The organism is Pseudomonas sp. NMI760_13 (genome assembly GCF_021283245.1).
Taxonomy (GTDB): domain Bacteria; phylum Pseudomonadota; class Gammaproteobacteria; order Pseudomonadales; family Pseudomonadaceae; genus Aquipseudomonas; species Aquipseudomonas peradeniyensis.
Genome location: NZ_JAJSRC010000022.1, coordinates 1 through 110594 on the forward strand (window position 1 = coordinate 1; position 110594 = coordinate 110594).

Below are 110594 nucleotides of genomic sequence, written 5' to 3' on the forward strand. Positions count from 1 at the left end.
CGCCGATGGTAGTGTGGGGTTTCCCCATGTGAGAGTAGGTCATCGTCAAGATTCATTTCGCAAAACCCCTATCTGCGCGAGCAGGTAGGGGTTTTGTCTTTTCCGCGTTCCCAAAGCCAACGCCGCCTCTACTGTTGAAACACACAACGTGGGAGCGGGCTTGCCCCGCGATCAGGCCAGCCCAGGCAACATCACTGCCTGATCTGGCCTCATCGCGGGGCAAGCCCGCTCCCACGGTATTCTGTTATTGCAGGGGATCCGTTTGCTGACGATCATGCAAATATCCTTTGCTCGTCGGCTACCTCACATCGCCTCGTCACAGGTGCGACAATATTGCCGTCACAATTACGTGACTTCCCCGTACCTACCCTGCGTCAAGGCTTAGGTTCGGGGCAATCCTGGCACCCGGACCGAGCGATGCCAGCGTACCGTGCTGCGCATTTCTGGACTTTCACCGTCCTATTACTTGAGGTTAGAAGCAAGATGGCCAAGGCCGCCGATGTCGTTGTGCAATGCCTGGAAAACGAAGGTGTCGAGTATGTGTTCGGCATTCCCGGTGAGGAAAACCTCGACCTGCTCGAGTCCCTGCGCAAGTCGAAGATCAAGCTGGTACTGACCCGCCACGAGCAATCCGCGGGCTTCATGGCCGCCACCTACGGCCGCCTGACCGGCAAGACCGGCGTCAGCCTGTCGACCCTCGGCCCTGGCGCGACCAACCTGGTGACCGCCAGCGCCTACGCCTACCTGGGCGGCATGCCGATGATGATGATCACCGGCCAGAAGCCGATCAAGAAGTCCAAGCAAGGCCGTTTCCAGATCATCGACGTGTGCGGCATGATGGACCCCATCACCAAGTACACCCACCAGTTCGCCTCGGCCGACAACATCCCTGCGCGCATGCGTGAGGCCTTCCGCCTGGCCGAAGAAGAGAAGCCGGGCGCCGTGCACCTGGAGCTGCCGGAAGACATCGCCGCCGAGCAGACCGATGCGCTGCCGATCCCGCGCAGCCTGCACCGTCGCCCGCTGGCCGAGCACGTGGCCATCGAAGCCGCCGTGCAGAAACTGCAGAACGCCCGCAATCCGATCCTGGTGATTGGCGCCGGCGCCAACCGCAAGATGACCGCCAAGGTCCTCAAGCAACTGATCGACAAGACCGGCATCCCGTTCATCACCACCCAGATGGGTAAAGGTGTGGTCGACGAGCGCCACCCGCGCTTCCTGGGCAACGCCGCGCTGTCGTCCGGTGACTTCGTGCACCGCGCCGTCGAAGCCGCCGACCTGATCGTCAACATCGGTCACGACGTGATCGAGAAGCCGCCGTTCTTCATGGTCCGTGGCGGTACCGAAGTGATCCACGTCAGCTTCCGTTCGGCCGAGGTAGACGCCGTGTACTTCCCGCAGGTGGAAGTGATCGGCGATATCGCCAACGCCGTGTGGCAGATCAGCGAAGCGCTGACCGACACCAGCCACTGGGACTTCACCCGCCTGATGGCCATCCGTGAAGCGAACGAAGCGCAGATCGCCGAAGGCGCCGATGACGACCGCTTCCCGGTCTACCCGCAGCGCATGGTCGCCGACATCCGTCGCGCCCTGCCGTCCGAAGGCATCGTTGCCCTGGACAACGGCATCTACAAGATCTGGTTCGCCCGCAACTACAAGGCCCACAAGCCCAACACCGTGCTGCTGGACAACGCCCTGGCGACCATGGGCGCCGGCCTGCCATCGGCCATGGCCTCGCACCTGGTGTACCCGGATCGCCCGGTCATCTCGGTATGCGGCGACGGTGGCTTCATGATGAACAGCCAGGAGCTGGAAACCGCGGTACGTCTGGGCATGCACATCACCGTGGTGATCCTGCGTGACGACGGCTACGGCATGATCCGCTGGAAGCAGGCCAACATGGGCTTCACCGATTTCGGCCTGGACTACGGCAACCCGGACTTCGTCAAATACGCCGAAGCCTACGGTGCCAATGGCCACCGCGTGGAAAGCGCCGAAGGCTTCCTGCCGCTGCTCGAGCACTGCATCAAGACCCCGGGCGTGCACGTGATCGACTGCCCGGTGGACTACAGCGAGAACGACCGCATCCTCAACAGCGAGCTGCGTGAGCGCGCGCTGGCGGTCTAAACGCTGACGACCCATCGCGGGACAAGCCCGCTCCCACGCTATCCGTTCCCACTGCGCTAATACAGGCCTGTGGGAACGGGGGGCGTGGGAGCGGGCTTGCCCCGCGATAGCGTCAGTTCAGACAACGACACACACAGCACCACCATACACATCTACCCATCCCCACCTCCCTGCTCTCGGCATGCTCAGGCTCTTCACCTACCCTGAGAACCCGAAACCATCACCAGCAGATCAACGCAAAATCTCCTGCGCCCATGTCGTTGAGCCGCCCTTTGGCATCGATCTTGGAAACACCCGCATACAAAGATGGATGACAGACAGGAGTGCACTTGGCTGTGCGAAATTGTACCGGGCGGACGCCTATTACGACGCGGTAAGCCTGATGAAGTACAACCGCGACCTGAGTGCCCATTCAGGGCTCTACCTCGCCGGGGAGTCTTTCTCTGTCGATGCCGGTTGGACCGAGCCGTGTCTGCGTACTGCCATCGACACCGTGATCAACCTCTGCAACAACACCGGCGCACGTTTCAAGGGGGGCTTCAGCCTGGAGCACTATCCGCATTATCAGGTACCTCGACAGGCGCTTTGAAACAACTTTGTAGGAGTGCTCCTCCAGGTATTTTCGCAATCTCCCTCAGTTCCAGAGGATTCCGCTGACTGTCGTCCCTTATGCCATGCCCGTTCTACTGGCGGCCTTCCACAACAACCAGAACAGGAAGCCGCCATGCAGGAACACACCACTCCCGTCAGCCCCGTACGCATTGCCGTCATCCAGTACGACCCGCAGGTCGGCCTGGACCATTGCGATGGCAACCTGAGCCGTGGCCTGGCCCTGGCCCGCCGCGCCGCGCGTGAAGGGGCCAACCTGATCGTGCTGCCGGAGCTGGCCAACACCGGCTACACCTTCAACTCCCGCGCCGAGGCCTATGCCCACGCCGAGTCGCTGGAGGATGGGCGATGTCTGCGGGCCTGGGCGGAGTTCGCCCGTGAGCAGCAGGTGTATCTGGCCGCAGGCTTCGCCGAGCGTGACGGCCTCAAGCTCTTCGACAGCGCCGTGCTGTTCGGCCCGCAAGGGCTGCTCGGGCATTACCGCAAGGCGCACCTGTGGAACCAGGAAAAGCTCTGGTTCACGCCAGGGGACCTGGGCTTCCCGGTATTCGAAACACCCATCGGCCGCATCGGCCTGCTGATCTGCTGGGACATCTGGTTCCCGGAGGTGCCACGGCTCATGGCGGCGCAGGGCGCCGACATCATCTGCAGCCTGAACAACTGGGTCTGGACACCGCCGCCGCTGTTCGACGAGGCCGGACGCTGCATGGCCTCGTACCTGACAATGACCGCGGCCCACGTCAACAATGTCTACATCGCCGCCGCCAATCGCATCGGTCGCGAACGGGGCGGGCGCTTCCTCGGTTGTTCGCTGATTGCCGGCACCAACGGCTGGCCTATCGGCGAGGTGGCCAATGCCGAGGAGGAGTGCGTCCTCTATGCCGACGTCGATCTTAGCGCCGCCCGCTCGGCGCCGATCTGGAACAGCCTCAACGACCTGCCGCGTGACCGGCGCACCGACCTCTACGACGCCACCCTGGGTTATCGGCTGCATGCGCCGATGCCACGTTGAGGAGGCGTCATGGAACAGCGCCTTTCCTTAACGCGGCAACGGTCGTCGTCGCTGATTCTCCTGGGCCTTGCGCTGCTTTGCGTTGCCAGCCTGATGTTGGGTGGATGGCCCGATTATGCGCAGCTCGTCGCAACCCTCGACCAGCCACTGAGCAGGTTGCGCTGGATTGTCGGTGATATCAGCGAGGTCGCCTTCTACAAGCACGAATTGCCGGCACTGGGGCTGCTGCTGGGGGCGAGCCTCGCGCATTGGGCCCAGCAGCGCGGGTATTGCTGGCAAGGCTTTGCCATCTGCTACGGCACCGGGCTGTGGCCCTGGCTGATCATCAGCTCGCTGCTTGGCCTGCTGCTCAGCCATGCGTTGTGGGGCTGGACCCTGGACGGTGGTGCCTGGCAGCCGACCTTCGTCGCCTTTGTCTCGTTACCGGCGGCCATGGTCCTGCTGTTTGGCGGCGGTTGGCGCGTCACGATCAATGGCGCGCTGCTCGGTGCCGTGCTGGTGACGCCCGCCAGCCTGCTGCTGGTCAACTACCTGTGCTACCCGCTGCAGTTGCCGGTGGTGATCGGCAATGTCAGTGGCATGGCCCTGGCAAGTGTACTGGCGTTCCTGCTGTGCAAGCGCTTCCCGGCGCTGGTTCGCGACGGACAGCGTCCAGTGGTCGCCGCGACGGCCAGCCAGCCCGACTATGGTGTGGTCTGGACCCTGCGTCGGGTACTGGCCGATTTCAGCGAGGCGCCGTTTTTTGGCAATGAACTGGCCAGCCTCGGCTTGCTGCTGGGCGTGTTGCTGGCTTATGTATTGGCCCCGGCGGCACCGGCCTACGGATCGCAACTGGTGCTGCAGATGGTGGCTGGGCAGGCATTGGCATCGTTGGTCGGTGTGCTGTTCTGGCGGCGGCAATGGCAAGAACGGGGCTGGTATCCGACCTATATTCCTATCGTTTCGATCGTACCCGCCGCCGTGCTGACACTGGGCGGCAGCTGGCAGGTGATCGTCGCCAGCGCCGTGCTCGGCGCGCTGATCGCGCCACCGCTTGCCGTGGCCATCAGCCAGCGCTTGCCGGGCTACATGCACGGCTATATCGGCAATGTCCTGTCCATGGCCATCAGCACCCTGGGCATCGTGCCCCTGGTCGGCCTGCTTGCGGGAGGTAACCCATGACAGCACCACGTGTTTCGATCGCCAGCCTGGGCGGCACGGTCAGTATGCAGTCCGAGGGGCCGGGGCAGGGTGTGACACCCCGGCTCGATTGCGCCGCGCTGTTGGCGTCCCTGCCGCAACTGCAGGCACTGGCACAGATTAGTACCGCCACGTTATGCCTGGTGCCGAGCGCCTCGCTGGCGTTCAGCAACATGCTGAGCGCGCTGGCCTGGGCAAGCGCGCAAGTGCAAGCGGGGGCCCAGGCCGTGGTCCTCACCCAAGGCACCGATACGCTGGAGGAGACCGCGTATTTCCTCGACCTGCTCTGGCCCCATGACATCCCGCTGATCATGACCGGCGCCATGCGTTCGGCCAGCCAACCGGGCGCGGATGGTCCGGCGAACCTGCTGGCGGCAGTGCAGATGGCGATAGCCGATGGTAGCCGGGGGCGTGGCGTGCTGGTGGTGATCAACGACCAGATCCACCAAGCCGCCCGGGTACGCAAGACTGCCAGCCTGGCAATGGCGGCCTTCGAGTCGCCCGGCACAGGAGCGATAGGGGAGGTCGTGGAGGGCCGCCCAATTTATCGCCAGGCTGCCACGCCACGGCGGGTGTTGCCCCTGCCGGTGCAGGTGGATCACCAGGTCGTCCTGCTGGAGGCCTGTCTCGATGCCGATACGAGGCTGCTGCAAGCGCTCGGAGGCCTGGGCTATTCAGGGCTGGTGGTTGCCGGATTTGGCGCAGGCCATGTTTCCGAAGCCTGGGCCGAGGCGTTGGGGAGCATCGCCGGCAACATGCCGGTGATCATCGCCACCCGCACCGGCAATGGCCCGACAGCCCAGGGGACCTATGGATTCATCGGCGGTGAGATCGACCTGCAGGCCCGGGGCCTGCACATGGCCGGCTGGCTCTGCCCGCGCAAGTGCCGACTCTTGCTGTGGCTGCTGATCGGCAGCGGGCGGCAGGCCGACCTGGCGCACTGGCTGCAGCAATAGCCAGATGCCCGTTCCCTTGATGGGAGCGGGCAGGCGTTGCCTGTGCTAGGGTGCACGCAAATTTCCGCCCCAGGACACCCGCCCATGCTCCCCGCGCTCAGCGAAAAAGAACTCGATCGCCTCGAAGACCTGCTGATGACCTACGGCAACGACTATTCGGTGCTCAACCTCGCCGAACTCAACGGCTTCTTCACCGCTTTGGCCAGTTCCCCCAGCAAGGTCAACCCTGAGCAATGGCTACCCGCTGTCGCCGGCGGCAAGGTGCCGAAGTTCAAGAAGCCCGCCCATGAAGAGGCCTACACCGCGTTGATGCTCCGTTACGCCAGCCAGGTGGCGGAAGAGCTGGCCGACGACATTGAGCACTTCGAACCGCTGTTCGAGGAAGGCAAAGGCGAAGAGGGCCCGACGATCATTCTCGAGGAATGGTGCTTCGGCTACATGCGCGGTACCCAGGTAGCCGAGTGGAGCGAGCTGCCGCCGGAGCAGGATCGTCTGCTCAAGGCCATTTCCCTGCATGGGCTGGAAGACAATTTCGAGCTGCTCGATTCGATGAGCTTCGATGAGCATCAGGCCTGTGTGCCGCTGGTGGTCGAGGCGGCGCGAGGGCTGTATCAGTACCAGAAACAGCACCGTCATTGAGATCGTAGTCGCGGGCGCGTGGGAGCGGCGATGCGGCGACCCGACTTGCCCCGCAATCGTGATTATTCCACCTACCGAAATACTGGATTGCTCCCAGCACTGATTCTGCTGTCGGGCGATCCGGTGCAGCATGTCCTCCAGCAGCGCCACTCCCGGCGCTGATCCGGAGCCCCGCACATGCCAAGCCCGATCAAGCTGTACAACTTCCCCAAGTCCGGCCATGCCCACCGCATCGAGCTGATGCTGTCGCTGCTCGAACTGCCTACCGAACTGGTCTTCGTCGACCTGGCCAAGGGCGAGCACAAGCAGCCAGAATTTCTCGCCATCAACCCGTTCGGCCAGGTGCCGGTGATCGATGACAACGGCATCGTCATCGCCGACTCCAACGCCATCCTGGTCTACCTGGCCAAGGCCTACGGCGGTGAGCGCTGGTTGCCTGCGGATCCGCTCGGCGCCGCCCGTGTACAGCGCTGGCTGTCGGTGGCGGCGGGTCCCCTGGCCTTCGGCCCGGCGGCTGCACGCCTGGTGACGGTGTTCGGTGCCTCGTTCAATACCGATGAAGTCATCGGCCGCGCCCACACCCTGCTCAAGGTGATCGACGCTGAACTGGCCAAGGGCCCGTTCCTGGTCGGTAGCCAGGCGACCATCGCCGATATCGCCAACTACTCGTACATCGCCCACGCGCCGGAAGGCAACGTGTCGCTGGAGCCGTACCCCAACGTGCGCGCCTGGCTGGCCCGTGTCGAGGCGCTGCCGGGCTTTGTGCCGATGCCACGTACGGTCATCGGTTTGCAGACCACGCTCTGACTCCCGAGGGATGCCGCCATGCAATCGCCCTGGCATGCAGGTGAAAAACAGCTGCAGGAGCACGTCGGTGTTGCAGAGCGCATGGAGGCGTTCGGGCAGAAGGTCATTCGTGACTACATGCCCGACCAGCATCGCACGTTCTACCAGCAGTTGCCGTTTATGGTGGCCGGTGCCGTGGACGCCGCAGGCAAACCCTGGGCGACGCTGCTCGAAGGCCCGGAAGGCTTCGTCAGCTCGCCCGATCCACGGCAGCTGCTGATCGGCACCGACCTCTCCAGCGACGATCCGGCCACGCCAGGGCTGGTGGCGGGTGGTGCCATCGGCCTGCTGGGGATCGAGCTGCACACGCGGCGGCGCAATCGCCTCAATGGCCTAATCCGCAGGGCCAGCGCCGGCCAGTTGGAGGTGGTGGTCGAGCAGTCGTTCGGCAACTGCCCGCAGTACATTCAGCTGCGTGAGTACACCCGTGTCGACGAGCCGCCGCAGGGGCGCCGGAATTCAACGGCACTGGATGCCGCGACCCGCGCCATCATCGAAAGCGCCGACACCTTCTTTGTCGCCAGCTACGTCGATCAGGACGCTGGCCAGCGCTCGGTGGACGTGTCCCATCGCGGTGGCCGGCCTGGTTTCGTCAGGGTCGAGGGCAATCGCCTGACCATTCCCGACTACGCCGGCAACCTGCATTTCAATACCCTCGGCAATCTGCTGGTCAACCCGGTCGCCGGCCTGCTGTTCGTCGACTTCACCACGGGCGATGTGCTGCAGGTTTCCGGGCGTACCGAGGTGATTCTCGACAGCCCGCTGATCAGCGCCTTCGAAGGCGCCGAGCGGATCTGGACCCTGGACATCGAGCAGGTGGTGCTGCGCCTTGCTGCCGTATCGCTGCGCTGGGCCTTCCAGGAATACGCACCCACCAGCCTGATGACCGGCACCTGGCGCGAGGCCGAGCAGCGCCTGCAACAGCGCGAACGGCAGCGCCAGTGGCTGACCTGGCGGGTACTGCGCATCGAGCAGGAGAGTCGCGATATCCGCTCGTTTCATCTGCAACCCGAGGATGGCGCCACAGTGGCCTTCGCCCCTGGCCAGCATATTCCCGTGCGTTTGCGTATCGATGGGGAGGCGCCGCTGATCCGTACCTACAGCTTGTCCAGCGCGCCGTCCGATGGCTTCCTGCGCATCAGTGTCAAGGCGCAGGGGCCGGCGTCACGTTATCTGCACCAACAGGTGAAGGTTGGCGATCGGCTGGAGGTGCGCCAGCCCATGGGCAGCTTCACCCTGGATCAGCGGAGCGACCGGCCCCTTGTGCTGATCGGCGCGGGCGTCGGCATCACCCCGTTGATCGCCATGCTCCGCGAGCAATTGGCCAAGGGGCAGGGGCGGCGAATCCATCTGTTCCATGGCGGGCGCACACTGGCCGACATGCCGTTCCAGCAGGAGCTTGCCGCGCTCCAGCAACAGGCCAATGGCTTTCTGAGCATCCATCGTGCCCTGAGCCAGCCCGAACCTTCGGCCGTGCCAGGGCATGACTACCAATTCGCCAGCCGCCTGGGCATCGAGCAGGTCAAGGCCACGCTGGCATTGGATGACTACGACTTCTACCTCTGCGGCCCGGCCAGCTTCACCCAGGACCTGTACGAAGGCCTGCGCGGCGTGCATGTGCCCGACGCCCGCATCCATGCCGAAGCCTTCGGCCCCTCGACCCTGCGCCGCCACACCGACGACAACCAGCCGACGCTGCAACAGCCCCCTCCCGCCAGCGAGCCGGTGCCGGTGTACTTCGCCAGCTCCGCCAAGGAAGCGCGTTGGGCGCCGGACAGCGGCACGCTGCTGGAACTGGCGGAAAGCCGTGGCCTGTCGCCGGACTTCAGTTGCCGAGGGGGCTCTTGCGGTACCTGCAGGACCAAACTGGTCAGCGGCCAGGTCCACTACCCGAACCCGCCCGCCGAATTGCCCGAGCCCGGCAGCGTGTTGATCTGCTGCGCCATCCCCGCCCAGGCCGAGGGCGGCGTGCAGCCCCTGGTACTGGAGCTCTAGCGTGACCACGGCGATAATCGCCCCACGACAACGCGTGGGGCGCGGCATGGACCAGATCCACCTGATGAAAGTGTTCGTGGCCGTGGGCGAGCTGGAAAGCTTCGCCGCCGCCGCCCGTCGCCTGGCCATCTCGCCGGCGGCGGTGACCCGCGCCGTCAGCGCCCTGGAGGAACAACTCGGGGTCAAGCTGTTGCTGCGCACCACCCGTAGTGTGCGCCTGACCGAGGCCGGCGGGCGCTACCTGGAAGATACCCGGCATATCCTCGCCAGCATCGTCGAGGCCAACGAAGCCGCCGCCGGCATCAACGCCGCGCCCAAGGGCGACCTGGCGGTGACCGCACCGATCCTGTTCGGCAAGAAGTTCGTCATGCCGTGCATCGTCCGTTACCTGCAGCAGTACCCCGAGGTGGATGTGTCGGCGTACTTTCTCGACCGCGTGGTGAACCTGGTGGAGGAGGGCATGGACGTGGCGGTGCGCATCGGCCAGTTGCCCGATTCGGGCCTCAAGGCGTTGCGCGTGGGCAGGATGCGCCGATTGCTGTGCGCCTCGCCCGAGTACCTTGAACGCCACGGCACACCGCGCCATCCCTCGGAATTGCAGAAGCATGAAGTCATCGCCGCCGGGACCCTGTCGCCACGCACGGACTGGCGCTTCGGCGCCATCGACGACCCGACGCTGATCCGCATGAAGCCGCGCCTCACCGTGACCAGCAACGACGCCGCCATCGCCGCGGCCAGTGCCGGGCTCGGGATTGCCCGGCTGCTGTCGTACCAGGTGGCGGATGAAGTGGCGGCCGGGCGCTTGCAGGTGATCCTGGCCGAGTATGAAGAGGCGCCCTGGCCGATCCATATCCTGCATCGGGAGAGCAAATATGGCTCGACCAAGGTGCGGACCTTTATCGATATGTTGGCCGAGCATTTGCGCAGCCAGGTGCATTTGGCCTGATCCAGATAGCTGGGGCTGCTGCGCAGCCCTTTCGCGGCACAAGGCCGCTCCTACACGGGAGCGTGCATCTCTCTGTAGGAGCGGCCTAGTGCCGCGAAAGGGGCGCAAAGCGCCCCCAGCAATCAAGCGCCTGAAAGCGCCGCACACTCCGCCAGCACCCTCAACCCGCCCATCACCTGCGGCGTGATCACCCGCCCCAGGCACACCCGCAACCCAGTGCCACACTCCCCATCGGCAAAGAACATCCCGCTGGCGCCGACATTGCAGCCACGCTCCGCCGCAAGCCGTTGCAGCACCAGCATGTCCGTCCCTTCCGGCAATTCGACCCAATGGATAAACCCGCCCTGCGGCGCCACATACCGTGTCCCCGCCGGAAACACCGACTGCACCAGCGTCGCCATCACCTCGGTCTGCGCTACCAGCCGCCCGCGCAGCTTCGCGCAGTGCTCGTCCATGTACCCCCGCCCGATAAACTCATCCAGCACCCGCTGCGCCAGGCTCGACACCGCCAGGTTACGCGAAAACATCTGGGCCAGGATCGCATCCCGGTACCGTCCGGCCACGCACCAGCCCACCCGGTACCCCGGCGCCACGGTCTTGGAGAACGACGAGCAATAGATCGTCTGCCCAGTCTCGTCGTAGTGCTTGATCGCCTTCGGCCGCTGCGCCTCGTCCACCAGGTCGAAGAAGATATCGTCCTCGATAATCGGCACATCCGCCGCCTGCGCCAGCTGTGAGAGCCGTGCCCGCGCCGCGTCGGGCATGATGAAGCCCCGTGGGTTCTGCAGCGTCGGGTTGAGGAACACCACATCGACCTTGCCGCGCTTTAGGGCCCATTCCAGGTGCTCGAGGTCCATGCCGCTGTCGGCGTGGGTGCGGATGGGCAGGGCGCGCATCCCCAGGCGTTCGATGGTCTGCAGGATGCCGTAGTAGGTGGGCGTTTCGATGGCCACCGTGGCCCCCGGCCGGGCGACGGCTTCGAGGGCCAGCTCCAGGGCCACGGTGTCGCCCGAGGTCACCAGGATATCGTCCGGCCCGCAGGCCACGCCGCGTTGCAGCATCAGCCCGGCGATGCGTCGGCGCAGCGAGGCCAGGCCGGGTGGGGCGATCAGCCCGGCCAGCGCCAGATCGGCCTTGCTCGCCAGGGAGGCCAGGCATCTGCTCAGCAGAACCTGGGGCGCCAGTTCGTCATGCAGCACCGCCGAGCTCAGCGAAAGCGCGGTGTTGCTGGCCGCCTGGGCAAGCATGGCGACCACCGCGTGGTCGACGTTGACGGTGACGCTTGCCAGGTCGAACCCCTGCACCTGGGCCGCGCCCTTGGCGACGAAATAGCCCACCCGTGGCGTGGCCTGCACATAGGCATTGGCCTCCAGCTCCGCCAGTGCCCGTTGCACGGTGGCGATGCTACTGTCGAACAGCCGCGCCAGTTCACGCACCGAAGGCAATTGCATGCCGCTGGGCCATTCGCCGCTGTCGATCTGGCGCAGCAGCCAGGCGTTGACGGTGTGCCAGCGTTTGTCGGGCTTGGAAATGCGGTCCATGAGGGCTCTTTGTCGAGTCAGGTTCAGGCCCCGGAAAGGTAGAGCAAAACTACGCCGGTTGCAGCCACGATGACGATGTTCAACACGACCAGGGTAAAGCCGAAGCGGATCAGCCCGTGCTCCTCGGTGCGGTTGGCACCGGCCAGCCCGATGATCAGCGACAGGATCGACAACGATCCCAGCGCGCCGTGCCCGGCGGCACTGTTGGCCATGGCGGCCAGCCAGGCACCATGGCTGTCGGACAGTGCCGCGATGGCGGGCATCACCAGGGTGGTGCCGCCGACGTTGGAGCTGGTGACATAGCCGGCCAGCCCTGCCAGCAACGACACCGTCGCGGCCAGCGATACGCCGGACAGCGACTGCAAGGCCCGTTGCGCCTCGACCAGGAAGCCGGCCTTGACCATCACCTGCGACAGCAGCAGGAACAGGAAGATCGTCGCCACCGGGAACCGCGCCCGGGTGACCAACGCCTGCCATGGGAAGCCCGCGCCTTGGCGCCCGACCATCATCAGCACCACCAGCAGCAAGGCCAGCCCCGGCGAAGCCAGTGGCTTCCACGCCACATTGGCGCCGTGCACCACCCACCCGCCGTCCCAGCCCGAGACCAGGAACAGCCCACGCGAGGCGACGATCACCCCGAGCAACGCCAGGTACGGCCATGCCGCCCGCGGCCAGTGCACCAACGTTCCTCGCCGTGCCCAGGACAGTCCCAGGCCTGTGCAGGCCACCGCCAGCCCGGCCAGCACGCCCGAAGCCTCGGGCCCGATCCAGCGGTTGACCGTATACAGCACTGTGCTGAACAGCAGCGAGATCACCGCCAGCCCTAGCCATGCCTTGAGACTGCGGATCCCCGCCAAGGCCAGTGCCACGGCGGCCAGGCAGAGAAACACCGGTGCGCTGACCAGCGCCGAATGGCTGCCCAGTTCCTGCGCCGGCATATGGGCCAGCAGCGCGCCGATCACCGTGGCCAGCCCGAGGGTGCCCCACGGCATCACCACCATCCCCGCCAACGCCATCTTCATGCCTGTCTGGCGCGAAAACAGCCCCATCAGCAATGGCACCGTGGCGATCAGCGACACCCCGAACCCGGTCATCGCCTCCAGCAGCGGCGCCAAGCCCAGGACGATGAAGATCACCTGCATCGGTGGCGTCCAGCCCAGTTCCCGGACCCAGGCCCCGATAGCCTGCGGGGCGCCGGCGCGCTCGACCAGAATGGCAAAGGCCAGGCCCGGGACGATCACGCCGGCGGTGCTGAGAAACAGGATCAGCGTGTCTTGCAGGATCGCGCCGGACACCGCCGTCGACAGCGGCTGCGCGGCGCCCAGGCCCCACAGCAGCAGGACACCGGCCACGCCGGCCAGCGCAGCTTGCACGGGCGGGCGGCGCAGCAGCAGGATCAGGGCGATCACCAGGCCAATGGGGGACATTTGCAGCAGCAGGGCAGCCATGATGCGGGTTCCTTTAGCCATCCAGGGGAGTGTGGAAGGGATGGTGGAGGGAAGGGTGGGTCTGCAATAGATACAGGGGGGCTGGGTTTTTCAATACAGCTCTGGCAGGTATCGAGGGGGCAATGGGGCCTGCGTTTGCAGACTTGGATATCCGCGCTACGCTCAACTATTAACTCGCCCATGACCACGTTCGACAGGATTTCCTGTCTGGCACTTTAGATGCCGATTTGTGGCGTGGGCGAGCCTATTTTCTTCTGGGCACCTGCCAACACCTTCTCCAGTTTCACCACCGCCGCCCTCATTTCAGCGGGTGTCAGTGCCGCAAACCCCATCAGCAAGCCGGCATCGTTCCTCGGCACCGCGTACAAGCTGCCCAGCCCCAACAGATCGATCCCTACTCCGCGTGCCGCCCTGACCACGGCGTCTTCAGGCAAGCCCTGCACGAAATGGCAGGGCATCTGCAGCCCGCCGGCGGGCACCTGCGGCACGAGAAACGCCCCCAGGTGCCTGCGCAGCAGATCCGCCAGTACATCCCGCCGCTCGGCGTAGAGCGCGCGCATGGCCCGCACATGGGCGTTGAAGTGGCCACCCTCCATGAACCGGGCCAGGGTCAGCTGGGCGATGGAGGCGTTATGTCCGTCCTGCAGCGTTCGGGCGGCGGTCATCGGCGTGACGAGCTGGGGCGGCAGCAGCAGGTAGCCGATGCGCAGGCCGGCGAACAGCGATTTGGTGAAGGTGCCGATGTACAGCGTGCGGTCGTGTGGGTCCAGGCCCTGCACACAGGCGGTGGGGCGGCCGGCGTAGTGGAACTCGCTGTCGTAGTCGTCCTCGATGATCCAGGCCTGTTGCTGGCGGGCCCATTCGATCGCCAGCAGGCGCCGGTCCAGCGCCAGGGTCGCGCCGGTCGGGTATTGGTGCGAAGGGGTGAGGAACACCGCCCGGGCATCCGGCGCCAGCCGGGCCATGGCGTCCACCTGCAGGCCGTGCGCGTCCACCGGGACCGGCACGCATGCCAGGCCGGCGGCGGTGACAGCCTTGCGGGTGCCCTGGTACAGCGGGTCCTCGACCAGCACCTGGTCGCCTGCGTCCATGAGCACCTGGGCGCACAGGCCAAGGGCCTGCTGCGAGCTGGTGAGGATCAGGATGCGCTCGGCGGATGCCTGGGCCCCGCGCTCGAGGTTGAGGTAGTCGGCGATTGCCCTGCGCAACGGGGCCATGCCCTGCGGCTCGCTGTGTTCCAGCGCCCGTGTGCCGTATTCCTTGTACACCTGCCGCTCCAGCTTCTCCCAGATGGCCAGGGGGAAGTGCCGGGTTTCGGCCACGCCTGGAGCGAAGGGGCGGGGCGACTGGAAGTTGTGGACGCCACCGCTGTGCAACACCGCTTCACCTCGGTGGCTCAACTGCACGGGGGCTTGCTGATGTGCCGGGCGCTGGCGCTTGCGCGACGGCAGGCAGCGGGCCCGTTGCGACACGAAGCTGCCGCTGCCCACGCGCCGCTCGATAAAGCCCTCGGCGTGCAACTGGCTGTAGGCCGACTCCACGGTATCGCGCGACACGCCCAGGGACTGGGCCAGCGGGCGCGAGGCGGGCAACGCCTTGCCCACCGGCAGTGCGCCGTCGAGGATCAACTGGCGGATCGCCCGTTGGATACGCACATGCAAGGCCAGCGCGCCATGGGCGGGGTCGTTGATCCAGGCTTTCACCGATTCCAGCTGCGCGTGTTTGAACATTGGCCTGATTCCCTGGCTGATGGACCTGATTTATGGCTGCCAATGCCGGGGCCGCTTCGCGCCCCTTTCGCGGCACAAGGCCGCTCCTACAAGGGACCGCGCCCTCCTGTAGGAGCGGCCTTGCGCCGCGAAAGGGCTGCAAAGCAGCCCCGGCAATCCCGAGCCTTACGCCCTTCCAGAACCCTAAAATGGTCTGGATATTCACGACTAATTGGCAGGTAAAAACCAACCATTTATCCGCTATAAAACCCCAGCCCGCAAGCAACCACCAAGGAAGGCAATTGCTACGGGCAGGCCGGCCCCTCACTCATCCACACTGCTTTGCCCAAAAAGGGGTTCCACCAATGACCACCACCCAACTACCCGTCTTCATCCGCGAAGTGAAGCAAACCGACCTCCAGCCCTGGCACGACTACTGGTCCCAATACCAGGCCTTCTACCAGGTAGACCTGGGCCCAGCCATCACCGAGCGCACCTGGGCCCGCTTCTTCGACCCGACCGAACCCATGCACTGCGCCGTGGCCACCGACGGCGAACGACTCTTCGGCTTCGTCCACTATGTGTTCCACCGCTCGACCTGGGGATGCAACGACTTCTGCTACCTGGAAGACCTGTACGTGTGCCCGAGCGCCCGGGGGCGGATGGTCGGCAAGCAACTGATCGAGTTCGTCCAGGACCAGGCCCGGCAGCAGCAATGCGACCGGCTGTACTGGCATACCCAGGAGACCAACCGGACTGCGCAGCGGTTGTATGACTGGGTTGCCGAGAAGCCGGGGGTGATCGAGTACCGGATGCCGCTGGATGGTGCTCACTAAGGCCATTGTGCCTAAGTCCATTGTGAGCAAATGAGGGCGTGGGAGCGGGCTTGCCCCGCGATTGGGACGGTAAGATCATCGTCGTTGCCTGTACTGACGGGCAGACACCGGCGAAACCGGTGCCATCCCCTGCACGGCTCTTTCAGCAATACGTACAGCTCGTTTCAGCCCTTTCCTCGGGCTGAGGCGGGCGTTGACTGCCCATACGCTCCATCCACAATCTTGCGCATCCACCGAGGCATCCTGCAGCGCATCAATCTCTCTGCCTCTCCGGTATCGAGCCTGGATAGAATCGTCTGAACCATCGCGCCCGTCAGTTCGCGTCTGCCGATATAAAAAAGCGCACACAGCGCCAAGCCGGCCTGACTACCCGCACATTGCAACTTATCCGCTGATACATGCCGCAAGTGGATGACCGCATCACCCACCCGTAGATCACGACTGGAGCCACTGGTGTAGTACATCGGCCGCACCTGAACCTGCGTGCTGAGCCTGAACCATCGAACTGCTTCGGCCCCATGCACTTGGATGATCTCGCCGCGTGCCTTGGCCATTGCCATCATCACGGTGACAGGTCCCGGTCGCACCTTGCCCACATAGGGGCTGCACTTTGGGCGCATGTACACACCTCGCGCCACGCGCTCCAAGGCGCCCGCCCGGACAAGGCAGGTCAGAGCCTTGTCCACGGCGGAGCGTGATCCGAACTTCGTGAAGTGTTGAACAGAGAACGGCTTGCCTCGGGCCAGATAACGAATGTGGCCGGCAATCGCCTGCGCTACCGACACGCTTGCCTTCTCATCGGCTTGGGTTGAAGCCTCCAGCTGGTCAATCCCCCACCCCATGCAACCGTAACGCCCGCTGCGCACATTCCTTCCAGCTCAGCTTGCGCCGCTCGGGCACCACCACGGGCCTCTCCGCCGCCATCACCACCGGCATATCCCGCATTCGTACCCAAGGTTCACTCTGCCAATACAACAGACTCGCCGTATGCCCACCCGGCCAGCACATCCTGCCCAGGCGCGGCAGGTCTTCCAGCGCCGAGTCCTGCCCATCGCGCAGCACCGCCACCACCTCATGGGTCAGCCAGTGGCGCAGGTGGCGGTTTTCCGGAATGTGATGATGGGCCAGCAGGGTATAGGCCCCGGACTCGCTGACCATGGTGGTCTCGCTGTACTGGCCGTAGCGCAGCAGTTGCACGGTGCGATGCTGGTCCGGGTCGAGCTTGCGGATGCAGTGTTCGTCGAAGAAGCGCCCGGTCATCCGGCCGAGTTCGTGGGCGCAGAACCAGGCTTGGGATTCGAGCCAGAGGGTGTGTAGGGGGCGGTTGTGGCGGGTGAAGAGGGTGGGGGCGTGGAGGTCAGTCATGGCTGGCCTCCTGGATTTTGAAGCGTTCTAGGCAGGCGGGACGCATCTGCGAGAGGCCTGCGAGTGCTCGACTCGATAGGCATTTCCTTTACCTCCGTGCGTGGTCAGCATTCTTAAGGCTGGGGTGTCGGGAGCTAAGAAACCTACACGGCAGGCCGGACGTATTCCCCTTGCGGGTCTTGTATTAGCCCACTCCCGACATAACGGAGTGCATTTTGCGCGCAGCAGTAAACCACAGGCACAAAAAAGCCGCATCTGTCGGGAGCGGGTAGACCGCCGTGTTAGGCGTTTCTTAGGCGCCGGCGAGTAAGTTAGTTGCTAGGGAATGAGCAGTCAAATGGTGATGTGTAGGATATTTCCTAAATTTTAGGGTGTTGGAACTGCTGTACAACTCTTCATTGTTGGCGTGTGCGGGGTGAGGCTACATGCCTGTGAACAGGTCTATATCCTTTCTAGGGTAAATAATATTTATCGGTTTGTTGAGTATTAAAAAATTTTCGATAGCGGGTGGTTCTAAGAAGTCATAAGGGTCAGCATTATTTATGATGTCTTGCCGCAACTCCATGAGTAGACGTCCAAGTACATTTGCCCCGCAAAGTATGCCGTTTTTGTCCTGAATCGCTCCCCAAAAACTATCGCGCGTTGAGTGCTCGACAATGCTTTTATTTTCGGTTGATAGTATTAGCTCGGAAAATCGGCTCATGTTGCTTAAGAGCTTTGCCCTTAAGCACCATCTCATGATTCGCACTCTTACCATCATCCAGTCCGGGCGAGTTAGATGTCTTAGCGGCTTTGAGCGCATCTTTGCTGTCATCGGACTTGTTTGAGAAATTATGAGTTGTTGGGCTTCTGGGTTGTTAGGGAAACGGCATGCCTGATAGAGGGCTTCTGATGTTGGTATAATTAAGTCATTGACCAGTATCGGAAAGCCAGGTGACATGTTGGATAGCCCGCCAAAGGCGTCCTTAGTCTTGTGAAAGACTATGCACTCGGATGGTTGGTAGGTTCTTATCTCAACTTTAGGCATTATGCTAGGCTCTAAAAACCGAGGCGCTGCGCGACGGAAATATTGTTCGATCTAGGAAACAAAGGATACCAGGGATGTCCTGCCCACAATGCTAAAGGCGCGTTGTTTGGGCAATTCCTGTAGGAGACTATCATTGTGCCAAATCCTAGACTATCTAGTGACATATAGCCGAGAGGTCGATGAAATTGACTGAAATTTGGGCAGATTTCCCGTATTTTTGAGCCTGCCTCTAAAAAGGCGTCTTCGAGAAGTTGTCGGTTTTGGTCGTTTGAGAAGAATTTTTGACCGCCGACGCTCCCAGCATTCCTGTATGCAGGAGGTTTCTGAAGAGTTTTTACATAGTTCTCTACTGACAAACTTCGCTGACGATCGACTGGCCTTAGGACGTCAGATCTATCCGTGAACGCTAGGCGATCCTCTACTAACCTCTCGCAGAGAATCTTTAAAGTTACATTTTTTCCGCTTTTGAGGATTTCTTCTTCTATTTTTTTTTGGTTATACCAACAAGATAGCTGATGCATGGTATGGGAGAAAACATAAATCTGACATTCTGAAGGTGCTGTATTTCTAACCCACTTGATCAGATCGGTCCGAACGCGTTGCCCGGAAAAAACAACATCATCGAGATATAGATAAATTTGAGAATCTGGGGAGTTTATCAGGGAGCGGTGATTGATTCTTTTCTCTAGGATGTCATTGAATATTTTATTGCAATCTTTTTGGCTGTTACCGCCATCTTGGATTTCTAGTAAGCTGATTTTTTTTAGAGTATTGGTTCGTTCAGGTGTTATAAGGTTTGGCTCGATAATGGCAGTTTTGAAATAGTTTTCGATGTCTTCTTTGTTCAAATAGCTTTTTTCTAGTACGAAACATAGCTCTTCTAACAGGGTGTGGTGGATCGCTTGAGGGAACTGATTTAGCCAGCGAGAAATGTGATCCTGATCAAACTGAAGTCCTAACCATTCTTTATAGTTGCCGACGATAGAAATCAGTTTGTTTTTTAGCTCTTCCAGTTCTGTCATAAACATCAGTCCGTGTGTTTGGTTTGAAATGGATTGTTAGGTGTTTGTTGTCGGGCTTGTTAGAATTTTGCTACGCTAGTGGTCTCTGGGGTTAGGTGTTGCTTTTATTTGTTGATTATTTCTAGCGCTTTTTTGATAAGAGGTTCTGGGTAGGAGTAGTCTTCAAGTGATTTTGCGAACGGGCTTTTCCTAAATTCAATATGCTCTTCAATGCATATTTTGAAGCACATCGCTGATAGGTGGAGTTTGTCAATTGTTAGTTCTTCTTTTTCGCAGTATGAAACTATGTTGATGAATTGGTCGTCGCTTGAGGGTGAGGATAATGCGGTAAGTTCTTTACGTATTTGGATGAAGCTCTGCTCGTGCTCTTCGAAGCGTCGGTTTGTCTCTAGCTCCAACCGCTCTCGCTCAGCGATCTCTTTAACGAGTAAACTAGCATTTTGTGCTAGAGCTTGAGCTAAAGACATTATCTCTGAGCTTTGTTGAACAGGAGGTGGGTATGTACCATATTTTCTAACTGATGGAAGTACTTCGTGGAATATCCAACGTTGGAATTTTTTGCTGGCTGGGGTACTGTCCCTAGATATCAGGCGATATAACCCGGGTTCAGTTATGAATACTTCAGTTCTGGAATCGTGCTTGTCATTGGAGGGGAAGTGGCGACACTCATCTGCGTCGAGTACTTGTTTCTGGGCGTTGACTAAGGAACCTAGCCCTGATCTTTGTCCTGCTAATGACGAGTTGGTTCTTGCTAACGTCAGAACTACATCTTCTAGGGAGATGTATAGCTCGCCCTCGACATAGATTGTTCGAATAGGTGATGAGCCATGTTCTGCTTGATAGTCTAATAGTAGAGTTTGCATTCGCTTCATCCATAAAAAACCCCGCGTTGAGCGGGGTTGTTAACGCATAGCGTTCTTATATCATGGCTACTGGCCTCTATCAATCCCAGCTCAAAGCCCCACCAGTCTGATACTCAATCACCCGAGTCTCAAAGAAGTTCTTCTCCTTCTTCAAGTCCATGATCTCGCTCATCCAAGGGAACGGGTTGGTAGTCCCCGGATACTCTTCCTTCAGACCAATCTGAGTCAGTCGACGGTTAGCAATGAACTTGAGGTAATCCTCCATCATCGCCGCGTTCATGCCCAGCACGCCGCGTGGCATGGTGTCACGGGCGTATTCGATCTCCAGCTGGGTACCCTGCAGAATCATCTGGGTAGCCTCTTCCTTCATCGCGGCATCCCACAGGTGCGGGTTCTCGATCTTGATCTGGTTGATCACGTCGATGCCGAAGTTCAGGTGCATGGATTCGTCGCGCAGGATGTACTGGAACTGCTCGGCGACGCCGGTCATCTTGTTGCGGCGGCCCATGGACAGGATCTGGGTGAAGCCGCAGTAGAAGAAGATGCCTTCCAGCACGCAGTAGTAGGCGATCAGGTTGCGCAGCAGCTCTTTGTCGGTTTCGACGGTGCCGGTGTTGAACTCCGGGTCCGAGATGGCGCGGGTGTACTTCAGGCCCCAGGCGGCTTTTTTCGCGACCGATGGGATCTCGTGGTACATGTTGAAGATCTCGCCTTCATCCATGCCCAGCGACTCGATGCAGTACTGGTAGGCGTGGGTGTGGATCGCCTCTTCGAAGGCCTGGCGCAGGATGTACTGGCGGCACTCCGGGTTGGTGATCAGGCGGTACACGGCCAGGGCCAGGTTGTTGGCAACCAGGGAGTCGGCGGTGGAGAAGAAGCCGAGGTTGCGCATGACGATGCGGCGCTCGTCTTCGGTCAGGCCGTCCATGCTCTTCCACAGGGCGATGTCGGCGGTCATGTTGACCTCTTGCGGCATCCAGTGGTTGGCGCAGCCGTCGAGGTACTTCTGCCAGGCCCAGTCGTACTTGAACGGTACCAGCTGGTTGAGGTCGGCGCGGCAGTTGATCATGCGCTTTTCGTCAACGGCGACACGGGCCGAGGAGCCTTCCAGCTCGGCCAGGCCTTCAGCGATATCCAGGGCGTCCAGCGCAGCCTTGGCGCGCTTGACGGCGTCGGAGTCGGCGGCGGTGGCGGCACGGGCTTCCAGGGCGGCGGCACCGCCGGCGCTGTCGAGCTTGTCGAGGGTGGTGGCGGCTGCGGCCTGCGCGGGGGTGTTGCCTTTGGCGGCGACTTCACCGTCTTCTTTGTCGAATTCGTCCCAGCTCAGCATGGTCCTGGCTCCTGCTAGAGGGTTGCGCGGGGCAACCGGTTGGATTTTGAAGTGATGCCTGTACGGCGCGACGCCAACGGACGTTACGGCAGGCAGTGAGAGCGGGCTCTCGTCACGTTTGAAGGTGTTCGGGTCGGCGCCTGGCCTGCACTCGGGCGAGGGGGCAGGGCACCTGGAAGCTGTACGGCAACGATAAAACCTGCGGTGTGGCCCCGGGGGGCTTGCTTCACGCAGTCGATCATTGGCTCATCCCTTTTTGGGGCCGCGAAGTATACCGGAAATCACTTTGGATCGGGGCGGCGCAGGGGGCGCAGGGCGGTAAATTTTCGACCTGCATTACGTGCTTCCGTTCACTGGATACCGGTGGTTCGTCACGGGGTAAGAGTCTAGCCCTAAATGGGATTAGATCCTATATGTAGTGTGATTTTTTTTGTTTGGCGCTACATATGGTGTTTTGATCTTGGTCAGGGCCCAGGGGTTGTATTGCCTGTAGGGGCCCTATCGCGGGGCAAGCCCGCTCCCACGTGCCGTTCCCACGCACCGCTCCCGCAGGGGATGTCGGGGCGCAAAAAAATGCCGCCTCAGCCACCCGTGAGGGCGGTTGAGGCGGCATGGTCAGCTCAGCGCTGCGAAGGCCTTATTGGCAGGCTTCGCAATCCGGCTCGTCGATGGCGCAGGCCTTCGGTACCGGGGCAGGGCCCGCGGCCTGGACCGGGGCGCTGTCGCCGCCGCTCGACACGGCGTTGAGCTTGCCGGTGTTGATGGTCGACTTCTCGGTGCTGGTCGCGGCCAGGGCACGGAGGTAGTAGGTGGTCTTCAGACCACGGTACCAGGCCATGCGGTAGGTCACGTCGAGCTTCTTGCCCGAAGCGCCGGCGATGTACAGGTTCAGCGACTGGGCCTGGTCGATCCACTTCTGGCGACGGGAGGCGGCATCGACGATCCACTTGGTCTCGACTTCGAACGCGGTGGCGTACAGGTCCTTCAGCTCTTGCGGGATACGCTCGATCTGCTGCACCGAACCGTCGTAGTACTTCAGGTCGTTGATCATCACCGAGTCCCACAGGCCGCGGGCCTTCAGGTCGCGGACCAGGTACGGGTTGATCACGGTGAACTCGCCCGACAGGTTCGATTTCACGTACAGGTTCTGGTAGGTCGGCTCGATGGACTGCGACACGCCGGTGATGTTGGCGATGGTCGCGGTCGGCGCGATGGCCATGATGTTCGAGTTACGAATACCTTTTTGCACGCGCTCGCGCACCGGTGCCCAGTCCAGGCTCTCGGTCAGGTCGACGTCGATGTACTTCTGGCCACGGGCCTCGATCAGGATCTGCTGGCTGTCCAGCGGCAGGATGCCCTTGGACCACAGCGAACCCTGGAAGGTCTCGTAGGCGCCGCGCTCGTCGGCCAGGTCGCAGGAAGCCTGGATCGCGTAGTAGCTGACCGCTTCCATCGACTTGTCGGCGAACTCGACGGCAGCATCGGAGCCGTACGGGATGTGCTGCAGGTACAGCGCGTCCTGGAAGCCCATGATCCCCAGGCCGACCGGGCGGTGCTTGAAGTTCGAGTTACGCGCTTGCGGCACCGAGTAGTAGTTGATGTCGATCACGTTGTCGAGCATGCGCACGGCGGTGTTCACGGTGCGTTGCAGCTTGGCGGTGTCCAGCTTGCCGTCGACGATGTGGTTCGGCAGGTTGATCGAGCCCAGGTTGCAGACCGCGATCTCGTCCTTGTTGGTGTTCAGGGTGATCTCGGTGCACAGGTTCGAGCTGTGGACCACGCCCACGTGCTGCTGGGGCGAGCGCAGGTTGCACGGGTCCTTGAAGGTCAGCCATGGGTGGCCGGTCTCGAACAGCATCGACAGCATCTTGCGCCACAGGTCTTTGGCCTGGATGGTCTTGAATACCTTGATCTTGTTGTACTCGGTCAGGGCTTCGTAGTACTCGTAGCGCTCTTCGAAGGCCTTGCCGGTCAGGTCGTGCAGATCAGGCACTTCCGATGGCGAGAACAGGGTCCACTTGCCGTCATCGAAGACGCGCTTCATGAACAGGTCAGGGATCCAGTTGGCGGTGTTCATGTCGTGGGTACGACGACGGTCATCACCGGTGTTCTTGCGCAGCTCGATGAATTCTTCGATATCGAGGTGCCAGGTTTCCAGGTAGGCACACACGGCGCCCTTGCGCTTGCCACCCTGGTTCACGGCGACGGCGGTGTCGTTGACCACTTTCAGGAACGGCACGACGCCTTGCGACTTGCCGTTGGTGCCCTTGATGTACGAGCCCAGGGCGCGCACCGGGGTCCAGTCGTTGCCCAGGCCACCGGCGAATTTCGACAGCATGGCGTTGTCGTGGATCGCGTGATAGATGCCCGACAGGTCGTCCGGCACGGTGGTCAGGTAGCAGCTCGACAATTGCGGGCGCAGGGTACCGGCGTTGAACAGGGTCGGGGTCGAGGCCATGTAGTCGAAGGACGACAGCAGGTTGTAGAACTCGATCGCACGGGCTTCTTTATCTTTCTCTTCCAGCGCCAGGCCCATGGCCACACGCATGAAGAACACCTGCGGCAGCTCGAAGCGCACGCCATCCTTGTGGATGAAGTAGCGGTCGTAGAGGGTCTGCAGGCCCAGGTAGGTGAACTGCTGGTCGCGCTCGTGGTTGATCGCCTTGCCCATGCGCTCCAGGTCGTAGCCTTTCAGCGCCGGGTCGAGCAGTTCGAACTCGACGCCTTTCTCGACGTAGGCCGGCAGGGCCTTGGCGTACAGGTCGGCCATCTCGTGGTGGGTGGCGCTGTCGGCGACATTCAGGAAGCCCAGGCCTTCGGCGCGCAGGGTGTCCATCAGCAGGCGGGCGGTGACGAACGAGTAGTTCGGCTCGCGCTCGACCAGGGTACGGGCGGTCATCACCAGGGCGGTGTTGACGTCCTTCAGGGCCACGCCGTCGTACAGGTTCTTCAGGGTTTCGCGCTGGATCAGCTCGCCATCGACTTCGGCCAGGCCTTCGCAGGCTTCGCTGATGATGGTGTTCAGGCGGGCCATGTCCAGGGGAGCCAGGCTGCCGTCGGCCAGGGTGATGCGGATGCTTGGGTGCGGCTCGACCACGCTGTCGGCGTTGGAGCGGGTGGCACGCTCCTTGGCACGCTGGTCGCGGTAGATCACGTAGTCGCGGGCGACTTTCTGCTCGCCGGCGCGCATCAGGGCCAGTTCGACCTGGTCCTGGATTTCTTCGATGTGGATGGTGCCACCCGATGGCATGCGACGCTTGAACGTGGCGGTGACCTGCTCGGTCAGGCGCGCGACGGTGTCGTGGATGCGCGACGAGGCGGCGGCGGTGCCGCCTTCAACTGCGAGGAACGCCTTGGTGATGGCCACGGTGATCTTGTCGTCGGTGTAGGGGACGACAGTGCCGTTGCGCTTGATCACGCGCAGTTGGCCGGGGGCGGTGGCAGCCAGATCCTGGTTGGATTCGGCCTGCGGCGCCTTGGCCTGCGGGTTCTCGCGAGTTGTGTCGGTTTGCATGGGTGGGTGTCTCCACAGTTTCTAGTTTGTTCAGGCGCCTTGTTGGGGCGCCCACCGTTCCGTCCACTTGCTCGATGGCCCGGGCGGGGAGGCGTCATGCACGCGCACACGCCCGCTCGGGCTTACCGACTTCGGGACAGACTCAGGAATAAGGGGCAATAACCTGCCGCTCCCTGGCCGAAGTCAAAGGTTCTGGGCGTACCCAAAATCTGTTGCTGATGAGTGGCAAGGCGTTGCCCGCAACACTCATACCCGAACAAGGCCGTCTGCGGCTTGCCTCGGTCGCCCTCCGCAGGAGCGGTTTGGCTGTTGAAATCACGTTAAGTTCAGTCGGTAAATTCGCTTGAATTTGCCTGGCGACTTGTGTTTGTGATTTTGCGCGAAACCCAACATCTAGTGGTTCGCTGCGATAGGGATACAAGATAATGCGGTCTCGGGGGCTTTGCAAGGTGAGCGCCTGTGGATAACTTGTGGGTACTTTGTGAGTGATCCGTGGGTATTCGCTGTAGGCCTTGTCCCAAGAGGTTTGCACTATTTTTTGTCTGTGCTACGCCGTCGCGCAGTTTTTTTCGGGCGCGCACCCTATCACAAAAAACGGTTCAGTCGAGGGCTGTTTGCGGTGGTTGGCAGGGGTGGGGGCGGGACGTAGTATCCGGGGCTGATGTTGCGCTTTGGTGAAGGTGGATTTTCGCTGGAATCAAAGGGTTGTACTGGCCTCATCGCGGGGCAAGCCCGCTCCCACGCTGAATACAGAACCATGCGTGGGATACAGAGTCATGCGTGGGAGCGGGCTTGCCCCGCGATGAAGCCGGTACAGACAACAGCAAGGCCCAAAAAAAACCAGAAGAAGGGTAAGGCCATGGACCAGCCAATCAACCGCATCCTCATCGTCGAGGACGACCAGCGCCTCGCCGAGCTCACCGCCGAGTACCTCCAGGCCAACGGCTTCGAGGTGGCGGTGGAGGGCGATGGTGGCCGTGCCGCCCGGCGCATCATCGACAGCCAGCCAGACCTGGTGATCCTCGACCTGATGCTGCCCGGCGAGGACGGCCTGAGCATCTGCCGCCGGGTGCGTGGCCAGTACGCCGGCCCCATCCTCATGCTCACCGCTCGCAGCGACGAGCTGGACCAGATCCAGGGCCTGGACCTGGGCGCCGACGACTATGTGTGCAAGCCGGTGCGCCCCCGCGTGCTGCTGGCGCGCATCAACGCCCTGCTGCGCCGCAGCGAGGCCCCGGAACGGCGCCAGGAATTGACCTTCGGCCCACTGCATATAGACAGCCGTCAGCGCGAGGCGCGCCTGAGCGGCCAGTTGATCGAGCTGACCGGCGCCGAGTTCGACCTGCTCTGGCTGCTGGCCAGCAACGCCGGGCGCGTGCTGTCCCGCGAGGAGATCTTCACCTCGCTGCGCGGTGTCGGCTACGACGGCCAGGACCGCTCCATCGATGTGCGCATTTCCAAGATCCGCCCCAAGATCGGCGATGACCCGATCACCCCGCGGCTGATCAAGACCCTGCGCAGCAAGGGTTACCTGTTCGTCGGCGAGGCGCCATGAACTCGATCTTCCTGCGCATCTATGGCGGCATGCTCGCGGTGCTGGTGCTGGTGGCCGTGCTCGGCGTGCTCAGCCTGCATCTGCTCAACGAAATCCGCGCCGGCCAGCACCGCGAGCGCCTGGCCCAGGGCACTTTCAGCCTGATGGCCGACAACCTGGCGCAACAGAACGCGGTGGAACGCACCCGTTCGCTGGTGATCTGGGAGCGCCTGCTCGGCGTGCCGCTGGACCTGCAGCCGCTGTCGGCGTTCACCCTCGACGGCGGGCAGCGGGCGCGGCTGTACCGCGACCTGGTGGTGGTGGAAAAGACCGGCCCGCATGCCGCCCGGGTGTTGCGCCGGGTTGGTCACGAGGATCTGCTGCTGGTGGCCGAGGTCAAGCAGATCAGCGAACAGCTGGCCCGCGCCACGCTTTATCTATTGGCCGACGAACTGGTGCGCTACCCGGTGACCGAGCAGCAGGCGCGTCTGGCGCAGCTGCGCCAGAGCAAGGGCTTCGGCTTCGACATCGCCCTGCAGCGCATCGAGCGCGCCGCTTTGGACGACGACCAGCGCCGCCGGGTGGAGGAGGGCGACACGGTGATGGCCCTGGGCCGGGACGGCGATTCGATCCGCGTGTTCTCGGGGCTGTCCGGTTCGCCCTGGGTGCTGGAGATCGGCCCGCTGTACCAGCTCAACCCGTATCCGCCGCAGTTGCTGATCCTGATCGCCTTCCTCGGCCTGTGCCTGATCGGCCTGGTGGTCTACCTGCTGGTGCGCCAGCTGGAGCGGCGTGTGTCGGGCCTGGAGGTGGCGGCCACGCGCATCGCCCAAGGCAGCCTGGATACCCGCGTGCCGGCTGGCGACGCCGACTCGGTGGGGCGTCTGGCCGAGGCCTTCAACGGCATGGCCGAGCACCTGCAGCGCTCATTGACCATGCAGCGCGAGCTGGTGCGGGCGGTGTCCCACGAGTTGCGCACGCCGGTGGCGCGCCTGCGCTTCGGCCTGGAAATGATCGAGAGCGCCAGCACTGACGAGGCCCGGGCCAAGCACCTGGCCGGCATGGACGGCGATATCCAGGACCTGGACAAGCTGGTCGACGAGATGCTGACCTACGCCCGCCTGGAGCAGGGCGCGCCGGCCCTGCATTTCCAGGTGGTGGACCTGGACGAGCTGCTGGCGCGGGTGATCGAGGAACTGGCGCCGCTGCGGGCCGAGGTGCGGGTGGTACGCGGGGTGTGCCACGGGCTCGATGGCGGTGACGCCCGGGTCGAGGCCGAGCCGCGCTACCTGCACCGGGCCCTGCAGAACCTGGTGCGCAATGCCATGCGCCATGCCGAATCGCAAGTGCGCCTGAGCTACCAGATCGGCCAGCAGCGTTGCCGCATCGATGTGGAGGATGACGGCCCCGGAATTCCCGAAGGAGTGTGGCACCGCATCTTCACCCCGTTCACCCGTCTCGACGACAGCCGCACCCGGGCCTCGGGCGGGCATGGGCTGGGGCTGTCGATCGTGCGGCGGATCATCTACTGGCACGGCGGCCGCGCCCTGGTCGGGCACAGCGAGCAGCTGGGCGGGGCGTGTTTCAGCCTGAGCTGGCCGCGTGAGCAGCCGCGCGACTAGACGCTGATCAAACTGAGCAGATGGCCGTTCTGCAAGCAGAACTGGCCATCGAGTTCTACGCCGTGGTGCCACTCGGCCGACAGGTCGGTGAGCAGGCGCAGGCGGGCATGGCCGTCGTCGGACCAGGCCAGCAGTTCGGCGTGCTCGAAATAGAAGCGCTGCCGGGTGAGCGGGTAGAGGGTCTTGAACAGGCTTTCCTTGAGCGAGAAGGTCAAGGTCACGGCCAGGGCCTGCTGGCTGTGGTCCAGGCGCTCCAGCTCGGCGGGCGTTAGGATCTCCCCGGCCAGGCGTTCGGCGCGCTCTTCGCTGAGCAGGGTTTCCTGGTCCAGGCCCAGGCCACGGCATTGGCCGTCGGCTGCGACAACCGCGGCGGCCCAGCCTTGGCCGTGGGTGATCGAGCCGTGGATGCCGGCGGGCCAGATTGGCGAGCGGTCTTCATGAGGGGTGGGAACGTAGCTTCGACCATCGAGAATCCGCAGTGCCTCGCGGGCGCAGACCCGACCGGCCAGGTACTCGGCCTGGCGCTTGGCCACCGAGCGTTGCAGGCTGGCGGTCTGCTCGATGCCGGCGCGCTGGAAGTCGTCGGCGGCCAGGCGGGCCGGGTCGAAGGCGCAGCTGACCAGCACCGCGCCGGGGACCGGGCGGGGCAGGGGCCAGTGGTGCTGGAGCGGGGCGCAGCAGGTGGGGAGTCTGTTCATGGCGGGTATTGTGCCAGCCTGGTGACTGGTGGTGGAGCAGATATTTGGGGCTGCTTTGCAGCCCTTTCGCGGCACAAGGCCGCTCCTACAAGGGCATGCGGTCTCCTGTAGGAGCGGCCTTGTGCCGCGAAAGGGCCGCAAAGCGGCCCCGGCGATCATCAGTCGAACGCGTCTTTCAAGAACGCCTGCATATCCTTCCAGGAGCTCTCGTCAGCCGCCTTGTCATACCCGATATCCGGCCCGCCATGCCCCCCATGCCCCAACCGATCCGCATCCGGGTTGGTGAACCCATGCTTGGCACCCGGAATCCCGACAAACTTGTAGTCGGCCTTGGCCGCATCCATCTCCGCCTTGAACGCCGCCACCTGCTCCGGCGTGACCATGCTGTCGGCCTCACCGTGCTCCACCAGGATCTTCGCCCGGATCACCCCAGGCTTGGCCGGCGTCTGGGTCACCAGCGCACCGTGGAAGCTCACCACGCCATCGAGCTTCTTGCCCCGGCGCGCCGCATCCAGCACCACCTTGCCGCCAAAGCAGTAGCCGATGGCCGCCAGCTGGTGCTTGTTGGTGTTGGGCTGGATCTTCAACAGCTCAAGCCCGGCGTCGAAGCGCCGGGCAGCGGCTTTCGGGTCCTTCATCGCCGCCGCCATGAACGCCTGGGCATCGGCCGGGTGCTCGGTGTTCTTGCCATCGCCGTACATGTCGATGGCCAGGGCGTTGTAGCCCAGCGCGGCGAGGTCGCGGGCGCGGCGCTTGGCGTAGTCGTTCAGCCCCCACCACTCATGCACCACCACTACGCCCGGGCGCTTGCCCTCGATAGCGTCGTCATAGGCGTAGTAGCCGACCAGGCGCTTGCCGTCGGCATCCTGGTAGGGAATCTCGCGGGTCTGCACCGCCGCCTGGGCAAGGCTGGCGCTGCACAACAAGGCCAGGGCAAGCAGGGTACGCATGGTCGAGCTCCTTCTTCGGTTCGTTCAGCCAAGGTTCAGGCCGGGTTCAGCAGGGGTTCAGGGCGCCCTCCCTACTCTAGCCCCCAGACAGCAACAACGCATCCAACCCGGAGTACCTGAATCATGAAAACCCTCAACACCCTGATTGCCGCCATGGCCGTTTGCGCCGCCGGCCTCACCAGCGTTGCCCAGGCCGATGACAACTTCGCCAGCCTGACCTACGGCCAGACCAGCGACAAAGTCCGCAAGTCCGGCCTGCTGCAACGCAACACCGACGGCCTGAACGCCGACGGCATCATCGGCAAGGACAGCACCTGGGGCGCGCGCCTGGGCAAGATCAACGACCAGGGCCGCTACTACATCACCTACGACAACGTCTCGGGCGATCACAGCGGCGTCAAGCTGCGCCAGGAGAACCTGCTGGGCAGCTACGACCTGTTCCTGCCGGTGGGCGATACCACCAAACTGTTCGGCGGCGGCAGCCTGGGCATGACCAAGCTGACCCAGGATTCGCCGGGCGCCCGCCGCGACACCGACTACGGTTACGCCGTCGGCCTGCAGGCCGGTGTGATCCAGGAAGTGACCGACAACACCTCGGTGGAGCTGGGCTACCGTTACCTGCGCAGCAACGCCGCCACCGAGATCGGCGCCCACGGCGGGCCGAAGGACGGTACCCTGCGCCTGACCAGCAGCGCGCAGACCTACCTGGCGGCTACCTACAAGTTCTGAGGTCGCTGTTATCCTGTGCCGGCCTCTTCGCGAGTAAACCTGCTCCCACAGGTGGTGCACAACCCTGTGGGAGCGGGTTTACCCGCGAAGAGGCCGGCACAGGGCATTCCCATTGAAAGGAGATCCACATGAAATTGCTGGTGGTCGAGGACGAGGCGCTGCTGCGTCATCACCTGTTCACCCGCCTCGGCGAGGGCGGCCATGTGGTGCAGGCGGTGGCCAACGCGGAAGAGGCCTTGTACCAGGCCGAGCAGTACAACCACGACCTGGCGGTGATCGACCTGGGCCTGCCGGGCATGAGCGGGCTGGATCTGATCCGCCAGCTGCGCAGCCTCGGCCAGACGTTCCCGATCCTCATCCTGACCGCCCGCGGCAACTGGCAGGACAAGGTCGAGGGCCTGGCTGCCGGCGCCGACGACTACGTGGTCAAGCCGTTCCAGTTCGAGGAGCTGGAGGCCCGCCTGAACGCCTTGCTGCGCCGCTCCAGCGGCTTCACCCAGTCGACCATCGCTGCCGGGCCCCTGGTGCTTGACCTCAACCGCAAGCAGGCGACCCTGGACGAGCAACCGCTGGCGCTGACCGCCTCCGAATACCGCATCCTCGAGTACCTCATGCGTCATCACCAGCAAGTGGTGGCCAAGGACCGCCTGATGGAGCAACTGTACCCGGACGACGAGGAGCGCGACCCGAACGTCATCGAGGTGCTGGTCGGCCGCCTGCGCCGCAAGCTCGAGGGCGACAACGGCTTCAAGCCGATCGACACCGTGCGCGGCCTGGGCTACCTGTTCACCGAGCGCTGCCGATGATCCGTTCGCTGCGGGTGCGCCTGATGCTGGCGGCGGCGTTGCTGGCGCTGCTGTTCATGCTGGCGCTGCTGCCGGCCTTGCAGAAGGCCTTCAGCCTGGCGTTGCAGGAGTCGATCGAGCAGCGCCTGGCCTCGGACGTGACCACCCTGATTTCGGCCGCGCGCATCGAGCGCGGCCAGCTGCAGATGCCGGCGCTGCTGCCGGACGAACGCTACAACCTGCCTTACACCGGTCTGCTTGGCTACATCTTCGACCGCCAGGGCACGTTGGTGTGGCAGTCGCGGGCCACCCGTAACCGCAATATCAACTATCACCCCCGCTATGACGGACGCGGCAACGAGTTCGCCCGCATTCACCAGGACGACGGCGACGAATTCTTCGTCTACGACGTCGAGGTCAAGCTGCTCGGCGGCAAGAGCGCGGCGTTCAGCATCGTCGCCCTGCAGCCGGTGCGTGAATACCAGGACACCCTCAACGGCCTGCGCGAGAAACTCTACCTGGGCTTCGGCGCGGCGCTGCTGGCGTTGATGGTGCTGCTCTGGGCCGGCCTGACCTGGGGCCTGCGTTCATTGCGCCGGCTCAGCTCCGAGCTCGACGATGTGGAGAGCGGAGCCAGAGATGGGCTGAGTCGCGAGCATCCACGCGAGCTGCTGCGCCTGACCGGCTCGCTCAACCGCCTGCTGCGCAGCGAGCGCGAGCAGCGTCAGCGCTACCGCGACTCGCTCGACGACCTGGCCCACAGCCTCAAGACCCCGCTGGCGGTGCTGCAGGGCGTTGGCGAGAGCATGGAGCAGGGCGACCGCGAACAGGCGCGGGTGCTGCAGAGCCAGATCGAGCGCATGAGCCAGCAGATCGACTACCAGCTGCAGCGCGCCAGCCTGCGCAAGAGCGGCCTGGTGAAGCACCAGGTCGAGCTCAAGCCGTTGCTCGACAGCCTGTGCAGCACCCTGGCCAAGGTCTATCGCGACAAGCGCGTCGAGGTCAGCCTCGATATTCCGGCCCTGGCACGGGTGCCGATGGAGCAGGGCGCCTTGCTGGAGTTGCTGGGCAACCTGCTGGAAAACGCCTACCGGTTATGCCTGGGGCAGGTGCGGGTCAGCCTGCAGCAGTCGCCGGGGCTGCTGCAGCTGTGCGTCGAGGACGACGGGCCGGGCGTGCCGCCGGATCAACGCGAGCGGATTCTCGAACGCGGCGAGCGGCTGGACCGCCAGCACCCGGGGCAGGGGATCGGGCTGGCGGTGGTCAAGGACATCATCGACAGCTATGACGCCGAGCTGAGCCTGGGTGATTCGCCGTTGGGCGGGGCTGCGTTCCGTATCGCGTTCCGACTCGATTGATTCTGCCTTTCCAGTGCAGGGGGCGGTGCGTGGGAGCGGGCTTGCCCCGCGATACCGGCGAAGCCGGTGCCATCCGGCCCGGGCCTCATCGCGGGGCAAGCCCGCTCCCACCGGAAAGTCCCACTGAATACCTCTGAGGCGGATTCCCGCCAACCTGGCCTGTACGATTTCCGCCATCGGGCGGAAATCCGCCATTTCCTACCGGCTTTTACGCCCCGTCCCGGGGCATTCACACCCTGTAATCATTGGCTGTGCACCTCAAGCGGGCACTTTGGCATCGCCCTTGCTATTCAGCTGACAGAGGCCTGCCCAGGCACTCGCCCACAACGACAAATCCCTCCGGGTACAGGAGGGTTCGCGATTCAGGTGCCCCGACATCCTGGGAAGGATGCGCCGGCCCACTTGAGGAAAAACTAGCCATGACGACTCGTCAGCCGCTGTACAAATCGCTGTATGTCCAGGTGATCGTTGCCATCACCATCGGTATCCTGCTCGGCCACTACTACCCGGAAACCGGCGTAGCCCTCAAACCCCTGGGTGACGGCTTCGTCAAACTGATCAAGATGGTCATCGCCCCGATCATCTTCTGCACCGTGGTCAGCGGCATCGCCGGCATGCAGAGCATGAAATCGGTCGGCAAGACCGGCGGTTACGCGCTGCTGTACTTCGAGATCGTCTCCACCATCGCCCTGATCATCGGCCTGGTCGTGGTCAACGTGGTCCAGCCGGGCGCCGGCATGCACGTCGACGTCAGCACCCTGAACGCCAGCAGCGTGGCCGCCTACGCCGCCGCCGGCGCGCAGCAGACCACCGTGGGCTTCCTGCTCAACGTCATCCCCAACACCGTGGTCGGCGCCTTCGCCAACGGCGATATCCTGCAAGTGCTGATGTTCTCGGTGCTGTTCGGCTTCGCCCTGCATCGCCTGGGCAGCTACGGCAAGCCGGTGCTCGACCTGATCGATCGCTTCGCCCATGTCATGTTCAACATCATCAACATGATCATGAAGCTGGCCCCGATCGGCGCCTTCGGTGCCATGGCCTTCACCATCGGCCAGTACGGCGTGGGTTCGCTGGTGCAACTGGGCTACCTGATGGCCTGCTTCTACATCACCTGCGTGCTGTTCATCCTGGTAGTGCTGGGCGGTATCTGCCGCGCCCACGGCTTCAGCGTGATCAAGCTGATCCGCTACATCCGTGAAGAGCTGCTGATCGTGCTGGGCACCTCGTCCTCCGAGTCGGCCCTGCCGCGCATGCTGGCCAAGATGGAGCGCCTGGGCGCGAAGAAATCCGTGGTTGGCCTGGTGATCCCGACCGGCTACTCGTTCAACCTGGACGGTACCTCGATCTACCTGACCATGGCCGCGGTGTTCATCGCCCAGGCCACCGACACCACCATGGACATCACCCACCAGATCACCCTGCTGCTGGTGCTGCTGGTAGCGTCCAAAGGTGCTGCGGGCGTCACAGGTTCCGGCTTCATCGTGCTGGCCGCGACCCTGTCGGCTGTCGGCCACCTGCCGGTGGCGGGCCTGGCGCTGATCCTGGGTATCGACCGCTTCATGTCCGAAGCCCGCGCCCTGACCAACCTGATCGGCAACGCCGTGGCCACCGTGGTCGTGGCCAAGTGGGTCAAGGAGCTGGACACCGACACCCTGCAGGCGGAACTGGCATCCGGCGGCTCGCCGCTGATCGACACCCGTCCGACCGACGACCTGGGCGTGGCCGAAGGCCCGGCGCGTTGATCGCGATGTGAAATGAAGAAGGCGACCCTCGGGTCGCCTTTTTTGTGCCGGGAGTTCTGTGCTGTCAGTGCCGGCCCTTTCGCGGGTAAACCCGCTCCCACAGGAAAATGCTGCCCTCAGGACGGTGGGGTACCTGTGGGAGCGGGTTTACCCGCGAATGCAATCTTTCACTCGACGCGGGTCTCGCCGCTGTACACCAGAATCTCCCGACACCGCCGGCACAGGTACCGCCGGCCCTGGCGCACCAGCTTGTGCCGCTGGGCGGTGAACGGGAAATCACTCTCTGGGCACGGACAGCGGTAGATGTAGCGCGTCGTCACCCGCCGCTGCACTTCATAGTTGTGGCAACGGTTCGGCGGCAGCTCGTACACCCCGCGCATGATCAGCTGCCACTCCTCGCCATGGGCCTGGATACGCTCGCCGAACAGCTGGTGGGCCACCAGATGGGCGACCTCGTGGGCCACGGTCTGGCGCAGGAAGTCGTCCTGGTTCTCGCGGTACAGCTGCAGGTTGAAGCGCAGCAGGTTCTCGTGCAGGTGGGCGACACCGGCTTTCTGGCCGCGCAGCTTGAAGCTGACCTGCGGGCGCGGAAAAGGGCGTTTGAAGAAGGTTTCGGCTTGCTGGTAACAGGTTTCGACGCGTTGTCTGAGCAGCTCGGGCATGGCGGGGCAGTTCTCCTGACCGGGCATTATGCCGCAGGCAATGGCCGGCTGCCGAGCCGCCGGTCAGGCACACGAAACGAAGCCGCCTTGCGGCGGCCTCGGGTGATGCCCCAGTGTTGGTTGGATCTGATAGGTATGCGTTCAGTTGGTGTAGACGGGCCCCACGCCCAGTCCCCAGATGATCACGGTCGCGGCCATGATCGCCACCAGTACCACCAGGCCCACCGCCAGCACGGAGCTGGAGAACAGGAAGCCTTCATCCGACGGTATGTTCATGAACGTCGGCAAGCCGACATACAACAGGTACACGGTGTAGCAGATGGCCGCCGTGCCGATCAGCATGCCGAGCCACAGGTGCGGGTACAGCGCCGCGAGGCCGCCGATGAACAGCGGGGTGGCGGTGTAGGTGGCGAAGGCGATGCACTGCGCCATGCTCGGGTTGGCGTCGTAGGTGCGCGCCATCCAGTGGATGAAGGCGCCCATCACCGCGACCCCGGCGAGCATCGCCAGGTACGACATGATGCTCATCCACAGCGCGCTTTCCATGGTCAGCATCACCGCTGGCCGCTCGCCGATCACCCAGCCGACCTGGGTGGTGCCGATGAACGCCGAGACGGCGGGGATCGCCGCCAGGATCAGCGTGTGCGTCAGGTACATGTGGCTGATGCTTTCTTCCTCGCCACGGATCTCCCGCCACTCCTGGTCAGGGTGGGTGAACAGCCCAACAACGTGATGAATCATACGGGTCACTCCTATCGTCGTTGCCAAACGCCCCCCGGATGGAGCGCCTATGGCCCGAGGCCAGGACACCAAGTGCTGCGCCAATGTGGCCTTATGTCGCAGTATAGGAAGCGGATCCCGGCACAAAACCGGCTTTTTAGAGCAAATTGCGCTGTCAGGCGTGGTGCTGATTCCCTTGAAGTCTTTATCGGATTCACCTACTGCGCCGTGCGGTTTGTGCGTAAAATAGCCGGCTTTTGTCACACCTCGCGGATCCAAGCGCTATGGGCACCCTCTCGGTCAACCAGAACAAACTGCAAAAACGCCTGCGTCGTCTCGCTGGCGAAGCCATCACCGACTACAACATGATCGAGGATGGCGACAAGGTCATGGTCTGCCTGTCCGGCGGCAAGGACAGCTACACCATGCTCGACGTTCTGTTGCACCTGCAGAAGGTGGCGCCGATCAAGTTCGACATCGTCGCGGTGAACATGGACCAGAAACAGCCGGGCTTCCCCGAGCACGTGCTGCCGGCTTATCTGAAAGAGCTGGGCGTCGAGTATCACATCGTCGAGAAGGACACCTACTCGGTGGTCAAGGAGCTGGTACCCGAGGGCAAGACCACCTGCTCGCTGTGCTCGCGCCTGCGTCGCGGCACCCTGTACACCTTCGCCGACGAGATCGGCGCGACCAAGATGGCCCTGGGGCACCACCGCGACGACATCGTCGAGACCTTCTTCCTCAACATGTTCTTCAACGGCGCGCTCAAGGGCATGCCGCCGAAGCTGCGCGCCGACGACGGCCGCAACGTGGTGATCCGCCCACTGGCCTACTGCAGCGAGAAGGACATCCAGGCCTACTCGGACATGAAGGAATTCCCGATCATCCCGTGCAACCTGTGCGGCTCGCAGGAGAACCTGCAGCGCCAGGTGGTCAAGGACATGCTGGTGGAGTGGGAGCGCAAGCACCCGGGCCGTACCGAGAGTATCTTCCGCGCCTTGCAGAACGTCGCGCCGTCGCAGCTGGCCGACCGCAACCTGTTCGACTTCACCAGCCTGAAGATCGACGAGAGCGCCACCCCGCGTTTCCTCGACGTGCTGAACATCTGACCGCATGCGCGACTATCAGTGGTTGCACGCGTACTGCCTGAACCGCTTCGGTTCGGCCCAGGCGCTGGAAGCCTTCCTGCCGCAGCCGCGCACGCCCGCGCAGCTGCGCGACATCCCTGACGATCGCTACCTGTCGACCCTGGCCCTGCGCGTGTTCCGCGCCGGGCTCAAGCACAGCCTGGTGGACGCCAAGTGGCCGGCGTTCGAGCAGGTGTTCTTCGGTTTCGATCCGCAGAAGGTGGTGCTGATGGGCGCCGAGCACCTGGAGCGGCTGATGCACGACGAGCGCATCATCCGCCACCTGGGCAAGCTCAAGAGCGTGCCGCGCAATGCGCAGATGGTGCTGGACGTGGCGAAGGAGAAGGGCAGTTTCGGCGCGTTCATCGCCGACTGGCCTGAGACCGATATCGTCGGGTTGTGGAGGTACCTGGCCAAGCATGGCAACCAGCTGGGCGGGTTGTCGGCGCCGCGGTTCTTGCGGATGGTCGGCAAGGACACCTTCATCCCCACCGACGACATGGCGGCGGCGCTGATCGCGCAGAAGATCATCGACAAGCCGCCGACCAGCCAGCGTGACTTGGCGTTGGTGCAGCAGGCGTTCAACCAGTGGCATGCCGAGAGCGGGCGGCCGCTGTGCCAGTTGTCGGTGATGCTGGCGCATACCGTCAATCATTGAGATCGCCGGGGCCGCCGTGCGGCCCTTTCGCGGCACAAGGCCGCTCCTACAGGAGTACGCGTCCCCCTGTAGGAGCGGCCTTGTGCCGCGAAAGGGCTGCAGAGCAGCCCCGGAACTTAACGCCCTTCACCCGCCAGGCGCCGCTCCTGCTGGAACTTCCAGCGCACAAACAGCAACCCGCTGACGAACAACCCCAGGCTCACCAGCACCTCGACCCAGCCGAACAGCGCCCGCGCCGGATCGAACGCCGCCAGCACGCCCTTGATGAAATAGATGTTCACCACGAAGCAGGTCCAGGCGTGCGCCCGGGCGCTGCCCATCAGCATGCCCGGCAGCAATAGCAGCAGGGGGATCAGCTCGATGGCCATGATCACCTCGACCCGCGCCCCGTGCAGGTCGGCGAACCACAGGTTGTTCACCACCAGCAGGGCGATCAGGCCGAAGAAGCAGGCCAGGCTCAGGGCGCGGGTAAAGCGCACCCGGGGGGCCAGCCAGTCCAGTGGCGGCAATACCTTCGGCTTTCTAGCCACGTTCGCCACCCAGGGCCTTGGCCGTCTTCGCCAGGCGCTGCCCGAGCGCGCGACACAGGGTGATCTCGTGCGGGTCCAGCTCACGCTTGCCGTCGGCGCCGGCATGGTGGCTGGCGCCGTACGGCGTGCCGCCGCCACGGGTCTCGAGCAGCGCTGATTCGCTGTAGGGCAGGCCGGTGACCAGCATGCCGTGGTGCATCAGCGGCAGTAGCATCGACAGCAGGGTGGTCTCCTGGCCGCCGTGCAGGCTGGCGGTGGAGGTGAACACCGCCGCCGGCTTGCCCACCAGCTCGCCGCCCAGCCACAGGCTGCTGGTGCCGTCGAGGAAGTACTTGAGCGGCGCGGCCATGTTGCCGAAGCGGGTCGGGCTGCCCATGGCCAGGCCCGCGCAGTGGCGCAGGTCGTCGAGGGTGGCGTAAAGCGCGCCGCTGGCCGGGATGTCCGGGGCCACGGCCTCGCACTCGGTGGAGATTGCCGGCACGGTGCGCAGGCGCGCCTCCAGGCCGGCCATCTCGACACCGCGGGCGATATGCCGGGCCATCTCGCTGGTCGAGCCGTGGCGGCTGTAGTACAGCACCAGGATGTAGGGTTCGCTCACGGCAGGATCTCCAGGACCTTCTCTGGTGGGCGGCCGACCACGGCCTTGTCACCGGCCACCAGGATCGGGCGCTCGATCAGCTTGGGATGCTCGACCATGGCCTTGATCAGCTGGGCGTCGCTCAGGGCCGGGTTGGCCAGCTCCAGGGCCTTGTATTCGTCCTCGCCGGTGCGCAGCAGCTGGCGCGCGCCGATGCCCAGCTTGGCAAGCAGCTGTTCGAGGGTGGCGGCGTCCGGCGGGGTCTCGAGGTAGCGCACGATGGTCGGCGCGAGGCCGCGTGCCTCGAGCAGTTCCAGGGCGCCGCGGGATTTCGAGCAGCGCGGGTTATGATAGAGGGTCAGATCGGTCATGACGGGTCGCATCCAGCTGGGTGTGGCGGCTATTCTAACCGCAGCGACCGACTTCAATGCTTGAAAACTTCGAGAAGGATTGACCCATGGCAAGGCGTTTGGCAGCTGCACTGGCCATCACCGCGAGCCTGTTGCTCGGCGGCTGCGGTGCGGACTACGGCGTGGACCAGCACGGCAACACGGTAAAGGCCGAACAGATCGACGGGCACTGGCTGGTGCTCAACTACTGGGCCGAATGGTGCGGCCCGTGCCGCACGGAAATCCCTGAGCTCAATGCCGCCGCCAAGCAGTGGGAGGCCCAGGGCATTCGGGTGGTGGGGGTGAATTTCGACGGCCTGCAGGGGCCGGACCTGAAAGCCGCCGCCGACACCCTGGGCATCGGTTTTACCGTGCTGGCCCAGGACCCGGCCGAGCGCTACGAGTTGCCGCGCAGCGAGGCGCTGCCGGTGACCTACATCATCGACGACAAGGGCAAGGTGCGTGAGCAGTTGATGGGTGAGCAGACGCTTGAAGGGCTGCAGGCGAAGATCAGGGCTTTGAAAGGCGGCGCCTGATCGATCATGGGGCCGCTTTGCGGCCCTTTCGCGGCACAAGGCCGCTCCTACAAGGGAATGCGAAACCCTGTAGGAGCGGCCTTGTGCCGCGAATGGGCTGCAAAGCAGCCCCCGGCGATGATCAGCCTTCCTCAGGCCAGAAGCGCAGCGGCTTGCCCTCGGCCGGCCAGAAACGGATCTGCTCGATCGGCGACACATCCCAGCGCTGCACCGTTTCCAGCGCCTGCAGGAAGCGTTTTTCCTGGTCCATCAGCGCTGGCGCGCACAATTTGCGGGTCTTGCCGACCTTGCCGAAGCTGATACGCTCGCCCTCCAGCGTGTAGGGCGCGAACCAGTGGTTGCAGCCGCCGTTGCCGTAGGCGCGACCATCGCTGGCCAGGGTCAGCGTCAGGTGGCTGTAGTCGATCAGCGGGCGCTCACCGATCCACTCCAGCACGTAGCTCTGCTCCTGCTGCAGCTTCGAGGGTTGTGCGGCGCAGCCCAGCAGGCCGCAGGCGATCAGCGCGCCGGTCAGCAGCTGTTTCACTCAACCACGCTCCCGGCACTGCGGGCACAGGTGCTTGTCGCCCTTGCTCGCCCAGCCCAGTTCCTGGATACGCGCGCTGGCGGCCGGGGCCTGGCCCTTCTTGCCCAGCTTGGCGTCGTTGGCGAACTCGAAGTCCAGCACCGCGTCGCAGCTGTCGCACTTGACCTGCCAGTTGAGGATCTCAAGCTCGTTGAACGCCGGGCCCTGGGCCACGGCGACCCACTGGCCATGCGGGTTGATCAGGTGGCGCACGGTCTCGACGGTCAGGCGCATGGACAGGTCCTTGCTGCCCTTGAGGGTGACCAGCAGGACGTCGCCCTTCTGGATCGAGCCGCCGTTGCCGGTAACCTGGTAGCGGCCAGGCACCAGCGCGCGGCACTCGATCAGGGTGTGTTGCGGGTTAAAAAGGGTGTAGCGGAAATCGTGTTCGACCATGGGTCCTCCAAAATTGCCGCGTATCCTAGCATCAACCGTTTACAAGATTGTGCGGATTGCCTGCCGCCCAGCGGTTGATGTTGTCCAGGGTGGTCGCGGCGATGGCATCCAGGGCCTCGCGGGTGAGGAAGGCCTGGTGGGCGGTGACGATCACGTTGGGGAAGGTCAGCAGGCGTGCCAGCACGTCGTCCTGCAACGGCAGGTCGGAGCGGTCCTCGAAGAACAGCTGCGCTTCCTCTTCATACACATCCAGCCCCAGGTAGCCGAGCTGGCCGCTCTTGAGCGCGTCGATCAGCGCTGGGGTGTCGACCAGCGCGCCGCGACCGGTGTTGATCAGCATGGCGCCGGGCTGCAGCTGGGCCAGGCTCTGGGCGTTGATCAGGTGGCGGGTGTGCTCGGTCAGCGGGCAGTGCAGGCTGATGATGCGCGCCTGGCGCAGCAGCTCGGGCAGTTCCAGGTAGCGGGCGCCGAGGGCGACCAGCTCGGGGTTGGGGTAGGGGTCGTAGGCCAGCAGCTGGCAGCCGAAGCCGGCCATGATGCGGGCGAAGGCGGCGCCGATCTGGCCGGTGCCGACCACGCCGACGGTCTTGCCGTGCAGGTCGAAGCCGGTCAGCCCGTGCAGGGTGAAGTCGCCTTCGCGGGTGCGGTTGTAGGCCCGGTGCAGGCGGCGGTTGAGGGCCAGGATCAGGGCCACGGCGTGCTCGGCGACGGCGTGGGGCGAGTAGGCCGGCACGCGGACCACGGTCAGGCCCAGGCGCTGCGCCGCAGCCAGGTCGACATGATTGTAGCCGGCCGAGCGCAGGGCGATCAGGCGCGTGCCGCCGGCGGCCAGGCGTTCCAGCACCGGTGCGTCGAGCTCGTCGTTGATGAAGGCGCAGACCACCTCGAAGCCCTGGGCCAGCGGCGCGGTGTCGAGGGTCAGGCGGGCGGGCTGGCAGTGCAGCTCCACCGTGCCCGCACTGGCGGCGCGGGTGAAGCTTTCCTGGTCGTAGTGCTGGCTGCTGAACAACAGGGCGCGCATGGTCTGAGTCCTATCTGAAATGCCACCAGTCTAGCCAAATGGTCAGTCTGGGCGTTGACCTGTGTCTCCTGTGGGAGATCGCCCAGTCCGTCGGGCTGCGCTGTCGCGCTGGGAACTGACTTCACAGGTGATCCGCGCACCCTGCGGGAGCAACTGTCTTGCTCAATTTTTAGAATCTGGCGCGGTCCCTGTGGGAGCGGGCTTGCCTGCGAACACCGGCGCAGCCGGTGCCATCCATCGCGCTGGATTCTTCGCGGGTAAACCCGCTCCCACAGGGGACAGTTACCTACGCGCTCTCGCGCGCCTGTTCGGCCAGTCGGCTGATGGCCTGGTCCAGTTCATCCAGCGCCTGCAGCGCCTGGGGACTGTCCTGCTTGAGCAAGGTTTCGCTGCGCTGGCAGGCCGCCCGCAACTGCGGCACGCCGCAATAGCGCGAGGCACCGTTGAGCCGGTGCACGCGCTCGATCATCGCCGTGCGGTCGGCGGCGTTGCGCGCGGCGCGGATGGCTTCACGGTCGGACTCCAGCGAGGCCAGCAGCATGGCCAGCATGTCCGCCGCCAGGTCCGGCTTGCCGGCCGCCAGGCGCAGGCCTTCCTCCGGGTCGAGCACCTTCAGCTCGCTGCTGTCGGCCAGGCGTTCGCTGGCGCGTTCCGGTGGCGGTGAGCCCAGGCTCAGGCCGGTCCACTTCATCACCACCTGGGACAGCTGGCGCTCGCTGATCGGCTTGGTCAGGTAGTCGTCCATGCCGCTGTGCAGCAGGGCGCGCTTTTCGTTGGCCATGGCGTGGGCGGTGAGGGCCACGATCGGCAGGGGCGGGCCGCTCTGGCTGCTTTCCCACTGGCGGATCTGCTCGGTGCAGGCGCGGCCATCCATGCCGGGCATCTGTACATCCATCAGCACCAGGTCGAACGGTTCGTCCTGCACGGCCTGTACCGCGCCGTAGCCGTTGTCCACTGCCAGCACCTCGGCGCCCATGCCTTCGAGCAGGGTCTGTACCAGCAGCAGGTTGGCCGGGTTGTCGTCGACGCAGAGGATCTTCGGCATGCGCTGGCCACCGTGGTTGCGCTGTTCGCACACCGGGCGGCGCGGCTGCACCAGCTCCAGCAGCAGGCGACGCAGCTTGCGGGTGCAGGTCGGCTTGGCCAGCAGTTGGCCATGGGCATTGGGCAGGTAAGGGTGGTAGAGCGGCTGCTCGGTGGTCGGACAGAGCACCACGCACTGGCAGCCGAGACGTTCGAGCTGCTGGTGGTACTGGCCCAGCTGTTCCGGGGCCAGGCTGCCCAGGTTGACCCCGAGCACGGCGAACTCGAACGGCTGCCCGGCCTGGCTGGCGGCCTGCACGCCTTGCAGCAGCTGGTCGCAGGAGGCGAACACGCTGACCGCCAGGCCGCAGTCCTCCAGTTGGTGCTCCAGTGCCTGGCGCGCCAGGTCGTGGCCGTCGACGATGGCCACGCGGCGGCCGAGCAGGGCCTGGGCGGGTTGTTCCTCGGCGTCGTCGTGGGCCTTGGGCAGGTTGAGGCTGATCCAGAACTGCGAGCCCTCGCCAGGGGTGCTGTCGACGCCGATCTCGCCGCCCATCTGCTCGATCAGGCGCTTGGAGATTACCAGCCCCAGGCCGGTGCCGCCGGGTTGGCGCGACAGCGAGTTGTCGGCCTGGCTGAACGCCTGGAACAGGGTACGCACATCCTGGGGCGACAGGCCGATGCCGGTGTCCTGCACGCTGATGCGCAGTTGCACGCTGTCTTCCTGCTCGTCCTCGAGCATGGCACGCACGACGATGGTGCCTTCGCGGGTGAACTTGATGGCGTTGCTCACCAGGTTGGTGAGGATCTGCTTGAGCCGCAGCGGGTCGCCGACCAGCGACAGCGGCGTGTCGCGGTAGACCAGGCTCAGCAGTTCCAGCTGCTTGGCGTGGGCGGCCGGAGCGAGGATGGTCAGGGTGTCCTGGATCAGGTCGCGCAGGTTCAGCGGGATGCTGTCGAGCACCAGCTTGCCGGCCTCGATCTTGGAGAAGTCGAGGATCTCGTTGATGATCCCCAGCAGGTTGTCGGCGGACTTCTCGATGGTGCCGAGGTAGTCGAGCTGGCGCGGGGTCAGCTCGCTCTTCTGCAACAAGTGGGTGAAGCCGAGGATGCCGTTGAGCGGGGTGCGGATCTCGTGGCTCATGTTGGCGAGGAACTCAGACTTGATGCGGCTGGCCTCCAGGGCCTCCTTGCGCGCCATGTCCAGCTCGATGTTCTGGATCTCGATGGTCTCCAGGTTTTGGCGCACGTCCTCGGTGGCCTGGTCGATGCTGTGCTGCAGCTCTTCGTGGGCGCTGTGCAGGGTTTCGGCCATGCGGTTGATGCCGGCGGCCAGCTCGTCGAGCTCGTGGCTGCCCATGGCCGGCAGGCGCTCGTCCAGGTGGCCGTCCTTGAGCTGGTTGACCGCGTGCTTGATGCGGTTGATCGGGTTGTTGATGGTGCGGCTCATGCGCAGGGCCAGCAGCGCGGTCAGGCTCAGGCAGGCGAGGATCAGCAGCAGGCTGGTGAACAGGTTGCGGTAGCCGCGCAGCAGGGTGCCGTCGTGGGACAGTTCGATCTCCACCCAGCCGAGCAGGCGCTCGGCCTCGGCCGGCACGGCGTCGGTGGCCAGGTCGCGGTGATGGCCGAACACCGGCATCAGGTAGCGGGTGGCGTCGTTGCCCGTGCGCTGCAGCAGCTGCGTGCCGGTGCCGCCGCTGGGCGGCTGGTTGAGCATGCTGGGGCCGGCATGGGCCAGGCGCGTGCGGTCGGCGGCAAGGAACGCCACGGCGCGCACATCGGCCTGCTCCAGGGCCTGGGCGGCGATGCGCTCCAGTTGCGCCGGAGCCTGGCGGGCGAGGGCCGGTGCCGCCAGTGGTGCCAACTGCTCGGCGATCATCTTGCCGCGTTGCAGCAGTTGCGTGCGCAGGTCGCTTTGTTGCAGCCAGGTGAAGTAACTGCCCAGCACCAGGGCCATCAGGCTGGCGGGCAGCAAGGCCAGCAGCAGGACGCGGCTGCGGATTCCCAAACGGTCGAGCACACCTGTCTCCTGTCATGTGCTGTTAAAGGCGCGGTTCGCGCATCAGCGGGAACGTTACTCTGCGCTGAGGGGTAATGCACAGGATTTGTAATGGTTTTTGCTTTTCTCGGCTGGCGTTGCCGGTGCGGGCACTTCAATGTCACGCCAGTCGGACGGAGGTTGCCTTGTTCGGACCGCTTGTCCAATAATCGCGTAATTGAGAATTGATGGCAGTTGCCAATGCATCCTGAAGCGATTCACGCGACCAACATCCTCGCCATCGAGGACGATCCCGTGCTGGGCGCCTACCTGCATGACGAGCTGCAGCGCGGCGGCTTCCAGGTGACCTGGTGCCGCAATGGCCTGGAAGGCCTGGAGGCGGCGGGCCGGCAGGTGTTCGACCTGGTGCTGATGGACATCCTGCTGCCCGGGCTCAACGGCCTGGACGCACTGGCCAGCCTGCGTCGACGCAGCGCCACGCCGGTGATCCTGATGTCGGCGCTGGGCGCCGAGGCCGACCGCATCAGCGGCTTCGAGCGCGGCGCGGACGACTACCTGCCCAAGCCGTTCAGCTTTGCCGAGCTGCGGGTGCGCATCGAGGCGATCCTGCGCCGGGTGGCCTTCGAGCGGCGCGCTCGGGCGCCGCGTGGGGTGGAGGCCGGGCAATTGCATTTCGACGAGCAGGCCACCGATGTCAGCCTCGCCGGCGCCTGGGCCGGGCTTACCCCCAGTGAATATCGCCTGCTCGACACCCTGCACCGCAGCCAGGACGAGGTGCTGAGCAAGCCCTTCCTCTACCAGCAGGTGCTGCAGCGTGGCTACTCGCGGCATGACCGCAGCCTGGACATGCACGTCAGCCAGATCCGCCGCAAGCTCAAGGCCATCGGCTACCACGAGCGGCAGGTGCGTACCGTGTGGGGCAAGGGCTATGTGTTCGGCGCGGGCGAGGCCGACTGAACCGTGCTCGACCGTCACTCGCTGTTCTGGAAACTGACCGTCCTGCTGGTGGGCTTCTGCCTGCTGATGATCGGCCTGAGCTACAGCTGGGGCCGGCACATGGAAACCCAGGATGCCTTCCTGTCCGAGCCGGCGCGGCAAGTGCTGCGCGGCTACGCGACGCAGGCCGAGCAGGCCTGGCGCAGTGGCGACCGCGAGGGCGTGGACGCCTGGCTGGCCGAGATGCGCGAGCGCGAGCAGGGCTGGGTGGGCGTGCTCGACGGTGACCTGCAACCGTTGGGCAGCGCCGACCTGAGCGCCGGCCAGGCCCAGCGCCTGACCCGCCTGCGTGGCGTCGACTGGCCCATGAGCCGACGCAGTGTCGGCCAGCCCTGGTTGCGCCTGCCGTTCCCCGGCGCGCCGGAGCAGGGCATGCTGGTGATCGAGCTGCCGGAGCGCTTCAACCCCGGCCAGTACCGCTTGTTCTGGCGCGTCGTCACCAACGGCATCATCCCCGGGTTGTTCACCCTGCTGCTGTGCGTCGGCCTGTACCGCATGCTGATCGTGCCGCTCAACCAGTTGCGCGAGCAGGCCAATGCCTGGCGGGCCGACCAGCTGGCCGCGCGCCTGGATTCGCGCACCACCCGGCGCAAGGACGAACTGGGCGAACTGGCCCGGGCCTTCGACCAGATGGCCGAGCGCCTGCAGGGCACCGTGGCCTTGCAGCAGCAGTTGCTGCGCGATCTGTCCCACGAGATGCGCACGCCGCTCAGCCGCCTGCGCGTGGCCTGCGATGGCGAGACCGACCTGCAGCGCCTGCGCGAACGCCTGCACCGCGAGGTGGATGGCATGCAGCAACTGGTCGAGGACACCTTGCAACTGGCCTGGCAGGACGCCGAACGCGCACCGGTGAACCTCGAGCCGATCCAGGTGGCGGCGCTGTGGGATCTGCTCAGCGAGAACGCCTGCTACGAAAGTGGCTGGGCGCCGCAGCGGCTGCGCTGCGACTTGCCGGCCGGCTGCTGGGTGCAGGGCAGCCTCAACGACCTGGCCCAGGCATTGGAGAACATGCTGCGCAACGCCATCCGTCATTCCCCGGAGGCGGGCGTGGTGCGCCTGAGCGGTTGGCGAGAGGGCGGGTACTGGCGTATCGACCTGGAGGACGAGGGCGGTGGCGTGGCCGAGGAAGACCTGGAGCGGATATTCGCGCCGTTTTCCAGGCTGGAGGGTTCGCGGCCCGGGGATGGTGGTTTCGGCCTGGGCTTGAGCATTGCCCGCAATGCGATCCGGCGCCAGGGCGGGAGCGTGTGGGCGGTCAATGGCGAGCATGGCCTGCGCTTGTGCATGCGCCTGGCTGCGGGGGAGTCGAGCTCATCGCGGGACAAACCCGCACCCACAAAGGCTTCGCACACCCTGTAGGAAACTTGCGTTGCCGCGCTGGGAACTGTCCTCCTGTGGGAGCGGGCTTATCGGACCGCCGCACCGCCGCGAACACCGGCGGAGCCGGTGCCATACACCGCGCTGGATTCTTCGCGGGTAAACCCGCTCCCACAGGGTCCACCTAAATCTATGAGTTACGGTTTGTTCCATGGGAGCGGGCTTGCCCAGCGATCACCCGCAAAGCGGGTGCCAGGCCCATGCCCTTATAGCCATGAGCTATAACATCCAGCAATTGCGTGATATGGCCGAGCAGGGTTTGCCGGTATGATAGACGCCCCTGCCGTCCGGATTGCGAAAACGCCCATGACCCTGCAGTACCCAACCATCGCCGATTGCATCGGCCATACGCCACTGGTTCGCCTGCAGCGCATCGCCGGGGACACCAGCAACACCTTGCTGCTCAAGCTCGAAGGCAACAATCCGGCAGGTTCGGTCAAGGACCGCCCGGCGCTGTCGATGATCACTCGCGCCGAGCTGCGTGGCCAGATCAAGCCCGGCGACACCCTCATCGAAGCCACCTCCGGCAACACCGGCATCGCCCTGGCCATGGCCGCGGCGATCAAAGGCTACAAGATGATCCTGATCATGCCGGACAACTCCACCGCCGAACGCAAGGCGGCGATGACCGCTTATGGCGCCGAGCTGATCCTGGTGACCAAGGAAGAGGGCATGGAGGGCGCGCGCGACCTCGCCGAGAAGATGCAGGCCGAAGGCCGCGGCCTGGTCCTCGACCAGTTCGCCAACGGCGACAACCCGATCGCCCACTACAACAGCACCGGCCCGGAAATCTGGCAGCAGACCCAGGGCAGCATCACTCATTTCATCAGCTCCATGGGCACCACCGGCACCATCATGGGCTGCTCGCAGTACCTCAAGGAGCAGAACCCGGCGGTGCAGATCGTCGGCCTGCAGCCGATGGAAGGCTCGGCCATCCCCGGCATCCGCCGCTGGCCCCACGAGTACCTGCCGAAGATCTTCGACGCCACCCGCGTCGACCGCGTGGTCGACATGTCCCAGCAGGAGGCTGAGGAGACCACCCGTCGCCTGGCCCGCGAAGAGGGCATTTTCTGTGGCGTATCTTCCGGCGGCGCGGTGGCAGCCATGCTGCGCCTGTCCCGTGAAGTCGAGAATGCGGTGATGGTCGCCATCATCTGCGACCGCGGCGACCGTTACCTCTCCACCGGCCTGTTCGACCCGACCTGATGTCCAGAAAGAAAAGCAACACCGGCCTGCGCTTCCAGCCGGCCGGCGGCAACCGTGCCGCACAGCTGCCCGTGGGCAAGAAGCAACGTCTGTCGATCGAGCGCGTGGCCGGTGACGGTCGCGGCATCGCCTTCATTGAAGGACGTACCTGGTTCGTCAGCGGCGCGCTGGCCGGCGAGGACGTCGAGGCGCGGGTGCTCGCCGCCCGCGGCAAGGTGGTCGAGGCGCGCCTGGAGCGCGTGTTCCAGGCCAGCCCCGAGCGCCGTGAAGCGCCTTGCCGGCACTACGCCCGCTGCGGTGGCTGCAACCTCCAGCACCTGCCCCATGACGGCCAGCTGGCACTCAAGCAGCGCCTGCTCGCCGAGCAACTGCAGCGGGTGGCTGGCGTGCAGCCCGAGGAGTGGGCTGTTCCCCTGAGCGGACCGGAATTCGGCTACCGCCGCCGGGCGCGGGTCGCGGTACGCTGGGACACCAAGGCGCGCCAACTGGACGTGGGGTTTCGCGCCGAGGCCAGCCAGGACATCGTCGGCATCGACGAATGCGCGGTGCTGGTACAACCCTTGCAAACGATCATGCGCCACCTGCCGACCGTGCTGCGCAGCCTGGGCAAGCCACAGGCGCTGGGGCACGTGGAGCTGTTCAGCGGCACCGCCGAGGCGGTGCTGGTGCGGCATGTAGCGCCCCTGCCAAGTGACGACCTGGCGCGGCTCGAGGCGTTCTGCCGCGAGGCCGGCGCCCAGCTGTGGCTGCAGGGCGAGGGCGAGCCGGCGCCGGTGGATGCTGCGGCGCAACTGGGCTTTGCCCTGGAGCCCTGGAGCCTGGAACTGGCCTGGCGGCCGGGTGACTTCGTCCAGGTCAACGCCCAGGTCAACACCTTGATGATCCAGCAGGCTCTCGCCTGGCTGGCGCCCGAGGCGCACGAGCGGGTCCTGGACCTGTTCTGCGGCCTGGGCAACTTCGCCTTGCCCCTGGCCCGCCAGGCGCGCGAGGTGGTGGCGGTGGAGGGCGTGCAGGCCATGGTCGAGCGCGCCGCGGCCAACGCCGATGGCAACAATGTGCATAACGCTCGGTTTTTTCAGGCCGATTTATCGCAGCCTTTGGCGGGCGCCGGATGGGTCGCCGAGGGCTTTTCTGCGGTACTCTTGGATCCACCGCGCGACGGGGCTTTCGAGGTGGTGCAAGGCATCGCCCGGCTGGGTGCGAAGCGGCTGGTCTACGTATCGTGCAACCCGGCCACGCTGGCGCGAGACGCGCAGGTGCTGGTCGGGCAGGGGTACCGGTTAAAAAGGGCCGGGATTCTCGACATGTTTCCTCAGACGGCGCATGTCGAGGCCATGGCGTTATTCGAAGCGGGCTAGCTGGGCTGGCCCTCTTGGTGCGCCCTTCAGGGAGTGAGGGGCGCACAGGTGATAGCCAGTGCACCCGTGTGGTGCGCTGTATGGAAAGGTAGAACAAAGATGGTACAGGTGAGAGTGCACCAGCCGGTCAACAACGACGGCAGTATCAATCTCGAAGCATGGCTCGATCATGTGGTGAGCGTCGATTCGCAGCTCGATCGCCCTGGGCTGAAAGAGGCCTGCGAGTTTGCCCATGAAGTCGAGAGGAAGGGTAATCCGGCCAAGCATTCCTGGGCCGACGGTACCTCCAGTTTCCAGGCGGGGCTGGAGATCGCCGAAATTCTCGCCGACCTAAAGCTCGACCAGGATTCGCTGGTGGCGGCGGTCATCTACCGTTCGGTGCGCGAAGGCAAGGTGACCCTGGCCGAGGTCGGCCAGCGTTTCGGCCCGGTGGTGTCCAAGCTGATCGACGGCGTGCTGCGCATGGCGGCCATCAGTGCCAGCCTCAGCCCGCGCCAGTCGCTGGTGCTCGGCTCCCAGGCGCAGGTCGAGAACCTGCGCAAGATGCTGGTGGCCATGGTCGACGATGTGCGCGTGGCGCTGATCAAGCTCGCCGAACGTACCTGCGCCATTCGTGCGGTCAAGGCCGCCGATGACGAGAAGCGCCTGCGCGTGGCCCGCGAGGTGTTCGACATCTATGCGCCGCTGGCGCACCGGCTGGGTATCGGCCATATCAAGTGGGAACTCGAGGACCTGTCGTTCCGCTACCTCGAGCCCGACCAGTACAAGCAGATCGCCAAGCTGCTGCACGAGCGCCGGCTGGACCGCGAGCGCTTCATCAGCGACGTGATGAACCAGCTGCAGAACGAGCTGCTGGCCACCGGCGTCAACGCCGACATCAGCGGCCGGGCAAAACACATCTATTCGATCTGGCGCAAGATGCAGCGCAAGGGCCTGGAGTTCAGCCAGATCTACGACGTGCGCGCGGTGCGCGTGCTGGTGCCGGAAGTACGCGACTGCTATACCGCGCTGGGCATCGTGCACACCTTGTGGCGGCACATTCCGAAGGAGTTCGACGACTACATCGCCAACCCCAAGGAAAACGGCTACCGCTCCCTGCACACCGCAGTGATCGGCCCCGAGGGCAAGGTGCTGGAGGTGCAGATCCGCACCCACGCCATGCATGAGGAAGCCGAGCTGGGCGTGTGTGCGCACTGGCGCTACAAGGGCACCGACGTCAAGCCCAGCTCCAACCACTACGAAGAGAAGATCTCCTGGCTGCGCCAGGTGCTCGAGTGGCACGAAGAGCTGGGCGACATCGGCGGCCTGGCCGAACAGCTGCGCGTCGATATCGAGCCGGACCGGGTCTACGTGTTCACCCCCGACGGCCACGCCATCGACCTGCCCAAGGGCGCCACGCCGCTGGACTTCGCCTATCGGGTGCACACCGAGATCGGCCACAACTGCCGGGGCGCCAAGATCAACGGCCGTATCGTGCCGCTGAACTACAGCCTGCAGACCGGCGAGCAGGTGGAGATCATCACCAGCAAGCACGGCAACCCGAGCCGCGACTGGCTGAACTCCAACCTGGGCTACGTGACCACCTCGCGGGCCCGGGCCAAGATCGTCCACTGGTTCAAGCTGCAGGCCCGCGACCAGAACGTGGCCGCCGGCAAGACCCTGATCGAGCGCGAACTGAGCCGCCTGGGCCTGCCCCAGGTGGATTTCGAACGCCTGGCGGAAAAGGCCAACGTCAAGACTGCCGAGGACATGTTCGCCGCCCTTGGCGCCGGCGACCTGCGCCTGGCGCACATGGTCAACGCCGCGCAGCAGTTGCTCGAACCCGAGCGCCTGGAGCCGGTCGAGCTGATCCCGCGCCAGGCCCGGGGCATCCGCGCGGGCAAGCGCAGCGACATCCAGATCCAGGGTGTCGGCAACCTGCTTACGCAGATGGCCGGGTGCTGCCAGCCGCTGCCGGGCGACGCCATCGTCGGCTATATCACCCAGGGCCGTGGCGTGAGCATTCACCGCCAGGATTGTGCCTCGGTGCTGCAACTGGCGGGCAAGGAGCCGGAGCGCATGATCCAGGTCAGCTGGGGACCGATCCCGGTGCAGACCTATCCGGTCGACATCGTCATCCGTGCCTACGACCGCCCGGGGCTGCTGCGCGACGTGTCGCAGGTGCTGCTCAACGAGAAGATCAACGTGCTGGCGGTCAACACCCGCTCGAACAAGGAAGACAACACCGCGCTGATGTCGCTGACCATCGAGATCCCAGGCCTGGACGCCCTCGGGCGCTTGCTGGGGCGGATCTCGCAGTTGCCCAACATCATCGAGACGCGGCGTAATCGTACCCCTTGAGACTGCTATCGCGGGGCAAGCCCGCTCCCACGCTGTTGTACCGTCAGCGTGGGAGCGGGCTTGCCCCGCGATGAGGCCGGTAAGGACAACCCATGACCTACACCCTTGAAGACCTGCTGCACCTCATGGCCCGCCTGCGCGATCCGCAATATGGCTGCCCCTGGGACCTCAAGCAGGACTACGCCAGTATCGTCCCGCACACCCTCGAGGAAGCCTACGAAGTCGCCGACACCATCGAGCGCGGCGACTTCGAGCACCTGCAGGGCGAGCTGGGGGACCTGTTGTTCCAGGTGGTCTACTACAGCCAGCTGGCCCGCGAGGAAGGGCGCTTCGAGTTCGATGGCGTGGTCGATTCGATCACCCGCAAGCTGATCCGCCGCCATCCCCATGTATTCCCCACCGGCGAGCTGTACGCACCGTTGGACACACCCAAGCTCGACGAGGCCCAGGTCAAGTCGCGCTGGGAGGAGATCAAGGCCGAGGAGCGTGCCGAAAAGAGCGAGCCCGAGCAGTTGTCGCTGCTCGACGACGTGCCCGCGGCCTTGCCCGCGCTGTCTCGCGCCGCCAAACTGCAGAAGCGCGCCGCCACGGTCGGCTTCGACTGGCCCGAGGCGTTGCCGGTGCTGGACAAGGTCCGCGAGGAGCTCGACGAAGTGCTGCAGGCCATGGCCGATGGAGACAGCGAGGCGCTGGAGGACGAGCTGGGCGACCTGCTGTTCGCCACCGTCAACCTGGCCCGGCACCTCAAGCACGACCCGGAAAACGCCTTGCGCCGCGCCAACCGTAAATTCGAGCGCCGTTTCCGTTTTATCGAACAGGCATTGCGCGAGCAGGGCCTGAACATTCAAGATCGTACCCTCGACGAGCTGGACGCCTTATGGGGCGAGGCCAAGCGTCAGGAAAAGAACCTGCCCAGCTGCGGCTGAGCCGATGCATAAGTGAGTGAACACCCATGAGCCTTTCCCTTCGCGACCAATTGCTCAAAGCCGGCCTGGTCAACCAGAAACAGGTCTCGCAGACCAACAAAGCCGAGAAGAAACAGAAACGCCTGGAACACAAGGGCCAGGTCGAGGTGGACGACAGCCAGCAGCGCCTGGCCAGGGAAGCCCAGGCCGAGAAGGCCAAGAAGGACCAGGAGCTGAACCGCCAGGTCCAGGAAAAGGCCGAGCAGAAGGCCCGTGCCGCGCAGGTCAAGCAACTGATCGAAGCGACCCGGCTGCCCAAGCTGACCACCGAGGATTACTACAACTTCGTCGATGACAAGAAGGTCAAGCGCATCGCCGTCAACGCCCTGATGCGCAGCAAGCTGAGCAATGGCGCGCTGGCCATCGTCGCCCATGGTGGCGGCTACGAAGTGATCCCGCGCGAGGCGGCAGTGAAGATCCAGGAGCGCGACCCCAACCGTATCCTGCTGCTCAACACCCATGTCGAGGAAGCGGACGAGGACGATCCTTACGCGGCCTACAAGATCCCAGACGATCTGATGTGGTAAGCACGAAAAACCCCGCCTTGGCGGGGTTTTTTATTGCAGGGCCGGGTCACTGCGCCGGGCGTTGGCGCTCGAGGCATTCCAGCTCCATGCGGTACTGGTGAGCCTGTTGCTCGTCATGGAACATGCCGACCAGCTGGCCTTGCTGATGCACGTCCCAGATCCGCAGGCCAGCGGCCTGGCCTTCGTGGGACATTTTCGATTCGTCGCGTTCGGTTACCTGGACTGTCATCGTCAAACTCCACTGCTTGGGTTGGCTGCGGCACTGTGTCGCAGGCCTCCTTTATAGAGTTTGTTAGCAGGCTAAGTAAATAAAACGGCGATGAAACAAGTTTCATGTAGGAGCGGCCTTGTGCCGCGAAAGGGCTGCGCAGCAGCCCCAGGATGTCAGCACCGACGCAGAAATTGCCGGGGCCGCTTTGCGGCCCTTTCGCGGCACAAGGCCGCTCCTACACAGGGGAGGGCGGACAGCAGCAAAAAAAAGCCCCGCACGAGGCGGGGCTTCGGGCGTTACAGGCAGCGGTATCAGTTACCCTTGACCGCCTTGCCATCGACCGTGCCATCCTGCAGCACGATCACGTACTCCTTGCCATCGGTCTCGACCTGGCGCAGCTGGACCAGCAGGTAGTCCCAGTCCTTGGCGAACCACAGCTCGGTGATGCGCTTGCTCTGGCTCGGGTCGCGCACGCGCTCGACCTTGATCGCGTCGACCTGGCCGGTCTTGGTGGTCACTTTTTCGGTGCCCAGCACGCGGAAGTCGTAGGTGTCGATCTCGTCACCGTCGACCACCTGGTAGGTCATGCTCTTCTTGCCGGCGGCCACGTCATGCTGCAGGGCCAGCTGGTAGGACGACTTGTCCAGCACGCCGCGGTTGAGCGGCAGGTTGATGGCGTCGCCACGGTCGCTGCCGGTGATCTTCTTGCCGGCCCAGTCGAAGTTCAGGTCGACCTTCTTCGCCTTGCCCAGGCCGCCGCGTTCGAAGTGATACTGCTGCGGCAGCAGGGTGTCGTTCTCGAACTTGAGGGTGCTTTGCTCGGTCAGGCTGGCGATCATCATCGAGGCCTTGAAGTTCAGGCTCCAGGTGCCGTTGGCGTTCTTTTCCAGGCTGCGTGCGGCGGTGCCGCTCATCGGCAGCTGTTTCCAGTCGGCGGTGTAGCTGGCCGCGAAAGGCTTCAGATCAGCTGCCTGGAGGGGCAGGGCGAGCACGGCGAGAGCCAAGAGCAGGGCGCGACGCATAAATTCTCCTAGGATCGAATCAAGTGACCGCTGGCCGCCAGCGGCTGGCCATCCAGTAATGCACCCTGTTCGCCCAGACGCAAGCGTCCTTCGGCGAACCAGCGCACCGCCAGCGGGTAGATCTGGTGTTCCTGCAGGTGCACGCGCTGGGCGAGCGTCTGCGCGGTGTCATCCGTTGCCACGGGTACCACAGCCTGTACGACCAGAGGCCCGCCATCGAGTTCCTCGGTGACGAAGTGCACGCTGCAGCCGTGCTCGGCGTCACCCGCTTCCAGCGCGCGCTGGTGGGTGTGCAGGCCTTTGTACTTCGGCAACAGTGACGGATGGATGTTCAGCAGGCGGCCCTGGTAGTGGCGCACGAAATCGCCACTGAGGATGCGCATGAAACCGGCCAGCACCACCAGGTCGGGTTGGAAGCCATCGATCAGCGCCATCAGCGCCGCGTCGAAGGCTTCACGCCCGTCGAAACCGGTGTGCGACAACACGGCGGTTTCGATGCCGGCGCCCTTGGCGCGCTCGAGGCCATAGGCATCGGCACGGTTCGAGATGACCGCGCGGATGCGTGCCGGGCTGTCGCTGGCGCTGTTGCTGTCGATCAGTGCCTGCAGGTTGCTGCCGGAGCCCGACAGCAACACGACTACATTGCAGGGCATCAGTGTGCCTTGAGGTTCTGCAGCTCGACCTGGGCGGCGCCTTCGGCGGCCACGTCGATACGGCCGATCACCCACGGTTGCTCGCCTTCGGCGCGCAGCACGTTCAGGGCGCTGTCGACCTGATCCTGGGCCACGCAGATGACCATGCCCACGCCGCAGTTCAGCACGCGGTGCATTTCATGCTCGTCGACGTTGCCTTTTTCCTGCAGGAAGTCGAACACCGCCGGGCGCTGCCAGCTGGCCACGTTGACCACGGCCTGGGCGCCTTTTGGCAGCACGCGCGGGATGTTGTCCAGCAGGCCGCCGCCGGTGATGTGGGCCATGGCCTTTACCGCGCCGGTCTGCTTGATCAGTTGCAGCAGCGGCTTGACGTAGATGCGGGTCGGCGCCATCAGCAGGTCGGCCAGCGGCTTGCCGTCGAGCTGGGTGTTGTCGATGTCGGTGCCGGAAACCTCGAGGATCTTGCGGATCAGCGAGTAGCCATTGGAGTGCGGGCCGGAGGACGGCAGGGCAATCAGGGCGTCGCCGGTGACCACTTTCGAGCCGTCGATGATCTCGGCCTTTTCCACCACGCCGACGCAGAAGCCAGCCAGGTCGTAGTCTTCGCCTTCGTACATGCCTGGCATCTCGGCGGTTTCACCACCGACCAGCGAGCAACCGGCCAGTTCGCAACCGGCGCCGATGCCGGTGACCACGGTGGCGGCCACGTCGACGTTGAGCTTGCCGGTGGCGTAGTAGTCGAGGAAGAACAGCGGCTCGGCGCCGCACACCACCAGGTCGTTGACGCACATGGCGACCAGGTCCTGGCCGATGCTGTCGTGCTTGTTCAGGTTCAGCGCCAGGCGCAGCTTGGTGCCGACGCCGTCGGTGCCGGAGACCAGCACCGGCTGCTTGTAGCCGGCCGGGATCTCGCAGAGGGCGCCGAAGCCGCCCAGGCCACCCATGACTTCAGGACGTGCGGTGCGCTTGGCGACGCCCTTGATGCGTTCGACCAGTGCTTCGCCGGCGTCGATGTCTACACCGGCGTCTTTGTAGCTCAGGGAGGGTTGCTTGCTCATTGATCCAGGCCTTTAGGAGGGAGGGATTCAGAAAAACGACCGGGACGGCCAAGGCCGGTTTCAGAAACGGCGGCTGCCTGTACGTCACTGGTCTGCGAAGGCGCGCGATTTTATCAGGGTTGCCCCAAGGCGGCCATCCTCAGGCCGACGGGCAGGCGGGAAATCTGGGCAAAAAACCGTGTTTCACCCCGTGCGACTGGTTGCCGCGCCGGTGCCTGTATAAGGTATAGGCATGGCGACCCACGTAACGGGCCGGCAACGCGGAGCATTTTCCGTGGTTGCGCGGTCACAGCCGACAGGCAAGGGCGTGTCGCCCCAAGGTCATCTGGACAGGAATCCTCAATGCGTCTTCTCAATTTCCTCGCGGGCGCCTGCCTGGCTGTGGCCGGCACCGTCGCCCAGGCCGAAACCGTCTCCGGCTTGTATCAGGTGCGCGAGCCCGTCGAAGGGCAGGGCAGCGAAGCCCGCGCCCAGGCCACCGGCAAGGCCCTGGATACCCTGGTGCTGCGCCTGACCGGCGATCCCAAGGCGGCGCAGAACCCGGCACTGGCCGCGCTGCGCAAGGACCCGCAGCAGATCATCAACCAGGTCGGCACCGAAGCCGGGCCGCCGGAGTCGGTGCTGGTCGAATTCGACCCCGGCAGCACCGAGCGCGCCCTGCGCCAGGCTGGCCTGGCGCTGTGGGGCAGCAACCGGCCGTCGATCCTTGGCTGGTGGCTCAACGACAGCGTCGAGGGCAGCAACCTGGTCGGCGATGGCCAGGCCGTCGCCGAACCCCTGCGTCGGGCCGCCCAGCACCGTGGCCTGCCCCTGCGCCTGCCGTTGGCCGACCTGCAGGAGCAACTGGTGGCCAATGCCAAGCTGCTCGAAGGCAACGACCCGGCGCCGCTGCGCGAGGCCTCCGAACGCTATGGCGCCGATGCCCTGCTGGCGGTGCACGCCCACGAGGCTGACGGCAAGTGGCAGGGTAAATGGCAGCTGTGGCTAGGTGACCAGCGTGAGCAGGGCAACGCCGAGGGCGCCGACCAGGCGGCCCTGGCCGATGCCGTGCTGCTGGCGGTGAGCAATCGCCTGGCGCCGCGTTACGTCACCCGTCCCGGCGCCAGCAGCGACCTGCAAGTGCAGGTCCAGGGCATGAACCTGCAACGCTACGCCGAGTTGAGCCGGGTGCTCGAGCCTTATGGTGCGCGGCTGCAGATGGCCGATGGTGGCACCCTGACCTACCGCGTCAGCGGCAATCGCGAACAGCTGCGCGCGCAGTTGAGCCTGGCCAAGCTCCAGGAGCTGTCCGCCGAGCCTGCTCCCGCCACACCTGTGCCAAGCGCGCAGGACCCGGCCGGCGCAACGCCGCCGGCCACCGCCGCCAAGCCGTTCGACGGCCTGCGTTTTCGCTGGTAAGGAATACTTGAATGATTGATATGCGTCGCTGGATCTGGTTGGGCGCGGCTTTTGTGGTCGCCGGGCTGCTGTACTTTTTGCACAACATCCTCTCGCCGTTCCTGGTGGGCATCCTGCTGGCCTACCTGGCCGACCCGTTGGTCGACCGCCTGGAGCGGCTCGGCCTGTCGCGCACCTGGGGCGTGGTGGTGGTGTTCAGCCTGTTCACCCTGATCTTCCTGGCCCTGCTGCTGGTGCTGGTACCGATGCTGGCCAAGCAGCTGCTACGCCTGTACGAGCTGGCGCCGCAGATGCTCGACTGGTTGCAGCACGTGGCGCTGCCCTGGGTGCAGAGCCGCCTGAGCCTGGCCGATGGCTTCTGGAAGTTCGACAAGATCAAGGCCGCCATCGGCGAGCACATGGGCCAGACCACCGACATCGTCGGCGTGCTGTTGTCCCAGGCCACCGCCTCGAGCCTGGCGCTGATCGGCTGGCTGGCCAACCTGGTGCTGATCCCGGTGGTGGGCTTCTACCTGCTGCGCGACTGGGACCTGATGATGGCCAAGCTGCGCAGCCTGCTGCCGCGCCAGCGCGAGCCGCAGGTAGTGGGGTTGGCCGGCGAGTGCCACGAGGTGCTGGGGGCGTTCGTGCGTGGGCAGTTGCTGGTGATGCTGGCGCTGGGCGTCATCTATTCCAGCGGCCTGATGCTGGTGGGCCTGGAACTGGGCCTGCTGATCGGCATGCTCGCGGGGCTGGCGGCGATCGTGCCGTACATGGGCTTCATCATCGGCATCGGCGCGGCGCTGGTCGCCGGGTTGTTCCAGTTCGGCGGCGAGCTTTACCCGATGCTGGGCATCGTTGCGGTGTTCATGGTCGGGCAGGCCCTCGAAGGCATGGTGCTGACGCCGCTGCTGGTAGGCGACCGCATCGGCCTGCACCCGGTGGCGGTGATCTTCGCGATCCTGGCCGGCGGCGAGCTGTTTGGTTTCACCGGGGTGTTGCTGGCGTTGCCGGTGGCGGCGGTGATCATGGTGCTGCTGCGGCATGTGCATGACCTGTACAAGGAATCGGACATGTATGCCGGGGAGATCGACCCGGAGCTATGACCCATCGCGGGGCAAGCCCGCTCCCACGCCGACCTGTGAGGGGTACCAGCGTGGGAGCGGGCTTGCCCCGCGATGCTTTAAAAGTAGTGCAACTAATTGATTTTACTTGCGCTATTCCCCTCGCCGATTGTGCCGTCCGCGCTGCGGGTATAGACTTTGCACACTGTTCATCAAAGGCCCCCTGTGGTCCCCGCGACCGCCCGCGAGCATGAAACCGATCCAGTTGCCCCTGGGTGTGCGTCTGCGCGACGACGCCACCTTCATCAACTACTACCCCGGCGCCAATGCCGCGGCACTGGGCTATGTCGAGCGGCTGTGCGAAGCCGACGCCGGCTGGACCGAGAGCCTCATCTACCTGTGGGGCAAACAGGGCGTGGGCCGTACCCATCTGTTGCAGGCCGCCACCCACCGTTTCCAGCAGTTGGGTGAGCCCGCCGTCTACCTGCCCCTGGCGCAACTGCTCGATCGCGGCGTCGAACTGCTTGACCGCCTGGAACAGTACGAGCTGGTGTGCATCGACGACCTGCATGTGATTGCCGGCAAGGCGGACTGGGAAGAAGCCATGTTCCACCTGTTCAACCGCCTGCGCGACAGCGGCCGACGCTTGCTGCTGGCGGCGTCCAGTTCGCCGCGGGAGCTGCCGATCAAGCTGGCCGACCTGAAGTCGCGGCTGACCTTGGCACTGATCTTCCAGATGCGCGGGATGTCCGACGAGGACAAGCTGCGCGCTTTGCAACTGCGTGCTTCGCGCCGCGGTCTGCACCTGACCGACGAAGTCGGCCACTTCATCCTCACCCGCGGTACGCGCAGCATGAGCGCGCTGTTCGACCTGCTCGAGCGCCTCGACCAGGCCTCCCTGCAGGCGCAGCGCAAGCTGACCATCCCGTTCCTCAAGGAAACCCTCGGCTGGTGACCCTGAGAACACGGTGCCAGAGCGCCAAAACGGAAAAGTCACATCTTTTTCGATAAAATTTGCAAATGAGTCCGATAGAAGGCATAGTTTCCCCCTTCTAAAGGACTACAGACACGGTCGTGCCCATGCTGAAGCGCTTCGCACCCCTCGTGCCACTTGCACTTGTCACCCTACTTTACGGCTGCGCCTCCACCGGCCCGGTCGCACCCTCGCAGGATCACCGCGTGGCCGCCGAGCAATCGGTCAAGGCCATGGCTTCCGCCTCTTCCGTATTCACCGAGGAAGAACTGGCCAGCGAAGACGACCTCGAGGCCTTCTCCAGCAACAGCAAGCCGTACCAGCTGCCTGTGCTGGCCGACAGCATTCTCGAACGCGGCATGGCCCTGATCGGTACCCGCTACCGCTTCGGCGGCACCTCCGAGAAGTCCGGCTTCGATTGCAGCGGCTTCATCGGCTACCTGTTCCGCGAAGAGGCGGGCATGAACCTGCCACGCTCGACCCGCGAGATGATCAACGTCGACGCGCCCAAGGTCGCCCGCAACAAGCTCAAGCCCGGCGACCTGCTGTTCTTCAGCACCAACGGCCGTGGCCGCGTCAGCCACGCCGGCATCTACCTGGGTGACAACCAGTTCATCCACTCCAGCAGCCGCCGCAGCGGTGGCGTGCGCATCGACAGCCTGGGCGATCGCTACTGGAGCAAGACCTTCATCGAGGCCAAACGCGCGCTCGCCATGGCGCCGACCACGATCTCGCGCAATTGATTTGATATCAAAATGCTGTAACCTCGCACGGCGGCGTAGCTGAAAAGCTCGCCGCCGTGCGCATTTACAGAAAGCGTCTAATCTAAATTCTCAACTCTTTTCGACCTTCGGCCGTGGCCGCAGGGTTCCTGACAGGACGTTCGCATCATGGCGATGTTGGCGCGCTTCGCATTCCTCTCCCTGCTGGCCCTGCTCGCGGCCTGTTCCAGCCGTGCACCTGCGCCGGCGCCCATGCCCAAACAGCCGATGGTGTTCAATCAGGCGCCTTCATCGCCGGCGGCGGACGATGTGCTGTTCCGCGCCATCGGCCTGGTGGGCACCCCGTATCGCTGGGGGGGCAACACGCCGGATGCCGGGTTCGATTGCAGCGGCCTGATCGGCTACGTCTACCGTGACGCGGCGGGTATCAGCCTGCCGCGCTCGACCCGCGAGATGATCGTCATGCGCGCGCCGAACGTGGATATCAATGCGCTGCAGTCGGGCGATCTGGTGTTCTTCGCCACCAGCGGCGGTTCGCAGGTCAGCCACGCCGGCATCTACGTCGGTGAAGGGCGCTTCGTGCACGCGCCGTCGACGGGCGGGACCGTGCGCCTGGACTACCTGTCCAACAGCTACTGGGCCAAGGCCTACCTCCAGGCCAAGCGCGTACTGCCGCCGGGCCACCTGGCGCAGAATCCTTGATGGCGCTTCATTAAGCCTGTGGGAGCGGATTTACCCGCAATCGCGTCATAGGATCCACCGCCTTCGCGGGTGCTGCGACAATCTTCTACCGCGTCTGCCATTTCCCGTCGAGCCAGGATGTCCGTCCGACAACGACATCCCGGGAGTGGATCATGAGCAGTATCAAGGAGCGTGTGGAGCGCAGTCTCGAGGCGTTGGACGCGGGGCGGCCGCTGGTACGCCTGGTCGACGAGATCATTCGCGAATACCCCGACCCCTATGTGCTGGCCTCCCAGCATGCGCAACGCATCGTGCTCAAGCACACGGGCAAGCCGATCGATCCACGGTTCATCTGGTGGCACCAGTTCGCCACCGCCAGTTCCAGTCACCGCAGTTTCACCGGCTGGCAGCACAGCGGCCCGCCGCTGAAGTCGATGCACCTGGTCGAGCTGGTGATCAAGCGCTTCGATGCGCATTTCCAGGAAGCGACCGACGAACTCGACCTGTACGGTGGTTTCTACCGCCAGGGTCGGCAGGCCGATTGTTTCGACGAACACAATGAAGTGCCAATGCTTGCCAGCAAGGTCCAGGAGGATCTCTGGGCGTTGGACTTCGCCGTTGCCTACCGCGGCGCGATCAGCCGCTTCTGGAACACCTACTCGCAGCATTTTCGCGTACTGGCCAAGGTCAACCTGCTGGGGCAGGGGGCGGGCGCGGTGCGGGCCGGACGTATCAGTCGAAGCGACTGGACGCTGCTGCGGGCGATGGTCGCCGACGGCCTGCAGGGCGGCGTGCTGCCGACCCTGGACAAGCTGAAACAGGCCAGCACCACGCACCCGTTTTCGGCCTGTCGCTACGTGCTCGATCGCGGCGATCGTGGTTGCCTCTACAGCTTTGCGACCGACACGGGGCGGACGCTGCTGTACCGCCCTTGGGCGAGCGACGCTTTCAAGAGCTTCGACTCCGAGCAGGCCATGGCGGGCTGGCTGCGTGAACAGTTGCAGGATGCCGACACCCTGGCCAGCTACGTCAAGGCGGCGCACACCGATGCCCGCGATCCCGCGCGCGCCCACTCGGTGAGGACCCACCTGCTAAGCATCGCCAACAGTGCGAGCGAGCAAGCGGCACGGGTGTTGCTCGGTTACCTGAAAAGGCCGATCAGCGACGATATCTTCACATACCTGGCCAGCCAGGCCACCGGCGAGATGAATGACAACGCCGCGGCGATGCTTGGCAATGCCGACCTGCGCAAGGCGATGTGGAGCGGTTACCTGTCGGTATTCATCAAGGTGTTCGGCGGCTTTGCCCCGCTCGGTTGGCCAATGACCCTGATGCTGCTGGGGGCAAGCCTGGGCAAGGTGGGCCTGGACATCGATGCGGCGTTGCATGCCGCGGATGAGCAGAGCCGCAAGAGCGCCCTGCGCGATGCCATGCTCGACAGCCTGTTCGCCGCCTTGAACATGGTCGATCTGGGGTTTCAGTCGAGCTTTGCCTCACTGGCCTATGAAACGCCGGCCGGCGAGATGGATGTGCACCTGGAGCGCTGGCAGGTGGCGCAGACCGCCACGCTGCCGGTGGAAGGACGAGAGAGCAACGTGTTGCCGAGGGGGGAGCTGCAAGGCAGCGGGCGCTTGCGGGGTATCAGGGTCGATGCGCACGGCAGCTGCTGGATCGTGCTCAACGGCCTGTCCTACCGGGTGCGCTACAACCATGAACTGCGGGTCTGGCAGGTGGTGCCCGCGCACAATCCCTTTGCCTTCGGCCCCCTGTATCCGGTACGTCTGAGCGACAGTAACGAATGGGAGCTGCTGGTGCCGCCGCGGCTGGCCGGTGGCGCGCCTCCCGTCGTCGAAGGCATGCCCAGCGCCACCTCGCGCTTCTGGAACCGCCACGTGGTGGTGGATGACGCGCGGGCCAAGGCGTTTTCCGCCAATGCCTTGCACCGCCAGAAGGCATTGCTGGAGCCCCAGCCTATTCCACGCCTGGCGCGCGACCAGGTTCCCGAGCTGGACGAGCATGGCCTGGATTGCGTGCGGAGGGAGGGCGTTGTCCAGTATTCCTACCGTTACGATCGCGAGTACTTCAATTCGTTGATCGAGTACTACACCAGCGACGAGTCGAGGGTGAACGATGTGTTCCGCTCAGGCACGTACCGCTATGGCGACGAGGATGACTACATCGCCAAGCTGGCCGATACCCTGGAGCAACTGCCCGAGAGCAGTGAGGTGAGCCTGTATCGTGGCGGGCATGCTTCGCGTGGCACCAGTGGCGAACACTATCGCAATGGCCGGATACGGGTTGGCGATGTGCTGGTCAATACCGACCTGACCTCGTTTACCGAGAATCCCTACAAGGTCGCCGAGTTCGCCTCGCAACCTTCGGTCAATGCACCCGGTCACCTGCCGGGGGTGTTCGACGACACGTCGGTGGTGTTCGAGCTGCCCCTAGGGCGTTACCAGGAGGGCACGCCGATCAGCGCATTCTCGCTTTACTGGGACGAAGGGGAGACCCTGTTCCTGCCGGGCCACTACTTCCGGATCGACAACCTGGAGCAGGTCTACGGTGAGCACTATCGCTTCGTCCATGTCACGCTCCAGCAGGTGCCCAAGCCTGCTGTCGGGCCGGTCTACGATCTGCGCACAGGCCTGTTGTTCGACGAACAGGCCTACAAGGTGCGATTCAGGACGCCTGGGCTGGCAGAGCGTTTCTTTCCCGTCGACCCGCCGGCTGCCGCTGCCAACTGAGGCGGCGCCGATCAAGCCTGCTTGAGCAGCAATGCCACCCCGGGATAGTACTGTCCCAGTTCGTTATGCAGCTTGCGGTAGGCATACGGGAAGTACCAGGCTATCGCGCAGGCCGTGTGCTTTTGCAGGTCGTCCACCAGGTCCTGCAGTTCCTCGGGGCTGGCATGCTGGCCGGCCTTCCACGGGGTGACGAACAACGCCCCGGCCTTGAGCTGGCTGCCATAGGCTATCGGCTTGGCCAGGGCGGCGGTTTCCTGCAGGGCCGCCGTCAGGTCGAGGCGGGCGATACGCGGCCAGCGCTGGCCGGCGTGCAGGTACAGCGACTCCTCGGCGCTGCTGATCGACAGGTCGCAGCGCCCATCGCGCTCGCCCTCGTCGCGCTGCTTCTTGCTCATGTGCCGTTCCAACGCCACCAGCTCACCCTGCCAGGCGGCCGCGGCGAGCAGGCCGACGTTGGCGGCGGTGCCGTGCCAGTAGGGTGCCTCGTTGTCGCCCTGCAGCTGGTTGAAGCGGTCGATGCAGTCGACCCAGCGTTCCAGGGCCGGGCGCAGGAACTCCAGGCGCGGGTTGTTGATGATCAGGCCTTGCATGCTGCGCTCTCCTTGTCATTGTGATCGAGGTCAGCCGATAAAATGGTGGCTATGTGATATCACTGCTTTGAGTGTGGCACAAGCTGGCGGATCGGCCATTGATCCAGGCCAGATCGGCCCTCGTTCGATTGACGCTCCCGATTCAACCCTCTAACCTTCGCGGCGTGTTTCAGGTGCCCTGCGAGCCGCGGTTCGGCAGGGTGAAACTGGGAAGCCGGTGGGCGCCAGCAGGCGCGAGCCCGGCGCTGCCCCCGCAACGGTAGATGAGTCGACGGTTACGCAAGGCCACTGGATTTCCAAGTCCGGGAAGGCGCGTGGCCAGGGCCTGCGCCCGCTCATGAGCCCGGAGACCGGCCTGTCACTGCCAAACGGCATCACGGAGGGTGATGCGCGGTGCGATGTGGCCGTTGCCATGCCCCCTGCGCGCTCCTCGTCTGCCTGCCTTTTATCTGTCGCCGCCGCCGCGACAGCCTGCGGAGACCCCTGATGAGCGAATCCATCGAACGCGACGAACGTCACCTGGCGCGCATGCAGCGCAAGAAGGCGATCATCGACGAGCGCATCGCTAATTCCCCCAACGAATGCGGCCTGCTGCTGGTGCTGACCGGCAATGGCAAGGGCAAGAGCAGCTCGGCCTTCGGCATGCTCGCCCGCGCCCTGGGCCACGGCATGCAATGCGGCGTGGTGCAGTTCATCAAGGGCCGCAACAGTACCGGCGAGGAGCTGTTCTTCCGTCGTTTCCCCGAGCAGGTGCGCTACCACGTGATGGGCGAGGGCTTTACCTGGGAAACCCAGGACCGTCAGCGTGACATCGCCGCCGCCGAAGCCGCCTGGGCGGTGTCGCGGCAGTTGCTGCAGGACCCGTCGATCCAGTTCGTCGTGCTCGATGAGCTGAATATCGCCCTCAAACATGGCTACCTGGACCTCGATCAGGTGCTTTCGGATATCCAGGCCCGTCCACCGATGCAGCATGTGATCGTCACCGGTCGCGCCGCCAAGCCGGAAATGATCGAACTGGCCGACACCGTCACCGAGATGGGCATGCTCAAGCACGCCTTCCAGGCCGGTATCCGCGCGCAGAAGGGCGTCGAACTGTGAGTGAGTCGCGCCAGTGTCCCGCCGTGCTGATCGCGGCCCCGGCCTCGGGCCAAGGCAAGACCACGGTCACCGCCGCCCTGGCTCGCCTGCACCGCAACCTCGGGCGTAAGGTGCGGGTGTTCAAGTGCGGGCCTGACTTTCTCGATCCGATGATCCTGGAGCGCGCCAGCGGCGCGCCGGTCTACCAGCTCGACCTGTGGATGATTGGCGCCGAGGAAAGTCGTCGCCTGTTGTGGGAAGCGGCGGGCGAGGCCGACCTGATCCTGATCGAAGGCGTGATGGGCCTGTTCGACGGTACCCCGTCAAGCGCCGACCTGGCACGCCACTTCGGCGTGCCGGTGCTGGCGGTGATTGACGGCACCGCCATGGCCCAGACCTTCGGCGCCCTGGCCCTGGGCCTGGCGCGCTACCAGCCCGACCTGCCGTTCGCCGGGGTGCTGGCCAACCGGGTCGGCAGCCTGCGCCATGCGCAACTGCTCGAAGGCAGCCTGACCGAAGGCCTGCGCTGGTACGGCGGGTTGTCCCGCGAGCGCGGCATCGAGCTGCCCAGCCGCCACCTCGGCCTGGTCCAGGCCAGCGAGTTGAACGATCTGGATGCTCGACTGGACGCTGCCGCCGAAGCGCTCGGTGCCAGCTGCGATGCCGCGTTGCCGCCACCGGTCAGTTTTGCCGGGCCTGAGCCGGTGAGCGTGACCTCGTCGCTGACCGGGGTGCGCATCGGCGTGGCCCGCGACGAAGCCTTTGCGTTCACCTACGGTGCCAACCTCGACCTGCTGCGCGGCCTCGGTGCGCAGCTGGAGTTCTTCTCGCCGGTGCATGATCGCGAGCTTCCCGTGGTGGACAGCCTCTACCTGCCCGGCGGCTACCCTGAGCTGCATCACCAGGCCCTGGCCGCCAACGCGCCGATGCTGGAGGCGATCCGCGCCCATCATGCCGCCGGCAAGCCGCTGCTGGCCGAGTGCGGTGGCATGCTCTACCTGCTCGACGCACTGACCGACGTGGCGGGCGAGCGCGCCGCGCTGCTGGGCCTGCTGCCGGGCGAGGCAACCATGCAGAAGCGCCTGGCGGCCCTGGCCCTGCAGGCGGTCGAACTGCCTGAAGGCACCCTGCGTGGCCACACCTACCACCATTCGCTGACCAGCACCGAGCTGGCGCCGATCGCCCGTGGCCTGAGCCCCAACGGTGGGCGGGGCAACGAGGCAGTCTATCGCCTGGGGCGCCTGACCGCCTCCTACGTGCACTTCTATTTCCCCTCCAACCCCGATGCGGCGGCGGCGCTGCTGCGACCATGAGCCGACACGCCTACAGTGAAGCCGAACGCCAGGCCATCTACCGGGCCATTGGCGAACGCCGCGACATGCGCCATTTCGCCGGGGGCGAGGTGGCCCCCGAGTTGCTCGGGCGCCTGCTCGCCGCCGCCCATCAGGCACCCAGCGTGGGCCTGATGCAGCCGTGGCGCTTCATCCGTATCAGCCAGCGTGCATTGCGCGAGCGGATCCAGGCGCTGGTGGAGCAGGAGCGGGTACGCACCGCCGAGGCCCTGGGCGAGCGCTCCGATGAATTCATGAAGCTCAAGGTCGAAGGCATCAACGACTGCGCCGAAGTGCTGGTGGCGGCGTTGATGGACAAGCGCGAGGCGCACGTCTTCGGTCGCCGCACCTTGCCCGAGATGGACCTGGCCTCGCTGGCCTGCGCCATCCAGAACCTGTGGCTGGCGGCGCGTGCCGAAGGGCTGGGCATGGGCTGGGTGTCGCTGTTCGACCCCGAGGCCCTGGCCGAGCTGCTGGGCATGCCCGCCGGCGCCAAGCCCATGGCGGTGCTGTGCCTGGGGCCGGTGACCGAGTTCTATCCGGCACCGATGTTGGTACTGGAAGACTGGGCCGAGCAACGACCGTTGAGCGAGATGCTGTACGAAAACCATTGGGGAGAGCGTCCATGAGCGTGGCCTTGCTGACCGTGGCGGGCGTGGCCCTGGATGCGCTGCTGGGCGAGCCGCGTCGACGTCATCCGCTGGTGGGTTTCGGCAACTTCGCCTCGCGCCTGGAACAACGTTTCAACGCCGGCGGGCGCGGCTGGCGCAGCCATGGCGTTACCGCGTGGTTCCTGGCCGTGGTGCCGCTGACTCTGCTGGCGCTGATCCTGTCGTGGCTGCCGTATATCGGCTGGCTGGTGGATGTGCTGGCGCTGTACTGCGCCTTGGGCCTGCGCAGCCTGGGCGAGCATGTGCTGCCGGTGGCCCAGGCGCTGCGCCAGGGCGACCTGGCCGAGGCGCGGCGGCGCGTCGGTTACCTGGTCAGCCGCGAGACCCGCGAGCTGGACGAGCCCGCCGTGGCCCGGGCGGCTACTGAGTCGGTGTTGGAGAACGGCAGCGACGCGGTGTTCGCCGCGCTGTTCTGGTTCGTCGTGGCCGGCGCGCCGGGGGTGGTGCTGTATCGCCTGAGCAATACCCTGGACGCGATGTGGGGCTATCGCAACGAGCGCTTCGAGCGCTTTGGCTGGTGCGCGGCGCGCATCGACGATGGCCTGAACTATATTCCCGCCAGGCTGGTGGCGCTGACCTACGCGCTGCTGGGCAAGACCCGGCTGGCCCTGGCCTGCTGGCGCAGCCAGGCGCCGCTGTGGGACAGCCCGAACGCCGGCCCGGTGATGGCGGCGGGGGCCGGTGCGCTGGGCGTGGAGCTGGGCGGCCCGGCGGTGTATCACGGCGAGTTGCACGAACGGCCGCGCCTGGGTGAAGGGTCAATGGCCGACGCCGATGCCATCGAGCGCGGCTGGAGCCTGGTGCAGCGCGGCGTGTGGCTGTGGGTGCTGTTGATCTGCGTGGGAGCCTATCTGAATGCTTGAACACGGTGGCCGCCTGCTGCGGGCGGTGAAACAGTACGCCATCCCTCGGGAGCAGTGGCTCGACCTGTCCAGCGGTATCGCGCCATGGCCTTACCCGATACCGCCGATTCCGCTGGAGGCCTGGGCCCGCCTGCCGGAGACCGAGGATGGCCTGGAGGCGGCGGCGCGGCAGTACTACGGCGCGCAGCCGTTGCTGGCGGTGGCCGGTTCCCAGGCGGCGATCCAGGCCTTGCCGTACTTGCGCCCGGTCGGGCGGGTCGGGGTCCTGTCGCCGTGCTATGCCGAGCATCCGCATGCCTGGGCACGGGCAGGGCACACGCTGGTCGAACTGGACGAGACCGAGGTCGAGGACGTGCTCGACAGCCTCGACGTGCTGGTGCTGGTCAACCCCAACAACCCCACTGGCCGCCGGGTGACCCGCGAACGCCTGCTGGCCTGGCATACGCGCCTGGCCGAGCGCGGTAGCTGGCTGCTGGTGGACGAAGCCTTCATGGACAACACGCCCGAACACAGTGTGGTCGATCAGGCCGGGCAACCGGGCTTGATCGTGTTGCGCTCGTTCGGCAAGTTCTTCGGCCTGGCCGGCGTGCGGCTGGGGTTTGTCGTCGCCCAGGTGGATGTGCTGCGACGCCTGGCCGAGGCACTCGGGCCCTGGACCGTCAGCGGCCCGACCCGTGTGCTGGGGCAGGCGTGTTTTGCCGACGACGCGGCGCACCAGGCACAAATTGCCCGTTGCGCCCAAACCAGCCAGCGTATGGCCACCTTGCTTGATGGTGCAGGCCTGCCACCCAGCGGTGGCTGCGACCTGTTCCAGTACGTGCGTGATGAGCGTGCCGCGCACCTGCATGAATTTCTCGCCCGCCGTGGCATCCTGGTGCGCTTGTTCGAGCAGCCGCCCGCGCTGCGTTTCGGCCTGCCTGCCACGGCGGCGGACGAACAACGTCTGGCCCAGGCCCTGGCGGACTACCAGAAGGAATCGGCATGACCACCCTCATGGTGCAAGGCACCACCTCCGATGCCGGCAAGAGCACGCTGGTCACCGCCCTGTGCCGCTGGCTGCTGCGCCAGGGCGTTGCCGTGGTGCCGTTCAAGCCGCAGAACATGGCCCTCAACAGCGCCGTGACCGCCGACGGCGGCGAGATCGGCCGCGCCCAGGCGGTGCAGGCCCAGGCCTGCCGGCTGGCGCCGCACACCGACATGAACCCGGTGCTGCTCAAGCCCAACAGCGATACTGGTGCCCAGGTGATCGTCCATGGCCGCGCGGTGACCAGCATGAACGCCGTCGCCTACCACGACTACAAGGCCATCGCCATGCAGGCGGTGCTGGCGTCCCACGAGCGCCTGAGCGCAGCCTATCCGGTAGTGATGGTCGAAGGTGCCGGCTCCCCGGCGGAGATCAACCTGCGGGCCGGCGACATCGCCAACATGGGCTTCGCCGAGGCGGTCGACTGCCCGGTGATCCTGGTGGCCGATATCAACCGGGGCGGCGTGTTCGCCCACCTGGTCGGCACCCTGGAGCTGCTGTCGGCAAGCGAACAGGCGCGGGTCAAGGGCTTTGTCATCAACCGTTTCCGTGGCGACATCGCCTTGCTGCAACCGGGCCTGGACTGGCTGGAGCAGCGCACCGGCAAGCCAGTGCTGGGGGTGCTGCCCTATGTCACCGACCTGCACCTGGAGGCCGAGGACGGTATCGATACCCGCCAGGGGACGAAGGGCGAGCGCGTGCTCAAGGTGATCGTCCCGGTGCTGCCGCGGATCAGCAACCACACCGACTTCGACCCGCTGCGCCTGCATCCGCAGGTGGACCTGCAGTTCATCGGCCCGGGCCAGCCGATCCCGCCCGCCGACCTGATCATCCTGCCAGGCTCCAAGAGCGTGCGCGGCGACCTGGCGCAACTGCGCGAGCGTGGCTGGGACACCGCCATCGCCCGGCACCTGCGCTACGGCGGCAAGCTCATCGGCATTTGCGGCGGCCTGCAGATGCTCGGCGAGCAGGTGCATGACCCACTGGGCCTGGAAGGGCCCGCCGGCTCCAGCGCGGGCCTCGGCCTGCTGGCCTACAGCACCGTGCTGGAGGCCGAGAAGCAGCTGCGCAATGTCACAGGCACGCTGTACCTCGAACAGAGCCCGGTGTCGGGTTACGAGATCCATGCCGGTGTCACTCAGGGGCCGGCGCTGGAGCGTCCGGCGGTGCAACTGGCCGATGGCCGTGCCGACGGCGCCATAAGCGCCGACGGACAGATCCTCGCCACCTACCTGCATGGCCTGTTCGAGGGCAGCCAGTCGTGCACCGCGCTGCTGCGCTGGGCAGGTTTGGCCGATGTGCAGACCATCGACTACGAGGCTCTGCGCGAACGCGATATCGAGCGCCTGGCCGACCTGGTCGAGCAGCACCTGGACACCGCGCACCTGCGCCAACTGTGTGGGGTCGCCTGACATGCGCAACCTGATCCTCGGCGGCGCCCGTTCGGGCAAGAGCCGCCTGGCCGAGCAACTGGCCGAGGCCAGCGGCCTGTCGGTGACCTACATCGCCACCAGCCGGCCGCTGGATGGCGAGATGAATGAACGCGTGCGCCTGCACCGCGAGCGCCGTCCGGCCCATTGGGGGCTGGTGGAGGAGCCCGTGGCGCTGGCTGATGTACTGCGTGCCGAAGCCGCCGAAGGACGCTGTCTGCTGGTGGACTGCCTGACCCTGTGGCTGACCAACCTGCTGATGCTCGAGGATGACCTGCGCTTGGCGCAGGAGCGCGACGCACTGCTCGAGTGCCTGGCGCAGTTGCCGGGCACCGTCATCCTGGTCAGCAACGAAACCGGCCTGGGCGTGGTGCCCATGGGTGAACTGACCCGTCGCTACGTCGACCTGGCGGGCACGCTGCACCAGGCTGTGGCCGAACGCTGCCAGCGCGTGGTGTTGACCGTGGCCGGCCTCCCTCTCATGCTCAAAGGACCTGCCCTATGACCCAGATGTGGTGGCGTGATGCCTGCCAACCCCTCGACACCGCCGCCATGGACCAGGCCCGCGCCCGTCAGCAGCAACTGACCAAGCCGGCCGGCTCCCTCGGCCAGCTCGAAGACCTTGCAATCCGCCTGGCCGGCCTGCAAGGGCGGGAGCGTCCCAGCCTGGAACGCATCGCCATCACGGTCTTTGCCGGTGACCATGGCGTGGTGGAGGAGGGCATCTCCGCCTATCCACAGGCGGTGACCGGGCAGATGCTGCGCAACTTCGTCGGCGGTGGCGCGGCGATCAGCGTGCTGGCGCGCCAACTGGATGCTCAACTGGAGGTGGTCGACCTCGGTACCATCGACCCGACCCTGCAACTGCCCGGTGTCCATCACCTGAACCTCGGGCCCGGCACCGCCAACTTCGCCCGTCAGCCGGCGATGACCGACGCGCAACTGGCTGCGGCGTTGCAGGCCGGTCGCGACAGCGCCTTGCGCGCACTCGATAACGGCGCCCAGCTGTTTATCGGCGGCGAAATGGGCATCGGCAACACCACCGCAGCGGCGGCGCTGGCCAGTACGTTGCTGGGCTGCCCGGCGCGTGAACTGAGCGGGCCGGGCACCGGCCTGGACAGCGCCGGCGTGCGGCACAAGGCCGAAGTGATCGAACGTGCCTTGGTGCTGCACGGCCTGCGTGCCGACCAGCCGCTGCAGGCGCTGGCCTGTGTCGGCGGCTTCGAGATCGCCGCCCTGGCCGGTGCCTACCTGGCGTGCGCCCAGCATGGCGTGGCAGTGCTGGTCGATGGCTTCATCTGCAGTGTCGCCGCCCTGGTGGCGGTACGCCTCAATCCACAGTGCCTGCCGTGGTTGCTGTTCGCCCACCAGGGCGCCGAGCCGGGGCACAAGGTCCTGCTGGCGGCCCTGGAGGCCGAGCCGCTGCTGGTCCTGGGGCTGCGCCTGGGCGAGGGCAGCGGCGCGGCGCTGGCGGTGCCGCTGATCCGCCTGGCCTGCGCCCTGCACGGACAGATGGCGACCTTCGCCGAGGCGGCGGTGGCGGATCGCCCGGCATGATCCTCGAACTGCTGCGCCATGGCGAGACGGAACTGGGTGGCGGCTTGCGCGGCAGCCTCGACGACGCCCTGACCGAGACTGGCTGGGCGCAGATGCGCCAGGCTGTCGCCGAGGCCGGCCCTTGGGATGTGCTGGTCAGTTCGCCGTTGCAGCGCTGTGCGGCGTTCGCCGATGAGCTGGGTGCGCGCCTGAACTTGCCGGTGCTGCGCGAGGCCGGTGTGCGCGAGCTGCACTTCGGCGAGTGGGAAGGGCAAAGCGCCGCGCAGATCATGCAGGTTGACGCCGATGCCCTGGGGCAGTTCTGGAATGACCCGTATGCGTTCACCCCGCCGGGCGGCGAGCCGGTGCTGGCCTTTGCCGAACGGGTGCTGGCGGCGGTCGAGGGCATGCGCCGTGCGTACGCAGGCAAGCGCGTGCTGATGGTCACCCATGGCGGGGTGATGCGTCTTCTCCTGGCGCGGGCACGTGGCTTGCCGCGTGAGCAATTGCTTCAGGTCGAGGTCGGGCATGGCATGCTGGCTCGCCTGATGCTGGAGAACGACGGCCAGATGCGCGAGGTGGGTTGAGATGCTGCCGTTCTGGATCGCCCTGCAGTTCCTCAGTAGCTTGCCGGTACGCTTGCCGGGCATGCCGGAGCCTCGCGAGATGGGGCGTTCGCTGCTGTGCTATCCGCTGGTGGGGCTGCTGTTCGGCCTGTTGTTGTGGCTGGCCAGCCATCTGCTGCAAGGCACCGCGGCGCCCTTGCACGCGGCCTTGCTGCTGGCGCTGTGGGTGCTGCTCAGCGGCGCGCTGCACCTGGACGGCCTGGCCGACAGCGCCGACGCGTGGCTGGGGGGCTTCGGCGATCGCGAGCGCACTTTGCAGATCATGAAGGACCCGCGCAGCGGGCCGATTGCCGTGGTCACGCTGGTGCTGGTATTGCTGCTGAAGTTCTGTGCCCTCTGGGTGCTGGTCGAGCGGGGCGCTGGCGGCCTGCTGGTACTGGCGCCGGTGGTGGGAAGGGCGGCGATGCTTGGGCTGTTTCTCGGCACGCCTTACGTGCGTGCGGGTGGGTTGGGTGCGGCCCTGGCCGAACACCTGCCCCGGCGCGGCGCGAACTGGGTATTGTTGGTTTCTGCGCTGGCCGGACTGGCGCTGGGAGGCTGGGCGGTGCTGTGGCCACTGCTGGCGGCGTTGGTGGTATTCGTGTGGCTGCGTAAGCTGATGTGCCGTCGTTTGGGTGGAACCACAGGGGACACGGCCGGGGCGCTGTTGGAACTGCTGGAATTGACGGTGGTGGTTACTCTGGCACTACGCGCATAGCTTCAGGCCGACACGTTCCCCTGTGTAGGAGCGGCCTTGTGCCGCGAAAGGGCCGCCTAGCGGCCCCAGGATTTCAGCGTTAATGCAATGATCGCCGGGGCCGCTTTGCGGCCCTTTCGCGGCACAAGGCCGCTCCTACAGAAAGCGGACGTGTCCTGCATGGATCTCGGAAACCATCCCCACGTAATGCGGCTATCCTCGTTCGCCCCTCCAAATATCAGGAGCCCCTGCCATGCACCCTTGGATACTCGCCAGCCTGCTGGCCCTTGCCTCCCTACCCGCCACCGCCGCCGACCTGATCGATTTCTGGAACACCCCCCGCCACGGCGGCAACAGCTTCAACCGCCTGCCCCCGGACCAAACCTACTTCGATGCCCTGAAAGGCTACGGCGCCAGCTGGGTGCGCCTCTCCTACGATAAATGGCACCCGGCCGAACGCGACTTCCTGCTGGGCAACGCCGACGATTACCAGGGCCTGGCCGACGCCGACCTGAAGCAGCTCATCGCGGTGCTGGACCGCGCCCACGCCGCCGGCCTCAAGGTGGTCATCACGCCGCTGTCGCTCCCCGGCATGCGCTGGGCGCAGAACAACCAGAACCGCTTCGACGACCGGCTATGGCAGGACAAGCGTTACTGGACCCAGTCCACCCGTTTCTGGCGAGACGTTGCCCAGGCCCTCAAGGACCACCCGGCTGTTGCCGCGTACAACCTCATCAACGAGCCCGCTCCAGAGAAACAGGGAAACCTGGCCGAGCACGCCGACCTCGATCGGATGAAGCAGTGGTACGCCCGCGAGCAGGGCGGGGCGCGTGACCTGCCAGCGCTCTATCGGCAGTTGCTGGCGGCGATCCGCAAGGTCGACGGCAAGACGCCGGTCATGGTCGATGCCGGCTGGTACGCCGCCGCCGATGCCTTCGGCTACTGGCCCAAGGCGTTGGCGGATGAGCGTGTGCTGTACAGCGTGCACATGTACGAACCCTATGCCGCCACCAGTGCGCCTAATCTTGCTCGCGAGCAACCTTTCGCCTATCCGGGACCAGTGCCGTTTGCCGGGCAGACCCGGCAGTGGGATGCCGAGCAGGTCGCCCGCTATCTGCAACAGCCGGTGGATTGGGCCGATTCGATCAAGTTGCCACGTTCGCGCCTTGTGGTGGGGGAGTTTGGCTGCATGCGTCGGTTGCCCGGGTGCCGACAATACCTGGAGGATGTGCTCGCGGTGCTGGATCGCCAGCAATTGCATTGGGCCTTCTACAGCTTCCGCGAGGACAGTTGGGATGGCATGGATTACGAACTGGGTTCGGCCAAGGTGCCATGGCGCTATTGGCAGGCTATCGAAAATGCAGCGCCGGACCCCTTGCCGCGCAAGGCCACGGCCGAGTTCGAGCCGATCCGCCTGCGCCTGCTACCTAAACCGATACCGTGAAATTTCTTGCAACATCCATAATGCGGGTATATACACGTAACCATGCTGACCAGTGAATGCATCTGTACCCATCTGCGTCGCGCCGCCCGCGGGGTGAGCCGGCATTACGACGAGGCCCTTGCCGGCTTCGGCATCAATGTCGCCCAGTTTTCCCTGCTGCGCCATGTACAGCGCCTCGATCGCCCCAGCATCACCTGTCTGGCCGAGGCCATGGGCCTTGAGCGCAGCACCCTGGGCCGTAACCTCAAGGTGCTCGAGGCCGATGGCCTGGTGCGTCTTGCCGACGGCGACGACCAGCGCAACCGCGTGGTGCTGCTGAGCGAAGCGGGCAGGGCGCGCCTGGACGCCGCCTATCCGGCTTGGCAGCAGGCCCAGGCTCAGTTGGTGGAGCGGCTGGGCGAAAGCCAGCGTGACGAGTTGGTGCGCTTGCTGGAGCAGCTTGCCTGAACGACTACGATAGAAAGCGGGTATATACCCGCATCAACCTTGCGATGGGCTGGAGACAACGACAATGACTTCCCTTTGGCGGAGCAGCGGTTGGGTACTTGTGGGGGCGGCGCTGATCCTGGCGTTGTCGCTGGGGGTGCGACATGGTTTCGGCCTGTTCCTGGCGCCGATGAGTGCCGAATTCGGCTGGGGTCGTGAGGTGTTCGCCTTCGCCATCGCCCTGCAGAACCTGATCTGGGGCCTGGCCCAGCCGTTCACCGGCGCCCTGGCCGACCGTCTGGGCGCGGCCAAGGTGGTGGTGATCGGCGGCATCCTCTACACCGCCGGACTGGTGATGATGGGCATGGCCGACTCGGCCTGGTCGCTGTCGCTGAGCGCCGGCCTGCTGATCGGCATCGGCCTGTCCGGCACTTCGTTCTCGGTGATCCTTGGCGTGGTCGGGCGCGCCGTGCCGCCGGAGAAACGCAGCATGGCCATGGGCATCGCCAGCGCCGCCGGCTCCTTCGGCCAGTTCGCCATGCTCCCCGGCACCCTCGGCCTGATCCAGTGGCTGGGCTGGTCGGCGGCCTTGCTGGTGCTGGGCCTGATGGTGGCGCTGATCGTGCCGTTCGTAGGTATGCTGCGTGATCGACCGCTGCCCAGCCATGGCGCCGAGCAGAGCCTCGGCCAGGCGCTGCGCGAGGCCTGTTCGCACTCCGGCTTCTGGCTGTTGGCGCTGGGCTTTTTCGTCTGCGGCTTCCAGGTGGTGTTCATCGGCGTGCACCTGCCGGCCTACCTGGTCGACCAGCACCTGCCGGCGATCACCGGCACCACCGTGCTGGCGCTGGTCGGCCTGTTCAATATCGTCGGCACCTATACCGCCGGCTGGCTCGGCGGGCGCATGTCCAAGCCGCGCCTGCTGACCGGCCTGTACCTGCTGCGCGCCGTGGTCATCGTGCTGTTCCTCTGGGCGCCGGTGACCCAGTTCAGCGCCTACCTGTTCGGCATTGCCATGGGCCTGCTGTGGCTGTCCACGGTGCCGCTGACCAATGGCACCGTGGCCACGCTGTTTGGCGTGCGCAACCTGTCGATGCTCGGCGGCATTGTGTTCCTGTTCCACCAGTTGGGCGCGTTCCTGGGTGGCTGGCTGGGCGGGGTGGTCTATGACCAGACCGGCAGCTACGACCTGGTATGGCAGATCTCGATCCTGCTCAGCCTGCTGGCCGCGGCCCTCAACTGGCCAGTGCGTGAACGCCCGGTCGCCCGTCTGCAGGCCCAGGCCGCATGAACCGCCTGCTCGGGCGTGGCCTGATGCTGGTCGCCGCCGTGCTGGTGCTGGCGTTGGTGTGGTGGGGCTGGCACAAGGGCGGGCTGGCGTTGATGCAGTTGGGCATGAGCCTGTGTTAAGCGCTACCCTGCACATTCAAGGAATCATGTGCAGGAGACCGCTATCATGCATGCCCGCTGGCTGACCCTCCCCCTGCTGGCCCTGGCCGCCGCCACTTCGAGCTGGGCAGCCGACTGCCCGGCACTGCTCCAGGGCAGCCTGCCGGAGCTGCGTGGCAAGGAGCAGATCGACCTGTGCCAGCGCTTCGCCGGCAAGCCGCTGGTGGTGATCAACACCGCCAGCTACTGTGGCTTCGCCCCGCAGTTCGAAGGACTCGAGGCGACCTACAAGGACTACCACGAACAGGGCCTGGAAATGCTCGGCGTGCCGTCCAACGACTTCAAGCAGGAAGACGCTGACAGCGACAAGACCGCCAAGGTCTGTTACGCCAACTACGGCGTGACCTTCACCATGACCAAGGCCCAGCCGGTGCGCGGCAAGGACGCGATCCCGCTGTTCGTCGAGCTGGCCCGGCAGAGCAGCGCGCCGAAGTGGAATTTCTACAAGTATGTGGTGGACCGCAAGGGCAAGGTGATCGGCAACTTCTCCAGCCTGACCAAGCCGGATGATCCGGCGTTCAGGGCGGCGATCGACAAGGCGATTGCTTCGCAGCCTTGAGGGGGTACCTGGCATTTTTGCCAGTTATTCGCTGGTCGAGCAGATGTTAGGTTGTCGGCATCTACCGCTCGGTTGGGTCTGACATGTCGACTACCTATCTTGCAATGTGTGACTGGCAGCAATCGGTGCTTGGTGATGGCCAGGTGGGCAGGCGCTATACACCCTATGGCGCGTTGCCGCAGGTTGCCGGCCCCCGATTGGCCTATTGTGGGATGCCTTGTGAGGTGCTGACGGGTAACTATTCTCCGGGGAATGGGCACCGGACTTATGATCCTTTATTGAAACGATTCCACTCTCCTGATCGGCTGAGTCCGTTTGGAGGTGGCGGTATCAATGCATATGCATATTGCAGTGGGGATCCGATCAATCGCGAGGATCGTAATGGGCGTATTGATGGGTTTATCTTTGCGGCCAAAGCTGCTGCGACGGTTGGTGGAGTGCTGAGTCCGCTGACGCTGGCAGAGGGGGCGGCGGCTATCAATATGACGATCGCGCGAGCAAAGGGGGGAGATAATGCGCCAACAATTTCGCATATAGCTCTTCAGGCCGGGGTGACTATTTATACAGGAGCCACTGATGTAGTTTCGTTTGTTGTACTTTCCGGCTTCGCGCCTAAATCGGCCTATCCCGGAAAAACTCATGATAAAGGCCAGAAAGGTATAACTGCACGGGGTGTTATCATAATGAATGCTCTAGCGGTTCCTGCGAGGATTGTTGCATTCAAAAATAACAAGAAATACTACCCAGGTTTTGGCGTTTCGGATCGTTCAGGGGAAACAGATAAGCCTATAGAGTTGAAGACGATTCTTCGTGATACTGACATAGAGTCAGCAGCTAACACGAATAATATAGATCGAGGTTAACGGTTCAATTAATTGGTGTTGACGGCTTTTGATTGTTGATTGGTGAGGTCGCATCTCGGTATGGCTGGTATCGCGCGACAATGTTGCTTTGGCCTGGGGAGGTATCTGCTCCTGTGTAAAGACAACGCCAGGCCTATGCCCAGACCGAACTGATAGACGTCTGCCTGGCCGACCGCTTTGCCCTGACGACCAAGGTGCGGGAGTTCATGGATTACCTGCAGCGATGCCTGGGCGAGCAGTGGCGGGTGCAGGCATGAAAAAACCGCCACGAGGGCGGTTTTTTCATGCTGCGGGTGCCACTCAGAAGCGGTAGGTCAGCGAAGCACCAACGCCGTGGGCGCTGTTTTCGTACTTGGCCTGGTAGCTGCCCTTGAGGCCAGCTTCCGTCGCGCTGTGCGGCTGGTTGTTGACCTTGGTGTCTTCTTCCCACAGGTAGGAGTAGGCCACGTCGATGGTCATGTCGTCGGTCGGGCTCCAGCCGGCACCGATGCTGAAAATCTTGCGATCACCAGTAGGGATGCGCGGGGAGCGGTTGGTGTTGTTGGTCGGCGACTGGTCAACCGAGAAACCGGTGCGCAGGACCCACTCCTTGTTCACCTTGTAGGAGGCGCCGATGGCGTGAGCCCAGGTGTCGTGCCAGTTCTGTTCCTCGTTGATGGTCTTGAACTGCCCGGCAGGGCCTGCCGGCACTTCGTTGTTGACCGTGATGTTTTCCAGGCGGCTCCAGCGGGTCCAGGTGCTGCCTGCGTACAGGGTCCACTGGTCGTCCAGTTCGTGGGTGACCGAGAAGTCCACCGACTCGGGGGTCTTGATCTTCAGGGTGGCATCGAACTTGTTGCCGTCCAGGCCGAGCAGCGGGTAGCTGACCTTGGTCTTGCCTTCGAGCTTGTAGTCGACCATAGAGTGGTAGGTCAGGCCGACGCGGGTGCGGTCGGTGGCCTGCACCAGGACACCGATGTTGTAGCCGACGGCGGTGTCGTCGCCCTTGATCTTCACCTCGCCATCAGCCGGACGCAGCGGCGAGATACTGGCCAGGTTCGAACCCAGCTCGCCCTTGATGCGGTTGATGGTCGGGCCGAAGCCGATCGAGACCTTGTCGTTGAACGCATAGCTCACGGTCGGCTGGAAGGTCACGACCTCGACATGGCTCTTCTTGCCCCAGTAGCGCGCGGCATCGTCGCTACCGTAGTCGGTGACCAGGCCGAACGGCACGTAGACGCCGAAACCGACGCTCCAGTGGTCATCGATGGACTTGACGTAGTAACCCATCGGCACGCCGACCACGGGCACCATGTCACCGTCCATTTCCCCCCCTTTGTTACTGCCGCGTCCGGAAATATCGGACTTGGCGATGACCGCGGCACCACCGACGGTCATCTGGTCGCGCTTCAGGCGGGCCATGCCCGCCGGGTTGCCATACACGGTGCTGGCATCTTCGGCAGAAGAAGAACGACCCGCGAAACCTGTCCCCATGCCGCTGACGCTCTGTTCGTTCAGGGCAAAGCCGCTGGCGAGCAATTGGCTGGAAGCGAGGGCAACGGCAATGCCGAGAGAGGTTTTGAGCATAACTTTTTTCATTATTAGAAAACTCCTTGGGATCTCCGGGGCGAAAAGCTACCAACAAATGCCGCGCTGCGCCATAGGCTGAAACACAGGAGATAGAGCGGTTTTGTAGGACAATCCGACCAAAATTCCGTTTATTCCGGTTGTAGGACGTGTTGGCTCAGGAGGCTGGGGTGAGCATTGGCTCGATACAGTGTTGCCAGGCCTGAGTGAAATCCCGCAGGCGCCCCTGGGGCTGGAAGGTCTGCCGCCAGATCCGCGCCAGGCCCAGCAGATCGTCGGCCGCCGGCAACGGCATGGCCTGCTCTTCGATGAGCATCCAGGCGATGGCAGTGGCGTAGCGCAGGTTGACGGTCAGCTCGAGGTGCGGGCCGCCGAGGAAGGCGTGCTGGCTGGCCAGGCCACGTACCAGGCTGGCCAGTTCGGGGTCGCGGGCCAGGTATTCGTCCCACAGGCAGCGGTGACGATTCCCACCGATCCTGTAGAGCCCATGGCCGCGTCGGTCATGCAGGGCGGCCCCCAGCGCAGACTGGCTTGCGGCAACGCCCAGTAACAAAGCTTCTGCGCTGTCGCAGTGACGACCCAGGTAGACCAGGGTCGGCCGGATCACATATCGACTCAACTCGTTCGCAGCGATGCCCATGATGCCCTCTGCTGGAAAGGGCCGACGGGCGCTGGAGCTTGGCAGCTGGTGAGTGGTCAGGCCCGCCGGAAGCGGCAGGAGCCGCTCGAGTTGAAGTGTAGTGTGATAACTGTGGTGTAAAGGGCTGTTTTTAAATCGATTGCAGCCCGAAGGCGCGGGGCATATGCCCGCTGGCGATTAGGCCAATTGCCTTCAGGCTGGGTTTTGCATGGCGTATTCATGGCGTGAATCACCCGCCATTCGTTCATGCGGTCAGCGACTGGCGGGTGCGCTCGATCACTGCCTGCAGCGGTTCGGCCCGGTTGTATTGTTCCGGGTAGAGCCGCTCGCTGTGGCAGGCGATGCCATGCTCGTCGACCAGGGTGAAGCTGAAGCTGCCCTTGCGTGGGGCAACGATAAGGCACTTCAGTGGGGCGAAGGCCTGGGAAAGGGTGCCAAAGGCAGCCTGGATCTGTTGATGGTTACTCATATTGTTGGATGTTCCTGCGTAAGACACGGTGTTTGATCCGTGCACAATAGAAACGTTCCAGTGACGTCTTTATTAAGGAGACGCAGAACCTGACTGGAACAGGGCAGCCAGAGGGGCGCATGCAATAGGTGGGCGCTGGGCTGACTGGTAGGTACGACAGAAGGCAGGCAGCACACCGACACCAGGGTTCTGGGCGTCGGGGAAGATCCTGATCAATCTGAAACGTGATTCGTGCTGGGCAAGGTCTGCCGAGTGAATCATCGAATGGGCCGGTCCCGATGGGGCAGTGCCTGCTCGTTGTCGAGCGGTGGGCTGCGGGGACTGAGTGGCCAGAATGACTTCAGCTGGGTACTAACAGGGCGCAACCCTACACGAACATTTCGGGGTTGGCAAGCTTTTGGCATTCTGGCGGGAAGCCGATCATTATGTCGTCAATCGCGCCTGCTGTGAAGAGGGGGAAATGCCCCGGCAATCGCCCGGCTGTACCGTTTTCGTGCACCGTGCTGCCGTTTGTTGGTGCACTTGTACACACTCGGCTGAACAGTTGTAACCCTCCTGCAACATCCTGTGGACGGCTCGCCAATGACTTGACTGGGGGCTTAAGTCAATGAAAAAAAACACTAATTTTTGCTGGTGAAAAAATCGACAGTTTGAGCGAAAGCCCCATTTCACAGGGGTTTGCGGGCTGCCTCAAGGGGTTGTCCACCGAGTTATCCACAGGTTCTGTGGATTGTCCCGGGCGCTTGCTCTAGGACGGGCGTGCCAGCTGTTTCATCGATTGTCCGACAATCGGTGGATTGAGGTGGCATGGGCATTTTCCCTGGGAAAACGTCAAGAAAAAATCATGGAAAAAAATGTCGATCAGCCGAAGGTCGCCCGGGCCAGACCACGAAAAATGGAGTAGAGTGGCGCGCCTCTCGAGTCACCCTTGCTGTTGGTCATGAAGCTTCGCGGTAAACACCTCGCCAGTCCTGATGCCTCGCCATCGCTGCCTTCCCCCAAGCGCTTTTCCCTGAAAGTGGCCCTGTGGCTGCTCGACAGCCCACGCCTGGGCGACAAGCCCAGCGTCAAGCACCTGGCCGGGCGCATGCTCAAGCAGCCGGCGCGCCAGGGCGTGGTGGTGGCCCAGAGTCGCCTGGGGCAGATGCTCTGCCGCGATTGCGGCAATGCCCGCGACCGGCGCATCGGCCATGAATTGCTGCGCCAGGCGGCCCGTGCCGGTGATCGGCGGGCCCAGTTGGAATATGGCCGGTTGTGCCAGTCCCAGGAGCCGGAGCAGGCCCGCTACTGGTTGGAGCTGGCGGCGGGGCAGGGCTCGCAGGAGGCGCGGCGGTTGTTGCGCCAGTGGTTCGGTGGTTAGGGGTATCGATCCTCGCGTCCCCCTGTAGGAGCGGCCTTGTGCCGCGAAAGGGCCGCACAAGGCCCCGGCGATCTTTGCGTCAACACCGAATCCCCGGGGCCGTTGCACGGCCCTTTCGCGGCACAAGGCCGCTCCTACAGGGGGCACTGACCAGGCAGCCCTGCCACCAGGCTGATAAGCTGCGCAGCATTCGTCAATGTTCGATCGGGGTAAGCATGACAGTGGATCTGACCAGCATTCTGCTGGGCTTGGTGGCGGGCGCCGTGCCCTGCCTGGGCTGGGTCATGCAGGTGCAGCGCGGCCAGGGCGCACGCAAGGCCGAGCAGGCTTTGCTCGAGGAGCGCCTGAATGCCGCCCAGTTGACCCAGGCCGGCCTGCAGGCGCAGTTGGAGGCCAGCCGCGACGAGGTCAGCGACCTCAGCGAGGCCAACACCGTCAAGCAGACCCAACTGGCCGCCCAGGGCCGTGAACTGGAACTGCTGCAGATCGACCGCGACAACGCCCGTGACGCCGCCCATGCCTGGCACCTCGAGCGCGCCAACCGCGAGGCCGAGCTGCGTCGCCTCGAGGCCCAAACCGCACGCCTGGAGGCCGAGCTGCGTGAACAGCAGGAGAGCCACCAGCAACGCCTCGAGGACCTGCAGGAGGCCCGCGACACCCTGCGCGCGCAGTTCGCCGACCTGGCCACCAAGATCTTCGACGAGCGCGAACAACGCTTCGCCCAGACCAGCCAGCAGCACCTGGGGCAATTGCTCGATCCGCTCAAGGAGCGTATCCAGGCGTTCGAGAAGCGCGTCGAGGAAAGCTACCAGCAGGAGGCCCGCGAACGCTTCTCCCTGGGCAAGGAGCTCGAGCGCCTGCAGCAGCTCAACCTGCGCCTGTCCGACGAGGCCACTAACCTCACCCAGGCGCTCAAGGGCCAGAAGACCCAGGGCAACTGGGGCGAGCTGATCCTGGAGCGGGTGCTGGAGCACGCGGGCCTGGAGAAGGGCCGCGAGTACCAGACCCAGGTCAGCCTGCGCAGCGCCGACGGCGAGCGCTTCCAGCCCGATGTACTGATCATGCTGCCGGGCGACAAGCAGGTGGTGGTGGACGCCAAGGTCAGCCTGACGGCCTACCAGCAGTTCGTCGGCAACAACGACGAAGCCGCGCTCAAGCAGCATGTGCAGTCGTTGCGCAACCACGTCAAGGGCTTGTCGAGCAAGGACTACAACCGCCTCGAGGGCTTGCACAGCCTCGACTTCGTGCTGCTGTTCGTGCCCATCGAGGCGGCCTTCTCGGCGGCGCTGCAGGCCGAGCCCAACCTGTTCCAGGAGGCCTTCGACCGGCAGATCGTGATCGTCAGCCCGACCACCCTGCTCGCCACCCTGCGGGTGATCGACAGCCTGTGGAAGCAGGAACGCCAGGGGCAGAACGCCCGGGAGATCGCCGAGCGCGCCGGCTGGCTGTACGACAAGTTCGTGCTGTTCATCCAGGACCTGGACGAGCTCGGCGCGCGCCTGGCCCAGGTGGACAAGGCCTACGCCGCGGCGCGCAATAAGTTGTGCGAGGGGCGCGGCAACCTGGTCAGCCGCAGCGAGCAGCTCAAGCTGCTCGGTGCCCGGGCCAGCAAGAGCCTGCCCGCCGAGCTGATCGAGCGCGCCCTGGCCGACGAAGCGCTTACTGAACCAGGCTCAGATGCCGATTGAGCAGGGCGCGCAGGGCCGCCGGCTTGACCGGCTTGGCCAGGTAGTCAAGGCCCGCGGCATGCACCAGGGCGATGGTCTCATTGCGTCCGTCAGCGCTGATCACCACCCCGGGCACCGGCTCGCCCAGGCGCGTCCGTAGCCAGCCCATCAGCCCGGTGCCGGTCTCGCCGTCATCCAGGTGGTAGTCCACCAGCGCCAGGTGCGGGCGCAGGCCCTTGCCGAGCAGGGCCTCGCATTCGGCCTGGTTACGCGCCGTCCACACCTGGCAACCCCAACGGCTGAGCAGGCTGTTCATGCCGATCAGGATGCTGTCCTCGTTGTCCACGCACAGCACCTGCAGCCCGGCCAGCGGCTGCCCGGCCTGCTCCACGGGGGCGGGCGTCGCGGGCGCGGGGCTGTGGGCGATGGGCACGCTGACGCGGAACACGCTGCCCTTGCCCGGCCAGGAGCGCACCTCCAGCGAATGCCCGAGCACCCGGCACAGGCCGTCGGCGATCGCCAGGCCCAGGCCCAGGCCTTTCTCGGCGCGGGTCTGGTGGCTGTCCAGGCGCTTGAACTCCTGGAAGATCACCTGCAGCTTGTCGTCGGCGATGCCCGGGCCGCGGTCCCACACCTCCAGCCACAGGCGTTCGCCCTGGCGCCGTGCGCCCAGCAGCAGCGGGCTCTTGCCGTAGCGCAGGGCGTTGGTGAGGAAGTTCTGCAGCACCCGGCGCAGCAGCTTGATGTCGCTGTCCACCCGCAGGCGGCTGCCGCGCAGGCGGAACTCCAGGCCTTTTTCGGCGGCCAGTACCTTGAACTCGGCGCCGAGGGTATCGAACAGCTCGTTGAGGGCGAAGGGTTTGATGTCGGGGGTGACCTTGCCGTTCTCCAGGCGCGAGATGTCGAGCAGGTCGCTGATCAGCTCCTCGGCCGAGCGCAGCGAGCTGTCCATGTGCTGCACCAGCTGCCGGGCCTCGTCGTTCATGGCCTCGGCCTGTTGCGACAAGGCGGCGGAGAACAGCCGGGCGGCGTTGAGCGGTTGCATCAGGTCGTGGCTGACGGCGGCGAGGAAGCGGGTCTTGGACTGGCTGACCGCCTCGGCGCGGCTCTTGGCCTCGGTCAGCGCCTGGTTGAGCTGCGACAGTTCGTGGGTGCGCTCGGCGACGCGCTGCTCCAGGCCCTCGTTGGAGTCGCGCAGGGCTTGCTCGGCCTCGCGGAACGGGGTGATGTCGGTGAAGCTCATGACGAAGCCGCCGCCGGGCATCGGGTTGCCGATCAGCTCGATCACCCGGCCATTGGGGAACAGCCGTTCGGAGGAGTGGGCCCGGCCCTGGCGCATCCAGTGCAGGCGCCGCGCCACATGCACCTGGGCCTCGCCCGGGCCGCACAGGCCGCGCTCGGCGTTGTAGCGGATGATGTCGGCAATCGGCCGGCCGACGCTGATCAGCCCGTCGGGGTAGTTGAACAGCTCCAGGTAACGCCGGTTCCAGGCCACCAGGCGCAGGTTCTGGTCGACCACGCTGATGCCCTGGTTGATGTTCTCGATGGCGCCCTGCAGCAGCGCGCGGTTGAACTGCAGCACCTCGCTGGCTTCGTCGGCGATGCGCACCACGTCCTCGAGCTGCATGTCGCGGCCTTCGATGGCAGCCTTGACCACGGCGCGGGTCGAGGAGGTGCCGAGCACGCCGGCCAGCAGCCGCTCGGTGTGCTCGATCCAGTCGCCGTCGGCGTTCTGGTTGGGGTTGAAACCCTTGCCCTGGCGGTAGGCGAAGCGGATGAAGCTTTGCCGGGCGCGCTCCTCGCCGACGAAGCGCGCGGCAAGCTTGAGCAGGTCGTCGATCTGCACCGCCAGCAGGGGTTTGCTGGAAGGTCGGGCGCTGGTCTGCTGGCCAATGAAGCGCCCGGCCTGCCAGTGCTCGGAAACCCGTGTACGGGAGAGGATCGAGACCCAGGCGAACAGGGTGAAGTTGCCCGCCAGCGACAGCACCACGCCCTGGGTGAGTGGGGTGATCGGCAGGTTGAGCGGGTTGCCGTGCAACCAGGCCAGCCCCGGGAACAACTGCAGCGACCAGCCCAGGCTGTGGGCGGCGATCGGCAGCACCAGGGTGTAGAACCACAGGAAGATGCCGGCGGCCAGGCCGGCGAACACGCCGCGGCGGTTGGCCTGTTTCCAGTACAGCGCGCCGAGCATCGCCGGGGTCAGCTGGGTCACCGCGGCGAAGGCGATCTGGCCGATGGTCGCCAGGCTCGCGGTGGAGCCGAGCAGGCGGTAGCTGACGTAGGCCAGCAGCAGGATGACCACGATGGTCACCCGGCGCACCGAGAGCATCCAGTGGCGGAACACCTCGAAAGGCCGCTCGGCGTTGTTGCGTCGCAGCAGCCAGGGCAGCAGCATGTCGTTGGAGACCATGGTCGACAGCGCCACGGCCTCGACGATGACCATGCCTGTGGCCGCCGAGGCGCCGCCGATGAACGCCAGCAGGGCCAGGCTCGGGTGGGCCTCGGCCAGTGGCAGGCTGATCACGAACGAGTCGGAGATCACCGTGCCCGGCAGCAGCATCTGCCCGGCCAGGGCGATGGGCACCACGAACAGCGCGGCCAGGGCCAGGTACAGCGGGAACACCCAGCGCGCCAGGCGCATGTCCTGGGGCTCGATGTTCTCCACCACGGTGACGTGGAACTGCCGCGGCAGGCAGATGATCGCCATCATCGCCACGGCGGTCTGCACCACCATCGACGGCCAGTTGATGGTTTCTTCCCAATAATCGTTCAGGTGCACCGACTGCCGGGCCTGGGTGAACAGGTCGTCGAAGCCGTCATACAGGTTGAACACCACGAAGGCGCCCACGGCGAGGAAGGCCAGCAGCTTGACCAGCGACTCGAAGGCGATCGCCAGGACCATGCCGCGGTGGTGCTCGGTGACGTCCAGGCTGCGGGTGCCGAAGACGATGGCGAACAGCGCCAGCACCAGCGACACCACCAGCGCGGTGTCCTGCACCCGGCTGCCGGTGGCATCGGCGTTGGCGCCGATCAACAGGTTCACCCCCAGCACGATGCCCTTGAGCTGCAGGGCGATGTAAGGCAGCACGCCGACCAGGCAGATCAGCGCCACCACCACCGCCAGGGTCTGCGACTTGCCGTAGCGGGCGGCGATGAAGTCGGCGATCGAGGTGATGTTCTGCTGCTTGCTGATCAGCACCATCTTCTGCAGCACCCAGGGCGCGAAGATCAGCAGCAGCACCGGGCCCAGGTAGATGGGCAGGAACGCCCACAATTGTTCGGCGGCCTGGCCGACCGCGCCGAAGAAGGTCCAGCTGGTGCAGTACACCGCCAGCGACAGGCTGTACACCCAGGCGCGCAGGCGCGGCGGCAACGGCGTGCTGCGGCGGTCGCCATAGAAGGCGATGGCGAACATGATGGCCATGTAGGCCAGGGCGACCACGGCGATCAGCCCGCTGGACAACGACATGCAAACTCCGGAGCAAAAAATGAAACGCGGTCACGATCAATCAGTCTGGCACGCAGGGCGCGGTTCGTCAGCGCCGACCATGGTCGCAGTGGCAGGACGTCGCAGGGACCATCGCGGGGCAAGTCGCATCGGCGCACCGCCGCTCCCACGAATGTCGAGCTGCCCTTGGGCGTGGGAGCGGCGGTGCGCCGATGCGACTTGCCCCGCGATGGCATCACTCAGCTCGGCGCGTCCCCAGCCAGTAGAACACACCGGCCAGTATCACCGACCCGATCAGCAGATAGAACACCGCCACCGGCACCAGGTGCCCGAGCGCGACGCCCACCAGCACCGGCCCCAGTGCCGCGCCCAGGTTGCCCAGGTTCTGTGCGCCGTAATAGATGCCACGCAGGTGCTCCGGGGCGATGAGGTCGATGAACATGTACTCGGCCGGAATCACGATGATCTCGCCCAGGGTGAACACCAGCATCGCCAGGCACCAGGCCAGCGCCGTGCCGGCCAGGGAAAAACCCAGCAGCCCGGCGACGAACAGGCCCATGCCGGCCATCAGCCAGGGCATCAGCCGGCGCCGGTCGATGCGCTTGCCGATCAGGTACTGCAAGGCGATTACCGTCACCGCGTTGGTGGTCACCAGGTAGCCGACCAGCCGCGCCGCCTCGGCGGGGTTGCGGGTCACCACCAGGTACTGCGACAGGTAGGCGGTGAACTGGCCGAACACCACCGCGCTGAGCACGCCGCCCAGGGTGAAGCATACCAGCCGCCGGTCGCGCAGCAGGCCCAGCGCCACCTGGCCGAAGCCGGCGCCGGGCTGCGGCCGGTCCTGGGGCTGCAGGTCGCGAACGCCCAGGCGCTGGTAAGCCAGGCACATGGCAAGCCCAATGAGTGCCGAGACCACAAAGGGCAGGTGGCCGTCCACCTCGATCAGGGCCACGCCGAGCATCGGCCCCACGGCATAGGCGATGTTGCTCAGGGTGTACTTGATGGCGAACACCTCGGCGCGCTGTTCCACCGGCAACAGGGCGCAGAAGGCGGCCTTGGCGGCGATGTCGACCAGCGCCAGGGCCAGGTTGATCACCACCAGGCAGAGGAAGAACAGGGCGGCCGAGCGACTGGCGATGGCGCCGACGAAGGCCAGGGCGAACACCAGCAGGCTGGCGATCACCAGGGTGTGGTTGCGCACGGTGTCGACCAGGTGCCCGCCGTACAGGCTCAGCAGCGAGGCGACGATCAGCGCGCCGCCGATCACCAGGCCGATACGGCCGACCGAAAGCTGGAAGTTGTCGGCCAGGTAGACCACCAGGTAGGGCAGGGTGATCGCCCGGGCCATGGTCAGGGTGAAGGTGGTGAGCAGGAGCAGGCGTACCGGGTTGGGGTAGCGCTTGAGGGCGGTGAGCATCGACAGGTCCTTGTCATTATTGTCATCAGGAAAACCGCGCCAAGCATATTCCAGGGCCTGGAGTTTTAGCTATATCTGCAAAATAGATAACAGATAGAGAAATTACCCGTTATATAGATATTCTTGGAAGGCATAAGATGAATCCACCTTACACAAGGCCAGGAGACATCCAATGCCATGCACCCAGACCCGCGCCCCGTCGTGGCGCCCGTTGAGCCATCTGGCCCATCCCCGCGAAGTGATCCGCCAGTTCACCCCCAACTGGTTCGCCGCGACCATGGGCACCGGCGTGCTGGCCCTGGCGTTGCACCAGGTGCAGGTGCCACTGCTGGACGCGCTTGCCGAGGGCCTGTGGTGGCTGACCATTGGCCTGTTCACCCTGTTCTGCGTCTTGTACGGCGCCCGCTGGGTGATGTTCTTCGACGAGGCGCGGCGGATTTTTGCCCACTCCACCGTGTCGATGTTCTTCGGCACCATCCCCATGGGCCTGGCCACCATCCTCAATGGCGCCCTGGTGTTCGGCCTGGCGCGCTGGGGCGAGGCGGTGGTGCCGTGGGTCGAGATGCTCTGGTGGCTGGATGTGGGCCTGGCGCTGCTGTGCGGCGTGGCCATTCCCTACCTGATGTTCACCCGCCAGGAGCACAGCATCGACCAGATGACCGCGGTGTGGCTGCTGCCGGTGGTGGCTGCCGAAGTCGCCGCCGCCAGCGGCGGGCTGCTGGCGCCGCACCTGGTGGATGCGCACCGGCAGTTCCAGGTGGTGATCACCAGCTATGTGATGTGGGCGGTGTCGTTGCCGGTGGCATTCAGCATCCTCACCATCCTCATGCTGCGCATGGCCCTGCATAAACTGCCGCCGGCCAACATGGCCGCCTCCAGCTGGCTGGCGCTGGGCCCGATCGGTACTGGGGCGCTGGGCATGCTGGTGCTCGGCGGCGATGCCCCCGCAGTATTTGCCGCCAATGGCCTGGGTGGCCTCGGCGAGGTGGCCCGTGGGCTGGGGTTGGTGGCCGGTATCGTGCTGTGGGGCGCCGGGTTGTGGTGGTTGCTGACGGCGGTGCTGATCACCTTGCGCTACATGCGCCAGGGCATGCCGTTCAACCTCGGCTGGTGGGGGTTCACGTTCCCGCTGGGTGTGTATTGCCTGGCCACCCTGAAGCTGGCGGCCTGGCTTGAGCTGGGTTTCTTCAGTGTGTTTGGCCAGGCACTGGTGGTAGCGCTGGCGCTGCTCTGGCTGCTGGTGGCCAGCCGTACCCTGCGTGGGGCGTGGCGTGGCGAGCTGTTCGTCTCGCCCTGCATTGCCCGGCAGTAACGGCGGGGATTCAGAGATTGGGCGTGTAGTTGAAGCTGCCTGAGGCCTCTGCGTCGGTGAACGGGGCGATCGGTGCCTTGCGGTTCAGCATGTCATTGACCATCGAGCCCGGTAACATCTGGATGCTGTTGTTGAAGCGCTCCACTTCGCCGTTGAAGATGACGATCGCCGCACCGACGTTTTCCTGTTGTTCGGTGATTTCCCGCATGAAGTTGCCGAGCACCTCGGACGCCTTGAGGTCAGGATAAGCTTCGACGGCAACGCGCAGGCCATTGAGCAGCGAGCGGGTGGCGCTCTCGGCGGCGACCAACGAAGTGCCGTTGGCCGCGCTCGGCAGCTCGGCAATGGCGCTGCGCAGGCGCGTGATCTCGCTCATCAGGTTGTGTTCGTAGTCCTGATAGTGGCTGACATGCGGCTGCAAGCCGTCGAGTACCTTGCTCTTCTGCCGCTCGTAGGTCAGCACGTCGGCCCAGGCCCGTTGCGCACGGTTGTGGCCGCCGATGATCGCGTTGTAGTAGCTGATCACGGCCAGCAGGCCCAGAACGGCGACGCTAATGCCGATGATGACGGGTAGATCCATTGTCAGTTTTCCCTCTGAATGGCGGTTGGGGTGGGTGATTCGAAATTGTCGTCATGCTGCTCGGCGAGCACGTGGATCGCTTCCAGCAAGGTAGTCAGCGCGGGCAAGTCGATGCCCGCTTCGATGGCCTTGTAAAAGGCCCCTGGGTTGCTCAAGTCACCCGGCATCTCGAAGTCGATGAGGTTGTTGTCGTCGAAGCTGAGGCAGAGCCCGGCGCCGTCGGCGGCGAATTCCAGATTGGGGTTGCGCAGGCGCGCGGTCATGCTCAGCAGGTGCAGTACCGTGACGGGCTTGGCGAACCGGGCGCAGGCCATCGCACTTGTGCCGCTGAGGGTGAGTGTGCTGTTGAAGGCGCTTGAGGTGGTTTCGTAGGTGTGGTCGAGGTCGATCTTGGTCTGTTTGTCGCTGCGCACGGCGATACCTTGCACCCACGGGAAATCCACCACCAGGCTGTAGCGCCGATACTGGTCGTAGACGTTTCGGGACCGTGTCACGGTTTCACCCTTGCTGTTTGTCTCGGTATAGGTCTGTGTATGCCTGTCGACGTATTCCAGGTCGACATAGTGGTAAGTGAGGGTGTGCAGAGGGCCTTTGAACGTGCCTTTCAACGCGAGTTGTATCTGGCGACGGTGATTGCCTCGCGCGTAATCACGGAAGGATTGCTGCAACCGGACCAGCAATTGTTCGGGGGACGTGCCGATTTCCCCGAGGCCGTTGGCGAACCTGCTCGAGCGCAGCGCCAGTGCCCTGGACAGTTCGGGCAGCAGGTGGCGGCCGCGAGCGATGTAGGAAAGCGTGCCGGTGACGAAAAGGATGCTTGGCCCCGCGATGATCCAGGCGCAGGTCGACGGTGTGAAACCCCAGGCCTCGGCCAACCAGGTCAGGATTGCCCAGGGCCCCAGGTAGTTGGCCGCCAGGGCGACGATCGCCAGGACCGTGAAGACTTGGATCGCTTGCCAGTCGGCTTTGTACTCGAACCGCAGCTTGCCCTTGTAGTCAACGAATTTGCCCACGATAGCAAGGAGATCGGCGGTGTTTTTCGCCGATTTCGTGGCTTCGGTGGCGGCGTCGATCATCGCCGCCAACCGCTTGTCTTCATTCATGGTATTTCGATGTCCATTTCCTGGGGGCGTCCTGCAGAGAGGCTCTCGGTGCATCTAGCCTCGTTCATGCGCCCTGGATGGGGCGGTTTTTTTCGGTGCCTGGCAGTCTGCCATCGCCCTGGCTGTCTTTCCAGCGTGCCGGCAAGGTTGCCATGACCAGGCATTCCCGTGCAGATTTGTGGCTTATCACGCTGTACGTGCCTCCAATGACAAAGCCCAACCAGGTACAAGGACGATGAGTCACCCCTCGCAATTCACCCTGCTCGGCAAGCGGCGCTTCCTGCCGTTCTTCATTACCCAGTCGCTGGGCGCCTTCAACGACAACCTGTTCAAGCAGTCGCTGATCCTGGCGATCCTCTACAAGCTGAGCCTGGAAGGCGACCGCTCGATCTGGGTCAACCTCTGCGCCTTGCTGTTCATCCTGCCGTTCTTCCTGTTCTCGGCGCTGGCCGGGCAGTTCGGCGAGAAGTTCGCCAAGGACCGGCTGATCCGCGCGATCAAGCTGGCCGAGATCGTCATCATGGCCATCGGCGCGACCGGTTTCGTCACCCATCACCTGGAACTGATGCTGGTGGCGCTGTTCGCCATGGGCACCCACTCGGCGCTGTTCGGCCCGGTGAAGTACTCGATCCTGCCCCAGGCCCTGCGTGAGGAGGAGCTTGTAGGCGGCAACGGCCTGGTGGAGATGGGTACCTTCCTGGCGATCCTGGCAGGCACCATCGGCGCCGGGATGCTGATGTCCTCCAGCCAGTACGCGGTACTGGCTGCCGCCGGGGTGGTGGCCACCGCCGTGCTGGGCTACCTGGCCAGCCGCTGGATCCCCCGCGCCGCAGCCGCCGCGCCGCAGATGAAGCTGGACTGGAACATCTTCAAGCAGTCCTGGCTGACCCTGCGCCTGGGCCTGGGCCAGACCCCGGCGGTGTCGCGCTCGATCGTCGGCAACTCGTGGTTCTGGTTCGTCGGCGCCATCTACCTCACGCAGATTCCGGCCTATGCCAAGGACTGGCTGCACGGCGACGAGACCGTGGTCACCCTGGTGCTGACCCTGTTCTCGGTGGGCATCGCCGTCGGCTCGCTGCTGTGCGAGCGCCTGAGCGGGCGCAAGGTGGAGATCGGCCTGGTGCCGTTCGGCTCGTTCGGCCTGACTTTGTTCGGCCTGCTCTGGTGGTGGCATTCGGGCGATGTGCCGGTCGGCGTCGTGCCCCATGACTGGCTGGCGTTGCTGGGCATGAGCCAGGCCTGGTGGATCATGCTGTCGATCGTCGGCCTGGGCATCTTCGGTGGTTTCTACATCGTGCCACTGTATGCGCTGATCCAGGCGCGCACCCCGGAAGACCAGCGGGCCCGGGTGATCGCCGCCAACAACATCCTCAACGCGTTGTTCATGGTGGTCTCGGCGATCATCACCATCGTCCTGCTGAGCCTGGCCAAGCTGAGCATCCCGCAGCTGTTCCTGGTGGTGTCGCTGCTCAATATCGCGGTCAACGCCTACATCTTCCGCATCGTGCCGGAATTCACCATGCGCTTCCTGATCTGGCTGCTCAGCCACTCGATGTACCGGGTCGAGCACCGCGAGCTGCAGCGCATTCCCGACGAGGGCGCGGCGCTGCTGGTGTGCAACCATGTGTCGTTCGTCGATGCGCTGCTGATCGGTGGGGCGATCCGCCGGCCGATCCGTTTCGTCATGTACTACAAGATCTACAACCTGCCGGTGCTCAACTTCGTGTTCCGCACCGCCGGCGCCATTCCCATCGCCGGGCGCGGCGAGGACGAGGCCACCTACGAGCGCGCCTTTGCCCGCATTGCCCAGTACCTGGCCGACGGCGAGTTGGTGTGTATCTTCCCCGAAGGCAAGCTGAGCGCGGACGGTGAGATCGATGTGTTCAAGGGCGGGGTGAACCGCATCCTGCAGGAGACGCCGGTGCCGGTGATTCCGCTGGCGCTGCAGGGGCTGTGGGGCAGTTTCTTCAGTCGCGACCCGAACAAGGGCTTCTTCAAGCGCCTGTGGTCGCGGGTGACCCTGGTGGCTGGCGCCGCCATCCCGGTGGAGGCGGCGCAGCCCGAGGCGCTGCGCGAGCAGGTGAGCCTGCTGCGCGGCGACATGCGCTAAGGGAAAAGGAGGGAGGTCAGCTGGCGCTGACCTTCAGGCCGACCAGGCCGGTGATGATCAGGGCGACACTGGCCAGGCGGATCAGCGCCATGGATTCGCCGAACAGGATGATCCCGGCGATCACCGTGCCGACCGCGCCGACGCCGGTCCAGATGGCATAGGCGGTGCCCAGCGGCAGCTCCTTCATGGCCAGGCCCAACAGGCCAAGGCTGATGACCATGGCACCGACGGTGAGGATGGTGGGCATGGGGCGGGTGAAGCCGTCGGTGTACTTGAGGCCGACAGCCCAGCCAACTTCGAACAGGCCGGCGAACAACAGGATGATCCAGGACATGGTGAGTCTCCATCGATTCAATGATGGGGCCGTCCCCGGTATGTTCACGCACAGCGTCGTGAGGCCGTCCTCACAGTGCGCACTATACTGCACATTTGTGGCGGGAGTGGCAAGTGTGACGGATCAATGGTGCCTGTGCCGGCCTCTTCGCGGGTAAACCCGCTCCCACAGGATCATCACAGCCTTGAAACTGCGCGTTACCTGTGGGAGCGGGTTTACCCGCGAAAGGGCCGGCACAGTCCCTATTAATGTCTGACCGGACCAGGCCGCTCAAGACCAGCTCAGAATCGGCCAGCCATTGGTCTGCGCATGCTCGCGCAGCACCGCGTCCGGGTTCACCACGTGCGGGTGATCCACATTCAGCAGCAATGGCCGGTCGTTGCGCGAATCCGAGTAGAAACTCGCCCCCTCCAGGTTCTCCCACAAGATCACCACAGCCTTGAAACTGCGCGATACCTGTGGGAGCGGGTTTACCCGCGAAAGGGCCCGCACAGTCTCTGTCAATGTCTGACCGGACCAGGCCGCTCAAGACCAGCTCAGAATCGGCCAGCCATTGGTCTGCGCATGCTCGCGCAGCACCGAGTCCGGATTCACCACGTGCGGGTGATCGACCTTCAGCAGCAGCGGCAGGTCGTTGCGCGAATCGGAGTAGAAACTCGCCCCCTCCAGGTTCTCCTGTTCCTGGTCCAGCCACTCCAGCAGGCGGGTGATCTTGCCCTCGCGGTAGGTGAGCACGCCGTGGGTCTTGCCGGTATAGACACCGTTGACCGCCTCCAGCTCGATGGCCAGGTATTCGTCCACCCCCAGCCTTGCCGCGATCGGCCCGACCAGGTGGGTGCCGCTGGCCGAGATGATCAGGATCCGGTCACCGCGCTTGCGGTGCTCGGCGATGCAGCGGCAGGCGTCACCGAAAATGATCGGCTCGATCACATCCTCCACCCAGGGCTCGACCAGGTGCTCCACCTCTTCCAGGGTGCGCCCGGCGATGGGCTCCAGGCTGAAGGCCATATAGTCCTCCATCGCCAGGTGGCCCTTGCCGTAGGCTTCCATCAGCTCATGATCGCGCTTGAGGAAAGCCTTGCCGTCGACCCAGCCCAGCCGGGCCATCTGCTCGCTCCACAGCGACGCGCAGTCGCCGTGGATCAGGGTTTCGTCAAGATCGAAGATTGCCAGTGCCATGCGTTGTATCTCCTTAGGCCACTTCCCGTAGCGCCGTGGGGTCGATCGACAAGGATACCCGCTGCCCGTCCGCGTGCAGGTCGGCCGCGCAGCGGTTGAGCACGTCCACCACCAGCTCGACGTCGCGCACCCGTACCCGGTAGCGGATGACGTTGCCCAGCAGGCTGTGGCTGCGGATCTCGCCGTCCAGTTCGCCGTTCAGGCCCAGGGTGATGGACTCCGGGCGGATCGCCAGGCGACCGTTGACCGGGCGTTGCAGCAGGCGGCTGGCGCTGTCGGCGTCGAGCAGATTGTAATTGCCGATGAAGCCTGCGGCGAACAGGTCCACGGGCGCGGTGTAGAGGGTCTCGGCATCGCCGCTCTGGACGATGCGGCCCTGGTTCATCAGGACGATGCGGTCCGACATGGTCAGCGCCTCTTCCTGGTCGTGGGTGACGAAGATGGTGGTCAGCCCCAGCTCGCGCTGGATGGCGCGAATCTGTTCGCGCAGGTGCTTGCGGATGCGCGCATCCAGCGCCGACAGCGGTTCGTCGAGCAGCAGCAGGCGCGGGCGGGTGACCAGCGAGCGGGCCAGGGCCACACGCTGGCACTGGCCGCCGGACAGCTGGTGCGGGTAGCGCCCGGCGAAGCTGCCGAGTTCGACCAGATCGAGTACTTCGCGCACCCGCGCCTGGCTTTCGTCGGCCTTGACCTTCTGCATGCGCAGGCCGAAGGCGACGTTCTGTTCCACGGTCATGTTGGGGAACAGCGCGTAGCTCTGGAACACCATGCCGATGCCGCGCTTCTGCGGGCTCACTGGCACGATGTCCTGGCCGTCGAGGAGGATTCGCCCGCTGTCCACCGGGGTCAGGCCGGCGATGCAGCGCAGCAGCGTGGACTTGCCGCAGCCCGACGGGCCGAGCAGGGTGACGAACTCGCCGCGCTCGATCTGGCAGTCGATGTTCTCGAACACCGGGCTGCCGGCGTAGCTCTTTTGCAGTTTCTGTACGCTGACGAAGCTCATGTCAGGTCTTGTCCTTGTTCAGGCGGTTGGCGACCCAGGTCAGCACCAGCACGAAGGCGAAGTAGGAGATGACCAGCGCGCTGTTGAAGTGGCCGCTGCTGTTGCGCATGTTGTTCAGGTACACCTGCAGGGTCTCGTAGCGGGTGCCCACCAGCAGGTTGGCGAACACGAACTCGCCGAACAGGAACGAGAACGACAGCAGCAGCGCCACCATCAGGCCCTTGCGCAGGTTCGGCAGCACCACCAGCAGCGCCGCCTTCAGAGGGCTGGCGCCAAGCAACTGGGCGGCGTCCATCAGGTCGCGCAGGTTGATGGCTTGCAGGTTGTTGGTGATCGCCCGGTACATGAACGGCAGGGCGATGGTGAAGTAGCAGCCGATCAGGATCCACGGCGTGCCGACCATGGCCAGCGGCCCGCTGCCATACAGCTGCAGCAGGCCCACCGCCGACACCACCGGCGGCACCGCGAAGGGCAGCAGGATCAGCACGTTCATCAGCGCGTCGAGTTTCGGGAAGTGGTAGTGCACCACGAACAGGAGCGGCAGGATCAGCACCACCGAAAGCACCAGCGCACCCACGCACACCAGCAATGACTGGCCGAAGGCGGCGAGAAAGCGCGGCTCGCTCCACAGCGCCAGGTACCACTTGAAGGTCAGCCCGCTGGGCAGCAGGGTCGCCGACCAGCTGGTGGCCAGCGAGTAGAGCAGGGTGCCGGCCAGCGGCAGTAGCAGGATGAGGAACAGCAGATACACCACCACGCGGTGGTAGAGTCCGCCGGCGTTGTTCTCAGCGCGCATGGTAGCTCCTCTTGAGCAGCCATTGATGGACCACCGTGACCACCGTCATCAGGCCCACCAGCACCATCGCCAGGGCGCTGGCCAGGTTCGGGTCGAGGCTGATGTCGCCGGCCACCAGCCCGGCGATGCGGATCGGCAGCACGTTGAAGTTGCCGGTGGTCAGGGCGTAGACGGTGGCGTAGGCGCCCAGGGCGTTGGCCAGCAGGATGACGAAGGTGCCGAGCAGCGCCGGGGTCAGCACCGGCAGGCCGATATGCCGCCAGAACTGCCAGTGGCTGGCGCCGAGCAGTGCGGCGGATTCGCGCCAGTCCTCGCGCAGGGCGTCGAAGGCCGGGTAGAGCAGCAATACGCCCAGGGGGATCTGGAAGTAGGTGTACACCAGGATCAGGCCGGTCTTGGAGTAGATGCTGAAGTCGCCGAGCAGGCCCATCTGCTTGAGCAGCAGCGTCAGTGCACCGTTAAAGCCGAGCAGGATGATGAAGGCGAACGCCAGGGGCACGCCGGCGAAGTTGCTGGTCATGTTGGCGAAGGCGCTGACGAAGTCGCGCAGCTTCGAGTCGACCCGGCGCAGCGAATAGGCGCCCAGGGTGGCGATGACGATGCCGAACAGGCTCGACCAGAAGCTGATCTCCAGGCTGCGTTGCAGCGCCTGCAGGTAGAACTTCGAGGCGAAGATCTTGCTGAAATTGGCCAGGCCCCAGCCGCTCTCGCTCTGCAGGCTGTTGAGGGCGACCCAGGCCAGCGGCGCGACCTGGAAGATGATGAAGAACACGGCGAACGGCAGCAGGCAGAGCAGGGCCAGGTAGCGGCCGCGATGGCTTGCATTCACTTGAGCAGCTCCCGGCAGACCGGTTTGTCGTCGGCGGCGCCGAGCAGCTCGCAGATCGTGCCGCACAGCTCGGTCTGCAACGGCTTGGCCGCGGGATCGAGGCTGAACGCCTCGCCGAACACGAACAGCGGCACTTCGCGCTCCTCGGCCAGCAGGCCGTTGTGCGAGCGGTCGTTGTTCATGCCGTGGTCGGCGGTGACCAGCACCTGATAGCCCTCCTCGAGCCAGCGCGGCAGGTAGTCGGCCAGCAGGATATCGGCGCTGCGCGCGGCGTTGCGGTACTGGCTGCTGTCCAGGCCGTGGCGGTGGCCGGCGTCGTCGATGTTCATCGGGTGCACCAGCAGGAAGTTCGGCGCATGGCGGCGGCGCAGGTATTCGGCGTCGGCCAGCAGGTGCGAGTCGGGGTAGTGGTCGGCGTAGTAGAACAGGCCGTGCTGGATCGGCAGCTTCGGCGCGTGGGTATGGCGGTCGCGCAGCGGGTCGAAGGGCGAACGGTTGTACAGCTCGCTCATCCAGTGATAGGCCGCAGCGGCAGTGCCCAGGCCAGCCTCGCGGGCGTAGTGGAACACGCTGCGCTGGTTGGACAGGCGATTGACGTTGTTATGCACGATGCCGCTGTCGATCGGCGGCACGCCGGTGAGGATGCATTCGTACAGCGGTCGCGACAGTGACGGCAGCTCGCATTCCACCCGGTACAGCGCGGCGCGGTCGGCCTCGACGTAGGCGTGCAGGTGGCCCATGGCATGGTGCGCGACCTGGTGGTTGAGGCCGTCGAGCAGGACCAGGATGACGTTGTGTTGCATGTTGGCTCCAGGGAAACGGGGCTTCGTGGGAGCGGGCTTGCCCCGCGATGGCGATCGCGGGGCAAGCCCGCTCCCACGAGGATGATGGCGCTTATTCCATCTCGATGATCACCTGCTCCTGCCACTTCTGCGGCAGGGCCTTGGAGGTCGCTTCCCAGGCTTCGGCGTTCTTGATCGGCTGGGCGGCCTTGTACTGCTCGTTGGGCAGCAGCTTGGCCTGCACGTCCGCAGGCAGCTTCAGGTGCTCGGCGCGGATCGGCCGGGCGTGGCCGATGGCCAGGTTGGTCTGTCCGGCATCGCTGAAGATGTACTCACGGGCAAGCTTGGCCGCGTTCGGGTGCTTGGCGTACTTGTTGATGATGGTGGTGTAGCCGGAGGTGATCGAGCCGTCCGACGGAATCAGCACCTCGAAGCGTTTCGGGTCGATCTGGTCGCGGTAGCTCAGGCCGTTGAAGTCCCACACCACGCCCACTTCCACCTCGCCCTTCTCCAGGGTCTGGATGGTCGGGTTGGCCAGCGACAGGCGCTTCTGTTGGGCCAGCTTGGTGAACAGCTGCAGGCCCGGCTCGATGTTGCTTTCGTCGCCCTTGTAGGCGATGGCGGCGGCGAGCACGCCGTTGGCGGCCTGGGCGGCGGTGCCGACGTCACCGATGGCGACCTTGTACTTGCCCTTTTCCAGGTCGTGCCAACTGGTGGGGCGTTCGCCTTCCTTGACCAGGTCCTTGTTGATGATGAAGGCGATGGTGCCGGTGTAGGCCAGCGCCCAGTGGCCGTCCTGGTCCTTGGCCCACGCCGGCACCTGGTCCCAGGTGCTCGGCTTGTAGGCCTGGGTGACGCCCTTGGCGACCGCGATCGGGCCGAAGGCGGCGCCGACGTCGCCGATATCGGCGCTGGCGTTGTCCTTCTCGGCGTCGAACTTGGCGATCTCCTGGGCCGAGCTCATGTCGGTGTCGCTGTGCTTGAGGCCGTACTTCTTGGCCAGGTCTTCCCAGGTGCCTTTCCAGTTGGCCCAGGCATCGGGCATGCCCACGCTGTTGACGGTGCCTTCCTTGCGGGCGGCGTCTTCAAGGGCCTTGAGGTCCTGGGCCATGGCCGAGGTGCAAAAAGCGATGGCCGAACCGAGCAGTGACGCCATGAACAACTTTTTCATCCGAAGCTCCTTTGGTGGGTGCCTTGCATTCGTTGTTATGAACAGAAGCGGTGCTTGCGAACCCTTGGTCTAGGTCAGCAAACCTTGAGCCAAGGTAGGCCTGTTGCGTGACAGTTTGATGTAAGGAGAGGGCGCGGGTGGCAGGCCGATGGCTCTGGGAATACAGCGTAGACCACATCGAAAGCCTTGAATCGCGTGGCCTGGCCCGGATCTGGCAAGTCCCTGGGCGAGGCTTTGTCACAGGATGTTCATCAGCCATGCCTAGGCTTGTAGCCATCGCCACATGCCCTGTTATGGGGCTGGACTAGTCCAGATAGGTAACCTTTGATGCAAGCGACGCCACCGCGCGCGGTAACAGCCATCTGCCATGCCCTGCAGGAGCAGATTGAACACGGCCTGCTGGCCCCCGGCGGCAAGCTGCCGGCCGAGCGCAGGCTCAGCGAAGTGTTCGACACCACGCGCATCACCCTGCGCGAGGCGCTGGTGCAGCTGGAGGCCCAGGGGCTGATCTACCGCGAGGAGCGCCGTGGCTGGTTCGTCGCGCCCGAGCGGCTGACCTACGACCTGATCGAGCGCAGCCATTTCCATGCGATGGTCCGCGACCAGGGGCGGGTACCGAGCACCGAGTTGTTGTCGGCGCGCCTGCAGCCGGCCTCGGCGTCGATCTGCGCGCGCCTGCGCCTGCCGGCGTTGTCCAGCGTGGTGCGGATCTGCCGTCTGCGGCGCATTGACGGCAGGGCGGTGCTGTATGCCGAGCACTACCTCAACCCGCGCTACTTCCCGAAGATTCTTGAGCTGGACCTGGCCCGGTCGCTGACCGAGATCTATGCGCGGGAGTACGCCATTCACTATGGGCAGGTGTGCTTCGAGATCCTGCCGACCGCGTTGCCGGTGGCGGCGGCGGGGGCGTTGAAGGTTTCGGCGGGCAGTCCGGGCTTGCATATCACCCGGGTCAACAGCGACCAGCATGGGCATCTGATCGACTGTGACCTGGAATATTGGCGCCACGATGCGATCCGCATCCGTGCCCAGGCGGGATAAGGTGTTGGATTCTTCGCGGGTAAACCCGCTCCCACAGGGACCCCACAATTTTCGAATGTGTGGCAATCCTGTGGGAGCGGGTTTACCCGCGAAAGGGCCCTAACTGGAGGACCCGGCTTCCGCCATCTGGCCCCCTCCGGCCGTCACCACCTGCACCGACAACCGCGGCGTCGCCAGGTCCAGCCCCGCCTCGTCCAGCTGCCGCTTCAACGCCAGGTTGAACGCCCGCGACACCTCCCACTGCTTGATCGGTGCGGTCTTGAACCGCGCCCGCAGGATCGCCGAACCCGACTCGAAACTCTCCACCCCCTGCAGCTCCAGCGGCGACCAGATGTTGCGGCGCATCAGCGGGTCGTTGCGCAACTTCTGCCCCACTTCGCGGATCAGCGTGATGGCCTGGTCGATGTTCATGCTGTGCGGAATGGCCACGCGGAAGATCGCATAGCCGAACTCCCGCGAGTAGTTCTTGATGCTCTTGATCTCGCTGAACGGGATGGTGTGCACGATGCCGTCGATGTCCCGCAGGCGCACGGTGCGGATGGTCAGGCCCTCGACCGTGCCCAGGTGGCCGCCGACGTCGACGTAGTCGTCGATCGCCAGCGAGTCCTCGATGATGATGAACAGCCCGGTGATCAGGTCGGCCACCAGCGACTGCGCGCCGAAACCGATGGCCAGGCCGATGACGCCGGCACCGGCCAGCAGCGGGGTGACGTTCATGCCCATGTTGGCCAGGGCGACGATCACCGCGATGATGAAGATCACCACGAACATCACGTTGCGGATCAGCGGCATCATGGTCTGCGCCCGGGCGTTGGCCAGGCCCCGGCGCGAGCGCACCAGGGCATGGTGCACGGCGGTGTCGGCGAGGATCCACACCAGCCAGGCGACGATCAGCGTGCCGGCCAGGCCCAGCAGGCGCAGGCTGACCTCATGGCCGTCGCCTTCGGCGAAGCTGATCATCGAGCGACCCCACACACGCAGGCCCAGTTCGATGAACACCAGCCAGATGAACAGGTGCACCAGCACGTAGCCGAAGTTGCGCAGGCGTTCGGTGTAGACCGCCTGGCGCTTGTTGGCGCGCCTGGGCTTGGCGGCGTGGCGTCGGACCAGGCCGTTGAGCACCATGCACACCACCACCAGCACCGTGCACATCAGCGATTGGCGCAGGGCGGTGCTGGTGTCGCCGGCGGAGACGAAGGTGGCGAACAGCGAGATCGCCACCAGGATCAGCGCCGGGACGTACCAGAAACTGCCGAGCAGCTCGATGGTGTCGCTCAGGGTGCGCCGGGTCAGGCGTCGGGACAGGGGCTGGTTGCGGATCAGGTGGGCGATCGGGCGGCGAAAGCGCAGGATGAACAGCCCGGTGCACAGCGCGGCGACGACATTGGCCAGGGTGGCCAGGGCGTGGGCCAGGTGGCTGCCCAGCGCGGTGGTCAGGCGCGGGTCGCTCATCGCCTCGCCGAACGCGGCGAAGCTGCCGATCAGCCACAGCGGGCGGAATGCCTGGTGGCGCAGGATGTGCAGGGCGCGGTGGCGATGCGGGCCGTCGAGCAGCGAGAAGGCGATCACGCAGATCGCCGAGAACAGCGTGCCGACCACCAGCGCGTAGGCCAGCACCATGGCCATCGACTTGCCCAGCGAGGAGGGCAGGGCGAAGCTCAGGTACACGGTGAACACCAGCGCCACCAGCCACGGTCCCAGCTTGCGCAGGGCGAAGCGCACCAGGTCCCAGGTACGTGGGTGCTGGGGCAGTTCCTCGGTCAGGCCGAAGCGCAGGCGCACGCGGTGGCCGATCCAGTTGAAGGTGTAGGCCAACAGGCTCCAGACCAGGATCACCCCGGCAAAGCCGAACAGGATCGCCGGCCACTGGTGCACCGGCACCACCAGCGCGGCCAGCTCGTCCTGCGCCTGGTCGATTTCCAGCGACCAGCGCTTGAACGGGCTGGCATCGCCGCTGAACTGCTGCTCGAAATCGTGCAGGGCGCCGCCGATCAGGCCGAGCACGCCCTGCTCGACGGTGGGTTGCGATTGTTTGGTGGCGTCGCGCAGCTTCTTCAGGTCGGCCAGCAGCTTGGTCCGTTGCTGGTCGTTCTCCAGGTTCTTGATCACCTCGTCCAGCGACTTGCCCAGCGGTTCGCTGGCTTCGGGCTGGGCGGGTGTGCTGGAGCCGAGCAGGCCGGGCAGGCCGGCGGCGTGCGCCGGGGTGACGAACAGCAGGAACAGCAGCGTGATGCAACGCAGAAGGGCTGGCACCGGAAACTCTACCTCAGGTCAAACGTTTGCCCGAGTGTAGTGGTTTACGACGGCAGTTTCTCGAGGATCTTCCAGCAGGTGAGGCCAAAGATGCCGAGGGTGCCGATCCACATCATCAGCACGCCGACATTGCGCTCGCGCAGGCTGAAGCCGATGGTCAGCAGCATCAGGAACAGGAACACCGGCACGAAGAGGGAGAGGAAGGGGGATGACATGGACGGCAATCCTTTTGCTGTGGGGCATGTCTTAAGCATAGCGGGTTGCGCGCGGAGGGCGTTGATCCGGGACAGTTGCGTCGCCTGTGCCGGCCTCTTCGCGGGTGAATCGCATCGGCGCACCGCCACTCCCACAGGAATATCACTGGGCTCAATAACAGTGATATCCCTGTGGGAGTGGCGGTGCGCCGATGCGATTTACCCGCGAAGAAGGCGACTCGGTCTCAGGGCAGTTCGCGACTGCGGTAGAACGCGCTGAGCACCTTCACCAGGTGTGCCAGGTCATGGCTGCCGCACAGCTCGCGGATCGAGTGCATGGCGAAGGTCGGCAGGCCGATGTCGACCGTGCGCACGCCCAGGTGGCTGGCGGTGATCGGGCCTATGGTCGAGCCGCAGCCCATGTCGCTGCGCACCACGAAGCTCTGCACCGGTACTTCCTCGGCCATGCACAGGTGGCGGAAGAAACCGGCGGTTTCGCTGTTGGTGGCGTAGCGCTGGTTGTTGTTGACCTTGATCACGGGGCCGGCGTTGAGCTTGGGACCGTGGTTGCCGTCGTGCTTGTCGGCGTAGTTGGGGTGCACGCCGTGGGCGTTGTCGGCCGAGACCATCAGCGAGCGCTGGATGGTGCGCACGTATTCGTCGCCCTCGGGCAGCAGGCGCTGCAGGGTCTGCTCGAGCATCGGGCCGTCGGCGCCGCAGGCCGAGCACGAGCCGACTTCCTCGTGGTCGTTGCACACCAGCACGCAGGTCTCGTCGCTGTCGGCACCCAGCAATGCCTGCAGGCCGGCATAGCATGACAGCAGGTTGTCCAGGCGGGCGGCGGCGATGAAATCGCCGTTCAGGCCGATCAGCGCGGCGTCCTGGGTGTCGTAGAAGCTCAGCTCGTAGTCCAGCACCACGTCGGCATTGAGGTCGTGCTCGCGGGCCAGCTGCTCGGTGAGCAGGGCGCGGAAGTCGATGCGCTCGTCGCCGGCCACCTGGGCCAGGATCGGCGGCAGCTCGGTCTGCGGGTTGATCTGCCAGCCTTCGTTGGCGGTGCGGTTGAGGTGGATCGCCAGGTTCGGGATCACCGCGATCGGCAGCTTGAAGTCGATCAGCTGGCTCTCGACCTTGCCGTCACGGCGGAAGGTGACCCGCCCTGCCAGCGACAGGTCGCGGTCGAACCAGGGCGCGAGCAGGGCGCCGCCGTACACTTCCACGCCCAGTTGCAGGAAGCCCTGGCGTTGCAGCTCGGGCTGCGGCTTGACCCGCAGGCACGGGCTGTCGGTGTGGGCGCCGACCATGCGGATGCCGCCCAGCAGCGGCGAGAGCTTGCCGAGCTTGATGGCGATGATCGAGGAATCGTTGCGGGTCACGTAGTAGCGACCACCGGGCACGGTGGCCCAGCTGTCGCGTTCGTCCAGGCGCTGGTAACCGGCGGCCTCGAGGCGCTGCGCGAGGCTGGCGGTGGCATGGAAGGGCGTCGGGGAGGCCTTGAGGAATTCGATCAGGCCGGCGTTCAGGGCATCGCGCATAAGTCACTCCAGACAGCAGTGGCGCGAGTTTAGCGTAAATACTCGAAAATTTGTGTCGGCCTCTTCGCGGGTAAACCCGCTCCCACAGCTGCCGCGCAGATTTCAAGTTAGGCACTCTCCTGTGGGAGCGGGTTTACCCGCGAAGAATCCAGCGCCGATGGATCAGAACGGTGCCGGACACTCGAACTTCAACCGCTCACCCGAAACCGGATGGGTAAAGCTCAGCATCGACGCATGCAGGCACAGCCGCTCATGGGCCGCCAGCGCCTCGGGGTTGGCGTACAGCCGGTCGCCCAGCAGCGGGTGGCCGATCGACAGCATGTGCACGCGCAACTGGTGCGAGCGTCCGGTGATCGGTGTCAGCTCGACCCGGCAATGATCGCCACAGCGCTCGACGATGCGCCAGAAGGTCAGGGCGTGCTTGCCCTGTTCATGGTCGACCACATGACGCGGCTTGGTCGGCGGGTCGTAGCGCAGCGGCAGGTCGATGCTGCCGCTGTCCAGGGTCGGTTGGCCCCAGCACAGCGCGGTATAGGCCTTTTCCGTCTCGCGGTCGTGGAACTGGCGCGACAGCTCGCGGTGGCTGTCGGCGTCGCGGGCGAGCAGGATGATCCCCGAGGTTTCCCAGTCCAGGCGGTGGACGATCAGGGCATCCGGGTAGCCGTTTTCCTGCAGGCGGGTGATCAGGCAGTCCTTGTTGTCCTCGGCGCGGCCCGGCACCGACAACAGCAGGGTCGGCTTGTTGATCACCAGGATGGCGGCGTCTTCGTGAAGGATCTGGATGTTCGACAGCGGCATTGCAGGTTCTCTATAGACAATCGGGGCCGCTTTGCGGCCCTTTCGCGGCACAAGGCCGCTCCTACAGGGGGGGCAGGGCCTGTGTAGGAGCGGCCTTGTGCCGCGAAAGGGCTGCAAGGCAGCCCCAGGATCAGCCGGAAGTGCTTGAATCAGCGATCAGGCAAAGTGATGTTCAGTTCCAGAATCGAGCAACTGCCCTGATTTTCCAGCTCGATCTGCACGTCATCGTTGCCGATATTGACGTACTTGCGGATCACCTCGACCAGCTCCTTCTGCAAGGCTGGCAGGTAGTCCGGGGTGCTGCGCTGGCCACGCTCGTGCGCCACGATGATCTGTAGACGCTCTTTCGCTACCGACGCGCTGCTCTGTTTCTGTCTGCCACGAAAGAAGTCAAAAAGGTTCATGGTTTATTTGCCTCCAAACAGGCGCGCGAAGAATCCTTGCTTCGGCACTTCGATGAACCGCAGCGGCTTTGGCTTGCCCAGCAGGCGGTCGACGGTGTCGCTGTAGGCCTGGCCGGCATCGCTCTGGTCGTCAAGGATGACCGGGATGCCCTGGTTGGAGGCCTTGAGTACGGCTTGGGATTCGGGAATCACACCCAGCAATTCGACCGAGAGGATTTCCTTGACGTCTTCGACGCCAAGCATTTCGCCTTTCTCGACGCGCTCCGGGTGATAGCGGGTGATCAGCAGGTGTTCCTTGATCGGGTCGTCACCTTGCTCGGCACGGCGCGACTTGCTGGACAGCAGGCCGATCATGCGGTCGGAGTCACGCACCGACGAGACTTCCGGGTTGGTCACGACAATGGCTTCGTCGGCGAAGTACATCGCCAGGTGAGCACCTTTTTCGATACCGGCCGGCGAGTCGCAGACCACGAACTCGAACTGCTCCTTGAGCTCCATCAGGACCTTTTCGACGCCTTCCTTGGTCAGGGCGTCCTTGTCGCGGGTCTGGCTGGCGGCCAGGACGAACAGGTTCTCGAGGCGCTTGTCCTTGATCAGGGCCTGTTGCAGGTTGGCTTCGCCATTGACCACGTTGACGAAGTCGTACACCACGCGGCGTTCGCAGCCCATGATCAGGTCGAGGTTACGCAGGCCGACGTCGAAGTCGACGATGACAGTCTTGTGCCCGCGCAGCGCGAGGCCGGTACCGATAGCGGCGCTGGTGGTGGTCTTGCCCACACCCCCCTTGCCGGAAGTAACCACGAGAATCTTGGCCAAGGTGTTTCACCCCTAAATAATCGGGACAGGCGTCCCTGCAAATACAAAAAACGGCAACTGGAAAAAAGTTGCGCTAAAAATGCCGGCAAGTATCCGTTAAAGACGGGTGATGTTCAACACGTCGCCGGACAGGCTGACCTGCACGCCCGATCCCCACAGCGGGTCGCGGCGCAGGTCTTCGCAGACTTTGTACTGGCCGGCGATCGAGACCATTTCCGCGGTCATCTGCAGGCAGAAGATGCGCGCCTTGGTATTGCCTTTGATACCCGCCAAGGCACGGCCGCGCATGGCGCCGTACACATGGATGTTGCCATCGGCGAGAAGTTCCGCGCCGGGGCTGACGGAGCCCGTGACCACGAGGTCGCCGCCCTGGGCGTAGATCTGCTGGCCGCCGCGCACGGTCGAGGTGATGATCCGCGTCGGGCGTACCTCGGGTTCGGCCGGTGCCGCTGGTGGAGCGGGTGCAGGCTCGGGCGTCTTCACTTCCGGCTCGGGTTCCAGCGGGCGTTCGCGGGCCCCGGACGGCGGCAGCACCGGCAGGTCGATGGCGATCGCCGCGGCGATGTCCTCGATGCGGCTGGCACGGATCGCCAGGGTGCGCAGGCCATGATGACGGCAGATGCGCATCAGCCCGGGCAGGTCGATGGCGCCCGAGTCATGGGGCAGCTTGTCCAGGGCCAGCACCAGCGGGGTGTTGCTGAAGAAGTTCGGCGCCTGCGCCACCTTCGCCGCCAGCTGGCGGTCGAGGGATTCGAGGTCGTTGCGCGCCAGTTCCAGCACGGTGATGGCAAGCATGCTGCCCTTGAGCTGGAACACGGGGGCGTTGTCGGGTGTCTGGTTGGGGCTCATGGTCTGCATAGACGGCTTGTTGCGAAAAAAGTGCCCTGACTTATAGCGATAAGACCGATTGCCCGCAACCGATGTAGAATGCCGGGCTCATGTCTTGCCGGAAGCTTCAATGGAACGCCCGCGTTTTCGATCCTCTTTCCTCCACCCGCGATTCTGGGGCCTGTGGCTGGGCCTGGGCCTGCTGTGGCTGGTCGCCCAGCTGCCGTACCGCGCCCTGCTGGGGCTGGGTCGCGCCCTGGGCGCGGTGATGTACCGGGTGGCCGGCGAGCGCCGGCGCATTGCCGCGCGCAATCTCGAACTGTGTTTCCCCGAACTGTCCGGCGACGAACGGCAACGCCTGCTCAAGGAAAACTTCGCCTCCACCGGCATCGCCTTCTTCGAGATGGCCATGAGCTGGTGGTGGCCAAAGGCCCGTCTTGCACGCCTGGCCCACATCGAGGGCATCGAGCACCTGCAGGCCGCCCAGCGCGAAGGCGAGGGCGCCATCCTCATGGCCGTGCACTTCACCACCCTGGAGATCGGCGCCGCGCTGCTGGGCCAGGCCCACACCATCGACGGCATGTACCGCGAGCATGGCAACCCGGTGTTCGACTTCATCCAGCGCCGTGGCCGCGAGCGCCACAACCTCGATTCGCTGGCCGTGGAGCGTGATGACGTGCGCGGCATGCTCAAGCTGCTGCGCAAGGGCCGGGCGATCTGGTACGCGCCGGACCAGGACTATGGCGCCAAGCAGAGCATCTTCGTGCCGCTGTTCGGTATCCCCGCAGCCACCGTCACGGCCACCACCAAGTTCGCCCGGCTGGGCAAGGCCCGGGTGATTCCGTTTACCCAGCGACGGCTTGAGGACGGCAGCGGCTATCGTCTGGTGGTGCACCCGCCGCTCGAGGACTTCCCCGGCGAAACCGAGGAAGCCGACTGCCTGCGTATCAACCAGTGGGTCGAGGGCGTGCTGCGCGCGTGTCCCGAGCAGTACCTGTGGGCGCACCGGCGCTTCAAGTCGCGGCCCGAGGGCGAGCCACGGCTGTACGACAAGAAGAAACGCTGACTGTTGCTATAGCAGGGCCGGCCTCTTCGCGGGTAAACCCGCTCCCACAGGGGGTATGTATATGCTAAGGCCGGCACTGTACCTGTGGGAGCGGGTTTACCCGCGAAGAGGCCAGACCTGTCAACCATGATCCAGGAAGGAAGCATGTCCCCAACCACCGGCCTGATCCTCTCCGGCGGCGGCGCCCGCGCCGCCTACCAGGTCGGCGTGCTGGCCGGCATCGCCGAGCTGCTGCCCCCTGGGGCGGCGAACCCCTTTCCGGTGATCGTCGGCACCTCCGCCGGCGCCATCAACGCCGTCAAGCTGGCCAGCGGCGCCACCCGCTTCGCCGAATCGGTGCAGCACCTGACCGCCTTCTGGCAGAACTTTCGCAGCCACCTGGTGCTGCGCAGCGACTGGCCCGGGGTGATCCGCCAGGCCAGCCGTTTCGTCGGCCACAGCCTGCTGGGGCTCGGCGGCCAGGTGCCGGTGGCGCTGCTCGACAGCCGCCCGCTGCGCCGTCTGCTGCATGAGCACCTGGACCTGGATGGCATCGCCCACTCCCTGGCGGCCAATCAGCTGCGCGCCATCGCCGTGACCGCGTTCGGCTACGAGTCCGGCCAGGCGGTGACCTTCTACCAGGGCCGCGACACCATCGAACCCTGGCTGCGCCACCGGCGCATCGGCATGCCCACGCCGCTGACCATCGACCACCTGCTGGCCAGCTCGGCGATCCCGCTGCTGTTCGCGCCAGTGCGCCTGGGCGATGAGTTCTTCGGCGACGGCGCGGTGCGCCAGTCGGCGCCGATCAGCCCGGCGCTGCACCTGGGCGCCAGCCGCGTGCTGGTGGTCGGCGTCAGTGGCAACCCCCAGCGCCCGGCGCCGCCCTTGCCGACCCAGCGCGTGTTCAGCGGCCAGCAGCCAAGCCTGGCGCAGATCGGCGGGCACATGCTCAACAGCACCTTCATCGACAGCCTCGAGGACGATATCGAGCTGCTGCAGCGGCTCAACCATCTGAGCCACCTGATGCCGGCGCACCTGGACGCCCGGCGCCTGGGGCTGGCGCCGATCGAGGTGCTGGTGGTAGCGCCCAGCCAGCCGCTGGACGAGATCGCCGCCCGTCATCGGCGCGAGCTGCCGGCGGCGCTGAGGCTGTTCCTGCGTGGGCCTGGCGCTACCAAGACCAGCGGCGCGGGGGTGCTGAGCTACCTGCTGTTCGAGGCGAGCTATTGCAGCGAGCTGATCGAACTGGGGCGCAAGGATGCATTGGCCAAGAAGCGGGAGTTGTGTCAGTTCCTGGGATTGCCCGCCTGACCCTGTAGGAGCGGCCTTGTGCCGCGAAAGAGCTGCAGAACAGCCCCAGGATGTGTGCCCATCTCAAGACTGCCGGGGCCGCTTTGCGGCCCTTTCGCGGCGCAAGGTGAACTGGCCTAATGATTTTGGACACCTTCATCGGGCGCTATGATGGCGCCCAATTGGAGGCAAAATCAGTG

101 protein-coding genes, 3 pseudogenes and 1 riboswitch are annotated in these 110594 nt (G+C 64.8%); of the genes and pseudogenes, 56 read left to right on the top strand and 48 right to left on the bottom strand.

Annotated elements, in window-relative coordinates:
- Positions 1-483 precede the first annotated feature (483 nt).
- The 9 genes and pseudogenes from LU671_RS20260 to LU671_RS20300 all read left to right on the top strand — a co-directional run bounded on the left by LU671_RS20260 (position 484) and on the right by LU671_RS20300 (position 10309).
- Positions 484-2127 (top strand): acetolactate synthase large subunit, encoded by a 1644-nt coding sequence (locus LU671_RS20260; RefSeq protein ID WP_028692242.1) that lies wholly within the window; start codon positions 484-486, stop codon positions 2125-2127.
- A gap of 277 nt (positions 2128-2404) precedes the next feature.
- Positions 2405-2716 (top strand): annotated as a pseudogene (locus LU671_RS20265) (FAD-dependent oxidoreductase); the annotation flags it as partial.
- Between the two features lie 135 nt (positions 2717-2851).
- A complete protein-coding gene (locus LU671_RS20270; protein WP_232856672.1) occupies positions 2852-3748 on the top strand; it encodes a nitrilase family protein in 897 nt (298 codons plus the stop codon).
- 93 nt (positions 3749-3841) lie between these two features.
- Positions 3842-4909: a hypothetical protein gene (locus LU671_RS20275; protein ID WP_232856736.1), complete on the top strand. Its 1068-nt coding sequence runs from the start codon at positions 3842-3844 to the stop codon at positions 4907-4909.
- Entirely contained in the window at positions 4906-5883 is a 978-nt protein-coding gene (locus LU671_RS20280; protein WP_232856674.1) for an asparaginase, read from the top strand. Before LU671_RS20275 ends, LU671_RS20280 begins: the two co-directional genes overlap by 4 nt.
- An 84-nt stretch (positions 5884-5967) precedes the next feature.
- Positions 5968-6522, top strand: coding sequence for a UPF0149 family protein (locus LU671_RS20285; protein WP_232856676.1), 555 nt, complete (start codon positions 5968-5970; stop codon positions 6520-6522).
- A gap of 177 nt (positions 6523-6699) precedes the next feature.
- Positions 6700-7329 (top strand): glutathione S-transferase family protein, encoded by a 630-nt coding sequence (locus LU671_RS20290; protein WP_232856678.1) that lies wholly within the window; start codon positions 6700-6702, stop codon positions 7327-7329.
- Positions 7330-7347: 18 nt separating this feature from the next.
- A complete protein-coding gene (locus LU671_RS20295) occupies positions 7348-9363 on the top strand; it encodes a pyridoxamine 5'-phosphate oxidase family protein (protein ID WP_232856680.1) in 2016 nt (671 codons plus the stop codon).
- Between the two features lie 46 nt (positions 9364-9409).
- A complete protein-coding gene (locus LU671_RS20300; RefSeq protein ID WP_186656140.1) occupies positions 9410-10309 on the top strand; it encodes a LysR family transcriptional regulator in 900 nt (299 codons plus the stop codon).
- Positions 10310-10431: 122 nt separating this feature from the next.
- Here LU671_RS20300 and LU671_RS20305 read toward each other — a convergent pair whose 3' ends face one another.
- The 3 genes from LU671_RS20305 to pdxR all read right to left on the bottom strand — a co-directional run bounded on the left by LU671_RS20305 (position 10432) and on the right by pdxR (position 15028).
- Positions 10432-11850, bottom strand: a complete 1419-nt coding sequence (locus LU671_RS20305) for an aminotransferase-like domain-containing protein (protein WP_232856681.1) — start codon at positions 11848-11850, stop codon at positions 10432-10434.
- A 23-nt stretch (positions 11851-11873) separates the two neighbouring features.
- Positions 11874-13298 (bottom strand): L-lactate permease, encoded by a 1425-nt coding sequence (locus tag LU671_RS20310; RefSeq protein ID WP_232856682.1) that lies wholly within the window; start codon positions 13296-13298, stop codon positions 11874-11876.
- A gap of 215 nt (positions 13299-13513) precedes the next feature.
- Positions 13514-15028 (bottom strand): MocR-like pyridoxine biosynthesis transcription factor PdxR, encoded by a 1515-nt coding sequence (gene pdxR, locus LU671_RS20315; RefSeq protein WP_232856683.1) that lies wholly within the window; start codon positions 15026-15028, stop codon positions 13514-13516.
- 344 nt (positions 15029-15372) lie between these two features.
- Between pdxR and LU671_RS20320 the strand changes: the two genes are divergently transcribed.
- The gene (locus LU671_RS20320) at positions 15373-15843 is read left to right on the top strand and encodes a GNAT family N-acetyltransferase (protein WP_232856684.1); all 471 of its coding nucleotides are present in this window, start codon (positions 15373-15375) and stop codon (positions 15841-15843) included.
- A 164-nt stretch (positions 15844-16007) separates the two neighbouring features.
- Here the strand turns inward: LU671_RS20320 and LU671_RS20325 are convergent, their stop codons facing one another.
- From LU671_RS20325 to LU671_RS20355, 7 genes are all read right to left on the bottom strand, one after another.
- The gene (locus tag LU671_RS20325) at positions 16008-16685 is read right to left on the bottom strand and encodes a DUF6088 family protein (protein WP_232856685.1); all 678 of its coding nucleotides are present in this window, start codon (positions 16683-16685) and stop codon (positions 16008-16010) included.
- Complete coding sequence (locus tag LU671_RS20330; RefSeq protein ID WP_232856686.1) at positions 16669-17208, bottom strand: BRO-N domain-containing protein; 540 nt, start codon at positions 17206-17208, stop codon at positions 16669-16671. The genes LU671_RS20325 and LU671_RS20330 overlap by 17 nt, the downstream gene beginning before the upstream one ends.
- Before the next feature lie 421 nt (positions 17209-17629).
- Positions 17630-18235: an NADAR family protein gene (locus tag LU671_RS20335; RefSeq protein WP_269806779.1), complete on the bottom strand. Its 606-nt coding sequence runs from the start codon at positions 18233-18235 to the stop codon at positions 17630-17632.
- Positions 18236-18246: 11 nt separating this feature from the next.
- On the bottom strand, positions 18247-19257 hold the full coding sequence (locus LU671_RS20340; RefSeq protein ID WP_232856687.1) for a phosphoribosyltransferase-like protein: 1011 nt from the start codon (positions 19255-19257) through the stop codon (positions 18247-18249).
- 104 nt (positions 19258-19361) lie between these two features.
- The gene (locus tag LU671_RS20345; RefSeq protein ID WP_232856688.1) at positions 19362-20120 is read right to left on the bottom strand and encodes a BRO-N domain-containing protein; all 759 of its coding nucleotides are present in this window, start codon (positions 20118-20120) and stop codon (positions 19362-19364) included.
- Between the two features lie 79 nt (positions 20121-20199).
- Positions 20200-21450, bottom strand: coding sequence for a ribonucleotide-diphosphate reductase subunit beta (locus LU671_RS20350; protein ID WP_050704266.1), 1251 nt, complete (start codon positions 21448-21450; stop codon positions 20200-20202).
- 637 nt (positions 21451-22087) lie between these two features.
- A complete protein-coding gene (locus LU671_RS20355) occupies positions 22088-24964 on the bottom strand; it encodes a ribonucleoside-diphosphate reductase subunit alpha (protein WP_203647706.1) in 2877 nt (958 codons plus the stop codon).
- Between the two features lie 859 nt (positions 24965-25823).
- Between LU671_RS20355 and LU671_RS20360 the strand changes: the two genes are divergently transcribed.
- Positions 25824-26519 (top strand): response regulator, encoded by a 696-nt coding sequence (locus LU671_RS20360; protein WP_028690938.1) that lies wholly within the window; start codon positions 25824-25826, stop codon positions 26517-26519.
- A complete protein-coding gene (locus tag LU671_RS20365) occupies positions 26516-28120 on the top strand; it encodes an ATP-binding protein (protein WP_232856689.1) in 1605 nt (534 codons plus the stop codon). Before LU671_RS20360 ends, LU671_RS20365 begins: the two co-directional genes overlap by 4 nt.
- Here the strand turns inward: LU671_RS20365 and LU671_RS20370 are convergent.
- A complete protein-coding gene (locus tag LU671_RS20370; protein ID WP_232856691.1) occupies positions 28117-28818 on the bottom strand; it encodes a 4'-phosphopantetheinyl transferase family protein in 702 nt (233 codons plus the stop codon). The two genes, LU671_RS20365 and LU671_RS20370, sit on opposite strands and share 4 nt — an antisense overlap.
- Before the next feature lie 158 nt (positions 28819-28976).
- A complete protein-coding gene (locus LU671_RS20375) occupies positions 28977-29768 on the bottom strand; it encodes a dienelactone hydrolase family protein (protein WP_232856693.1) in 792 nt (263 codons plus the stop codon).
- A gap of 123 nt (positions 29769-29891) precedes the next feature.
- Between LU671_RS20375 and LU671_RS20380 the strand changes: the two genes are divergently transcribed.
- The 4 genes from LU671_RS20380 to LU671_RS20395 all read left to right on the top strand — a co-directional run bounded on the left by LU671_RS20380 (position 29892) and on the right by LU671_RS20395 (position 34382).
- A complete protein-coding gene (locus LU671_RS20380) occupies positions 29892-30497 on the top strand; it encodes an outer membrane protein (RefSeq protein WP_050704272.1) in 606 nt (201 codons plus the stop codon).
- Positions 30498-30625: 128 nt separating this feature from the next.
- Positions 30626-31303, top strand: coding sequence for a response regulator (locus tag LU671_RS20385; RefSeq protein WP_232856694.1), 678 nt, complete (start codon positions 30626-30628; stop codon positions 31301-31303).
- Complete coding sequence (locus LU671_RS20390; protein WP_232856697.1) at positions 31300-32640, top strand: ATP-binding protein; 1341 nt, start codon at positions 31300-31302, stop codon at positions 32638-32640. The genes LU671_RS20385 and LU671_RS20390 overlap by 4 nt, the downstream gene beginning before the upstream one ends.
- 419 nt (positions 32641-33059) lie before the next feature.
- Positions 33060-34382 (top strand): dicarboxylate/amino acid:cation symporter, encoded by a 1323-nt coding sequence (locus LU671_RS20395; protein ID WP_110736363.1) that lies wholly within the window; start codon positions 33060-33062, stop codon positions 34380-34382.
- Between the two features lie 167 nt (positions 34383-34549).
- Here the strand turns inward: LU671_RS20395 and LU671_RS20400 are convergent, their stop codons facing one another.
- Entirely contained in the window at positions 34550-35044 is a 495-nt protein-coding gene (locus tag LU671_RS20400; protein WP_232856699.1) for a SprT family zinc-dependent metalloprotease, read from the bottom strand.
- Between the two features lie 141 nt (positions 35045-35185).
- The gene (locus tag LU671_RS20405; protein WP_028690929.1) at positions 35186-35785 is read right to left on the bottom strand and encodes a Yip1 family protein; all 600 of its coding nucleotides are present in this window, start codon (positions 35783-35785) and stop codon (positions 35186-35188) included.
- A gap of 263 nt (positions 35786-36048) precedes the next feature.
- Here LU671_RS20405 and ttcA point away from each other — a divergent pair, with 263 nt between their 5' ends.
- Both ttcA and LU671_RS20415 read left to right on the top strand, forming a co-directional pair.
- On the top strand, positions 36049-36873 hold the full coding sequence (gene ttcA, locus LU671_RS20410; protein WP_011532643.1) for a tRNA 2-thiocytidine(32) synthetase TtcA: 825 nt from the start codon (positions 36049-36051) through the stop codon (positions 36871-36873).
- Between the two features lie 4 nt (positions 36874-36877).
- Positions 36878-37549 (top strand): DNA-3-methyladenine glycosylase I, encoded by a 672-nt coding sequence (locus LU671_RS20415; RefSeq protein WP_232856700.1) that lies wholly within the window; start codon positions 36878-36880, stop codon positions 37547-37549.
- Positions 37550-37665: 116 nt separating this feature from the next.
- Here LU671_RS20415 and LU671_RS20420 read toward each other — a convergent pair whose 3' ends face one another.
- The 3 genes from LU671_RS20420 to arsC are packed head-to-tail and all read right to left on the bottom strand — an operon-like array spanning position 37666 to position 39027.
- The gene (locus LU671_RS20420) at positions 37666-38079 is read right to left on the bottom strand and encodes a DUF2069 domain-containing protein (protein ID WP_203647702.1); all 414 of its coding nucleotides are present in this window, start codon (positions 38077-38079) and stop codon (positions 37666-37668) included.
- A complete protein-coding gene (gene wrbA, locus LU671_RS20425) occupies positions 38072-38677 on the bottom strand; it encodes an NAD(P)H:quinone oxidoreductase (RefSeq protein WP_050704525.1) in 606 nt (201 codons plus the stop codon). The genes LU671_RS20420 and wrbA overlap by 8 nt, the downstream gene beginning before the upstream one ends.
- Positions 38674-39027 (bottom strand): arsenate reductase (glutaredoxin), encoded by a 354-nt coding sequence (gene arsC, locus LU671_RS20430; RefSeq protein WP_203647701.1) that lies wholly within the window; start codon positions 39025-39027, stop codon positions 38674-38676. The genes wrbA and arsC overlap by 4 nt, the downstream gene beginning before the upstream one ends.
- 86 nt (positions 39028-39113) lie before the next feature.
- Between arsC and LU671_RS20435 the strand changes: the two genes are divergently transcribed.
- Complete coding sequence (locus LU671_RS20435; protein ID WP_028690924.1) at positions 39114-39581, top strand: TlpA disulfide reductase family protein; 468 nt, start codon at positions 39114-39116, stop codon at positions 39579-39581.
- A gap of 121 nt (positions 39582-39702) precedes the next feature.
- Here the strand turns inward: LU671_RS20435 and LU671_RS20440 are convergent, their stop codons facing one another.
- From LU671_RS20440 to LU671_RS20455, 4 genes are all read right to left on the bottom strand, one after another.
- Positions 39703-40107: an META domain-containing protein gene (locus LU671_RS20440; protein WP_203647700.1), complete on the bottom strand. Its 405-nt coding sequence runs from the start codon at positions 40105-40107 to the stop codon at positions 39703-39705.
- Complete coding sequence (locus tag LU671_RS20445) at positions 40108-40542, bottom strand: hypothetical protein (RefSeq protein WP_028690922.1); 435 nt, start codon at positions 40540-40542, stop codon at positions 40108-40110.
- A gap of 31 nt (positions 40543-40573) precedes the next feature.
- Positions 40574-41563 carry a 2-hydroxyacid dehydrogenase gene (locus LU671_RS20450; protein WP_232856702.1) on the bottom strand — a complete coding sequence of 330 codons (990 nt, stop codon included), beginning with the start codon at positions 41561-41563 and terminating at the stop codon, positions 40574-40576.
- A gap of 286 nt (positions 41564-41849) precedes the next feature.
- Entirely contained in the window at positions 41850-44606 is a 2757-nt protein-coding gene (locus LU671_RS20455) for a response regulator (protein ID WP_232856703.1), read from the bottom strand.
- A 219-nt stretch (positions 44607-44825) separates the two neighbouring features.
- On the opposite strand from LU671_RS20455, the gene LU671_RS20460 reads away from it, so the two are divergent.
- The 7 genes from LU671_RS20460 (at position 44826) to LU671_RS20490 (ending at position 53354) form a co-directional block, all read left to right on the top strand.
- A complete protein-coding gene (locus LU671_RS20460; protein WP_203647697.1) occupies positions 44826-45542 on the top strand; it encodes a response regulator transcription factor in 717 nt (238 codons plus the stop codon).
- A 3-nt stretch (positions 45543-45545) separates the two neighbouring features.
- On the top strand, positions 45546-46940 hold the full coding sequence (locus LU671_RS20465) for a sensor histidine kinase (protein ID WP_203647696.1): 1395 nt from the start codon (positions 45546-45548) through the stop codon (positions 46938-46940).
- A gap of 324 nt (positions 46941-47264) precedes the next feature.
- Complete coding sequence (cysM, locus tag LU671_RS20470; RefSeq protein ID WP_203647695.1) at positions 47265-48164, top strand: cysteine synthase CysM; 900 nt, start codon at positions 47265-47267, stop codon at positions 48162-48164.
- Positions 48164-49522, top strand: coding sequence for a 23S rRNA (uracil(1939)-C(5))-methyltransferase RlmD (gene rlmD, locus LU671_RS20475; protein WP_232856704.1), 1359 nt, complete (start codon positions 48164-48166; stop codon positions 49520-49522). The genes cysM and rlmD overlap by 1 nt, the downstream gene beginning before the upstream one ends.
- 99 nt (positions 49523-49621) lie before the next feature.
- Complete coding sequence (relA, locus tag LU671_RS20480; RefSeq protein WP_203647693.1) at positions 49622-51862, top strand: GTP diphosphokinase; 2241 nt, start codon at positions 49622-49624, stop codon at positions 51860-51862.
- Positions 51863-51954: 92 nt separating this feature from the next.
- Complete coding sequence (gene mazG / locus LU671_RS20485) at positions 51955-52788, top strand: nucleoside triphosphate pyrophosphohydrolase (protein ID WP_232856705.1); 834 nt, start codon at positions 51955-51957, stop codon at positions 52786-52788.
- Between the two features lie 26 nt (positions 52789-52814).
- On the top strand, positions 52815-53354 hold the full coding sequence (locus LU671_RS20490) for a DUF2058 domain-containing protein (protein ID WP_203647691.1): 540 nt from the start codon (positions 52815-52817) through the stop codon (positions 53352-53354).
- 46 nt (positions 53355-53400) lie between these two features.
- Here LU671_RS20490 and LU671_RS20495 read toward each other — a convergent pair whose 3' ends face one another.
- The 4 genes from LU671_RS20495 to purM all read right to left on the bottom strand — a co-directional run bounded on the left by LU671_RS20495 (position 53401) and on the right by purM (position 56298).
- Positions 53401-53583 carry a hypothetical protein gene (locus LU671_RS20495; protein ID WP_203647690.1) on the bottom strand — a complete coding sequence of 61 codons (183 nt, stop codon included), beginning with the start codon at positions 53581-53583 and terminating at the stop codon, positions 53401-53403.
- A gap of 293 nt (positions 53584-53876) precedes the next feature.
- On the bottom strand, positions 53877-54587 hold the full coding sequence (locus LU671_RS20500) for a DUF3108 domain-containing protein (protein ID WP_050704538.1): 711 nt from the start codon (positions 54585-54587) through the stop codon (positions 53877-53879).
- Positions 54588-54595: 8 nt separating this feature from the next.
- A complete protein-coding gene (purN, locus tag LU671_RS20505) occupies positions 54596-55240 on the bottom strand; it encodes a phosphoribosylglycinamide formyltransferase (RefSeq protein ID WP_203647689.1) in 645 nt (214 codons plus the stop codon).
- Positions 55240-56298: a phosphoribosylformylglycinamidine cyclo-ligase gene (purM, locus tag LU671_RS20510; protein WP_232856706.1), complete on the bottom strand. Its 1059-nt coding sequence runs from the start codon at positions 56296-56298 to the stop codon at positions 55240-55242. Before purM ends, purN begins: the two co-directional genes overlap by 1 nt.
- Before the next feature lie 342 nt (positions 56299-56640).
- On the opposite strand from purM, the gene LU671_RS20515 reads away from it, so the two are divergent.
- The 6 genes from LU671_RS20515 (at position 56641) to LU671_RS20540 (ending at position 63859) form a co-directional block, all read left to right on the top strand.
- On the top strand, positions 56641-57696 hold the full coding sequence (locus tag LU671_RS20515; protein ID WP_232856707.1) for a DUF2066 domain-containing protein: 1056 nt from the start codon (positions 56641-56643) through the stop codon (positions 57694-57696).
- Between the two features lie 11 nt (positions 57697-57707).
- A complete protein-coding gene (locus tag LU671_RS20520; RefSeq protein WP_232856708.1) occupies positions 57708-58781 on the top strand; it encodes an AI-2E family transporter in 1074 nt (357 codons plus the stop codon).
- A gap of 208 nt (positions 58782-58989) precedes the next feature.
- Positions 58990-59694, top strand: coding sequence for a DnaA regulatory inactivator Hda (gene hda / locus LU671_RS20525; RefSeq protein WP_203647685.1), 705 nt, complete (start codon positions 58990-58992; stop codon positions 59692-59694).
- Positions 59695-59819: 125 nt separating this feature from the next.
- Positions 59820-60455 carry a C40 family peptidase gene (locus LU671_RS20530; protein ID WP_232856709.1) on the top strand — a complete coding sequence of 212 codons (636 nt, stop codon included), beginning with the start codon at positions 59820-59822 and terminating at the stop codon, positions 60453-60455.
- Between the two features lie 147 nt (positions 60456-60602).
- Positions 60603-61136 (top strand): C40 family peptidase, encoded by a 534-nt coding sequence (locus LU671_RS20535; RefSeq protein ID WP_232856710.1) that lies wholly within the window; start codon positions 60603-60605, stop codon positions 61134-61136.
- A gap of 152 nt (positions 61137-61288) precedes the next feature.
- A complete protein-coding gene (locus LU671_RS20540; protein WP_232856711.1) occupies positions 61289-63859 on the top strand; it encodes a dermonecrotic toxin domain-containing protein in 2571 nt (856 codons plus the stop codon).
- A gap of 11 nt (positions 63860-63870) precedes the next feature.
- Here the strand turns inward: LU671_RS20540 and LU671_RS20545 are convergent, their stop codons facing one another.
- Positions 63871-64449, bottom strand: coding sequence for a hypothetical protein (locus LU671_RS20545; RefSeq protein ID WP_203647683.1), 579 nt, complete (start codon positions 64447-64449; stop codon positions 63871-63873).
- A 154-nt stretch (positions 64450-64603) separates the two neighbouring features.
- Positions 64604-64822: riboswitch (cobalamin riboswitch) on the top strand.
- A 113-nt stretch (positions 64823-64935) separates the two neighbouring features.
- Here LU671_RS20545 and cobO point away from each other — a divergent pair.
- From cobO to LU671_RS29535, 17 genes and pseudogenes are all read left to right on the top strand, one after another.
- Positions 64936-65547: a cob(I)yrinic acid a,c-diamide adenosyltransferase gene (gene cobO, locus LU671_RS20550; RefSeq protein ID WP_028690903.1), complete on the top strand. Its 612-nt coding sequence runs from the start codon at positions 64936-64938 to the stop codon at positions 65545-65547.
- Positions 65544-66839 carry a cobyrinate a,c-diamide synthase gene (locus LU671_RS20555; protein WP_203647682.1) on the top strand — a complete coding sequence of 432 codons (1296 nt, stop codon included), beginning with the start codon at positions 65544-65546 and terminating at the stop codon, positions 66837-66839. The genes cobO and LU671_RS20555 overlap by 4 nt, the downstream gene beginning before the upstream one ends.
- Positions 66836-67486 carry a 5,6-dimethylbenzimidazole synthase gene (gene bluB / locus LU671_RS20560; protein WP_028690901.1) on the top strand — a complete coding sequence of 217 codons (651 nt, stop codon included), beginning with the start codon at positions 66836-66838 and terminating at the stop codon, positions 67484-67486. The genes LU671_RS20555 and bluB overlap by 4 nt, the downstream gene beginning before the upstream one ends.
- Positions 67483-68391: an adenosylcobinamide-phosphate synthase CbiB gene (gene cbiB / locus LU671_RS20565; RefSeq protein WP_232856712.1), complete on the top strand. Its 909-nt coding sequence runs from the start codon at positions 67483-67485 to the stop codon at positions 68389-68391. Before bluB ends, cbiB begins: the two co-directional genes overlap by 4 nt.
- A complete protein-coding gene (gene cobD, locus LU671_RS20570; protein ID WP_232856714.1) occupies positions 68384-69376 on the top strand; it encodes a threonine-phosphate decarboxylase CobD in 993 nt (330 codons plus the stop codon). Before cbiB ends, cobD begins: the two co-directional genes overlap by 8 nt.
- Entirely contained in the window at positions 69373-70827 is a 1455-nt protein-coding gene (locus LU671_RS20575) for a cobyric acid synthase (RefSeq protein ID WP_232856715.1), read from the top strand. The genes cobD and LU671_RS20575 overlap by 4 nt, the downstream gene beginning before the upstream one ends.
- Before the next feature lies 1 nt (position 70828).
- Positions 70829-71350, top strand: a complete 522-nt coding sequence (gene cobU / locus LU671_RS20580) for a bifunctional adenosylcobinamide kinase/adenosylcobinamide-phosphate guanylyltransferase (RefSeq protein WP_232856716.1) — start codon at positions 70829-70831, stop codon at positions 71348-71350.
- Positions 71347-72402 (top strand): nicotinate-nucleotide--dimethylbenzimidazole phosphoribosyltransferase, encoded by a 1056-nt coding sequence (gene cobT / locus LU671_RS20585; RefSeq protein ID WP_232856717.1) that lies wholly within the window; start codon positions 71347-71349, stop codon positions 72400-72402. The genes cobU and cobT overlap by 4 nt, the downstream gene beginning before the upstream one ends.
- A complete protein-coding gene (cobC, locus tag LU671_RS20590; protein WP_232856718.1) occupies positions 72399-72968 on the top strand; it encodes an alpha-ribazole phosphatase family protein in 570 nt (189 codons plus the stop codon). Before cobT ends, cobC begins: the two co-directional genes overlap by 4 nt.
- 1 nt (position 72969) lies before the next feature.
- Positions 72970-73704 carry an adenosylcobinamide-GDP ribazoletransferase gene (locus tag LU671_RS20595; protein WP_232856719.1) on the top strand — a complete coding sequence of 245 codons (735 nt, stop codon included), beginning with the start codon at positions 72970-72972 and terminating at the stop codon, positions 73702-73704.
- A 232-nt stretch (positions 73705-73936) separates the two neighbouring features.
- The gene (locus LU671_RS20600) at positions 73937-75127 is read left to right on the top strand and encodes a glycoside hydrolase family 5 protein (protein WP_232856720.1); all 1191 of its coding nucleotides are present in this window, start codon (positions 73937-73939) and stop codon (positions 75125-75127) included.
- A 42-nt stretch (positions 75128-75169) separates the two neighbouring features.
- Positions 75170-75574, top strand: a complete 405-nt coding sequence (locus tag LU671_RS20605; RefSeq protein ID WP_050704557.1) for a MarR family winged helix-turn-helix transcriptional regulator — start codon at positions 75170-75172, stop codon at positions 75572-75574.
- 64 nt (positions 75575-75638) lie between these two features.
- The gene (locus LU671_RS20610) at positions 75639-76841 is read left to right on the top strand and encodes an MFS transporter (protein ID WP_186712761.1); all 1203 of its coding nucleotides are present in this window, start codon (positions 75639-75641) and stop codon (positions 76839-76841) included.
- Complete coding sequence (locus tag LU671_RS29465) at positions 76838-76960, top strand: hypothetical protein (protein ID WP_267813785.1); 123 nt, start codon at positions 76838-76840, stop codon at positions 76958-76960. The genes LU671_RS20610 and LU671_RS29465 overlap by 4 nt, the downstream gene beginning before the upstream one ends.
- Before the next feature lie 46 nt (positions 76961-77006).
- The gene (locus LU671_RS20615; protein ID WP_186712762.1) at positions 77007-77558 is read left to right on the top strand and encodes a glutathione peroxidase; all 552 of its coding nucleotides are present in this window, start codon (positions 77007-77009) and stop codon (positions 77556-77558) included.
- Positions 77559-77641: 83 nt separating this feature from the next.
- Positions 77642-78421 (top strand): RHS repeat-associated core domain-containing protein, encoded by a 780-nt coding sequence (locus LU671_RS20620; RefSeq protein ID WP_232856721.1) that lies wholly within the window; start codon positions 77642-77644, stop codon positions 78419-78421.
- 128 nt (positions 78422-78549) lie between these two features.
- Positions 78550-78678: pseudogene (locus LU671_RS29535) on the top strand (LysR family transcriptional regulator); the annotation flags it as partial.
- Between the two features lie 43 nt (positions 78679-78721).
- Here the strand turns inward: LU671_RS29535 and LU671_RS20625 are convergent.
- From LU671_RS20625 to LU671_RS20635, 3 genes are all read right to left on the bottom strand, one after another.
- Positions 78722-79999, bottom strand: a complete 1278-nt coding sequence (locus LU671_RS20625) for an OmpP1/FadL family transporter (protein WP_203647672.1) — start codon at positions 79997-79999, stop codon at positions 78722-78724.
- Between the two features lie 145 nt (positions 80000-80144).
- The gene (locus LU671_RS20630; protein ID WP_232856723.1) at positions 80145-80627 is read right to left on the bottom strand and encodes a hypothetical protein; all 483 of its coding nucleotides are present in this window, start codon (positions 80625-80627) and stop codon (positions 80145-80147) included.
- Between the two features lie 244 nt (positions 80628-80871).
- Positions 80872-81096, bottom strand: coding sequence for a hypothetical protein (locus tag LU671_RS20635; protein ID WP_050704563.1), 225 nt, complete (start codon positions 81094-81096; stop codon positions 80872-80874).
- 940 nt (positions 81097-82036) lie between these two features.
- Between LU671_RS20635 and LU671_RS20640 the strand changes: the two genes are divergently transcribed.
- Positions 82037-82456 carry a tetratricopeptide repeat protein gene (locus LU671_RS20640; protein ID WP_203647670.1) on the top strand — a complete coding sequence of 140 codons (420 nt, stop codon included), beginning with the start codon at positions 82037-82039 and terminating at the stop codon, positions 82454-82456.
- A 329-nt stretch (positions 82457-82785) separates the two neighbouring features.
- The gene (rmuC, locus tag LU671_RS20645; protein WP_232856738.1) at positions 82786-84144 is read left to right on the top strand and encodes a DNA recombination protein RmuC; all 1359 of its coding nucleotides are present in this window, start codon (positions 82786-82788) and stop codon (positions 84142-84144) included.
- On the opposite strand, the gene LU671_RS20650 is transcribed toward rmuC, so the two are convergent.
- The gene (locus tag LU671_RS20650; protein ID WP_203647669.1) at positions 84116-87592 is read right to left on the bottom strand and encodes a hybrid sensor histidine kinase/response regulator; all 3477 of its coding nucleotides are present in this window, start codon (positions 87590-87592) and stop codon (positions 84116-84118) included. The two genes, rmuC and LU671_RS20650, sit on opposite strands and share 29 nt — an antisense overlap.
- Positions 87593-87806: 214 nt before the next feature.
- Positions 87807-88988, bottom strand: a complete 1182-nt coding sequence (locus LU671_RS20655; RefSeq protein WP_203647668.1) for an MFS transporter — start codon at positions 88986-88988, stop codon at positions 87807-87809.
- A gap of 172 nt (positions 88989-89160) precedes the next feature.
- Between LU671_RS20655 and LU671_RS20660 the strand changes: the two genes are divergently transcribed.
- Positions 89161-90300, top strand: coding sequence for a TDT family transporter (locus LU671_RS20660; RefSeq protein WP_232856724.1), 1140 nt, complete (start codon positions 89161-89163; stop codon positions 90298-90300).
- A gap of 10 nt (positions 90301-90310) precedes the next feature.
- Here LU671_RS20660 and LU671_RS20665 read toward each other — a convergent pair whose 3' ends face one another.
- Together LU671_RS20665 and LU671_RS20670 are read right to left on the bottom strand one after the other, a co-directional pair.
- On the bottom strand, positions 90311-90880 hold the full coding sequence (locus LU671_RS20665; protein ID WP_203647666.1) for a LemA family protein: 570 nt from the start codon (positions 90878-90880) through the stop codon (positions 90311-90313).
- Between the two features lie 2 nt (positions 90881-90882).
- Entirely contained in the window at positions 90883-91983 is a 1101-nt protein-coding gene (locus tag LU671_RS20670) for a hypothetical protein (protein WP_203647665.1), read from the bottom strand.
- 235 nt (positions 91984-92218) lie between these two features.
- On the opposite strand from LU671_RS20670, the gene LU671_RS20675 reads away from it, so the two are divergent.
- Entirely contained in the window at positions 92219-94093 is a 1875-nt protein-coding gene (locus tag LU671_RS20675) for an MFS transporter (protein WP_232856725.1), read from the top strand.
- Between the two features lie 16 nt (positions 94094-94109).
- Here LU671_RS20675 and sugE read toward each other — a convergent pair whose 3' ends face one another.
- From sugE to LU671_RS20715, 8 genes and pseudogenes are all read right to left on the bottom strand, one after another.
- Complete coding sequence (gene sugE / locus LU671_RS20680) at positions 94110-94427, bottom strand: quaternary ammonium compound efflux SMR transporter SugE (RefSeq protein ID WP_203647663.1); 318 nt, start codon at positions 94425-94427, stop codon at positions 94110-94112.
- 270 nt (positions 94428-94697) lie between these two features.
- Positions 94698-94847, bottom strand: a pseudogene (locus LU671_RS20685) (HAD family hydrolase); the annotation flags it as partial.
- Positions 94848-94952: 105 nt separating this feature from the next.
- Positions 94953-95606, bottom strand: a complete 654-nt coding sequence (locus LU671_RS20690) for an HAD family hydrolase (protein WP_232856726.1) — start codon at positions 95604-95606, stop codon at positions 94953-94955.
- 13 nt (positions 95607-95619) lie between these two features.
- Positions 95620-96609 carry an ABC transporter ATP-binding protein gene (locus LU671_RS20695; protein ID WP_232856727.1) on the bottom strand — a complete coding sequence of 330 codons (990 nt, stop codon included), beginning with the start codon at positions 96607-96609 and terminating at the stop codon, positions 95620-95622.
- Position 96610: 1 nt separating this feature from the next.
- Entirely contained in the window at positions 96611-97405 is a 795-nt protein-coding gene (locus LU671_RS20700; RefSeq protein ID WP_203647660.1) for an ABC transporter permease, read from the bottom strand.
- Complete coding sequence (locus tag LU671_RS20705; protein ID WP_011532723.1) at positions 97395-98234, bottom strand: ABC transporter permease; 840 nt, start codon at positions 98232-98234, stop codon at positions 97395-97397. The genes LU671_RS20700 and LU671_RS20705 overlap by 11 nt, the downstream gene beginning before the upstream one ends.
- Complete coding sequence (locus LU671_RS20710) at positions 98231-99037, bottom strand: alkaline phosphatase family protein (protein ID WP_232856729.1); 807 nt, start codon at positions 99035-99037, stop codon at positions 98231-98233. Before LU671_RS20710 ends, LU671_RS20705 begins: the two co-directional genes overlap by 4 nt.
- Positions 99038-99128: 91 nt before the next feature.
- Entirely contained in the window at positions 99129-100187 is a 1059-nt protein-coding gene (locus LU671_RS20715) for an ABC transporter substrate-binding protein (RefSeq protein ID WP_232856731.1), read from the bottom strand.
- Between the two features lie 327 nt (positions 100188-100514).
- Between LU671_RS20715 and LU671_RS20720 the strand changes: the two genes are divergently transcribed.
- Entirely contained in the window at positions 100515-101228 is a 714-nt protein-coding gene (locus LU671_RS20720) for a UTRA domain-containing protein (protein ID WP_203647658.1), read from the top strand.
- 99 nt (positions 101229-101327) lie between these two features.
- Here the strand turns inward: LU671_RS20720 and LU671_RS20725 are convergent, their stop codons facing one another.
- The 7 genes from LU671_RS20725 to minC form a co-directional block, all read right to left on the bottom strand.
- Positions 101328-103481 (bottom strand): mechanosensitive ion channel family protein, encoded by a 2154-nt coding sequence (locus LU671_RS20725; RefSeq protein ID WP_232856733.1) that lies wholly within the window; start codon positions 103479-103481, stop codon positions 101328-101330.
- 44 nt (positions 103482-103525) lie between these two features.
- Positions 103526-103696, bottom strand: a complete 171-nt coding sequence (locus tag LU671_RS20730; protein WP_167388396.1) for a hypothetical protein — start codon at positions 103694-103696, stop codon at positions 103526-103528.
- 224 nt (positions 103697-103920) lie between these two features.
- Positions 103921-105210, bottom strand: a complete 1290-nt coding sequence (locus LU671_RS20735; RefSeq protein WP_203647657.1) for a M18 family aminopeptidase — start codon at positions 105208-105210, stop codon at positions 103921-103923.
- 162 nt (positions 105211-105372) lie between these two features.
- On the bottom strand, positions 105373-106008 hold the full coding sequence (locus LU671_RS20740) for an RluA family pseudouridine synthase (protein ID WP_084941741.1): 636 nt from the start codon (positions 106006-106008) through the stop codon (positions 105373-105375).
- A gap of 149 nt (positions 106009-106157) precedes the next feature.
- Complete coding sequence (gene minE / locus LU671_RS20745) at positions 106158-106412, bottom strand: cell division topological specificity factor MinE (protein WP_023631120.1); 255 nt, start codon at positions 106410-106412, stop codon at positions 106158-106160.
- A 3-nt stretch (positions 106413-106415) separates the two neighbouring features.
- On the bottom strand, positions 106416-107228 hold the full coding sequence (gene minD, locus LU671_RS20750) for a septum site-determining protein MinD (protein ID WP_203647656.1): 813 nt from the start codon (positions 107226-107228) through the stop codon (positions 106416-106418).
- Positions 107229-107324: 96 nt separating this feature from the next.
- Positions 107325-108086, bottom strand: a complete 762-nt coding sequence (gene minC / locus LU671_RS20755; protein WP_203647655.1) for a septum site-determining protein MinC — start codon at positions 108084-108086, stop codon at positions 107325-107327.
- A gap of 100 nt (positions 108087-108186) precedes the next feature.
- Between minC and LU671_RS20760 the strand changes: the two genes are divergently transcribed.
- Both LU671_RS20760 and LU671_RS20765 read left to right on the top strand, forming a co-directional pair.
- The gene (locus LU671_RS20760) at positions 108187-109122 is read left to right on the top strand and encodes a lipid A biosynthesis lauroyl acyltransferase (protein WP_203647654.1); all 936 of its coding nucleotides are present in this window, start codon (positions 108187-108189) and stop codon (positions 109120-109122) included.
- Between the two features lie 144 nt (positions 109123-109266).
- Complete coding sequence (locus tag LU671_RS20765) at positions 109267-110415, top strand: patatin-like phospholipase family protein (RefSeq protein ID WP_232856735.1); 1149 nt, start codon at positions 109267-109269, stop codon at positions 110413-110415.
- Positions 110416-110594 lie beyond the last annotated feature (179 nt).

Bases quoted from the DNA above. Each gene is read 5' to 3' on its own strand.
- cobO (WP_028690903.1), top strand. From the start codon at position 64,936: ATGAGCGAATCCATCGAACGCGACGAACGTCACCTGGCGCGCATGCAG.
- cobU (WP_232856716.1), top strand. From the start codon at position 70,829: ATGCGCAACCTGATCCTCGGCGGCGCCCGTTCGGGCAAGAGCCGCCTG.
- LU671_RS20650 (WP_203647669.1), bottom strand. From the start codon at position 87,592: ATGTCGTTGTCCAGCGGGCTGATCGCCGTGGTCGCCCTGGCCTACATG.
- LU671_RS20545 (WP_203647683.1), bottom strand. From the start codon at position 64,449: ATGCAAGGCCTGATCATCAACAACCCGCGCCTGGAGTTCCTGCGCCCG.
- LU671_RS20415 (WP_232856700.1), top strand. From the start codon at position 36,878: ATGCGCGACTATCAGTGGTTGCACGCGTACTGCCTGAACCGCTTCGGT.
- LU671_RS20740 (WP_084941741.1), bottom strand. From the start codon at position 106,008: ATGCCGCTGTCGAACATCCAGATCCTTCACGAAGACGCCGCCATCCTG.
- rlmD (WP_232856704.1), top strand. From the start codon at position 48,164: ATGTCCAGAAAGAAAAGCAACACCGGCCTGCGCTTCCAGCCGGCCGGC.
- LU671_RS20670 (WP_203647665.1), bottom strand. From the start codon at position 91,983: ATGAATGAAGACAAGCGGTTGGCGGCGATGATCGACGCCGCCACCGAA.
- LU671_RS20490 (WP_203647691.1), top strand. From the start codon at position 52,815: ATGAGCCTTTCCCTTCGCGACCAATTGCTCAAAGCCGGCCTGGTCAAC.
- LU671_RS20610 (WP_186712761.1), top strand. From the start codon at position 75,639: ATGACTTCCCTTTGGCGGAGCAGCGGTTGGGTACTTGTGGGGGCGGCG.
- LU671_RS20325 (WP_232856685.1), bottom strand. From the start codon at position 16,685: ATGGGGTGGGGGATTGACCAGCTGGAGGCTTCAACCCAAGCCGATGAG.
- LU671_RS20540 (WP_232856711.1), top strand. From the start codon at position 61,289: ATGAGCAGTATCAAGGAGCGTGTGGAGCGCAGTCTCGAGGCGTTGGAC.
- LU671_RS20665 (WP_203647666.1), bottom strand. From the start codon at position 90,880: ATGGATCTACCCGTCATCATCGGCATTAGCGTCGCCGTTCTGGGCCTG.
- LU671_RS20600 (WP_232856720.1), top strand. From the start codon at position 73,937: ATGCACCCTTGGATACTCGCCAGCCTGCTGGCCCTTGCCTCCCTACCC.
- LU671_RS20395 (WP_110736363.1), top strand. From the start codon at position 33,060: ATGACGACTCGTCAGCCGCTGTACAAATCGCTGTATGTCCAGGTGATC.
- LU671_RS20310 (WP_232856682.1), bottom strand. From the start codon at position 13,298: ATGGCTGCCCTGCTGCTGCAAATGTCCCCCATTGGCCTGGTGATCGCC.
- LU671_RS20625 (WP_203647672.1), bottom strand. From the start codon at position 79,999: ATGAAAAAAGTTATGCTCAAAACCTCTCTCGGCATTGCCGTTGCCCTC.
- cysM (WP_203647695.1), top strand. From the start codon at position 47,265: ATGACCCTGCAGTACCCAACCATCGCCGATTGCATCGGCCATACGCCA.
- LU671_RS20370 (WP_232856691.1), bottom strand. From the start codon at position 28,818: ATGAACAGACTCCCCACCTGCTGCGCCCCGCTCCAGCACCACTGGCCC.
- LU671_RS20635 (WP_050704563.1), bottom strand. From the start codon at position 81,096: ATGAGTAACCATCAACAGATCCAGGCTGCCTTTGGCACCCTTTCCCAG.
- LU671_RS29465 (WP_267813785.1), top strand. From the start codon at position 76,838: ATGAACCGCCTGCTCGGGCGTGGCCTGATGCTGGTCGCCGCCGTGCTG.
- minC (WP_203647655.1), bottom strand. From the start codon at position 108,086: ATGCAGACCATGAGCCCCAACCAGACACCCGACAACGCCCCCGTGTTC.
- LU671_RS20380 (WP_050704272.1), top strand. From the start codon at position 29,892: ATGAAAACCCTCAACACCCTGATTGCCGCCATGGCCGTTTGCGCCGCC.
- LU671_RS20735 (WP_203647657.1), bottom strand. From the start codon at position 105,210: ATGCGCGATGCCCTGAACGCCGGCCTGATCGAATTCCTCAAGGCCTCC.
- LU671_RS20630 (WP_232856723.1), bottom strand. From the start codon at position 80,627: ATGGGCATCGCTGCGAACGAGTTGAGTCGATATGTGATCCGGCCGACC.
- cobC (WP_232856718.1), top strand. From the start codon at position 72,399: ATGATCCTCGAACTGCTGCGCCATGGCGAGACGGAACTGGGTGGCGGC.
- LU671_RS20335 (WP_269806779.1), bottom strand. From the start codon at position 18,235: ATGCCTAAAGTTGAGATAAGAACCTACCAACCATCCGAGTGCATAGTC.
- ttcA (WP_011532643.1), top strand. From the start codon at position 36,049: ATGGGCACCCTCTCGGTCAACCAGAACAAACTGCAAAAACGCCTGCGT.
- LU671_RS20715 (WP_232856731.1), bottom strand. From the start codon at position 100,187: ATGAAAAAGTTGTTCATGGCGTCACTGCTCGGTTCGGCCATCGCTTTT.
- arsC (WP_203647701.1), bottom strand. From the start codon at position 39,027: ATGACCGATCTGACCCTCTATCATAACCCGCGCTGCTCGAAATCCCGC.
- LU671_RS20300 (WP_186656140.1), top strand. From the start codon at position 9,410: ATGGACCAGATCCACCTGATGAAAGTGTTCGTGGCCGTGGGCGAGCTG.
- LU671_RS20390 (WP_232856697.1), top strand. From the start codon at position 31,300: ATGATCCGTTCGCTGCGGGTGCGCCTGATGCTGGCGGCGGCGTTGCTG.
- LU671_RS20615 (WP_186712762.1), top strand. From the start codon at position 77,007: ATGCATGCCCGCTGGCTGACCCTCCCCCTGCTGGCCCTGGCCGCCGCC.
- LU671_RS20575 (WP_232856715.1), top strand. From the start codon at position 69,373: ATGACCACCCTCATGGTGCAAGGCACCACCTCCGATGCCGGCAAGAGC.
- cobD (WP_232856714.1), top strand. From the start codon at position 68,384: ATGCTTGAACACGGTGGCCGCCTGCTGCGGGCGGTGAAACAGTACGCC.
- LU671_RS20460 (WP_203647697.1), top strand. From the start codon at position 44,826: ATGCATCCTGAAGCGATTCACGCGACCAACATCCTCGCCATCGAGGAC.
- LU671_RS20405 (WP_028690929.1), bottom strand. From the start codon at position 35,785: ATGATTCATCACGTTGTTGGGCTGTTCACCCACCCTGACCAGGAGTGG.
- LU671_RS20700 (WP_203647660.1), bottom strand. From the start codon at position 97,405: ATGCGCGCTGAGAACAACGCCGGCGGACTCTACCACCGCGTGGTGGTG.
- LU671_RS20605 (WP_050704557.1), top strand. From the start codon at position 75,170: ATGCTGACCAGTGAATGCATCTGTACCCATCTGCGTCGCGCCGCCCGC.
- LU671_RS20435 (WP_028690924.1), top strand. From the start codon at position 39,114: ATGGCAAGGCGTTTGGCAGCTGCACTGGCCATCACCGCGAGCCTGTTG.
- LU671_RS20270 (WP_232856672.1), top strand. From the start codon at position 2,852: ATGCAGGAACACACCACTCCCGTCAGCCCCGTACGCATTGCCGTCATC.
- LU671_RS20365 (WP_232856689.1), top strand. From the start codon at position 26,516: ATGAACTCGATCTTCCTGCGCATCTATGGCGGCATGCTCGCGGTGCTG.
- LU671_RS20690 (WP_232856726.1), bottom strand. From the start codon at position 95,606: ATGGCACTGGCAATCTTCGATCTTGACGAAACCCTGATCCACGGCGAC.
- LU671_RS20320 (WP_232856684.1), top strand. From the start codon at position 15,373: ATGACCACCACCCAACTACCCGTCTTCATCCGCGAAGTGAAGCAAACC.
- LU671_RS20285 (WP_232856676.1), top strand. From the start codon at position 5,968: ATGCTCCCCGCGCTCAGCGAAAAAGAACTCGATCGCCTCGAAGACCTG.
- LU671_RS20595 (WP_232856719.1), top strand. From the start codon at position 72,970: ATGCTGCCGTTCTGGATCGCCCTGCAGTTCCTCAGTAGCTTGCCGGTA.
- sugE (WP_203647663.1), bottom strand. From the start codon at position 94,427: ATGTCCTGGATCATCCTGTTGTTCGCCGGCCTGTTCGAAGTTGGCTGG.
- LU671_RS20360 (WP_028690938.1), top strand. From the start codon at position 25,824: ATGGACCAGCCAATCAACCGCATCCTCATCGTCGAGGACGACCAGCGC.
- pdxR (WP_232856683.1), bottom strand. From the start codon at position 15,028: ATGTTCAAACACGCGCAGCTGGAATCGGTGAAAGCCTGGATCAACGAC.
- LU671_RS20530 (WP_232856709.1), top strand. From the start codon at position 59,820: ATGCTGAAGCGCTTCGCACCCCTCGTGCCACTTGCACTTGTCACCCTA.
- LU671_RS20345 (WP_232856688.1), bottom strand. From the start codon at position 20,120: ATGCAAACTCTACTATTAGACTATCAAGCAGAACATGGCTCATCACCT.
- LU671_RS20280 (WP_232856674.1), top strand. From the start codon at position 4,906: ATGACAGCACCACGTGTTTCGATCGCCAGCCTGGGCGGCACGGTCAGT.
- LU671_RS20765 (WP_232856735.1), top strand. From the start codon at position 109,267: ATGTCCCCAACCACCGGCCTGATCCTCTCCGGCGGCGGCGCCCGCGCC.
- LU671_RS20520 (WP_232856708.1), top strand. From the start codon at position 57,708: ATGATTGATATGCGTCGCTGGATCTGGTTGGGCGCGGCTTTTGTGGTC.
- LU671_RS20500 (WP_050704538.1), bottom strand. From the start codon at position 54,587: ATGCGTCGCGCCCTGCTCTTGGCTCTCGCCGTGCTCGCCCTGCCCCTC.
- LU671_RS20355 (WP_203647706.1), bottom strand. From the start codon at position 24,964: ATGCAAACCGACACAACTCGCGAGAACCCGCAGGCCAAGGCGCCGCAG.
- LU671_RS20640 (WP_203647670.1), top strand. From the start codon at position 82,037: ATGAAGCTTCGCGGTAAACACCTCGCCAGTCCTGATGCCTCGCCATCG.
- LU671_RS20710 (WP_232856729.1), bottom strand. From the start codon at position 99,037: ATGCAACACAACGTCATCCTGGTCCTGCTCGACGGCCTCAACCACCAG.
- LU671_RS20450 (WP_232856702.1), bottom strand. From the start codon at position 41,563: ATGCGCGCCCTGTTGTTCAGCAGCCAGCACTACGACCAGGAAAGCTTC.
- mazG (WP_232856705.1), top strand. From the start codon at position 51,955: ATGACCTACACCCTTGAAGACCTGCTGCACCTCATGGCCCGCCTGCGC.
- LU671_RS20535 (WP_232856710.1), top strand. From the start codon at position 60,603: ATGGCGATGTTGGCGCGCTTCGCATTCCTCTCCCTGCTGGCCCTGCTC.
- LU671_RS20375 (WP_232856693.1), bottom strand. From the start codon at position 29,768: ATGCGTACCCTGCTTGCCCTGGCCTTGTTGTGCAGCGCCAGCCTTGCC.
- LU671_RS20330 (WP_232856686.1), bottom strand. From the start codon at position 17,208: ATGACTGACCTCCACGCCCCCACCCTCTTCACCCGCCACAACCGCCCC.
- LU671_RS20655 (WP_203647668.1), bottom strand. From the start codon at position 88,988: ATGCTCACCGCCCTCAAGCGCTACCCCAACCCGGTACGCCTGCTCCTG.
- cobT (WP_232856717.1), top strand. From the start codon at position 71,347: ATGACCCAGATGTGGTGGCGTGATGCCTGCCAACCCCTCGACACCGCC.
- LU671_RS20305 (WP_232856681.1), bottom strand. From the start codon at position 11,850: ATGGACCGCATTTCCAAGCCCGACAAACGCTGGCACACCGTCAACGCC.
- LU671_RS20730 (WP_167388396.1), bottom strand. From the start codon at position 103,696: ATGTCATCCCCCTTCCTCTCCCTCTTCGTGCCGGTGTTCCTGTTCCTG.
- LU671_RS20295 (WP_232856680.1), top strand. From the start codon at position 7,348: ATGCAATCGCCCTGGCATGCAGGTGAAAAACAGCTGCAGGAGCACGTC.
- cbiB (WP_232856712.1), top strand. From the start codon at position 67,483: ATGAGCGTGGCCTTGCTGACCGTGGCGGGCGTGGCCCTGGATGCGCTG.
- relA (WP_203647693.1), top strand. From the start codon at position 49,622: ATGGTACAGGTGAGAGTGCACCAGCCGGTCAACAACGACGGCAGTATC.
- LU671_RS20660 (WP_232856724.1), top strand. From the start codon at position 89,161: ATGCCATGCACCCAGACCCGCGCCCCGTCGTGGCGCCCGTTGAGCCAT.
- LU671_RS20350 (WP_050704266.1), bottom strand. From the start codon at position 21,450: ATGCTGAGCTGGGACGAATTCGACAAAGAAGACGGTGAAGTCGCCGCC.
- LU671_RS20720 (WP_203647658.1), top strand. From the start codon at position 100,515: ATGCAAGCGACGCCACCGCGCGCGGTAACAGCCATCTGCCATGCCCTG.
- purN (WP_203647689.1), bottom strand. From the start codon at position 55,240: ATGCCCTGCAATGTAGTCGTGTTGCTGTCGGGCTCCGGCAGCAACCTG.
- LU671_RS20620 (WP_232856721.1), top strand. From the start codon at position 77,642: ATGTCGACTACCTATCTTGCAATGTGTGACTGGCAGCAATCGGTGCTT.
- LU671_RS20760 (WP_203647654.1), top strand. From the start codon at position 108,187: ATGGAACGCCCGCGTTTTCGATCCTCTTTCCTCCACCCGCGATTCTGG.
- LU671_RS20275 (WP_232856736.1), top strand. From the start codon at position 3,842: ATGTTGGGTGGATGGCCCGATTATGCGCAGCTCGTCGCAACCCTCGAC.
- hda (WP_203647685.1), top strand. From the start codon at position 58,990: ATGAAACCGATCCAGTTGCCCCTGGGTGTGCGTCTGCGCGACGACGCC.
- bluB (WP_028690901.1), top strand. From the start codon at position 66,836: ATGAGCCGACACGCCTACAGTGAAGCCGAACGCCAGGCCATCTACCGG.
- LU671_RS20675 (WP_232856725.1), top strand. From the start codon at position 92,219: ATGAGTCACCCCTCGCAATTCACCCTGCTCGGCAAGCGGCGCTTCCTG.
- LU671_RS20385 (WP_232856694.1), top strand. From the start codon at position 30,626: ATGAAATTGCTGGTGGTCGAGGACGAGGCGCTGCTGCGTCATCACCTG.
- LU671_RS20400 (WP_232856699.1), bottom strand. From the start codon at position 35,044: ATGCCCGAGCTGCTCAGACAACGCGTCGAAACCTGTTACCAGCAAGCC.
- LU671_RS20340 (WP_232856687.1), bottom strand. From the start codon at position 19,257: ATGACAGAACTGGAAGAGCTAAAAAACAAACTGATTTCTATCGTCGGC.
- LU671_RS20260 (WP_028692242.1), top strand. From the start codon at position 484: ATGGCCAAGGCCGCCGATGTCGTTGTGCAATGCCTGGAAAACGAAGGT.
- purM (WP_232856706.1), bottom strand. From the start codon at position 56,298: ATGAGCAAGCAACCCTCCCTGAGCTACAAAGACGCCGGTGTAGACATC.
- minE (WP_023631120.1), bottom strand. From the start codon at position 106,412: ATGAACCTTTTTGACTTCTTTCGTGGCAGACAGAAACAGAGCAGCGCG.
- LU671_RS20445 (WP_028690922.1), bottom strand. From the start codon at position 40,542: ATGGTCGAACACGATTTCCGCTACACCCTTTTTAACCCGCAACACACC.
- LU671_RS20515 (WP_232856707.1), top strand. From the start codon at position 56,641: ATGCGTCTTCTCAATTTCCTCGCGGGCGCCTGCCTGGCTGTGGCCGGC.
- LU671_RS20290 (WP_232856678.1), top strand. From the start codon at position 6,700: ATGCCAAGCCCGATCAAGCTGTACAACTTCCCCAAGTCCGGCCATGCC.
- LU671_RS20695 (WP_232856727.1), bottom strand. From the start codon at position 96,609: ATGAGCTTCGTCAGCGTACAGAAACTGCAAAAGAGCTACGCCGGCAGC.
- LU671_RS20495 (WP_203647690.1), bottom strand. From the start codon at position 53,583: ATGACAGTCCAGGTAACCGAACGCGACGAATCGAAAATGTCCCACGAA.